The sequence below is a fragment of the Flavobacterium glycines genome, from assembly GCF_900100165.1.
Classification (GTDB): domain Bacteria; phylum Bacteroidota; class Bacteroidia; order Flavobacteriales; family Flavobacteriaceae; genus Flavobacterium; species Flavobacterium glycines.
Window position 1 is genome coordinate 230,687 of record NZ_FNEO01000001.1, and the last position, 115,343, is coordinate 346,029.

The window sequence follows — 115,343 nt, forward strand, 5'->3', positions numbered from 1 at the left end:
ACTCGGACTGGCATCATTTTCAAAAGAAGCAATTTGTAAATTCAATAAATAATTCCCGTCAGGAACATTATCAGGAACAAAAATCATTTCGGTAATCGTACAATTCAAGCGGGCATCGGCATTCAAATTACTCACATCTTTCACATTCCAAAAGGCCTTATGTGCCAGTAATTTCCCCTCATCATGTTCTTTATCCACACTGGGCAAATCAATTAACAAATGCTGAATCCCGCTTTCGCGAATAAAAATCGCCGCTTCTTCAGACAAATAAGGCGGATTGCTATTCGAATAATTTTGATGTTGTTTAGTTTCTAAATTAGGAAGTGTACGAATAATCAAAGCTCCCACTACTTCACCTCTCAAAAGTACTTCCAATTGATTTTTTCCAATCACAAAATCTTCTCCCTGAACTTCAGGTTCAACTGAAACCAATTTAGCGAAGTAAAAAAATTGCTTTAAACATTGATTGATACTATAAAATTCTTTAGTGATGTGCCCCAGACATTCAGTATGCGTGCCATGCCCATGCGGATTAAAAACAATGGTATTAAAATTGGTCGAAGCACCTTCTTTGACACTTCCTGTCCAATCTCCAAAAACAACAGGTTTTATTTCCGGTTTATCCAAATACCAGGCAATAGGATTCGCATCGGTATTCGATAACGGGATGGAAATATCAATTGGTTTTGATAAGTCGACTTCGAAGTTGTTTATTGTTACTAGCATAGTTGTTTTTACCACAAGATTCACTAAGGATTATATGAATTGCAAAATATTCATTTAGAATAAATATTGGATTTGTATATCAATGTATCAATTTCTGGCGGAGGTGGTGGAGGTGGCAAAATACTTTTTAAATTTCCAAAATCAACATATCTTTTTACCGGAATGAATTTCAGTTTAGCCTTAAAACTTCCTAATGAATCTATAAAATTATAAAGTTTTTTAGGAGCATTATGACCATAAATATAAATCATTTTATTTTCGTCTTTTTTAGAAATGTTTAAAAGATAGCTTTCACCATCTTGCAAATTATCTTGAACATAGACAGTATCAAACTTTTCAAAATCAAATTGACTTAAATACTTATTCAATTCATTTTTATCTTCTTTTTTTAGTATTGCATAAAAAATCTCTACTGGAGAAGGAAATCTTTTTTGGAGATAAACAGTATCTGTTTTTGTAAATTTAATAGAATTATTATGATGCAAGCCCGCATAAGAGAAAACAAAGCTTTCATAAGGAAATGATTTTACTTCATCCTTTTTAACACAAGATATTAAAACCAAAATCAAAGCAATAAATGTAATTTCAGTTTTCATAATACTTTTAATTTATTAATTCTCAACCCTCTCAAAGCTCTTCTTTGTGCTCTTGGTGGTTAGACCTATTCCAAATTAAATAAAACAAATCACTCGCAATTCCATCCGTTAAAAACTTTCCTTTTTTTGTTGGTCTCAGAATGTTATTTTCGATAAAAAGCAAGTCATCGCTTAAAAATTTCTGTGCTTGTTTCAGTAAATAATCCAGGTAATTTTGTCCAAATTCAGATTGAATTCGCTCCAAAGAAACACCCCAAATCGTTCGTAATCCCGTCATAATATATTCGTTGTAACGGTCGGAAACCGATAAAATTTCGATTTCATTTGGCAATCGATTTTCTTTTATTGCTTTTAAATAAAGTGTATTATTAGCAATATTCCAACTTCTGGAAATCCCATCATAACTATGTGCCGAAGGACCAATTCCAATGTATTTTTTCCCTAACCAATACGCCGAATTGTTCTTCGAAAAATAATCTGGCTTTCCAAAATTAGACAACTCATAATGCAAAAATCCATTCGCTTCAAGTGTTTCCATCAAAATCATAAAATGCGCCGAAGCCACCTCATCTTTTGGTTCCGCTATTTTTCCAGTCTGAATCAATTTATTCAATGCCGTTTTTGGTTCGACCGTCAAGGCATAACTCGAAATATGCGGAACACCAAAACTCAAAGCCGTTTCGATATTTTGTTTCCAACGTTCATCACTCATCCTCGGAATCCCATAAATCAAATCCAGCGAAATATTATCAAAATACTTCGTTGCTATTTCAAGGCATTTTTTGGCTTCCTCCGAATTGTGTGCCCGATTCATCATTTTCAAATCGTCTTCAAAAAATGACTGGATTCCTATAGACAAACGATTGATTCCTATAGAACGATATTCTTCAAAAATAGTTCTCGACTCCGCTCGAACTGACAGTTCAGACTCATTGTCACATCGAGCGAAGTCGAGATGCAAATCATCTGGATTAGCCTCAAGCGTAATTTCCGGATTTTCTGAAACGATGTAATTTTTATAAATAGCATCAATCAAAAGTCTCAAATCTGAAATCTGCAATACTGAAGGCGTTCCTCCGCCGAAATAAATCGTCTCAACAACTTCGTCCTTAAACTCATTTTTACGCAGCTCGATTTCTTTGGCTAAAGCCAAAACCATTTCATCTTTCTTCTTCATCGAAATCGAAAAATGAAAATCACAATAATGGCAAGCCTGTTTGCAAAACGGTATATGTATGTAGATCCCTGACATAGTGTTCAGTGTTCAGATTTTTAGTAATCAGTTTTAATAACAGTAGTCAGTAGTCAGTTTTATTAATGGTCAGTGCATAACTGAATACTAAAAAACTGAACACTAATTACTCTTTTTTTATTCCAAATTTCTCAGGATTTAAAATCATGTAATTTATAAGTTTACCAACCTCAACACTTTCTGTTGTAAGTTCTTGATAAATTGTCTCAGATATATATTTGCAAGCAAATGCAAACTCTAACCAAACTTGTGTTTCTGAATTTTCACTATCAGAATCGGTTAATTTGCTATGAAAATGCCTGGGATAAATTCTCTTTCTATACGCTTCTGCTATAGTAACGGGGACACTTCTTGAAGAACGCCTAATTTGGTCTGTCAAAGAATACATTTCTTCTTTTGGAAACTTTTGTGTAATTTCAAAAATCTTCATCGCCAAAACAAATGATTTTTTATAAGCTAATAAATCCTGAAACCTCATAATTGCTTTTTAAAATTAAACTGAATACTTTTTGACCATCAAGACTGAACACTAAAAAACTGAACACTACTTCTGAACTCGTTCCTCATTTTGCTTCACAAAAGCATCCCAACCCGAATAACTTTTACCTGCAACTACTTTTCCGGAATTGAAAAAGTGACAAACCGCAGCCGCCAATCCATCGGTGGAATCGAGGTTTTTAGGTAATTCTTTTAAGCTTAAAAGTTGTTGCAGCATTTTAGCAACCTGCTCTTTACTGGCGTTTCCGTTTCCGGTAATCGCCATCTTTATTTTTTTGGGCTCGTATTCGGTAATGGGAATTCCGCGCGACAATCCGGCAGCCATAGCCACACCCTGCGCACGCCCTAACTTCAACATCGATTGCACGTTTTTACCAAAAAAAGGCGCTTCAATCGCAATTTCGTCAGGGCAATGTGTATCAATCAACTCAATAGTGCGCTCAAATATGATTTTTAGTTTTTGATAATGATTATCGTATTTGGATAATTGCAATTCGTTCAGTTGCACAAATTCCATTTTTTTATTGATAACACGTATCAAGCCAAACCCCATAATCGTGGTTCCGGGGTCAATTCCTAATATGATGCGTTCGTTTGTCAATTTTATTTACATGTTTTACCTAGAAGGTATTAAATTTTCTTGTTACACAAAAATCCTCAAAGAAGACATAGAGATTCACAAAACTAATTTAAAATCTTTGCGTCTCTTCGCGATTTCTTTGTGAATCTTTGCGAAATACTTTTTTTGCTACACAAAGCTTTTAAAAATTTAAAAATCTTTGCGAAACTCTGTGTGTCTTTGCGTTTCTTTGCGCAATAGTTCTTCGTTATGATTTCAATTCCTCACAAAACTAAGCAATTCCTCGTACTTCTAATCAAAGTTTTGATAGTAGGTGGTGCCTTTTATTTTATTTACAACCAACTGGCGAATAACGATAAACTCGATTGGCAAAAATTCATTGTCTTATTCAAAAAAAATCAGTCTGTTTCCGGGATTTCATTTATCTTATTGCTGAGTGTTTTAAATCGGTATTTCGAAATTCTAAAATGGCAAAATCTCTCCCAATACATTCATAAAATAACTGTAGCCGAATCAACAAAACAAGTTTTAGCCGCTTTAACTGCCGGATTATTTACTCCAAACGGCGTAGGCGAATATGCCGGAAAAGCTTTGTTTTTCGCCAAAAAAGACACAAAAAAAGTAATTTTCCTAAACCTGATTTGCAACGGAATCCAAATGATTTTGACTGTTATTTTTGGAATTTTCGGCTTATTGTATTTCAATACGCAATTTCACGTTATTACATCTCAAACGGTTTTGATTCTATTTGGAATTTGTTTTTTACTTTTTGGAATTTTATTTTTTTCGAAGAAAATAAACATAAAAGGTTATTCCATCGAAAAACTGATTCACAAGATTAACGAAATTCCAAAAAACATTCATCAACGAAATATTATTCTTGGCATTTGTCGTTATTTGGTTTTCTCTCATCAGTATTATTTTTTGTTTTTAGCTTTTGATGTTGATTTGCCTTATTTGACACTAATGTCAGCCATTTCCTCAGTCTATTTCTTAGCTTCATCCCTGCCTACTTTTCAGTTTTTGGACTTTGCCGTCAAAGGAAGCGTAGCGGTTTATTTCTTTGGCATACTGGGCGTAAACGAATGGATTGTGATTTTCATTTCAACATTGATGTGGTTTCTCAATGTAGTTTTGCCTGTGGTTATAGGTAGTTACTATGTACTGAATTTCAAAACTAAAGAACTTGCATAATGCTTTTTCTAACCATCATATTATCCATTTATTTCACAACTATTTCTCTTTTAGTCTATGGTTTTTCGAAAATAAAAAGCTTTAATTCTGTTGGCTTAACGCCAAAAACAGCCTTCACAATTGTAGTCCCTTTTCGAAATGAAGCTGAAAATCTGCCTATACTTTTAGAAAGTCTTTCGAAATTGAATTATCCAATGGATTTGATTAAAATGATTTTGGTGGATGATAACTCAGATTTTAGATTTCAGACCGCAGATTTTAGATTTCAGATTAAAACAATAGATAATATCCGGATTTCAAATTCTCCTAAGAAAGACGCCATTACAACTACCATTCCTTTTGTAAAAACTTCCTGGATAATCACCACTGATGCCGATTGTGTTGTTTCCGAAAACTGGCTTTTAACGTTAGATAATTACATTCAAACTCATAAAGTTTCGATGATTGCCGGAGCAGTTGCTTATAGCGGCAGCAATTCGTTTCTGCATCATTTTCAGCAACTGGATTTGGCAAGTTTACAAGGTGCTACTATCGGCAGTTTTGGCATCGGAAAAGGTTTTATGTGTAATGGTGCAAATTTAGCTTATACCAAATCACTCTTTCAGGAATTGAACGGTTTTGAAGGAAATGATACCATAGCCAGTGGTGATGATGTTTTTCTTCTGCAAAAAGCGATTGCTAAATTTCCCGATAAAGTACATTATTTAAAATCAGAGAATACTATTGTCACTACAAAACCTTTGGACGACTGGAAATCCTTGTTTTACCAAAGAGTGCGCTGGGCATCAAAAACCACTTCTTATCAAAGTAATTTTGGAAAAATAGTAGGATTGATAGTTTTTGGAGGAAATATTAGTTTGTGGTTTGTGGCTTATGGTTTGTTGTTCGGGATAGGAAACTATTTTTTATTGTGTTTCTTACTATTAGCCAAATTAATCATTGACTTTATATTGATTCATCAAACCAATCAATTTTTAAAAACCAAAACACAATCTTTTTTGATTAGTAGTTTACTGTATCCTTTTTTCAGTGTTAGTGTAGCTTTGTATTCTTTGACCGGGAAATACGAATGGAAAGGAAGAAAATTTTAGATTGCAGATTAACGTCCCGATAACTATCGGGATTGATTTTAATATTCGTCTAAAAATCACCAAATCCCTAGCCCAGATAGAGCCGATATCCTCATGACGTGCAACGGAATGAGATAAAGGCGAAAGCTGGAAATAGCTCAAAAAAACTATTCCACTTTTATAATCACAGGAAGAATAAATTGGGTTTTTACCGGAATTCCCTGTTTTAAAGCCGGATTTACTTTTGGAAAATTAATCAATCGGGCGTGGAGAATACTATCAATTTTAATAGTATCATAAGCAACTGAATCCTTAGGAAACTGTGGTTCGAACTGCATTTTAGAATTTGGAAAAACAGTCACTTTTACTTCAATAGTATCGAGTTCCGGATAAAGAGCTGAAAGCGTATCCAACTGTAATTTTTCCTGTATTAGTTGAGTCAGACTATCAAAAAAACATTGCTGGCGTTGGATTTTTTCATCTAGTTTATCACAATCTACAAAAGAAGGATACTCATCAACTTCTTTCCAGTTGATTGCTTTCAATTCCTTTTGCAACAATTCTTTTTCTGACGGCACTTGTTTTTCAAAGTATTGACAGGAATTGAATATAGTGAAGAGTAAAAAAAAGTAATAGTACCTCAAGGCCTTGTTTTTGAATTCGACTAATATTTTATAAAAATACAATGATTTTTTGATTTTTCTAAAGATAAAAAGAAAGGAGGAAATAGTTTTTATATTTTCAAATTAATCGAATAAAAAAAGCCTTTCTGTTACGAAAGGCTTTCTTGCAAATTTGCGGTCTGGACGGGACTCGAACCCGCGACCCCATGCGTGACAGGCATGTATTCTAACCAACTGAACTACCAAACCTCTGCTTTATTGCGAGTGCAAATATACAATATTATTTTCTTTAAAAACAAGTCCGAATTAAAAAGAATTGCAATTATTTTTAATTTCTAAAAAACTTATCCAAAATCTCACCTAAGTCTTTAAAAATCAAAAAAGCCATTCACAATTAAGTGAAAAGCTTTTCATTGGTCTAACTACTAAACCGTGGTTAGCTTTACAACGGCTAACCAAACAACACAACTAGCTTTAGATACCGTATAGTGGAAAAAAAAGCCTTTCTGTTACGAAAGGCTTTCCCAATATTAGCGGTCTGGACGGGACTCGAACCCGCGACCCCATGCGTGACAGGCATGTATTCTAACCAACTGAACTACCAAACCTCTGCTTTATTGCGGTGGCAAAGATACAACAGATTTCTATTTACACAAGTGTTTTGATTAAAAATTAAACTATTTTTTTTGACCCACTATCCAAACTTTTGTTTTTCAATTAAATAGGTTAGCATTATTTTCTCAAAATCATCCCTTACACTTACAGGAACATACTTAATTTTGTTTTGAGCACAACTTAAAGCAAGCTTTTTAAAGTACAAAGACACTTGTTTTTCATATTCTTCTTTGACATTTTCGGCAAAAACAGAAATTTCTTCTGCTGTTTCTACATCAATAAATTTGCGTGGTGCATTATCAAAGTCAAAATTAAATTCTGTTTTTCCATCTATAACATGAAACAAAACCACTTTATGCTTGTTGTGTTTTAAATGCTGTAAAGCACTTAACAAACGTTCTTCTTCACCAGTTTGAAACATATCCGTAAACAAAATAATCATCGAACGACGATGCATTTTCTCCGCTATCTGATGCAAAAAAGTAATTGTATCAGTACTTTTCTTAATAACCGGTGTTTGCAATAAATTCTCCAACGCATTTAAAACCATTCTGTGATGGCGATCACTTCCTTTTTCTGGCGCATAATATTCGTAAGTATCCGAAAAAACACTTAACCCTACTGCATCGCGTTGTTTCTTTAAAAGATTCATCAAAACAGCAGAAGCCAAAACAGAAAAGCCGATTTTGTTTTCATAAAAATTTTGATTCGATTTCAATTTAGGATAATGCATCGAAGAAGAATTATCGATAATGATATGACAACGTAAGTTGGTTTCTTCTTCAAACTGTTTGGTGTACAATCGATCTGTTTTAGCAAACAACTTCCAATCGATATGCTTAGTACTTTCTCCGGTATTATAAACCTTATGCTCAGCAAACTCAGCCGAAAATCCATGAAAAGGACTTTTGTGCATACCCGAAATAAAACCTTCCACCACTTGGTTAGCCAATAACTCCAAATGCTGAAAACTGGATATTTTACCTATTTGTGACTCTATCTTCATCTCTCAAATGTATTAAAAAGATAATAGATAACAGAGAAAAGAAGCAAGAGAAAAGAGGATAAATTCTCTAAACTGTTATAAACAAAAAAAGGTTTGACTCCCGCCAAACCTTTTTTTCATATAAATCATAATCTTACGATTACAACAAAGCGTCTAAACTATCTGCGTAAGTTTGTTTCGGAGCAACTCCTACTTGTTTTCCTACGACTTCTCCGTTATGAAAAACCAATACCGTTGGTATGTTTCTCACTCCGTATTTTGCAGCAAATTCCTGGTTTGCATCCACATCAACTTTTCCTACAACAACCTTACCTTCGTATTCGTTGCTTAATTCATCGATGATTGGCCCAACCATTCTACATGGTCCACACCAAGCTGCCCAAAAATCTACCATTACAGGTTTATCCGATTTCAATACTACATCTTCAAAAGTAGCGTCTGTAATTGCTAATGCCATATTTCTTTATTTAAAATTTATAAATCTAAAAGTCTTTAATTCCTTAAACACAATGCAAATTTAGAAATTAAATACTTACTAAACACCATACTGAAATCAGTTTTAGCTATTAATATATTGTTAATTATTATTAGAAAAACTGCTTTAATTCAATTTGAAATTTACTTGCATTTTCTCTAATTCCTGCAATAATTCAGTAGAAATTTTAATTTTCAGCCTTCTGCTTACCATACTCAGCTTAGTCACCACCTTAATTTCCTCTACCTCAGTTACCTGCACCGCTTTATTTTCCGGCATATCGGCTGTTTCAGCATCTTCATTATCCTCTTCAAAAACTACTTCATCATTTTCTGCTAAAACAGGAGCAACCTCAACCAGTTTTTTAATTCTTTCCAATTCCATGACTTCAAAAGTCACCTGATTATCTCCTTTATTAACATTAAAAAGATGGCTTAGTTTATGAATAAAATCAGGATGCAAATCTTTTATATTTAACAACACAATTAACTTTTTAGCAAAAGAATCCAACACGTCCTGCAACTGTTTCATCTCTACAAACTGTAACCTTGGCTCGCCTTTCTTACCCGTTTCCTGATTCATCCAGCCTTCTTTTATGGTTACTTTTATAAACATAAAATTGTTCTGAATAAAGAAATGACGGAATTTCAAATACTCTTCACCAAAAATTCGAAACTCATAACTTTCATCATAACCTTCCAAAGCAAATGACGCCCATCCTTTTCCATTTTTAGCCACACGATGTTGGACATTATTAATAATTCCGCCAAAAGTTAAAGTCTTACCCACATAGGCCTCCATTGTTTTCAAGGCTTCCAATTTGGCATTGCAGAAATATTTCATCTCAAATCTAAAATCATCCAATGGATGTCCCGAGATATAAATCCCAACTACTTCTTTCTCCTTAGCCAATTTTTCCATCGTGCTCCAATCCTCACAAGGAGGAACCACAGGTTCGGCAATTTGTACTTCGCTGGTTTCACCAAACAAACTTACCTGCGACGAATTTTCATTCTCCTGAAATTTTGAACCATAACGCATCGCTTTTTCATAAAATGTAATTCCATCACCTTCATCGTGAAAATATTGTGCCCGGTGTGTCTCTGAAAAACAATCAAATCCTCCCGCCAGAGCTAAGTTTTCAAAAGCTTTTTTATTAGCCGCACGCAAATCGATGCGTTTAGCCAAATCAAAAATCGAACGGTATCTACCATTTTTTCTGTTTTCCACAATGGTTTCTACCGCTCCGGCACCCACTCCTTTAATAGCTCCCATTCCAAAACGAACCGCATAATCTTCGTTTACCGTAAATTTATAGTACGATTCATTTACACAAGGTCCCAAAACCTGTAAGCCCATACGCTTACATTCTTCCATAAAAAACGAAACCTGTTTGATATCGTTCATATTATTCGAAAGTACGGCAGCCATATATTCTGCTGGATAATGTGCTTTTAAATAAGCCGTTTGGTAGGCTACCCAGGCATAACAGGTAGAGTGCGATTTATTGAAGGCATAACTCGCAAAAGCTTCCCAGTCAGTCCAAATTTTATCCAGTTTTTTTTCATCATGACCTTTAGCCACAGCCTGATCAATGAATTTCCCCTTCATTTTATCCAGAACCTCCTTCTGTTTCTTACCCATCGCCTTACGTAATACGTCGGCATCACCTTTAGAAAAACCGGCTAACTTTTGCGACAAAAGCATTACTTGCTCCTGATATACCGTAATTCCATAGGTTTCTCCCAAATATTCTTCACAAGCATCCAAGTCATAAGTAATTTCTTCTTCTCCATTTTTACGACGAACGAAAGACGGAATATACTCTAAAGGTCCTGGACGATACAAAGCGTTCATTGCAATCAAATCGGCAAAAACCGTTGGCTTTAAATCCTTCATGTATTTTTGCATTCCGGGCGACTCGTATTGGAAAACCCCTACGGTTTCACCACGCTGGAACAGCTCATACGTTTTAACATCGTCTATCGGGAAATTATCCGGATTCAGTTCAATTCCGGTGCGGTATTTCACCAATTTCACCGTATCCTTAATCAACGTCAGGGTCTTCAGACCCAGGAAGTCCATTTTTAGCAATCCGGCACTTTCGGCAACCGAGTTGTCAAACTGGGTAACATATAAATCGGAATCTTTAGCTGTAGTAACCGGAACGAAATTGGTAATATCATCCGGAGTGATAATCACCCCACAGGCGTGAATTCCGGTATTTCGAAGCGAGCCTTCCAGAACTTTTGCCTGCTGAATGGTTTCTCCTGCCAAATCATCTTCCCGGGCAATCCCTATTAATTCTTTAACACGATCAAATTCTTCCGACGATTTCAAAGCTTTTTTAACATCGTCTTCACTTTCGGAAATAAAACGAGCCAAATTCCATTTCCCGGGCATCATCGCCGGAATCAATTTTGCAATTCTATCGGCTTCAAACAAAGGTAAATCCAGCACACGTGCCGTATCACGAATAGCCGATTTAGTCGCCATTTTACCGTAAGTGATAATCTGCGCCACCTGATTAGCCCCATATTTATTGATCACATAATCCATTACCAAACCACGACCCTCATCATCAAAGTCGATATCAATATCGGGCATGGATACACGATCAGGATTCAGGAAACGCTCAAAAAGCAAGTCGTATTTAATAGGATCAATATTGGTAATCCCTAAACAATAAGCCACCGCAGAACCCGCTGCCGATCCACGACCCGGACCTACGGAAACTCCCATTTTTCGAGCCTCGGCGATAAAATCCTGAACAATCAAAAAGTAACCCGGATAACCTGAATTAGAAATAGTCATCAACTCAAAATCCAAACGTTCCCGAACTTCATCGGTAATAGCTTCGTAACGACGCTCGGCCCCGGCATAAGTTAAATGGCGTAAATAAGCATTTTCACCTCGAACCCCTCCATCAGCCAAATCCTCTTCCACTTTAAACTCATCCGGAATTTCGAACTTAGGAAGTAATACATCGCGGTACAATGAATACACTTCGACCTTATCGACAATTTCCTGAATATTGATAATGGCTTCGGGTAAATCAGAAAAGAGCTTTTTCATCTCTTCTTCCGACTTATAATAATACTCCTGATTCGGCAATCCGTAACGATACCCACGACCACGGCCTATAGGTGTAGCCTGCTTTTCACCATCTTTCACACACAATAAAATATCGTGCGCATTAGCATCTTCCTTATTTACATAATAGGTGTTATTGGTCGCAATCAGTTTTACGTTATGCTTTTTAGAAAACTCTATTAAGGTTTTGTTTACCCTGTTTTCATCTTCCTGATTATGACGCATCACTTCAAGATACAAATCGTCACCAAATTGGGATTTCCACCAAAGCAAGGCATCTTCAGCCTGGTTTTCACCAATATTTAAAATTTTACTCGGAATCTCCCCATAGAGATTACCCGATAAAACCATGATATCTTCTTTATATTTTTCAACTACTGCACGATCAATACGAGGCACATAATAAAATCCGTCAACATAAGCAATCGAAGCCATTTTGGCCAGGTTATGATAACCCTTTTTATTTTTTGCCAATAAAACAACCTGGTAACCATTGTCTTTTTTGCTTTTATCTTTATGATTTTCGCAAATATTAAACTCACAACCTACAATAGGCTTGATTTCCGTTTCGGTTGGTTCTTCTCCACTTTCAACTAAGGCTTTATTTTTTGCTGAAGCCGCTTTGTTGTGATTCATAACCGCACTCACAAACTGGAAAGCCCCCATCATATTTCCGGTATCGGTCATGGCAACGGCAGGCATTTTATTTTTAACGGTAGCCGCTACTAAATTCCCAATTCCGATAGTGGACTGTAAAACCGAAAACTGTGTATGATTGTGCAAATGCGCAAATTTAGCCTCAGTAAAATCTTTTCTATCTTCTTCAGAAATCGTTGTTTGAGATACATTCCCTTCCGCTTTTTGAAGCTGCTTTCTAATTTCGTCAGAAGCTGCTTTAAGATTAATATGTTTTAATCCTATCAGTTGAATTTCCCGCGGATTCTTCGCCTGAAAATCCTGAAAATAAGAAGCAGGAACATCCAATTCTTCTTTTGTAAACACTTCACGACGCACCAATTCGAGGAAGCATCGCGTAGTTGCCTCAACGTCGGCAGTTGCATTGTGTGCTTCAGCGAAGGGTTGGCTGAATAAATATTCATGTAATTCGGTCAGAGTTGGCAACTTAAATCTACCTCCACGACCTCCGGGTAATTTCAGTAAATTAGCCGTAACCTCGGTACAGGTATCCAATACCGGCATGGAAGCCAACGGGCTTTCGATACCCATTCGGTATAACTCTGCTCCCATGATATTCACATCAAAACCAAGGTTTTGTCCGACAATAAATTTAGTTTTACTTAAAGCAATATTGAATTTCTCCAACACTTCCAGCAAAGAAATACCGTCATGTTGTGCCAATTCGGTTGAAATACCGTGTACACGCTCTGCATCATAGGGAATATTAAATCCCTCCGGTTTGACCAGATAATCCTGGTGTTCGATGAGCTTACCGTGCTCGTCATGCAGCTGCCAGGCAATTTGTATACAGCGTGGCCAGTTATCTGAGTCACTTAATGGAGCATCCCAACGTTTAGGTAATCCGGTAGTTTCGGTATCGAATATTAAATACATAGCTGTTTTTGAAGCATTTGTAATTTATAAAAATCACAAAAATTGAATTTCAAATTTAGTTTATTTTAAAGAAAGAACTAACTCAATTTATCAACAAAAAAGTCAATTTATATTTTCATTAAATACGTAAAAATTAAATTACAAACATTAATCATTGTATATAAAAAAGTCAATGAAAAATTTAATAAACAGGCAAACAATTGTTTATGATTTGTTTTTTAATTAATTTTAAGAGTTTATTAATCCTAACCAAACCACACCCATGAAAAACTTTACTTCTGTTATACGATTGTCTCTCAGCCTATTTTCTTCCTTATTATTAGTTACAAGTTGCCAGAATAACGAGGAGATTGAAGTTAAGGAATTGAGTCCTCTTTCAAACTATACTATGGAACCTATAGAAGGTCAATATGTAGTAGTTTTAAAAGAAAATATGTCCGGCAAATATGCCACACAAAAATACAGCGAAAGGATTGTATCACTAAAGAAAGACTATCTGGCTCGTTTTTCAACTATTAAACTTACTTCAGAAAAAATAAAGCAAACCTACGGATATGGCGTTAGTGGATTTGCAGCTCAATTAGATAAAGAACAATTGCAAAGCCTAAAACAAGATGACCGTGTTAAATCTATAGAACAAGATTACACCATAACTCTTAATCCTGATTTATCTATTCAAAAAGGGAAACCTGGTGGCGGTGGCGGCAGCACACTACCAGCTGAAATTACTCCATGGGGAATAAGCCGTGTTGGCGGCGGACTTAGCGGAATAGGAAAAACAGCATGGATTATAGACACCGGAATTGACTTAACCCATCCCGATTTAAATGTTGATGTGGCACGCAGCAAAAGTTTTTTAGGCGGTATTGACGCTAACAACCCAAATGACGGCAACGGACATGGAACCCACGTTGCAGGAACAGTAGCTGCAATTGACAATACAATTGGAGTTATAGGAGTTGCTGCAGGAGCCAAAGTAGTTGCCGTTCGTGTCTTAGACAGCCGTGGCAGTGGCTCTTATTCAGGAGTCATAGCCGGAGTTGAATATGTAAGCGCAAATGGTCAGGCTGGCGATGCAGCCAATATGAGTCTGGGAGGACCGGTCAGTTCAGCCCTCAACGATGCAGTCATAAAAGCATCAGCAAATGTGAAATTTGCATTAGCAGCCGGAAACGAAAGTGACGACGCTAACAATCACTCTCCGGCCAGCGCTAATGGCACTAATATCTATACTGTTTCTGCAATGGACAAATATGATGTCTTTGCTTATTTTTCAAACTATGGAACTTCAGTTGATTTTTGCGCTCCGGGAGTTTCTATCCAATCCTTATGGAAAGGAGGCGGCATGAATACCATTAGCGGAACCTCTATGGCTGCGCCTCATGTATGTGGATTATTGTTATTAGGCCCTGTGCATTCATCAGGAAATGTTTCGGGTGACCCTGATGGAAACGCAGATCCGATTGCTCATTATTAAATAAACAAAAAAACCGGGAAAACAGAAAGTTTAGAATCATTTCACTCCACCAACTGATTGAATTTTTCAACCAAAGCATTACCTCTCTCTGTTTTCCCGGTCTTTTTTAAAGCATCACCAAAACGGTAATAATAAATAGGCTCCAACTGTTCATTACTCATCGTAAAGAGTTCTTCATACCATTTGGCAGCTTTTTCCATTTGTCCTTTAAAATAATAATAATTAGCTACTTCTCTAAACATATAGGCAGATTTATAGCCTTTTTCAAGCACTCTTTCATAAACATAAACCACATTAACTAAAATATAATCCAGTTTTTCTTTTTGAGGCTCTTTCTTTTCAGGCAAGACTTTCGGATTAACAGGAGAAGCAGAAACAGGAGGAGTCTTAGTTTCAACTAAAGGTTCGTTTTTCAAATCGGAAACCGGCTCTATTTTAATTATTTTACCAATAACCAGAGCCAGCACTCTTTGATCTAAAGGAGAATTTTCAGGTATTTCAATTTTTCCACTTTCAATTGAAATAGATACAAGCTGGGTAGGTTCTCGACTTTTTTCTACACCAACATTAGCATTTTGAGTTTCTATGTAATAATTCTTTTTTAAATAACTTTTATCCTTATAAAAAGGAGTAATTATTCTAATATTTTCAGGACCTAAATCAACTTTACTAATAAGACTTAAATCAGAAACCGTATATCGTGTTACAGAACCCCCAAATGCCATATTGACAATTTCTTCTACTTTGTAGTACAACACATTTTTACTTTCAATACTCGTATAAACTTTCCGCATTTGCCCATATCCGCAAAGCGAATGAGAAAAATAAAAAACTACAATTAACATTATGAGTAATTTCTTTTTCATAATACTCCTGATCAAAATCAACCCATTAGATAAGCATTTACATTACTATTTTAGCCAAACAAACTGTGCGTCTGTTTTAAATATACCTTCACAAATCAAGCAAATAAAAAACTACTTTCAATCAAAAAGCCTCCTTTAAATCTATACTATAAATTTACGCATTTAAAAGGACAAAGCCCCAAAACTATTCTCTTTTAAATACAAACAGATACGTAGCTAAAACAAATAATTAATAACTAAAAAACAACTTCAGATAGCAACTTTCTTTTTTTTGGTTGTCGTATTTTTTTTTTAATATCCAAACCAACTTTAAAACCACTAATAAATATAATTAATTATCAGAAACAAAATCATTCGCGAAACCACTTTTTCATAAAAGTTTATTATTTTTCTTGTTTTCAAGCTCATTTTAAACAATTCGTTAAACATAATAAAACAATTAAACAAAAACACCTAAAAATCATCAAAATCAAATTTCCTTCCCTACTTGTTACAAACACAACTTTATGAATCAAAATTGAAACAAAAACACTAACTCATTAAAAGACAAGCTCACAAAACAAAACGACAACAACACATTAACACACTTTGGGTATCGTATATAATTGATAATATTAATTGACTACATAGTTTGATTTTTATACTTTTGCGTTCTTGTTACCACCATATTTAAAAAATGCGGTAGTACAAAACACAGAAATACACTAAAAAAAATTAAAAAATGAGCAAGACATTATTTGACAAAGTATGGGATTCGCATGTTGTGCGTAAAATTGAAGACGGACCAGATGTGTTTTTTATTGATCGTCATTTCATTCACGAGGTTACCAGCCCGGTAGCTTTCTTGGGTCTAAAAACAAGAGGCGTATCAGTATTATATCCAGAACGCACATTCGCAACTGCCGATCACAATACACCGACCATTAACCAACACTTGCCTGTTGCAGACGCTTTATCAGCTAATCAATTAAAAGCATTAGAGACTAACGCGGCTGAATATGGTATTTCTCACTGGGGATTAGGTCATCAAAAAAATGGAATTGTACACGTTGTAGGTCCTGAAAACGGAATTACTTTACCTGGTGCTACAATTGTATGTGGAGATTCACATACTTCTACTCATGGTGCTTTTGGTGCTATTGCTTTTGGAATCGGTACTTCTGAGGTAGAAATGGTTCTTTCTACTCAATGTATCATGCAACCAAAACCTAAAAAAATGCGTATTAACGTAAACGGAAAATTAAGCAAAGGAGTTACTCCTAAAGACGTTGCGTTATACATCATTGCACAATTAACTACTTCCGGAGGAACAGGATATTTTGTAGAATACGCAGGAAATGTATTCGAAGAAATGACAATGGAAGGACGTATGACTGTTTGTAACCTAAGTATCGAAATGGGTGCTCGTGGAGGTATGATTGCTCCTGACCAAACTACTTTCGATTTCCTTGAAGGAAGATTATACGCTCCTAAAGGTGAAGCTTGGACTAAAGCAGTAGAATACTGGAAAACTTTAAAAACTGATACTGATGCAGTATTTGACGCTGAATTAAACATCAAAGCTGAAGATATCGAGCCAATGATTACTTATGGTACAAACCCTGGAATGGGAATTGGTATCACTAAACATATTCCAAGTGCCGACCAAGTAGAAGGTGGAGAGGAAACTTATAAAAAATCCTTGAACTACATGGGATTCCATGAAGATGACGTAATGATTGGAAAACCAATCGACTATGTTTTCTTAGGAAGTTGTACTAACGGACGTATCGAAGACTTTAGAGCTTTTGCTTCTATTGTAAAAGGTCGTAAAAAAGCAGATAACGTTACAGCTTGGTTAGTTCCTGGTTCTCACGTAGTAGAAGCTCAAATTAAAGAAGAAGGAATTTTAGATATTCTTACTGAAGCTGGATTTGTATTACGTCAACCTGGTTGTTCAGCTTGTTTAGCTATGAATGATGACAAAGTACCTGCCGGAAAATATGCGGTAAGTACTTCTAACAGAAACTTCGAAGGTCGTCAGGGTCCTGGTTCAAGAACTTTGTTAGCTTCTCCAATTATGGCTGCTGCTGCTGCAGTTACAGGAAAATTGACAGATCCTAGAGATTTATTGTAATTGAATATTAATTTCAATAGCAATAACAATTTCAAAAAAGAATTAAAAAATAAAAAGATTTTAAATATTCATGATTAATTCCCTTGGTGGAAAATCTAAAATCTGAATTCTGAAATCTAAAATCTAAATTAAAATGGCATACGATAAATTTAATATCCTTACCAGTAGTGCAGTGCCACTACCTATAGAAAACGTAGATACCGATCAAATCATCCCGGCTCGTTTCTTAAAAGCTACAAAACGTGAAGGTTTTGGAGACAACCTTTTCAGAGACTGGAGATACAATGGAGACGATACTCCAAAAGCTGATTTTGTTTTAAACAACCCAACTTACTCAGGAAAAATCCTTGTAGGTGGAAAAAACTTTGGTTCAGGTTCTTCTCGTGAGCACGCTGCATGGGCAGTTTACGATTACGGATTCCGCGCTGTAGTTTCTTCTTTCTTTGCAGATATCTTCAAAGGAAACTGTCTGAACATCGGAGTTTTACCAGTACAGGTTTCTCCTGAATTCTCAGACAAAATCTTTGCTGCAATCGAAGCTGATCCTAATACAGAATTAGAAATAAACTTACCAGAGCAAACAATTACATTGAAAGCTACAGGTGAAAAAGAATCTTTTGACATCAACGGATACAAAAAGAATAACATGTTAAATGGTTTTGATGATATCGACTATTTACAAAGTGTTAAAGAAGAAATCGTAAGTTTTGCTGAGAAGCTTCCTTACTAAATAAAATCTTCACATAAAAAATGCAGCTGCTAAACACAATTCCGCGGAATTCTTTAGCAGCTGCTTTTAGCGTTTTATAAAACACACAGGAAAATGATTTCAAAATAACGAAATCAGAACCTTTTTTAGCATCAGATTTATAATGGGAAAAAGAAAAATTGAAATAATGGATACGACACTTCGTGATGGTGAACAAACCTCAGGAGTATCATTTTCTGCTGCAGAAAAACTAACCATTGCCCAATTATTATTAGAAGAATTACAAGTTGACCGTATCGAAATTGCTTCGGCTCGTGTAAGTGAAGGAGAATTTGAAGGCGTTAAAGGAATTATGACTTGGGCCGAAACAAAAGGATATACCGATAAAATTGAAGTATTGACTTTTGTTGATAAAGGACTTTCTATCGAATGGATGAAAAAATCGGGAGCAAAAGTTCAAAATCTTTTAACCAAAGGCTCTCTTAACCACCTTACGCATCAATTAAAGAAAACACCGGAACAGCATTTTTCAGAAATAGCCGAAAGCATTGCTTTAGCTACCGAAAACGGAATTGCAACCAATGTTTATTTAGAAGACTGGAGTAATGGTATGCGTAATTCTTCTGAATATGTTTACCAATATCTTGATTTCATCAGCACCCAACCCGTAAAAAGAATTTTACTTCCTGATACTTTGGGCGTACTTATCCCTTCGGAAACTTTCGAATATATTTCAGAAATCACTAAAAGATATCCAAATATCCATTTTGATTTCCATGCACACAACGATTACGATTTAAGCGTGGCGAATGTTATGGAAGCATTAAAAGCAGGAGTCCACGGATTACACGTTACTGTAAACGGAATGGGAGAACGCGCCGGAAATGCACCTTTAGCCAGTACCATTGCTGTAATCAACGATTTTATGCCAGAAATTGAAATCGGCGTAAAAGAAACCTCTTTATATTCGGTTAGTAAATTAGTAGAAACCTTTACCGGTTATAGAATCCCTGCCAACAAGCCAATTGTAGGCGATAACGTTTTTACTCAAACAGCGGGAATTCACGCCGATGGTGACAATAAAAACAATCTATATTTTAACGATTTACTTCCAGAACGCTTTGGAAGAAAAAGAAAATATGCTTTAGGAAAAACTTCCGGAAAAGCCAATATTGAAAAAAACCTTCAGGAATTAGGTTTGCAATTAAACCAGGAAGATTTAAAATTGGTTACCCAAAGAATTATCGAATTGGGTGACAAAAAAGAAACGGTAACAAAAGAAGATTTGCCCTATATCATTTCAGACGTTTTAGACAGCCACACCTATCAGGAAAAAATCACGGTAGAATCTTACTTGTTATCTCATGCTAAAGGAATGCGTCCGTCAACAACACTTTGCCTGAAAATCGATGGGCAAATTATCGAAGAGCATGCTCAGGGAGACGGACAATTTGATGCTTTCATGAATGCTTTGGCAAAAATTTATAAAACCAAAAAAATGACTTTACCCAAACTAATTGATTATGCAGTTAGAATCCCTCCGGGAAGTAGCTCAGACGCTTTATGCGAAACAATTATCACCTGGGTAAACGACGGAAAAGAATTCAAAACAAGAGGTCTGGATTCTGACCAAACCGTGGCAGCCATTATTGCAACACAAAAAATGCTTAATGTAGTAGCCGTTTAAAATTCAAAAAACAATTAAAATAAATCAATATAAACATAAAATAATGAAGTTAAATATCGCACTTTTAGCAGGGGACGGAATCGGACCGGAAGTAATTGATCAGGCAGTAAAAGTATCAGATGCAATTGCACAAAAATTTGGACATGAAATTACTTGGAAACCAGCTTTAACTGGTGCTGCTGCTATTGACGCTGTAGGTGAGCCTTATCCAGATTCAACTCATGAAGTTTGTAAAAATGCTGATGCCGTTTTGTTTGGAGCTATTGGTCACCCTAAATATGATAACGACCCTTCTGCACCTGTACGTCCGGAACAAGGTTTATTAAAAATGCGTAAAGCATTAGGTTTGTTTGCAAACGTAAGACCAACCTTTACTTTCCCATCTTTATTAGATAAATCTCCTTTAAAAAGAGAAAGAATCGAAGGAACTGACTTAGTTTTCTTAAGAGAATTAACCGGTGGTATTTACTTTGGTGAAAAAGGAAGAAAAGACGGTGGAGATACTGCTTTTGACAACTGTGTTTACACAAGAGAAGAAGTACAACGTTTAGCTAAAAAAGGTTTCGAATTAGCAATGACACGTTCTAAAAAATTATGTTGTGTGGACAAAGCTAACGTTTTAGAAACATCACGTTTATGGAGAGAAACGGTTCAGGCAATGGAAAAAGATTACCCTGAAGTTGAAGTTTCTTATGAATTTGTTGACGCGGTTGCTATGCGTTTAGTTCAATGGCCTAACTCTTATGACGTATTGATTACTGAAAACTTATTTGGAGATATCTTAACTGACGAAGCTTCTGTAATTTCAGGATCAATGGGATTAATGCCATCAGCTTCTATGGGAGCTGAAGTATCTTTATTTGAGCCTATCCACGGATCTTACCCACAAGCTACAGGATTAAACATTGCCAACCCAATGGCGACTGTTTTATCTGCCGCAATGATGTTTGAAAACTTCGGATTGATGGAAGAAGGAAAAGCAATGAGAGATGCTGTAAACAAAGCTTTAGAAGCTGGTGTAGTTACTGAAGACTTAGCTAACGGAGGTAAAGCTTACGGAACTAAAGAAGTTGGTGACTGGTTAGCTGCTAATATCTAATATTAATCAGAATAGACAAATAAAAAAGGGGACAATTTCACATTGTCCCCTTTTTTTATATAAAGAAAAAATTAATATCCCCCTCTATTCCCACGGCTATCTCCACCACGGTTGTTTCCATAACCACCACGAGAATCTCCTCTACGGTTGTTATTAAAACTTCTTCTTTCACCTTCCGGTTTTGGCTCAGATTTATTTACTACAATCGTACGCCCCTGAACAGTCGCCCCATTCAATTCATCAATTGCTTTTTGAGCTTCAGCGTCAACCGGCATCTCAACAAAACCAAACCCTTTACTTCTTCCAGTAAATTTATCAGTAATAATTTTAACAGAATCAACTGCTCCGTAAGCCTCAAAAGACTCTCTTAAATCTGCTTCCTCAATACTGAATGGAAGGCTTCCAACAAAAATATTCATATATACTTATTTACAATAATTACAACAAATGTAGTCTTATTTTTTTATAACACACTACAAACAAGCTTATTTATATTTTTATTTGAATCTTTTTCAAAAAGTTGTTATTAAACCAAAAAGCACTAACAAAATAAATACCAAAGATCACTTAAGAGTGACAGGAATTTTATAAAAAACACCATATTGAAAATTCAAAGTTGGTCCGGCTAACGGATTATCAAATGTATTAACCAAATTACATTTAAACGTTCCGGAAATTGTCATCCCTACAGAATCATACTCAGTAATTACTATCTGACCGTTTCCTACATTAAATCCCGAAGAAAAAGTGATTGATTCTTTAGTCAAAGGATCTAAATAATCATAAGTTGCTGTTGTAGTAGCATTAGTACCTATATAATAAGTACCTGGCGCTATTGCATTCGTTTTCAAAGTAACCACCTCAGTTGCCGTATAAGCCTCAATAACTAAAGCTCCTCCCGAATACACAGTTGCCTTAGTCTGAACAGCTCTCCAAAAAACATTATCTTTCGTTCCCTGAAAAGCAGGATTATTAAATTTTACATCTTCCTGACAAGAAAATAAAGTAAAAAGCACTATCAGAAATAAAAAATGTTTTTTCATATAATAAAAATTTACAAACAAAAATAAACTATTCGAACCAAATTAACCGAAATAGCCTAAAAAAAGAAGCAAAAAAAACCGCTAAATAATTACCTGTCAAAATACTAAAATACTATTTGCCATATAAAAAAATAATGTATCTTTGCAGCCTTAATTAATCGAGGTCGAGTACCTCAAAATTTAATCATAAAGATTATGTCAGTAAAAATTAGATTACAAAGACACGGTAAAAAAGGAAAACCTTTTTACTGGGTAGTAGCAGCAGATGCTCGCTCAAAAAGAGATGGTAGATACTTAGAGAAAATCGGTACTTACAATCCAAACACTAACCCAGCAACTATCGACTTAAACCTTGATAGCGCAGTTAAATGGTTACACAATGGTGCACAACCAACTGATACTGCTAAAGCTATTCTTTCTTACAAAGGTGCTTTATTGAAACACCACCTTGATGGAGGAGTTCGTAAAGGAGCTTTAACTCAAGAGCAAGCTGATGCTAAACTAGCTGCATGGTTAGAAGCTAAAGCTGGTAAAGTTAACGCTAAAAAAGATGGTTTATCAAAAGCGCAAGCTGATGCTAAAGCTAAAGCATTAAAAGCTGAACAAGAAGTAAACGCAAAACGTATCGCTGCTGCTGCTCAAGCAGAAGCTGATGCTATTGCTGCTGCTCAAGCAGAAGAGGAAGCTTCAACTGAAGAAGAAGCTCCAGCTGCTGAAGAAAACAACGAAGAAGCTCAAGCTTAATTTTCACAGCGAAATGCGTAAAGAAGATTGTTTCTATTTAGGTAAAATCGCTAAAAAATTTAGTTACAAAGGTGAAGTCTTAGTCTACTTAGACACCGACGAACCTGAGTTATACGAAAATCTGGAATCAGTGTTTGTTGACTACAACAAACACTTGGTTCCTTTTTTTATCGAAAATAGTTCTTTACATAAAAATGACTTTCTAAGAGTTCATTTTGAAGACATCAATACCGAAGCTGAGGCCGACAATCTAATTGGCAGCGACTTATACCTGCCTTTAAATATGTTACCAAAACTTACTGGTAACAAATTTTACTTCCATGAAGTAATTGGATTTAAAATAGAAGACAAACGTTTAGGATATGTTGGAGAAATCCAATCTATCAACGATAGTACCGCCCAACCACTTTTCGAAGTTACAAAAGACGGCACTGAAATTCTGATTCCTATGATTGACCATTTCTTAGTTAAAGTAGACCGAGAAAACAAAAAAATCATCATGGATTTACCTGAAGGATTAGTGGAAATGTATCTTTAGAAGGTTTAATCGGTTATTTGGTTAATCGAAAAAATCTGCAATCAATCCCGATAGCTATCGGGACGTTAATCTTCAATCTGAAATCATTATGTCCAAATTCCAATTCAAGCAATTTTCTATTGAACAAGACCGAACGGCAATGAAAATTGGCACCGATGGCGTTTTGCTTGGCGCTTGGACTCCTATTGAAAACAATCCTTTTAGCATCTTGGACATTGGAACCGGAACCGGAATTATTGCTTTGATGCTGGCGCAACGAAGTTTCGCAGAACAAATTGACGCTTTGGAAATTGATGAAGACGCTTACGAACAAGCGACAGACAATTTTGAAAATTCCCCTTGGAACGATCGCTTATTTTGTTTTCATGCCGGTTTGGACGAATTTATCGAAGAACCCGAAGACGAATACGATTTAATCGTTTCCAACCCTCCTTTTTATGCCGAGGATTACAAATCAAACAGCGAACAGCGCGACTTAGCCCGCTTTCAAGATGCGATGCCTTTCGAAGAATTAATCGAAGCAGCCGCCTTATTATTATCTGAAAATGGAATTTTCTCCGTTATAATACCTCACAAAGAAGAAGAAAATTTTCTGGCTTTAGCCAATGAATTCGAACTTTATCCAATAAAAATCACCCGCGTAAAAGGAACTCCAACCTCTGAAATCAAACGTAGTCTTTTGGCTTTTAGCCGAAATAAAACCCCTGATTTCTTAATTGACGAATTAATCATCGAAACCGCCAGACATCAATATACTTCTGAATATATTGAATTGACTAAGGATTTTTATCTGAAAATGTAAAACACAATACAATCAGAAAACCATTCACATTTGTTATTTGACTTCACATCAGTCCACAACATTTTCCAAAACCACATTATCAATCACTTAGAGATTATTAATTATATTTACAAACAAAAATTAAACTCTATGACCGGAATTGAAAACTACACACTTTATATAATTACAGCAATTATCTTTATTTTAACCCCCGGAATTGACACCATTTTCATCCTTAACAAATCGCTCACAAAGGGCAAAAAAGCCGGCATCTATTCCTCAATTGGTGTTTGTAGCGGCATTTTAGTCCATACTTTATTCGCCGCATTAGGTCTTTCAATGATTATTGCAAAACAGCTGTTGCATTTTCAATAATTAAATATTTAGGAGCAGCATATTTAGTTTACCTTGGAACAAAAGCTTTATTTTCAAAAAAAGAAAACCTAAAATTCACCGAACAACAGGAAGAAAATGAATCCATTTGGACAAGTTTTAGCTCTGGCGTCATCACAAATGTTCTAAACCCTAAAGTTGCTTTATTTTTTATCTCATTTTTCCCTCAGTTCATTAACAAGGAAAATATTGATTCGGTTTTACCATTTTTCATATTAGGTTTAACGTACTCAGGTCTGGGAATAATTTGGTGTTTTATGCTCGCTTATTTTTCATCTATGTTTTCTAACAAACTAAAGAAAAGCGAAAAATTCAATGTGTTGTTAAATAAATTTTCAAGTCTAATCTATATTTTGATGGGATTAAAAATTGCCTTAACCAAAAAATAAAACAAGCCATTTAAGACAATTTTAATTCCTTTTTTATGTTTGGTTAAAATCCTTTATGTAAATTTATAGTACAGCATTAGCTTTCGTTTTAAAAACAAAAACAGAAAGTTTAGCAAAATAAATTTATAAAAAGCTATCATGAAAACAGACTTATTTCAAGCTCCGGACTATTACAATTTAGACGAATTATTATCGGAAGAACACAAATTAGTTCGTGAAGCAACTCGCGCATGGGTAAAAAAAGAAATAAGCCCTATTATTGAAGACTATGCTCAAAAAGCCGAATTCCCACAACACATCATTAAAGGATTAGCAGAAATAGGCGGTTTCGGCCCTTATATCCCACAAGAATATGGCGGTGCCGGACTGGATCAAATCTCTTATGGTTTAATCATGCAGGAAATTGAACGTGGAGATTCCGGTATTCGTTCAACTGCTTCGGTACAATCTTCATTGGTAATGTATCCTATCTGGAAATATGGTAGTGAAGAACAAAAATTAAAATTCCTTCCCAAACTAGCCACCGGCGAATTAATGGGCTGTTTTGGACTAACCGAACCCAATCATGGTTCCGATCCCGGAAGTATGACCACCAATTTTAAAGATGCCGGCGATTATTATTTACTAAACGGAGCCAAAATGTGGATTTCTAACGCTCCATTTGCCGACATAGCCGTAATTTGGGCAAAAAATGAAGAAGGAAGAATTCACGGATTGATTGTAGAACGCGGAATGGAAGGCTTTTCAACCCCTGAAACCCACAACAAATGGTCCTTACGCGCTTCGGCAACAGGAGAATTAATTTTTGACAATGTAAAAGTGCCAAAAGAAAATTTACTACCAAACAAATCCGGATTGAGTGCACCATTAGGATGTCTGGATTCAGCACGATACGGAATTGCCTGGGGAGCCATTGGAGCAGCCATGGATTGTTATGATACTGCTTTGCGATACGCCAAAGAAAGAATTCAATTTGACAAACCTATTGCCGGAATGCAATTACAACAAAAAAAATTAGCCGAAATGATCACCGAAATCACCAAAGCCCAATTATTAACCTGGCGATTAGGAACTTTAAGAAATGAAGGCAAAGCAACATCTGCCCAAATTTCGATGGCAAAAAGAAACAATGTAAACATGGCAATAAACATTGCCCGTGAAGCAAGACAAATTTTAGGAGCTATGGGAATTACGGGCGACTATTCCATCATGAGACACATGATGAACCTCGAATCGGTAATTACTTATGAAGGAACCCATGACATCCATTTATTAATTACAGGAATGGACATTACCGGAATTTCAGCCTTTAAATAACATTACCTCAAAACCTTTATTCCAATAAATTCGTAAATAGTACAAAAGGAATTTAGAATCGAATAAAATAAACACTTATTAAAGTATTGATAAAATTGATGATTAAATCTTTTGAAGAATAGGAGCTTTTTTATCTTTACATCAAATTATTTCACAATGAACATTCAACATATCAATAAAAGCATCGAAACCCAAAAAAGCACACTATTACAGCACTCGCTTTATACTAAGGTTAAAACCATCGAAGACTTACGCACTTTTTTGGAAAACCATGTTTATGCAGTTTGGGACTTCATGTCTTTATTAAAAGCACTGCAAGAAAGATTGACCTGCACCAACACGCCTTGGTTTGCCACAAAAAACCCTGAAACAAGATACTTAATTAACGAAATTGTTTTAGCTGAAGAAACTGACCTGACTCTTGACGGAAGACACCTCAGCCATTACGAAATGTACATTGAAGCCATGGAAGCCTGTGGGGCTGATACCAGCAAAATCAACATTTTTTTATCCGATGTTCAATCGTTACAAAATATATTTGTCGCTATTAAAAAAAGCGATTTACACCCAAACATTAAAGCTTTTTTGGATTTTACTTTCCGGGTAATAGAAGAAGGAAAGCCTCATGAAATAGCAGCTGCTTTTACCTTTGGAAGAGAAGACTTAATACCGAGTATGTTCTTTGCAATCTTAAAAAACTTTCAGGAGCAATTTCCGGAAACTGATTTAACGAAGCTAATTTATTATTTTGAAAGACATATCGAATTAGATGCCGATGAACACGGACCAATGGCTATGCAAATGATCAATGAACTTTGCGAAGAAGACGAACAAAAATGGAAAGAAGTGGAAGAAGTATCAATTCTTGCTCTTGAAAAAAGAATCGAACTTTGGAATGCCATTGAAGAAATCATAACAATGAAGGTCGAAATGGCCTAATAAAAAAAGCTGTTTTCTTAGAAAACAGCTTTTTTTGTATTTTAAAAGGATATATTAACTCTCAGGAGCCAATTCCAACTCAAGACCTTCTAAATCTACCGTAATAGGAATTTGACAACCCAAACGGCTATTAGACTTAACGTAGAAAGCCTCAGAAAGCATCGCTTCTTCATCTTCTCCCATTTCCGGCAATGCCACATCATTCAACACATAACATTGACAAGAAGCACACATGGCCATTCCTCCACAAGTTCCTTCAACAGGCAACTCATAAGCCTTACAAAGTTCCATGATATTCATAGCCATATCTGTAGGAGCCTGTAATTCGTGAACCACTCCTTCTCTATCCTTAATTTTTATTAAAACATCCATTTTTTACTATTGGGAATTGATTGAACAATATAATTTCGGCAAAAATCTTTTTTAGACAAAACGCCTTACAAGATATTTACAACAGTTTCTATTTGTGGAGCAAACTTTTTAATCGTTGTCTCAACACCAGCTTTAAGTGTCATTTGATTTACACTACAATTAGTACAAGCACCTTCAAGACGCACTTTTACATGCTTATCGTCTTCAATAGATATAAGACTTATATTTCCTCCATCTGACTCTAAGAAAGGTCTGATTTCAGCAAGTGCTTTTTGAACTTCAATTGTTAATTCTTCTGTTGTCATTTTCTTTTCTTAAATTATTTTTTTACCGCTGAACAACCAGCCATAGTAGTAATTTTTATTGCTTCAGTAGCAGGTAAATTTTCATTTCTGCTTACTGTTTCTTCCACCACTTTACGAGTAATATTTTCAAAAACTGTTTCGATAACCGAACCTGTTTGTAAAGCTGCCGGACGACCATAATCTCCCGCTTCACGAATAGATTGTACAATTGGAACTTCTCCTAAAAAAGGCACCGCCAAATCATCAGCAAGGTTCTTTGCCCCTTCCTGACCAAAAATATAATATTTGTTATTTGGTAATTCTTCCGGTGTAAAGTAAGCCATATTTTCAATAATTCCTAAAACAGGAACATTAATAGCTTCCGACATAAACATAGAAACTCCTTTTTTAGCATCTGCTAATGCTACCGCCTGAGGTGTACTCACCACTACTGCTCCGGTTACCGGCAAAGATTGCATAATAGAAAGATGAATATCTCCTGTTCCCGGAGGTAAATCGATTAACATGAAATCCAATTCTCCCCAATCGGCATCAAAAATCATTTGATTTAAGGCTTTAGAAGCCATAGGTCCTCTCCAAATTACAGCCTGACTTGGCGAAGTAAAAAACCCAATAGAAAGCATTTTTACTTCATAACTTTCAATAGGTTTCATTTTTGATTTCCCATCAACCGTAACAGAAATTGGTTTTTCATTTTCAACATCAAACATGATAGGCATAGATGGCCCGTAGATATCAGCGTCTAAAACACCAACTGAGAATCCCATCTTAGCTAAGCTAACTGCCAGGTTTGCTGTAACAGTAGATTTCCCTACTCCTCCTTTTCCGGAAGCAACAGCTATAATATTTTTAATCCCGGGAATTGCTTTCCCTTTAATTTCTGGTTTTTCCGGTGTTTCAACTTTTATGTTTACTTTAATTTTAGCTTCGGCAGAAACTTTCTCCAGAATTGTTTTTTTGATATCGTCTTCTGCACGTTTTTTAATATGCATTGCCGGAGTATGTAAAACTAAATCAACAACTACCTCATCTCCAAAAGTGATTACATTACTAACAGCACCACTTTCAACCATGTTTTTCCCTTCTCCTGCAATAGTAATTGTTTCTAAAGCTTTAAGAATTTCTTTTCTATCTAATTTCATTACTAAATTTACTATTTTTCAATTGCTATTTTCAGTTTAAAAAAGAACATTTATTTAAACTGATTTCAGATTGCAAAGATAAGAGATTAAGTTCTTAATTTAAAGGATTTAAAATTGTATTTATTAATAGCCCAATAGTTCTAACGATAAAGTCTTTCATTGTGATTTTTAACTACTTAAATTCAGGAATCTCTTGTTGTGGATCCCAAAAAAAGTTTTCAAAATCCACTATTTGATTATCAACTACTTTTAGCCCTTCACTTTCTAATAATTGTTGCATTAAATTAGTTCCGTCAAAATGGAATTTACCCGTAAGCAATCCTTTTCGATTCACCACTCTATGCGCCGGCACATCTTCCATTGTATGCGAAGCATTCATAGCCCAACCCACCATTCTTGCTGAACGAGCCGCACCAAGAGCCTTTGCAATTGCCCCATAAGAAGTCACTCTTCCATAAGGAATTTGCCTGGCTACCGCATAAACCCTTTCAAAAAAATTAGCGTTATTTAAATTCTCAGGCATATCCGTTTTTATTTAAAGCATTTGTAGAATACAAAAAAACAACCTAAAATCTATAAAAAATAATATTGCAAAATATTCACCAGCGCAATTAAAGACACAAGACCTGTAATACTGCCAATGATGACATTCATGTTTCGAAGAAAATAATCAGCCTTTTTTTCAATTTTTTGAAAAAAGACAATGTAAAAGTAAAAAACAAGAAAAGAACCCAAAACCGCTCCGCTTACAAAAATTAAAATCGAAATCAGGTCAAATGAAAACAATGCATAAGACGACAACGAAACACTTACAAAAACATAATAAGGGATTGGAAAAAAATTCAACGCAGACAAAAGCATACCTAAAAAGAAACGCTTCTTTTTACTGTTCTTTTTTATTTTAGGCTTCTTAAGTTTTGGTTTTTTAGCTATCCATAAAAAATACACTGTCAAAAGACCAAAAACAACAAAACCTACTTCACGTAACAACAGTACAATATCAGGTCGTGCGTTAATTATTCGGGCAAACAAAACAGCTAAATAGACCTGAAGAAAAATAACAAATACAGCCCCTGAAACAAACCAAAAAGCATGATGCCTTCCGTCTTTCATGCTTACTTTGGCAGCAGTCATATTCAACAAACCCGGAGGAGTAATTCCTATAAAGGCTGAAATAAAACCAGATAATAAGGAAATAATTAAATTCATAAGCCTGTTATAGAAATCTTCTGGGTTGTTTAAGCAAAAAATTAATCTTTAATTTTAAAACGAATAAATGTGATTGCTTTATTAATTTCTAAATATTGTTTTTCGTAAAAAGTCTGAAAAGCAGTCACTTCCTCTGGACTTCCTTCATTTACATACACATTGTGATTCGCATACAAAACCTCATGTCCTTCTCCATGAAGCAATCCTAATGTATAACCGTGCATGAATTCACTATCGGTTTTAAGATTGACTACTCCGTCTTTTTTAAGGATTTTTTTATACAGTTGCAAAAACTGAGAATTAGTCATTCTGTGTTTGGTGCGTTTGTATTTAATTTGAGGATCCGGAAAAGTAATCCAGATTTCGTCTACTTCATTTTCAGCAAAAATATGATTAATCAACTCAATTTGAGTACGAACAAAGGCTACGTTATGCAATCCCGTTTCAACAGCCGTTTTAGCACCACGCCAAAAACGAGCTCCTTTGATATCAATCCCAATAAAGTTTTTATCCGGATATCTTTCAGCTAATCCAACAGAGTATTCTCCTTTACCACAGCCTAACTCTAGAACAACAGGATTGTCATTTTTAAAGAAATCTGTATTCCATTTCCCTCTTAACGGAAATAAATCACCTACTACCTCTTCTCTTGTTGGTTGAAAAACATTATTGAATGTTTCGTTCTCTTTGAATCGTTTTAATTTATTTTTACTTCCCACTGTTTTTAAAATATTTGCGCAAAATTAAGCAAATAAATAAGACCTAGGGCAAGCTTTTATAAAATAAAAACCTGCCCTAGTATATAATTCAATCCTTAAGAAACAACTTATTCAGTGCATTCAATAGGAGAAAGTGTTTCATCATGTTGAGACAAATCCAATCCCATAATTTCAGCTTCTTCTGAAACACGCATTGGAATAATTTTATCTGTAATTTTAAACAACAAATACGCTCCAAAGAAAGTATAAATGGAAACTAACAACAATGCAGTCATGTGATGTCCAAAAACACCCCATCCGCCATGAAGCAAACTGGCATCTTCTCCATGAGCAAAAATAGCTGTCAAAATCATACCCATAATTCCCCCTACTCCATGACACGCAAATACATCAAGCGTATCGTCAATTCCTTTTAAATATTTAGAATACACAATTTTATTTGAAACTAATGCAGCTACAAATCCAAAAAACATACTTTCCGGAACTGAAACATAACCTGCCGCAGGCGTTATCGAAACTAATCCTACAACAGCTCCAATACAAGCCCCAAGAGCTGAAACTTTTCTACCATTAATTCTGTCAAAAAATATCCAGGTTAACATAGCTGCCGCCGATGCCGTTGTGGTTGTACCAAAAGCCATTGCTGCAACTCCATTAGCTTCCATAGAAGAACCGGCGTTAAAACCAATCCACCCAAACCAAAGCATTCCTGTTCCCAATAAAACAAACGGAATATTGGTTGGCACATGATTGCTGTTTTTTCTTTTACCCAAAACCAAAACTCCTGCCAGTGCTGCAAATCCGGCACTCATATGCACTACTGTTCCTCCGGCGAAGTCTTTTACACCAAAGAAAGAACCCAAAATCCCTGTTGGATACCAAACTGCATGACACAAAGGAGAATAGATAAAAATACTAAACAAACAAATGAAAAGTAAATACGAAATAAAACGTACGCGTTCCGCAAATGAACCTGTAATAATTGCCGGCGCAATGATTGCAAACTTCATCTGAAATAAAGCAAAAAGCATAAAAGGAACAGTACTAGCGATTAATTTATGAGGTAAAACGCCCACATAATCAAAAAAGGTAAAGGTTGTTGGGTCTCCTACAAAACTATAAAAACCATCTCCAATATGAATCCCCACAGGTTCTCCAAAAGCCAGACTAAATCCAACTACTACCCATATCAAAGTTACTACCCCCATACAAATAAAACTTTGTAACATAGTAGAAATTACATTTTTCTTCCCCACCATACCTCCATAAAAGAAAGCTAATCCCGGCGTCATAATTAAAACCAAACAGCAAGATGTAAGCATCCATGCAACATCGGCAGGTATAATTTGGTCTATTGTCCCAAATTGAGAATGAACTGCTTCTGGTTCCAAAGGCACTTCCCAAAAAAGTCCCGAGATACAAACAATACTAATTACAACAAAAGAAATGATCCAGCGTTTCTCAATTTTCATATTTTCTTAGTTTAACCCATTAAATTCCGGGGGCAAATTTAAAAATAATTTACATTTTAAACTCCAGACAACATAAAATAAGTAACTTTATAACAAAACCCCCTATTTTAACCCTCCTAAAATAATTTTGTTATAAAAAAACATAAATTTTAAAGAATTTAACAATTTTAAATATAAAAAACTTTTTGGAACACTTATCAAATCCAAACAAAAAAGCTTTTAAAACATAAAACAATAAAAAAAAGTTGTAATTTTTCATAACTAAAACAACTTATTCCGTTTATACTCATTTGGATAAACCCAAAACAGTTTCTGTATGAAAAATACGATTTATTCATATTTTATAATACTTCCGCTAATTATTACAACACTTTCTTCGTGCAAAAATAATAGTGACGAAAATCATCTTGCCAAAACAACACCTCAAACAGAACAATCACATTCCGATTTTGACAGTATTGCGATAGACGATTTCTTCGAAAATTACCCTTTACTAAAAAATTACCAGGCCGATGTCAAAAAACTGTACCAAAAACATGATTACAATTATGTTTGGTTTGACAAAAAAGGGATTAATGAATTTGCCAATCTTTTGTATGACAAAATCAACAATCTGGATGAAGAAGGTCTTCAAATTAAAGTACCTTACAAAGACAAACTAGAAGAAATACGCAACAACTTAGACAAAAACCAAAAACCAAACATAGAGACCGAACTCCTCAATTCAGCCTGGTATATGTTTTATGCCACCAATGTTTATCATGGTTTAGATTCCGAAAAATCAGCTAAAATGGAATGGTATATTCCCAGAAAAAAACTCCCCTATATTAGTTACCTGGACTCTCTTCTAACCAATCCGTCACTTATTAATAAAGAAGAAAAAAACCTTATCAGCCAATACTTTCTATTAAAAAAAGCACTCCAAAAATACCGTCAGATTCAAAAAGAAGGCGGCTGGAACAGCATTGCTATTGATACAGCCGTTAAAACCTATAAAATTGGAGACAGTTCGGCAACTATTGCACAAATAAGAACAAGATTATTCACCTCAGGCGACATTCAATCTGATTCCCAAAGTCCCATTTACGACAAAGAATTATCCAAAGGAATTTTGAACTATAAACTAAGAAGAGGAATGCTTTCCAGTAGTATTATCTCAAAATCACTTATTCAAGATTTAAACATACCCATTAGCGAATGGATAAAAACCATCATCATCAATATGGAACGATGTCGCTGGGTTTCAAATGACATTCCAAAATCCAAAGAATTAATCGCCATCAACATTCCCTCTTTCCAACTTTCCTATTTTAAAAACCAGGAGGTAGTATTACGTTCAAAAGTAGTGGTAGGCAAAACCATGAATAAAACTGTAATTTTTAGTGCTCCAATGAAATATATTGTTTTTAGTCCGTATTGGAATGTCCCGAACAGTATTTTAAAAAACGAAATCCTGCCCGGTATAGCCCAAAATGAAAACTATTTAGCCGAACATGATATGGAATGGAACGACAACAAAGTAAGACAAAGACCCGGACCGAAAAATGCATTGGGATTAATCAAATTCCTATTCCCTAATTCTAATGATATTTACCTGCACGACACCCCTTCTAAAAACCTGTTTGAAAGAGAAACCAGAGCCTTTAGCCATGGATGCATTCGCATAGCCAAACCCAAAGAATTAGCTATCGAAATCTTAAAAGACGACCCTAATTGGACTCCTGAAAAAATTGAAGAAGCCATGAATAGCGGCAAAGAAAACTGGTACAGTCTTAAAAATAAAATCCCCGTTTATATAGGTTATTTCACTGCCTGGGTAGACAATGATGGTACAATTCATTTCTACAACGACATTTATAAAAGAGATGAATTACTAGCCAACTTATTATTCAATCCATAACCATTAAATCGAGTATCTTATAAATAAAAAAACAGTTACTTTTTTTAATTGTAACTGTTTCTTTAGATATCCTTAGAATTGTATTTTAATGCTCTTTTTGTTTTTCAAAAGTAGTAGTCAAAACTTTTTTTACTTTTTCCAATGCACCCCGAAATGCCTTCTCATTAGTTTCATCATGTTCGGTTACTGCCAAAGGCTGCAATTTTGCAGGACGCACCTCGATTAGGCAACGTTTATCCTTAACTCCATCTTTAGCACTGTTTTCATGCCCAAAATGCACTTCAACTCGAGTAATTTTTTCTTCAAAACGGGCCAATGCTGTTTCTAATTCATTTGCAAAATAAGCCTCTGCTCTTTGGTGCCCCTCAATATGTTTGTCAGTATTAAATTGTATTTTCATAGTCTTTCGGTTAATTAATTAATACTCTCCTAAGATAATCAACCGCAAAACAAAAACCGAATGAATTAGTAAAAATTTGTGAATCTTATTTCTCTAATTTTTGAATTCCCATATTAAACAATGTAAAAGCCTGAATATCGACATTTTCCTGAATGGTCGCCGCTACTGATTTTCCGGCACCGTGACCCGCTTTAACATCAATTCTGATTAAAACAGGATTTTCACCAGATTGTTTCGCCTGCAATTCGGCGGCAAATTTAAAACTATGTGCCGGCACTACCCTGTCGTCATGGTCTCCTGTAGTAATCATCGTAGCGAGATAATGCACTCCTTTTTTCACATTATGCAAAGGCGAATAGCCTTTTAAATACTCAAACATTGCTACGCTGTCCTGAGCGGTTCCATAATCATAAGCCCAACCGGCTCCTGCTGTAAAAGTATGGTAACGCAACATATCCAGTACTCCAACAGCTGGCAAAGCTACTTTAGCCAACTCCGGACGCTGTGTCATCACGGCACCAACCAACAAACCACCATTAGAACCTCCGCGAAGAGCGAGAAAATCAGAACTGGTGTATTTTTCAGCAATTAAATATTCAGCTGCTGCTATGAAATCATCAAATACATTTTGTTTACGCAGCTGTGTTCCGGCATCGTGCCACTCTTTTCCATATTCACCACCGCCACGTAAATTAGGAACTGCAAAAACACCACCGTTTTCCATCCAGACTGCGTTAGCAATGCTAAAATTTGGCGTCAGACTAATATTAAAACCGCCATAACCATATAAAATCGTTGGATTTTTTCCATCCAGTTTTAATCCTTTTTTATGGGTAATCAGCATCGGGATTTTCGTTCCGTCTTTAGAAGTGTAAAATACCTGTTTCGATTCGTAATCTTCCGACTTAAACTGCGCTTTCGATTTTTGATAGACTTTGGATTCTCCTGAATTGGGTTCTAATGCAAAAATGGTTGCTGGTGTGATATAATTGGTAAACGAATAATACACTGTTTTGTCCTTTTTCTTCCCGCTAAATCCGCTGGCTGTTCCCAGTCCCGGCAACTGAATTTCTCGAATCAATTTTCCGGCATAATTGTACTGCTTTACCACCGAAACAGCATCTTTCATATAATGTGCAAAAATGTAGCCGCTACAAGTTGCCGGCTCCAAAACCTGAGTAGTTTCGGCAATTAAATCTTTCCAGTTTTCAGGCTCAGGATTACTGACGTCCACCGTTACAATTCGTTTATTAGGCGCATTTTTATCGGTTACAATAAACAATTTTGTTCCCTCATTATCAATAACTGTATTGTCGTTATCGAAATTACCAACAACAGTCACAATAGGACTTTGCGGTTTTGTCAAATCCTGAATGTACAATTCATTCCCATAAGTCGAAGTCGCTGCCGTGATGATTAAATAACGGTCGTCTTCGGTCACACTTCCACCTACATAGCGGCGTTTTTGGTCTTCGCCAAAAATTACTTTATCCTCTTTTTGAGCTGTTCCCAGTTTGTGGAAATACAATTTATGTTGATCGGTTTTAGCCGATAGCTCACTCCCTTTTGGTTTTTCATAACTCGAATAGTAGAAACCCTCATTTCCTTTCCACGATAAACCGCTGAATTTCACATCCACCAAAGTATCTCCTATAATCTGCTTCGTCAAAGCATCCATAACAATTACTTTTCTCCAGTCGCTACCGCCTTCAGAAATCGAATAAGCAACTTTTGAACCGTCTTTAGAAAAAGCCAATTCGCCCAAAGAAGTCGTTCCTTCTTTCGAAAAAGTATTCGGATCGAGAAAAATAGTTTCTTTATTTTCTTTATCTTTTCGATACAAAACCGATTGGTTTTGCAAACCGTCATTTTTGAAATAATAAATAAAATCTCCTTCAGTAAAAGGCGCTCCTATTTTTTCATAATTCCAGAGTTTTTCCAGTCTTACTTTCAGCTGATTCCTGAACGGAATTTGGTTCAAATAGGCATTGGTTACTTTATTTTGGGCAATCACCCAAGCCTCGGTTTCAGCCGAACGGTCGTCTTCAAGCCAACGATAGGGATCATTTACTTTTGTACCAAAATAATCATCAACCGTTGCATCTTTTCTGGTTTCCGGATAATGAATAGATTTTGAAGTCTGGGCAAATGATGTCATTACTGAAATGATAATTGTAGTTATTAAAATTGATTTTCGCATAGTTAAGTTACTATTAATCCACACAAAAATAGGGATTCAAAATTTCAAAACTTTCACTAATACTTAAAATTATAAAACCATTAAGATATTTAAAAAAATTAAGTTCCAAACTTAACTCTCTTAAATATCTTAATGGTTTAAATACTTTTCAACCACAAAGTTCACAAAGTAGGCGCGAAGCACACAAAGCTTTGTATTCTTTGCGTTAAACCTTATTTTCTTTGCGGTTAAAGACGTATTATAAATTAAAATTCACACCCAAAACAATGTTTCTTCCAATATTAGGAATACCATCATTTTTTAATCTCGAAAGATGGGCGATGTATTTTTTATCGAATAAATTGTTACCGTTCAAATTAACATTGAATGCGGTTTTACCCCATTTTACTTTTCCGCCAAAACCAAGATTTACCAAAGTATAACCGTTAGAACTGGTTTCAAAACCGCTCACTTTATCCTGATCCAAAGTCGTTGTTACATTCAAAGAAGCAAATCCATTGGTAAGCCAATTTTTAATTTTGAATTCGGTTCTTAATGTATTATTCCAATTGTTAGCAGGAATTAAAGGCAGATAATCTCCGTTTTGTTTTTTTCCTGTTACGGTTTCAAAACTGGTTTCGTAATGCAACCAATCCAACGGATGCGGATGAAGATGCAAACCAACTTCGCCACCATACAATTTGGCATTATTCTGAACATAATCAAAAACATCATTATTTTCCAACTGAGTTCCGTTAGGCGCCGTGTAAATGTAATTGTTGATATGATTGTAAAAACCATTGACAAAAAACTCAAAATGCGTGTTTCCGTATTCAAAATTCACATCGGTTTGCAGGTTTTGCTCCGTTTTTAAATTGCTGTTTCCTACTTCGTAACGATTGGTTCCTTCGTGAACACCATTCGAACTCAACTCAGCCAAATTTGGCGCTCTAAAACCTGTAGCCACATTCAATCGCATCGTTAAATTATCCATCAGATTGGTTTTGTAACCCAAAGAAGCATTAAAACTGTCGAAAGATTTATCGATAGCGTCAAAAGAACCTTCTTCACCTAAAATACCATGAGCTACAGTGGTTATTTTTCGATTATCAAAACGCAATCCTCCCTGAATTACATTGGATTTCCATTCGTAATTTGCAGTTCCAAATACCCCAAAATCATTCGTTGTTGCATCAGGAATCAAATATTCTTCTCCAAAATTAGTATTGGTTTGGTGCATTCCCTGAATTCCTATTATCGATTCCAGATTTCCAATTTTTGGCAAATAGTATTTTGCATCATAATTGAAAGTTTTCAATTTCATTCGCAGGCTGGGATTGTTACTGTCTTCAAATTCGCTTCGGTCATTGGCAATATATCCCAAATCGACATCCAGTTTGGAATTCTTTAAATAAATTACCGAATTCCAACTCAACAAATGATTATCAACTCCCTGCCGCGGGAAAATGGTATTCTTACTTTTCGATTGTTCAGCTATGCCTTCTTCGGGAATTCCCAAATCCAGTTTATTGAAATTGTATCGCAAAACCGTAGAAAAAGCAGCATTGCTATAGCCAATTCCTGTTTTGAAATCGGTTTCATTGTAACGGCTGTTGGTCACTCTGTCGCCTCCCGAAATCTGATAATCCGAATGGGTGTTGTAACTTCCGCGAGCCAGGAATTTCCAGTTTTCAGTTGAGGTTTTTATGCCCAAACTCGAATTACTTCCTAATGTATTCGAGAATAATTTTTGGTCAAAATCAGCCTTAAAAGTATGGGCTTCGGCAAATTTTTCAGGATTGAAATACAAAACACCCCCCAAAGCATCCGAGCCATACAGCAAAGAAGCAGGACCTTTGATTACCTCAACACTTTCCACTCCGGCACCATTTAGTCCCAAACCATGTTCGTCGCCAAACTGCTGATTTTCTACCCTAACGCCCTGCGAATAAACCAAAACACGATTCCCGCTCAAACCACGAATAACCGGTTTCCCTATCGATGTTCCGGTAGCAACCTGAGCAACTCCGGGAATTGTAGCCAATCCTTCTATCAAAGTTGACGTTCCTTTTTTCTCTAAATCACGCATGGTTGCGTGCTCCACTTTCATTACGTTTTGAGACTGAATTTTGTTGAAAGCGGTAGAAACAATCACCTCATCCATATGAAAAGTGGTTGCTTCCAACTGGACATTTAACGTATTTTCTTTTTGCAATTTAGCTATTAGCTGATTTTGTGTAGCGTAGCCTACATATTGAAAACTGATTTTCAAAACTCCGTTTGGGAGATTTTTTAAAAGATATTTTCCATTGGCATCCGTAATGGTTCCCTTATGCAATTCCGGAACATAAACCGAAACACCAACAAGCGGCTGCTTAATACTATCTGTAACAATTCCTGAAACCACATTTTGAGCCTGTAGCATAGCCGAAAACCCCATAAACAGGGCAATTATATATTTTTTCATTGAAAATGATTGTATTGTTTATTTTCTCATAGTCAAAATGAGAAATTATGAATTAGAATAAACTCACTTAACAAAAACTGTTAGTGAACTAAAAAAATCATCGTTTACCATTTAAGCGGTTCTGTTTGATTATTTTTCAAACCATTAAGAAATTAAGCTTATTAAGCTTCATTTTCTTAATCTCTTAATGGTAAAAAATGTTTAAGATAACCTTAAAAGTAAAACGGTATTAAACAATACAGGCAGGAGGTCCGCGATGGGCATACAAACTCCCCGGGAAGGAAAGAATTTCTTTTTGATTGGTAACGAAAAAAGGAATCGCCCTGAAATCAGAAAAGAAATGATAACTTATAAATTTAGGATACAAACAACTCCCAAAGGCAAACTGACAAATGGCACAATGCTCAATTGTTTTGTGCTGATGGGTGAGTTCTGACTTATTCTTTGTAGTGTCGTGGTAGCAGATTTTATGAGAAAGCTGCTTTTCCAGATGCTCATAACTATGAAAAGACTGGAACAGTATCGAGAACAATACCGCCGCTGCCAAAGTAAAACTAAATATCAGCTGTTTTCTTTTCATCATGGGCAAAGGTAAGCTGTGGGATTAAGAAATACAAGATGAGCTGATTTTGATTTTTTCACAAAAGCTTATTTTAATAATTTATAAGAATATTTTTATATATTTGAAAAACTTAAATAAATCAAGCCGACAATACAAAAAACGCATTACGTTTTTTTGTATTGTCGAAATTAAAAAACTAAAAATCAACAAATTAAATACATTTCAACTTTTAGAGTTGTATATTTTTAAGAATTACCTTGTATATACCCAAACGTGACAATGGACTTACTCACACTTTTTTGCAATTATCATCCTAATTTTATGGAAAGATTAAATTCGTTTTCTGAACTAAATAAAGAAAGACTTTTAAAGAAATTAAAAAGTGCTAAAAATAAAGAAGCATTTCGTTCAACGATTTCGGAAATTAGATTTGGGGAATTTTTTCAAAAGTTAAACTTTGAAATTGAATATGATAAGAAGTTTAACAATCAAACTCCAGATTGGACTTTAAATTATTCTTCATTTCCAATAATCTGCGATGTTTATCGTTTAGGCAAAAGCAGTAAAGACCAAAAGAAATCGGACTTTGAAAACTTATTAAGAGAACAACTTGAAGAGATTCCTTCAAACCTCATATTAAAAATCAAAATCGATGACAGTTATAGTAATTATGAAGAAATACGAATTGATTCAATAAAAAAGCAAACAGAAAGATGGTTAGAGAATAAACCACGTATTAATGATAGATTAAAACTTGATTATGGAATTCGTTTTAAAGTAATTGCAATAAGCGGAAAGTCAGAGTTTCTTTCATTCATCTCTTCGGGTACAATTGACTACAAAATTGGTAAAATTCAGCAAGAAGAAAATCATCGTCCAAATGAAATAACAAAAAAACTAAATAAGTATAATGGTATTATAACCACTAAAAAGCTTCCATTTTTTCTATGCGTTGATATTGATTTTGAAAGTGGATTTCATCATAAAGAATTCGAAGAATATTTTTTAGGCTCAAAAACAAATTTTATAGATTTTGACCCAAATAAAAGAATTTCAACAGAGATTGGAATTCTTGGAAGCGAATGGACAAAATTGGGTAAATTCTATGAAAACATACAAATTAGTGGAATAATTACTTGTTCAAATAATGATTTTAGAGTTCTCTTAAATCCAATATGCAAACAATTGATTTATGAAAACCAACACAACGAATATCTAACTGAACTAAGAAAGTATGGTTACGTCAGATAACAGCGGTTTCGTGCCCAAGCTAGCGCGAGCATCTTGCTCGTGCCCATTCCAAATATTTTTTATATTTTTTTCATGCCCAGCAAGATGAGATTGCTTCGCTGCGCTCGCTATGACAAGATTGCGCTCAGTTTCTTCAATAAACTTAAATTTAATCCATAAAAAAAGCTTCTCAATCGAGAAGCTTTTCTGTTTATAGTAATTTAGTAATTACACTAAGTTGTTTGCTACTAAATATTCAGCAATTTGAATTGTGTTTGTAGCAGCACCTTTTCTTAGGTTATCGGCAACAATCCACATGTTTAAAGTATTAGCTTGCGACTCGTCTCTTCTTAAACGACCAACAAATACTTCGTTTTTACCTTGAGCGAATAATGGCATTGGGTATTCAAACTCTTTTAAGTTATCCTGAACCACAACTCCGTCAGTGTTTTCTAAAATGCTTCTTACTTCGTTGATATCAAAATCATTTGAAAATTCCACATTTACTGCCTCAGAGTGACCTCCTACAATTGGCACACGAACCGCAGTAGCCGTAACTTTAACAGAATCATCACTTAAGATTTTCTTAGTTTCTTTAACTAATTTCATCTCTTCTTTAGTGTATCCGTTGTCTTCAAAAACATCACATTGAGGAATCGCATTTCGGTGAATTTGGTATTTATAAGCCATTTCTCCGTCAATTCCTGCATATTCGTTTTCTAATTGTTTCACCGCTTTCACACCTGTTCCAGTGATAGATTGGTAAGTAGAAACAATTACACGTTTGATGTTGTATTTTTTATGTAAAGGTGCCAAAGCCAATACCATTTGAATAGTCGAACAGTTTGGATTAGCAATGATTTTGTCTTCTTTTGTTAATTGGTCAGCATTGATTTCAGGAACAATTAATTTTTTTGTTGGATCCATTCTCCAAGCCGAAGAGTTATCTACTACAGTTGTACCTACTTCAGCAAATTTTGGAGCCCACTCTAATGAAGTTCCTCCACCAGCAGAGAATAAAGCAATTTCAGGTTTCATCTCTACAGCAGTAGCTAATCCAACTACTTTGTATGTTTTTCCTTGAAATTCCATTTCTTTTCCTACTGAACGCTCAGAAGCTACAAGGATTAATTCGTCATTAGCTTTAACAAAGTTTCTTTCTGCCAAAACCTGTAACATTACTTCTCCAACCATCCCGGTTGCACCCACAACTGCTATTTTCATATCTGTATATTGTTATTTTATTAAAATCAAATTTTGAACTGCAAAAGTAAGTATTATTCAAAGCAAAACAATGACGTTCACAAAAAGTAACAAAAAGTTACAAATTTAACAAAACAGAAAAACCACCCCATTACGGAGTGGTTTAGTTGAACATATAGTGAAGCGGTATTACTTTTTCAATAAATCTCTAATTTGAGTAAGCAATTCTTCCTGAGTTGGCCCAGCTGGCGGAGCAGGAACGGCTTCTTCTTTCTTTTTAGCTTTCTCGGCAGCTCTTAAAACGATAAAGATGAAAAAGGAAATAATAACAAAATTGATGATTGCCTGAACCAGATTACCATAAGTAATTACGGCAGCTCCGGCTGTCTTTGCGGCAGCTAAATTTTCATAGCTGTTTCCGTCCAGAGTGATAAACTTTGTTGTAAAATCGATTCCACCGGTAATTAAACCAACAATAGGCATAATAACATCATCAACAGCAGAACCAACAATTTTACCAAAAGCGCCTCCAATTACTACGGCAGTTGCTAAACTCAATACATCGCCTTTCATCAGAGAGGCTTTAAAATCACCAAAAAATCCCATATCTATTAATTTTTAAGTTAGACTTCTTTAGAATTCCTAAATTAACATTTTTTTTAACAGGAATTACAATTCAAAGCTAAAAAAACCTTTAGCGGAAAAATATCCTTTTTACTCTTTGAGAAATACTGGTTAATATTTCATACGGAATGGTATTTAATTTCTCGGCAATAAAAGAAACATTTGGATTTTCACCAAAGATAATCACCTCATCGCCTTCGGCACAATCAATTTCGGTAACATCCACCATCAGCATATCCATACAAACACTGCCCAAAATAGTTGCTTTTTGCTCTTTTATATTTACAAAACCAACACCATTACCCCAGGCTCTCGAAACGCCATCGGCATAACCAATAGGAATTGTAGCCACTTTTGTTTGTCTTTTGGCCATGAACCTGCGACCATAACCCACACTGTCTCCGGCTGGAATAGTTCTGATTTGAGAAATAATGGATTTTAATGTACCCACATTTTCCAACTGTTTTTGCTCTTCGGCATCGTTAGAAACACCATACAAACCAATTCCCAGACGCACCATATCAAATTGCGTATCCGGGAAATTACTGATTCCCGAAGTATTTAAAATGTGACGAATAGGTTTTATCTCTAATTCACTCATCATTTTAGTCGATAATCTATCAAACAAACTAATTTGCGAAAGCGCAAAATCATAATGTTTGGAATCATCACTGGTAGCCATGTGCGACAAAATACTTTGGACTTTAACCGTTGAATTCCCTTTTAAAGTCGCAATCAATTCGTCGACCGTATTGTCTTCAAATCCTAAACGATGCATTCCTGTATCGAGTTTAATATGAATTGGGAAATGTTGCAGATTTTTTTGCTTTGCAATTTTCAGGAAAGCATGCAAGCCTTTTAAACTATAGATTTCAGGTTCTAAACGATGCTGAATAATGGCCGAAAAACTGGTGCTTTCGGGATTCAACACCATAATAGGCAATTTGATTCCGCCATTTTTTAACGAAATTCCCTCATCGGCAAAAGCCACACCCAGATAATCCACTTTATGATGTTCGAGTAATTTGGCAATTTCAAGTCCGCCATTTCCATAGCCAAAAGCCTTTACCATCACCATGATTTTCACTTTTGGCTTCAATTTCGATTTAAAGAAATTTAGATTATAACTAATGGCATTTAAGTTAATCTCCAAAACGGTTTCATGGGTTTTCTCTTCGAGTAAAGTTACAATCTCTTCAAACTGGAACGAACGCGCTCCTTTTATCAGAATACTTTCATTGGAAAAATCGAGTTTCTCAAAATTCGAGATGAACTCGGCAGTCGTTTTAAAAGTGATACAATTCGAAAATTTATCTTTAAACTCTGATATGGTCTCTCCAATTCCGATAACACGATTGATTTTATTGGAAACAATCAGCTGCGCCACCTTAGCATACAATTGTTCGTTAGGAAAACCACTCTGAAAAATATCCGAAAGAATTACTGTTTTCTTATGAAACTGATTCTGACTTTCCAAAACATCCAATGCAATTTTCAACGACTGAAAATCAGAACTGTAACTGTCATCAATAATACTGCAATTATTGATTCCGTTTTTAACTTCTAGGCGCATTTCGACAGGAAAAAGCATTTCCATTCTCGATTGGATTGCGTCACTTTCGTAATCAAAATACAACAATACCATCAAACAGGAAATGGCATTTTCAATAGAAGCCTTATCAATAAAAGGAATTTTTAATTCATACGAATTGCCATTGTACGTATAAAACAAAGTTGTTTCATGACTAGCAATCTCTTTTTTAAACACAAAAACATCGGCATTCTCCTCTTTAAAACTCCAGGAAAAAGCTTTTGTTTTGGTACTGATATATTTTTCGATCTGAGCACTTTTTTGATAAATCAAAACCGTTGCATCCTGAAACAACAGCATTTTTTGCTGGATTTTTTGTTCCAAATCAGCAAAACCCTCATCATGAGAAGAACCAATATTAGTTAGAACACCAATGGTAGGTTTTATGATTTTCTCCAGTTTATCCATTTCGGAAACAGTAGAAATCCCCGCTTCAAAAATCCCCAAATTGTGTTTTTCGTTAATGGCAATTACTGACAATGGAACACCCACCTGCGAATTATAGCTTTTTGGACTTCGGATAATATTATAATCAGGGCTTAAAAGAAAATTAAGCCATTCTTTAACGATGGTTTTTCCGTTACTTCCCGTTAAACCGATAATTGGAAATTCGAAAAGAGAACGGTAATAAGCGGCAAATTGCTGCAAAGCCACTAAAGTATTTTCGACAACTAAAAAATTAGCCTGATTTTCACATTCTTTCGGGATTTGGGTTACTACAAAATTTTGCACCCCAATCCCCATTAAATCCTGAATATAATTATGTGCATCATTGTTTGGACCAACTAATGCAAAAAAAAGCGTATGACTGTTATTTTGCAACGAACGGCTATCAATCGATATGTTGTCTATGGTTGTTTCGGGGTTAATTCCAAACCATTTAGCGTCCAGGATAGAAATGCAGTTTTTTATTAATATACTCATTGATTTAAAAACGAAATTAAGACTAAATACTTCCTCAAAAATAAGACTTCTTTTTAAATTGAAACCATACAGTTTTAGTTAAAAAAAGGGGCTCAGCATAATTCTAATCACAATAGACAATGTCTTTTTATAAGTTTCGTTATATTTGTGAGTATAAGTTATTTTAAAATGCCACAAAGAATCCTTCCGTTTTTCTCTTATCTTTTTCATCCGGTATTTATCCCGATATACGCTACCCTTTTTTACCTTTTTTCAAATCATTCTTATTTTTTGAACAAAGAAAAGTATCTGGTTTTACTGGAAGTAACCGTAATCACATTTGTGATTCCTATTCTTTTTTTCTTCCTGCTTCGATTTACAGGAAAAATTTCATCGATAATGATTCCTGAATTATCCGAAAGAAAGTTCCCTTTAGTCGTGCAATGTTTTTTACTGATTCTTTTGGTAAAAAAAAGCATTACGCTGGAACTATATCCGGAACTGCATTTTTTTATCTTAGGTGCATTATCGAGTACTTTAATCGCTTTGATTTTACTATTTGTCAACAAAAAAGCAAGTTTACACATGATGGGATTAAGTGCGCTGACGTTTTTTGTATTTGGTTTGAGTTTACACCATCACAGAGCCAATACGGCATTGGTTGTTTCCCTGGTACTCATGAATGGATTTGTAGCCTCTTCACGATTAATTATGGGAGCACACACACCTAAAGAACTGATTTTCGGAGTACTTATTGGAAGCATTCCACAAATCCTTCTGCTTTTTCTATGGTTATAGAATATAGAAAATCACTCCTACATTTAAAGAGTTCATTTTTGTTTTTTCACCCTCTATTGTTAGTGATTTAAAAACAGGATTCAAACCATAATAGGCATACACATTCAAGGTATTGTAACCTGCCGAAAGATACAAGCCGTATAGCAATTTATTAAAATCAGGATTATTAGTAATCACTGTTCGCCCTTCGCTATTCTCCAATACCGATTTACTATAAGCCAAATAACTAAATTTCATTCCGCCATAAATGCGCCAAAACTTATAACTCTCATAAGTGGAAGTGCGCCATCTAAATTCCAACGGAACATCAATTAATAATTGGGTGAATTTATTTTTATCAAAATTAGACTGAGGACCTAAAATGCTGTAAACAGGAGCTTGAGAAGTACCACTAATTCCCAGATTTTGATTGTAATTATTATAACTCACTCCTAATCCTGTCGCAAAAGCTTTAGTTCTGTTTTTATTAATTGGCATATCTCTTAAAAAGCCACCTCCTATTCCGATAGAAAATTTCTGCTGATTTAAACCCGCTGGTTTTTGCTGCAACGTATTATAGGTAAAGGCAAAATAAAACTGATCTTCGCGATACAAAGAATCAATTTTCACCTCATAAACTTCTTTTTTAGGCTTTATTTCTTCCTGTGCCAACGCACTAAAAAAAGGCAGCAATAGAAAAACGCTAAAAAATAATTTCGCTGTAAATTGATTTTGAAGTAGCTTCATTGTTCGCTGTTTTTTCCTTAAAATTCCATGATTAACACTTATTTTCACCATTAAGAAATTACGTTTTATTAAGCCATTAATTTCTCAATGGTAAAATTAGCTTTTTTAAAACACAACTCTGAAGTATTTAAAACAAAAAAGGAGCCGAAAAATTGCTCCTTCCATATTCTTATTTTTGATTCTGTCTTTCCTTTCTCTATTATTTCTTAACTAAAGTAATTTCCATATCCTTACTTTCTAATATCAATTGATCTTCTGTAATCTTGCTTTCAAAAGGATATGGAGTACCATTCTCGTCTTTTATAACCAGATTTTTTCCTTTTTTGGTCAAAGCATAACTACCATCACCTAATTCGCTTTCCAAAAAACCGCTTACACGTCCGTCTTTAGTAAAAGTTAAAGTTCCATTAGCTAAGATTTCATTTTTAGCAGAATCTGAAAGAGGCTTTTTCGCTTCTACCTCGGTAATTTTCCAAGAATTAATCAAATCATTTCGTTTTGTATTGCACGCTGCCAACAGAATGGCTAATACTATTCCACAGATAAATAAAACAGACTTTTTCATAACTTAAAATATTGGGTTAGATTCGTACAAGTTACGAAAATATAATTTGAAAAAACTAAAAATCAATGGTTTATAAATCACACATAGTACGAACCGATAAATAATACAAACCTAAAATGCTAAAAACAAAAAAGGAGCAAAAAATTGCTCCTCTTTATATCATTTATCTTTGATTTCCTCTGATTCCTCTTTCAAGACCTCTTAATTCGGCTAAACCTCTTAATCGACCTATCGCAGAATAACCCGGATTCATTTTCTTATCCAAATCATCAAGCATCTGGTGACCGTGATCAGGACGCATTGGCAATCTGTAATCCGGACGACCATTAGCGATTCTCTTATCCTGTTCTTCAACGATAGCTTTCATCACTCCGTACATATCCACATCGCCATCTAAATGGTCTGCTTCGTAGAAATTACCTTCCGCATCACGTTTAGTTGCTCTCAAGTGAATAAAATTAATACGGTGACCTAATCTTTGTACCATTCCAACCAAATCATTGTCTTCTCTTACTCCGTAGGAACCGGTACAAAAACACAAACCATTGCTTTTACTATCCACTACTTCAATCAATTGTTTGGCATCAGCCTCAGTACTTACAACTCTTGGTAAACCTAAAATTGCATAAGGCGGATCGTCAGGGTGAATTGCCATTACAATTCCTGCTTTTTCTGCAGCCGGAATGATTTCTTTCAGGAATTCGTATAGATTATTTCTCAATTCGGCATCACCAATTTCAGCATAATCGTCTAATGCTGTTTGCAATTGCTCTACGGTGTAACCTTCTTCAGCACCCGGCAATCCGGCAATAATATTTTTAACCAATAATGTTTTTTGGTCTTCGTTCATTGCTTCAAAAACCTTCGTTGCTTTAGCAATTTCTTCTGCTGTATAATCGTTTTCAGCTCCTTTTCTTTTTAGCAAAAACAATTCGAAAGCAGCAAATTCCATACGGTCAAAACGCAAAGCTTTAGAACCATCTTCAACTTCAAAAGACAAATCAGTTCTTGTCCAGTCTAAAACCGGCATGAAATTATAACAAACCGTATCGATACCGCAAGCCCCAAGATTTGCAATACTTTGACAATAGTTCTCAATGTATTTTTTATAATCCCCTTTGCGGGTTTTGATGTTTTCGTGAACCGGGATACTTTCAACAACTGACCAGGTCAATCCGGCATCTTCGATTTCTTTTTTTCTTTTTTGAATTTCTTCAACAGTCCATACTGTTCCGTTTGGAATGTGGTGTAAAGCAGTTACAATTCCAGTAGCTCCCGCCATTTTAATGTGAGACAAAGGCACAGTATCTTTTGGTCCGTACCATCTCCAAGTTTGTTCTATTCCCATTGTATTTTGATTATGTGTGTGTGTTTTAAACTCCAGCGTATGCTAAAAATCCTCCATCAACAGCAACAACAATTCCGGTTACAAAACGTGAAGCCGGATTGCAAAGCCAAAGCAAAGTACTGTCTAAATCGTTTGGTTCACCAAATCGTCCCATTGGTGTTTGTGAAAGAATCTTATTTCCTCTTTCGGTAAGACTTCCGTCTTCATTTGTCAATAAAGCTCTGTTTTGTTCTGTTAGGAAAAAGCCTGGTGAAATAGCATTCACACGAATACCTTCTTTAGCAAAATAAACCGACAACCATTCCGTTAAATTGCTGATAGCCGCTTTAGCAGCACTATACGCAGGAACTTTTGTCAACGGATGAAAAGCACTTACAGAAGAAACATTCAGGATACTGCATCCTTCTCTTCCGATCATATCGGCAGCAAAAACCTGAGTTGGTAACAAAGTCCCAATAAAATTAAGATCAAATACAAAACGTAAACCTTCAGTATCTAAACCAAAAAAAGTTTGCAAACCTTCTGTTTTATTTTGGCTATCAAAAAAGACATCTGCAGTAGTTCCTTTAGGATGATTTCCTCCGGCACCATTAATTAGAATATCTACTAAACCAAGTTGGTCATTGATTTCCTGATGCGCTTTTCTTAAACTCGCTTCATCACAAACATCAGCAGAAACGCCTATTGCTTTCCCACCTGCATTATTAACTTCTTCAGCTAATTTTTGAGCCTTTGCCAAATCTCTTCCTAATATGGCAACCTTAGCACCTTGTTTTGCCAGTGCATTTGTAAATCCGGCACCTAATACTCCAGCACCTCCAGTTATTACGACTACTTTGTCTTTTAGTCCAGTAATTATATCCATTCTGCTTTTTTTGTAAGTTTTAGCGAAACTACAAAAAAAGATTTATTTATTGCCTTTAATCGTTATCTTAAGGGGATTAGCTAACATTTTAGACTGTTTTTGTAATAAAGTATCCCAATCTGTTGCATTAGCAATCTGACCGCTTTTTTGCCATGCAAAACCGGCATAATAAATCAGCTTATTTTCTTTTGGTTTTGTAATTACCAATAAATCACTACGATCTTTTATTTTAGAAACATTCGAAAAAGCATCTGTTACTAACTTCGGATTCAAGACAATTCCCTCGCCTAAGAAAACACCGTCAATGGTTTCCCCATGACGGAACCAGCCTTCTTTTTTATTGATTTTTACTTCACCTTTATTTTCGTGCAAAGAAATTCCTGTGGCGTAATTTGGGATTTGTTTTTTAGCATCAATTGTAATTTCAAACTTAGAGAAATTTGAACCCAAATCTAACGAAATCCTTTTGGTTTCCTTCACTTCATACGAACTCCAGGGCGCATAAGTCAGTTCAAAAATAGTACGCAAAGGACCTGTTGCAATTGTTTTGTAACTCACAAAATTCTTTGAAACTGCCAATTCATTATTTTCCCAAATCCCGCTCCCTCCTGTTCCACGACTTGGTCCCACCTGATACGGATCATAACCTTCACCATGATCAATATGGTAATAACCCGGTTTTTTCACATTCTCGGCATACCATTTATTGATGATGGATTTATCGGTTCTTTTCAACCAAAGATCGATTCCGCTGGTCAATGTTCCGTCCGGACGTTTTTCTTCAACTCTTTTTTGAGCATCGGGACCATAGGTCCTAAAAGCGACCTTATCATTTTCCCAGGCGTAATCATCGGTGCGTTCCGGCACAAAACGGGAATAAGTCGTGCTTTTACTTTCGGGCAAAGTTATCGTTCCATCAAAAACCACATCGTAATTGGCTTTGGCTTTCGCCAAAACTTCCGCCTGAAACAACAATTCATCCCCAATTCCATCCTGATTATAATCAATCCATTGCAAAACAACAAATTCAGATGTTCCTGCTTTTTTGATTCGAAGATCTTGCTGTTTATTGCCTTTTACCAAATCCAAAAGTGGTTTTCCTGAAACAGAAACTATTTCTGTACGTGAGAAATTGAGATTGTTTTTTACCGAAATCTTAGCCGATTTATTTTGGGCATTCGCCAATATTGAAAACGAAAAAAACACCAACAAACACCTAAACATCAAATTGTAGTTTATCATTATTTATAAAATTAATTTGCAAACTGAACCGGATTATAAAAACATGCTGCTCCGATAGAGCTTAGACCTAACAACTATTAATCTCTCTATAAACATTTTGCTCCTACGGAGCTAAAAAAACAAACCAAATAAGCCACAGAGTGGCAAAATATGTATAGAAAAAATAGAGCCATTATTATGAGCTCCATAGGGGCGAAATATTAAAAACGTAAAATTTACCTTTTAAACGTTTTAATTTTACCATTAAAATTAAGAGCCATTGAGTCTCAATTCTCTTAATTTCTTAATGGTAAAAAAAGATTTATTTTTTCAAAGGCTGAATCCCTTCTAATGTAGGTTTGACAGCAATGATATTTCCTTCTTCGTCAAAATATAGACGGTCAATACATACTTCCCTATTATATCCTGCCGCACGACCCATAGTAATTCCTTTAGGGATAGTAAAACGGTGGTACACAATATACCATTCATCCGTTCCCGGAATCTGAATTACCGAGTTGTGTCCTGTGCCATAAATTCCCTGAGAAGGATCTTTGGCCAGAATTAAATTTTCTGTAGGAATGTTAAAATTCCCCAACGGAGAATCAGAAGTTGCGTAACGTACTCTGTAGTTTTCGCTTCGGGTATCATCCTCTGACCATAAGAAATAGTATTTCCCTTTTCGATAAAAAACCTCTGTTCCCTCTCTAAAAGTACGGTCTGGTTTTAAAACTGTCAAAGTATTTTCTTTAACCGAAATCATGTCGTCATTCAATTCGACACCCACCATAAATCCGTTCCCATAATACAAATAACTTTTTCCCGAAACAGGATCAGTAAATGCATCCGGATCAATAATCTGACCTCTGGTAATTCCGTTTGGTTTTGTTGCAACCAATGGTTTTCCAATATCCGTAAACGGTCCCTGCGGATTATCGCTTACCGCCACACCAATTTTAGCATCGCCGGTGTAATAAAAGAAATATTTATACTGACCATTTATTTTTTTCTCAGCTGCTGTAGGCGCCCATGCTTTTACATCGGTCCAGACAACATCTTTTTTCAAATCTAATAAAACTCCGTCATCAGTCCAGTCCACTAAATTAGTTGATGAAAAACTCTTGAAATAATCGCCACTCCACTCGTTAAAACCATCGCTGGTAGGATACAAATGGAAACAATTATCTTTGTTAGAATACAAAATTTCAGGATCTGCATAATAGCCCACCAATGATGGATTATTTCTGACTACTGCTTCGACATCGACAGTCATTTTCCCTAAATCACCCAATTCAAAATCATATTTCACTCCTTTTTGAGAAAAATCCTGAGCTCCGGCCGGACTCACTGACAATCCTTTATTGGCTTTAAATTCAGGGTCAAAATACTTTAAATCGGTTCCGTTTTTTACAGGAAGCAACATCTTTTTATTTTCAACATCAACTATAACATTGTTTTGTTTAATAGCTCCTGATTTTGCACCTGCGATTTCGCCGTTGGGAAACCAGCCGAATTTAGCAATTAAAGCCTGTGCTTCCGCTTTTGTAATTGGCAAAACCGTACCATGCCTTGGATGAAAATTCATCGAAACATTTTCATCAATTACCTTAAAATTTTTCAAATCAGTTGAAGACGTAAATTGGTATTTCCCTTTTCTGTACATATCGTACATTAAAATATAAGTATCCGAATTGTTTAATTTAAAAACGCCTGAACCTTCAACCGATTCATTAGTTTGATCTACATATTCATCCTTCAACACGTACCCTGAAGTCAATTTGTCCGAAATAGCAACTTTGATCCCTTTATCGGCAGTGTCTTCAGTTTTTAAGAACAAATGAAATTTTCCGTCTTTTTCAATAATATCGGCATCAATGCAGGAACCTTTTGTTGGACTAAAAAACAGCTGTTTTGGCACTGTTTCCAAGGCTGTAAAATCTTTATTGGCATAAGAATAATAAACAATATCTTTTCCTCCCGGTTGCAACATCGAGAAGTAGACCATGTATTTCTTAGCCTTAGCATCATAAATAGTTTGTGGTGCCCAAACTCTGGTCACATCTTTAAATCCCGAAAACACTTTTGAAATATCCACTTTCGAAGAAGTCCAATTCACCAAATCAGTCGATTTTAAAAGTATCATCGCCTGATTATCCCAGCCGTTTGCCGTTTGTAAATCGGTAACGGTCATGTAAAAATTTCCATCGGCTCCTCTTAAAATATGAGGATCACGAACACCACCAGTAGTACTGATTACCTCCGAAGTAATCACAGGTTTATTATCATTCAGAGCATAATAATTATAACCGTCTTTACTGATGGCAAAACGTATGGCTTCTTCTGATTTTGCATTTCCTGTGAAGTACACAAATAAGTAAGCACTATTTTTTTCGGCAACTTTTTTAGTGACGCTGCAAGAAGAAAACAACACTAAAACCAAGCTTATCGAAGTGGCAAAAAATGCGGATTGTATTCGTTTCATATTATAAATACTATTTGTTTTTTAAAAGAATAGGCATTGTTAATTATGACTTTCCGTTTCTTATTTCAATATAAAAAATGGAACACAGATAAAACTGATTTTAGCAGATTATCACAGATTGAAAAAACCACGAAAAATCCGTTTTATCTGTGTCCTGTTTTTTTTTAGTCCGCTTAGCGGACAATCACATTATTAATTATTTTGAATCCAACAAACTCAAAGTATAGCTGTAGCTGTATTTTGGAGCCGTAAGCAAATATTGCTCATGTGGCAGTGATTTCCAGCTATCATCGCCTCCCAGACCGCGCTGTGCTAAATCTAAATGTACAAATACCTTGTCTTGCGGTTTAACATCATTGGTGTGGCGTTGCATTTTAGTTTTACCCGGATCCAAAGATTCTGTTGAAACGTTTAACGTACTAAAACTTAGCGGCTGCTCTCCGGTGATTTTCAATCCAACTCCTTTGTCATTTTGCAGGCTAAACCATCTTGCATCCGTTTTATTTCCACATTCCTGCGGACGAATATATTCCCAGGTAAATTGGTTCGCTACCTTGTCCTGATAAATCCCAACAAAAGAAGCTGATTTTCTATCTGAATAATTTTCTAACGGACCGCGACCATAATAGCTCAGATTTTCATAAGCTCCCGGGAGCTCTAAACGCATACCAAAACGAGGCATTTCCGGCATTTTCTTATCGGTAACATCAATACTTGCTGTAACTTTTATTTCCCCATTATTTTGAATAAGATAATTGACAATGTAAGGTATTTTGGCTTCAGCCAAAGCATATTCAACATCAATTGGCAAGCCTTGTTCTGTTTGTTTGCCTACCGTAACCGATTTTACTTCCGGATTTAAATGAGCCTCCTTCCAAACAACTAATTTCTCCGGCATTTTGTTTCCAAAATCATTATCTGTTGGTGCTCGCCAGAAATAAGGCGTTGGAAAAGCAGTTACAATTTCAGAAGGATTATTTTTAGAAATATAACTTTTTAAAACACCTTTACTTAAATCGAAAGATCCTGCAACTGCATTGGTTTCAAAAGTCAAAACACTGGCTTTTGTCTTGAATTTCAAATCTTTCTTTTTCGAAATTTCCATTGTTTTTTCAGCAAAGAAATTCCCTTGTCCAATGGCAAATTGTTCTCTGGCTACTTCATGATTTACAGGAACCATATCGGTTGCTGTTTTGGTATAAGCATAGACATTCAGAAAATATTCTGCATTTGCATTTAAAGCTTCAACAGGCAAATCAATAGTTACATTTTCTCCAGGTTCACAATCTACATTGAATGTTTTTTCCTGAACTAAATGACCGTTTTTAAACAATTCAAATTTGAATTGGTACTGATTTAAATTAGTATACTGAAAAATATTTTTAATAGTCAATTGATTTAATCCTTTCAGACTAAACAAAATGCTTTGATATACTTTTTTCACCTCAGCCAATCCCGGATGTGGTTTTCTATTAGCACTAATCAATCCGTTATCACAAAAATTCTCATCATTACGAAGATCTTTACTTCCTAAATCTCCTCCATAAGCATAATAAACCGTTCCATTTTCATCTTTGGTTTTAATTCCCTGATCTACCCAGTCCCAGATAAAACCACCCTGCATATGACGACTGCTGTTGATAATATCCCAGTATTCCTGAAAATTTCCGCTACTATTTCCCATCGCATGTGAATACTCACACATGATAAAAGGTCGCGTTTTATCTTTTGCGGCAGCATATTCTTTCATGTATTTGATAGTTGGATACATTGGTGCTACAATATCAGTATTGCTATTTTCTTTGGCCTGTTCAGAATGTACCGGACGTGATGGATCCGTGCTTTTCAACCACTTGTATGCTTCATGAAAAACAGGTCCGTTACCACATTCATTCCCCATAGACCATATAATCACTGAAGGATGATTTTTATTGATTTCGAACATACGCTTGATACGATCCAAATGCGCCGGAAACCACATTGACACATAAGAAGGGTGTTTAGACTCCGCAGAAATGTTTTGTCCTTCAACCCCCATCCCATGACTTTCTATGTTTGCCTCATCAATTACATACATTCCATATTCATCACATAATTGATACAAATAAGGATCATGCGGATAATGACTCATTCGGATAGCATTGATGTTATTTTGCTTCATTAATGCGATATCCTTGCGCATAGTTGGATAATCAGGTGTATGGCCTTTTGTTTCGTGATGATCCTGAGTATTTACACCGCGAATAAGTATCGCCTTACCGTTAACTAAAAGTTGGGCGTTTTTAATTTCGACTTTTCTGAAACCTGTTTTCCCATAAATAACCGAATTCTCATCAGGATTAACACTTTCCAGTTTTATAATATAACGATACAAATAAGGCATTTCTGAACTCCATTTGTTCACATTAGTAACAGTAGAATTAAAAGTAACTTCTTTAGTTAGATTGCTCACTTTTTTAGTTTCGGCATATACTTTTTTGCCCTGAGCATCTAATAAAGTCAGCGTTAGATTGGCATTTTTGATTTTATTTTGCTGAAAAGCTCTTAACTGAACCGTAGTTTTAAAAAGTCCGTTAGCATAATTTTCATCTAAATCACTGTGTACAAAATAATCCCAAACCGTCAGTTTAGGAACAGCCTGCAAATACACGCTGCGCTCAATACCACTCAATCTCCAGAAATCCTGATCTTCTAAATAACTTCCGTCATGCCAGCGAAAAACCTGAACTGCCAGTACATTTTCTCCTTTTTGTAAAAACGGAGTCACATCAAATTCGGCAGCTGTTTTTGCTGCTTTTGTCATTCCCACTTCTTTTCCATTAAGGTAAACACGGGCATAACCTGAAATAGAACCAAAGTGAAGTATCACTTCTTTGCTGTTCCAATTTTCGGGTACTGTAAATTTTGTTCTGTAGCTTCCTACCGGATTGTAATTATTATCTACAAAGGGGGGATTTCGCGGAAAAGGATAAGTAATATTGGTATAAATAGGAATATCAAATCCCTGTAATTCCCAGTTAGATGGTACCGGAATGCTAGCCCAGCTTTTATCATCCAAATCCACTTTATAAAAATCCTGCGGACGGTCAATCGGTTTTTTAACAATATTGAATTTCCATTCTCCGTCTAAACTTTTATAATACGAAGATTGCTCTGCTTGATTAGTCGCTGCTGTCGTTTCGTTTTGAAATAAAACAAACGAAGTTCTCCCTGCTTCTTTGTTTCTTTCTACGATATTAGGATTTTCCCATTCATTTTGTTGTTGCTGCGCGTTAATGAGCTGCACAGCCAACAAAAGCGCAAAAATTAGTTTCCTTTTCATTCTCAGTTTTATTTAGTGGTTTTAGTGTGTTTTTCGATTGAGTGAATTGTACTTAAGGCATTTTTTAAATTCAACAACTCTTACTGGCTGAGGGTCTACCTTAGCCAATCCTTCCCCATCGGCCTGACTTACATTTTGAGAAAAAATATGCAATTGTTTTTTTCTCTTCCAAAGTGACACATCAAAATTAGGCTCCCATTGCCCTACCGAATAAGAAGTTACATCTTTCAACTCCCATTGTTTTTTGTCTAAATTGGCATACGCCAATGTGATTTTGTTGTCTCTTTCCTCATCCCTGAAAAGCAAATACAACATCGATTTATCAACCAAAATTTTAGGACGGGAAATTGGAATTCTTTTAGTTCCACCACCTCCTAAAGTAAATGGGTTCGAATGAAAATTAGTATCGATTAAATTCCATTTCTTATTTGACCAGTAAACCACTTTGTATTGTGGCACTCCATTAGTAGCCCAATAGGTTGCAATATAAGGATTTCCCGCTTCATCCACAGTCATCGAAGTTTGATTGATTAAGCTGCTGTTTTGAGGAACATTCCAGGCAGTTTCAGCAGTTGCTTTTGTTATTGGTAAACTGTATTTTTCTCCGGCAGATTTTTGCCAGCTTTGTCCGCCATCAGCTGAAAAAGCATAACAAATAGTATTATTTGTTGATACATCCCAGCTTTCTCTCCAAACCCAGGAAAGATAAATTCCTTTTTTGCCTACGCAAATTTGCCAATATGCCGAGCGCTGATTTTCTCCGTCAATTAAATTATTTTGCAATGAAGTCCATTTTTCAGTCTTCACATCATAGGATTTCATAATCATATTGCCTCTTCCGGAAGCTCCTGAACGATAACAAAACAACAATTTCCCATCAGGTAAATTATGAAATTCAGGATAAGTAACCTTTATTTCATCCTGACCTGTCATTGGTAATTCTTCTCCTAATTCCAAACTAAATGGCGCTTTACTTTTAGCATATCGCAAACGAGTATCATGATGATCCCAACTCACATGAAGATAGCCTTTAGCATCAACAGCAATACTAATATCGTTATGCGCGTCTTTTACATTTCCGCTATAGGGCGTAATTACTTTTTCCCATTTATTGGTTTTCAATTTGCGCCTGGCCAAAACCATTTTCCCATCAGGATTGTAATAAGCGGTATATTGAAACTTTTTAAAAGTTGTAAGCGCACTGTTTCTAAAAACAACTGTATTTACCGAGTTATTACTCCAGCCCAAACCAACTTCGCTTTCATTAATTTTTAACTGAGCATTGGCTAGTCCTGAAAACAGCATCATTAATAAACAAGCTCTAACAAGGAAGCTATTTATGTTTAATTGACCATTTAAAATCGTATTCATTTGTATTTCTTTTATAAAATCTAAATCTTTTTATCTGACAGTTTTCTTTTTAAAATATTTTGAAATAAAATAGCAAATATATTTTTTTTAAAGTTTTTTTTTATGGAGTAAATAACAAATGTATGTACAACATTTACAAAAACAAACCAGTACCAACCAGTTTATAAATTTCTCTACCGGATATCTACTACCGTAGAGGTGTTGACAAACAAAACGACACATCAATTATTGGTAAATAAATTATTCCATGCTAATTCATTTGTAAAACCATACCACTATATACCGGTTTTTTACATACATTTATAACCTGATTTTTTGAAACATGAAAATAATAGCAATAAACAAAAGACAGAATCTCCCAAAATACAAGCAAATTATTTTGTCAATAGAAATGTCCATAGCCGAGAAACGCTTAAAAAGAGGCGATAAACTACCTTCGGTTAACAAAGTTTCTCTTGAATTTAGTATTTCGAGAGATACGGTTTTATTGGCTTATGACGAACTCAAAAAAAGAGGAATTATTTATGCTATTTTAGGCAAAGGCTATTATGTAAAAAGTGAGGATTTTAGTTTTGAGCAGCGGATTTTCTTATTGTTTGACGAATTAAATGCTTTTAAGGAAGACCTCTACAATTCTTTTATGGAAACCATTAACAGAAATGCACAAATAGACATCTTCTTTCATTATTTTAATCCCGAAGTTTTTAAAAAACTCATCCATGAAAACAATGGCAATTATTCGAAATACATCATTATGCCAACCAATTTGGTTAATGCAGCGGCTGTAATCAAAACACTTCCCGAAGAAGACGTATTTATTCTGGACCAGACTAATCCGGAACTAAAGAATTATCCCTCTGTACATCAAAATCACACTAAAGACACTTACAATGCCTTAGAATCGGGCAAAAACCAAATAGAAAAATACAAAAAACTCATTTTGATTTTCTCCAGTTACAAACAACCCATAGGAATGCGGGAAGGTTTTATCGATTTTTGTAAAAAACATCAGTTTCACTACGACATCATCTCTAATTTTGAGAATAACGAAATCCAGAAGGGAGACCTTTACATCATCCCAGATGACCGTCATTTGGTAAACGTAATCGAACAATCTAAAAAACAGAAATTAGTTATTGGTCAGGATCTGGGCATCATCTCTTACAATGACACTCCTCTAAAAAAAGTCGTTTCCGAAGGAATCACCACCATATCCACCGATTTTGAAGAAATGGGACGCATTCTGGCCGAATTAATTCTCAATCATAAAAAAGAACAAATTGAAAATAAAAGCAGTCTTATTATGAGAGGATCTTTGTAACTCAGACTAATCTTATCTCAAGAAAAATCATACTGAAGGATACAGGTTATCACAGGATAGCTGTAAAATCAAAACCACTTAGATTTGTAGCAATACGCATTCTACTATTTTTTTTGCAGAATGCAGAACCCTCATATTTATTCCATTCAACCAATTAAACTTGCATCTATGAAAAAATTGATTGCGCAATTTTTATTATTCAGCAGTACTATTTTCTGTTATGGACAAAATGCGGCAATAGCTGACAGCATCTATCCTCCCTCTGATTTAACTATATCGTATCATACCGAATGGGCAAAAGAGAAACTAAATCTCCATTATCTTAAATTTTAATTACAAGAAGTAAACTACAGGATTTTTTTTATTAAAAAAGTTTTTACTTTTAGTGCAAAAATGAATTCAAAAAAATATAAAATGAGAATACAAAACATGAATGTAAAAATGGTGATAATACTTTTTTTTACAGGATTTTTATCATTAAGCTCTTCAGCACAAAAAACATTCAAAAATAGCCGTAATACGATACTCCTTACTGATAATTGGAAATTTGCTAAAGACATCAAAGAAGACGCGTCCTCCTCAAGCTACAACGATTCTAAATGGTCAACTGTAAGTATACCTCACGACTGGGCTATTTATGGCCCCTTTGATAAAAAATGGGATATACAAATTACAGCAATAGAACAAAATGGAGAAAAAATTGCCACAGAAAAAACCGGTCGTACAGGTGCACTACCACATATAGGTTCTGGATGGTATCGTAAAACATTCACATTACCTCAATTCCAACAAGGAAAAAGAGCTCTTATTGTTTTCGATGGCGCTATGAGTGAACCTGAAGTTTATTTGAACGGAAAAAAGATAGGTCAATGGGGCTATGGCTACAGCTATTTTTACATTGACATTACGAAAGATATAATTATCGGATCAAAAAATGTTTTAGCCGTAAAACTCACTAACCAGCCTTATTCTTCAAGATGGTATCCGGGCGCCGGACTTTACAGGAAAGTAAGCATCATTGTAAAAGACACTGAAAGTTTTGAACAATGGAGCACTTTTGTTACTACACCTTTAGTAAATAACAACTTAGCAACTGTAAATATTAAAACCAATGCAAATGGGACCAATTGTTCTATGGTAACCATTATAAAAGACGCTAAGAACAATATAATAGCAACAGCCAAAAGCCCAAAATCAGTTGATGGCAAATTCGACCAAACAATTAATGTTACTAATCCGCAGTTATGGAGTCCTGAAACTCCTCATCTCTATACTGCCGTTACTCAATTAATTTCGAATGACGGAACATTAAAGGATGAGGAAATTACAAAATTCGGAATACGCTCTATTAAGTACGAACCTGAAATTGGATTCAGTTTAAATGGAAAGACAATTAAATTCAAGGGAGTTTGTCTTCATCATGATTTAGGACCATTGGGAGCTGCCATCAATAAAGCGGCTTTAAAAAGACAACTAACAATCCTGAAAGACATGGGCTGCAATGCTATTCGCAGTTCCCATAATATGCCTTCTTTTGAACAATTGGAACTAGCCGATGAAATGGGATTTTTATTTTTGGCTGAAAGTTTTGATGAATGGGCTAAACCAAAAGTAAAGAATGGATACCATCGTTTTTTTGAAGATTATGCCGAAAAAGATATTGTAAACTTAGTAAGAGCAACCAGAAATCATCCTTGTATTGTAATGTGGAGTGCAGGTAATGAAGTTCCTGATCAATATGGAGCTGAAGGACTTAAAAGAGCTAAGTTTCTGCAAGATATTTTCCACAGAGAAGATCCAACACGTCCTGTAACAGTAGGAATGGATCAAGTTAAGCAAACTATGGCCTCCGGATTTGGTTCCTTACTCGATATACCTGGGTTAAATTACAGGGTTCATTTATACGAAGATGCACATAAAGCGTTCCCCCAAGGTTTTATTTTAGGATCAGAAACCGCTTCTACAGTTAGTTCCAGAGGCATATATAAATTCCCCGTAAAACAATATAAAAACAAACAATATGACGATTTACAATGCTCATCATATGATTTGGAAGCTTGTAGCTGGTCTAATTTACCGGATGAAGATTTTGTATTACAAGATGACAAACCATGGGTTATAGGTGAATTTGTATGGACCGGATTTGATTATTTAGGAGAACCTACACCTTATGATGAAAAATGGCCTTCAAGAAGTTCCTATTTTGGAATCTCTGACTTGGCCGGTCTTCCTAAAGATCGTTTTTACCTGTATAGAAGCAGGTGGAATACTACCGATAAAACATTGCATATTTTACCACATTGGAACTGGAAAGGAAGAGAGGGCGAAATCACTCCTGTTTTTGTATATACCAATTATGAAAGTGCTGAACTTTTTGTCAATGGCAAAAGTATGGGAATACAAAAAAAGAATAATGCAACACCACAAAACAGATATCGTCTTATGTGGAATGATGTAAAATATGAACCGGGTACTATAAAAGTAGTTGCTTTAGATTCTAATGGTAAAGCTGTTGCTCAAAATGAAATCCACACCGCTGACACTCCTTACAAAATTGTACTTAATCCGGACCGTAAAACCATTAAAGCAGATGGAGAAGACATTTCATTTGTTACTGTTTCTGTTGTTGACAAGAATGGCATTCCATGTCCTCTGGCGGATAATCAATTGAAATTTGAAGTAAATGGCGCAGGAACCTATAGGGCTGCTTGTAATGGTGACGCCACCTCAACTGAGATGTTTCACAAAAATACTATGAAACTTTTCAGTGGAAAACTGATAGTTTTAGTGAAAGCCACTAAAAAAGCAGGTACTATAACATTAAAGGTTTCCGGAAATGGACTTCAGTCAGGCATTATTAACTTGAAATCTACAAATTAGAAATCAATATTAGTTCAATCTATTAAAAGTTACATCCTCAATAACTTAAATTTTAAAAGCATAAAACTCTTTAGTTGAGTTTTATGCTTTTTTCATAATATCTCAACTCTTATATCACTCATTTACAGAACAACACAATTGATTAAATTGTAAAATGCCCCTTCGATATGTGTGATATCCCCCCTAATCTGTAAATGTACTATTAATAGTTTTGTTAAGTAAGAAAGCTATAGCAACACTTTTCAATTTTTTTAAAACGGGAACTTCATCAAAAACATACAAACAAGTTGCATTCTGTCTTAAAAAAACAGTTATATATTATTGTAAATTTGTTCAATCCTACAACTAAAAACCACAATGAAGATTTCAGGAAACCTTTATATCATAATGCTTCTATGCTTTCTGTCTCAATTTATCATGCACAGTCAGGAAAATTACTCTTATGAAAAGTTTCAGGTTGAAGACGGACTTCCGCATAATATCATCAACCAAATCATTCAGGACAAAAAAGGCTTTATCTGGATAGCAACCACAAACGGGCTTAGCAAATACAACGGCTATTCCTTTACCAACTATAAACCCAAAGCCTCCGATAAGGTTATCATGAAAAACAATCGGGTTGATAAAATCATTGAAGACATCTATGGCCGAATCTGGATGCGATCGGAAGCGCTGGATTCCAGATTGTACTGTTTTGATCCAAAATCAGAATCTTTTTGGGGAACCGAACTCGTTGCTGATTTACCCAATAAAAAATTCAACATCGGGCAAATTAAAGTCACTAAATCAGGGATGGTTTGGTTACTTTCTAAAAACGATAATGGATGTGTACTTGTTACTGACTACATGTTTTCCACTATTGTATTCCATAAAAAAAAGAATAATTTAAAAACGAATACTGTTCACACCGTATTCGAAGATTCACAAAAAAATTCATGGTTGTTAACAAATAATGGAATTACTCTGGTGAATCCGTTCAAACCGAAAAAAACTCCAACTTACTTTTTAACACAATTGCATCTGCCAACCGGATTTTATGCTGCCATTGAATTTGAAGATGAAATTTGGTTTGGAGGTTCAAATGGAACAATTGCTAAATATTCTAAGGGAAATCATAATTTCAGAACTAAAAAAATAGCATTAGATGCAAAAATCATTAAGTTCGAAAAATTAGATCAGCAAACCATTCTTGCCATCACCGACCAAAAAGGATTTTGTACGATCAATATTTATACCGGCGAAATTGAAATTTTCAATTCGAAAACCCAGCCCAATTTAAAAACAACTGACCTTAACCCTGTTGCCTTTCTGAAAAGACATCAATTATGGTTTGTTTCGGGCAAAGAAAGAGGCATTTATCTATTTGATTTTAAAGACAAAAAAACATCTTACTACCCGGAAACTTCTGACGAGAAAATCAATTCTAACGCACCGGTAAATGCATTGGTATTAACCGATCAAAAAGGCGACGTCTGGGTTCAGCCTTCAGGAGGCATCTTTTCAAAATTTGATGCTGTAAAAAAAACGCTCCTTCCATTTACAGTACCATCGAACTCCCTTAATTCTAATTCACCTAACAGCTTACACACCGCTTTCTTTGACCGTCAGGGCTCTTTATGGTACAATATGCAGGCGGCAGGTTTATGCAAAATTACGTTTAGCGAATACAATTTTAACGCAGCACACTTAAATACTATTCCCAGAAATGTGAGGGTTATTTTTCAGGATAAAAGCGAAAAAACATGGATTAGCACCAAACAAAAACAGATACTCATTTATGATAAAAACCTGAACAAAATGGGAGAACTTTCTCCATCAGGTAAACTGAGTAAATCGGCTACATGGCTCAAAACAGCATATAGTATAACCGAAGACCGTAATGCAAATATATGGATTGGAACACGTGGAGACGGTCTTTATAAATTAACCCCTCAAAAAACGCCTTACAACTACAGCGTAGAACATTTTTTACACAACGATACAAATTCATTCAGTCTTTGCGATAACGACATTTATTCGGTTTATGAAGACCGCAGTGGTCAAATCTGGGTGGGAACTTTTAATGGATTAAACCTAATCGAAAAAGACAAATTTGGGCAACTAAAGTTTATCAATCACAGAAACCGATGGAAATCCTATCCATTAGAGAATTTCAGTAAAATAAGATGCATCAATCAAACTAAAGAGGGTTTAATTTTAGTGGGCACCACTGGCGGATTATTGGCAGTAAAACCAAATACCAATCGCCTAAACATAAAAACGTATGGTATAAACAATGTCAATCCTAACGGACTTAGAAGCAATGATATTATGGACATTTGCGTTACTAAAAATGGCAAAACCATTTTAGCAACTGCCGATGGAGGTATTAGTAAAGTTATTTCTAAAGATAAGTTAGGATTTCCTGTTCAGTTTAAAACTTTTGGACGAAATGAAGGTTTGCCGTCTAACAATATGTTGTCCTTAGTTGAGGATAACGACGGTAAAATCTGGGCCGCTACTGATGATATCCTAACCCGATTTAACCCTGAAAAAGAATATTTTGAAGTGTTTCCGGAAATAAAATGGGCTATCAACAACAATAACTTTTCAGAAGCTACTAAGTGCAGGCTGAAATCGGGCGAAATCCTGTTTGGTTACTCCGAAGGAATAATCCATTTCTTTCCCGATCAAATCAAATCCAATTATTATTCCCCTTATCTGGCCTTTACCAACCTTTGGTTATTCAACAAAAAAGTAGATATCAATAAAGAGACTTCTCCATTAGCGATTTCCTTAGACAATTGTAAAGATATCGTATTGAATCATAACCAAAACTTTTTCAATATAGAGTTTGCTGCTTTGGATTATAAAAACCCAAAAAACATCAAATATGCCTATAAACTGGAAGGTTTTGATGAGAAATGGAATTTTGTCAACAACCAGAGAACGGCCTTTTATACGAATGTGCCCAAGGGAAGCTATACCTTTAAAGTAAAATCGACCAACAGTCAGGGAAATTGGGTAACAAATGAAAGAAGTTTGCGTATTAATGTTGAACCTTCTATTTGGAATACAACAGTGGCTTACATTATTTATGCGCTGTTAATTATAGGATGTATCCTTCTGATTAACCGCACAATGATTACCATTTACCAATTAAAAACGAATGCCAAAATTGAAAAAGATATGTTTGATATGAAGCAAAAGTTTTTTATCGATATTTCACATGAATTGCGTACGCCTTTAACCTTAATTTCAGGTCCAATAGAATATTTAATAAATGATAGCCAAACGCCTGAAATCATAAAAAAACAACTCGATTACGTATCTCAAAGTACAAACAGACTGCAAAGGCTGGTTAATCAGATATTGGATTTTAGAAAAATTCAGGCTCAGAAATTAAAAATCTCCGAAATAAATTTAACCGAATTTGCCAGTGATATTTTTAATAATTTCATCGAAATTGCTCAGGAAAAAAAGATTAGCTATAGCTTAGAAATTTTAGATGATGATATCAAATTATGGGCCGACAGAAATGCTTTGGAAAAAATCATCATGAACCTTTTATCGAATGCGTTTAAATACACTCCGGATGAAAAAACAATACGCCTTCGCATTTATAAAAACGACAAAAAAATAGGACTAACCGTAATCGATGAAGGCATTGGAATTTCCGAAGAACATCATAACAGCATCTTTAACCGTTTTTCTTCTTTCAACAAAAACAGTAATAATCCCAGCACCGGTATTGGTTTATCGATGGTAAAAGAATTGGTAGAAAAACATCATGGAGAAGTTAATTTTGAAAGTAAAACCAATAAAGGCAGCAGCTTTTCTGTCTTTTTCAAACAGGGATACAGCCATTTTACTGACGAGGTAGAAATTAGTACCGAAGAAGAATCTAAAGAAATAGTTGAAAATAAATTACTCAAAACACAGCCCATAACACTCTATAACAATCCGGAAGAGCGTCAGGAAAAAATAAAAATATTAGTCGTTGAAGATGACCTTAAACTGCGAACATTCCTTAATAATGTTCTGGAAGATGATTATGAAATTCTGGAAGCCGAAGATGGCGAAATAGCCTATCAAAAAATACTGGAAAGCACTCCCGATTTTATTATCAGTGATATTATGATGCCTAAACTCAGCGGAGTGGAACTTTTACAGAAAATAAGAAACAATATCGAGACCAGCCACGTTCCTGTTATACTTTTAACCGCAAAAACCACAATTGAAAGTCAGCTGGAAGGACTTTCTTATGGTGCAGATGATTATATAACCAAACCGTTCAGTGTTTCCTATTTAAAAGCCCGAATTGTTAATTTACTCGAACAACGAAAAAGGCTGCAGGGCATTTTTGATTCCTACGAAAAAAGCAATCCAAAAGAGTACAATCCTAAGCCTTATTTAATTACGGATCAGGACGAACAAATCATGCAAAAAGTAATGATTGCCATTGAAGAAAACATTGACAATAATGATTTTTCGGTAGAAGATTTAGGCAGTGTCGTAGGACTGAATCGCACTTCTTTTTATTACAAAATAAAAAGTCTTACGGGTTACACTCCTGTTGAATTCATCCGAGATGTACGAATTAAAAGGGCTGCCCAATTGTTAATGAACAGTCAGTTATTAATCAAAGAAATTGCCTACATGACCGGCTTTTCAGACATGAAATACTTCACTAAATCTTTTAAAAACAAATACGATCTAACTCCGAGTGAATATCGTAAGGAAAATAAATAATCCCAATAAAAAAGGCTGTTTCATAGTTGAAACAGCCTTTATCGAATTTTAGATTGAATTTTAATTTAGTCTTTTGTTACTCTAAACCAATCCACATTTACGTAACCTGAATTATTTATTTTCCCCTCTCTTAAAGCCACAAATCCCATTTTGGCTCCAATCCACACTCCTTCGGTAGCTTTAAATTCAGTACCCGCTTTCATGAACTTTTTATTATCGTAGCTGTAATAAAACTGACACTTGGCTCCATTTTCAACCTTTACTCTGAAATACAATGAACCGCTGTTTAAATCGGCTATTTCAGTAGTAGTTTCAGCCTTTCCTTTATCGGCTTTATCTCCTATTGCCTGAATTAATTTCAGTTTCCCTTTAATTTGTTTCACCGCAATATAACTATAACTTCTTCCCATGATTAGGAAACCAAATTCTTCATTGTCAAAATTGGGTTTAAAATCAAACTTTGCAGTAGCGGTAAACTCGTTAGACGGGAATTTTTGAGCCAATATATTCGGCACCTGCCATAAACTCACATAATTATCAGGCTTAGCAATACAATTCATTCTGTAATAGCCCATTCCTGTTGATGGATATCCCCAAACTAATTGCTTGTTGGCATGCCATTGCCACTGTAACCCTTGTACAGGTTCATTAAATTCGTCTGAATCCGGAGGGGTTACAATTGGATACTGTGCTCCAACATTTGGTTTTTTATAAGTCGACACAGGTTCGCCAATTCCATTTTTATCATAATCTACCCCCATAACCGGCCAGTTGTCTTTCCAAGACATTGGATTAAGGTGTACCACACGGCCATAAGCGCCCTGATCCTGAAAATGCAGAAACCAATCTTCGCCGGTTACCGTATCTACCCAGGCTCCCTGATGAGGCCCGTTAATATTGGTTTTACCCTGCTCTAAAACTACCTTTTCTTCATAAGGTCCAAATATATTTTTAGAACGCAAAATTAACTGCCAGCCTGTAGCCACACCACCTGCAGGGGCAAACACATAATAATAACCGTTTCTCTTGTATAATTTAGGACCTTCTACCGTTTGATGTTTTTCGTGACCGTCAAACAATAATTTATCATCATCATAAGCTGCTGTGGCGTCTTCGTTCATGGAGCAAATTATCAATACGCTTTTAGACCCCGCTCTACTTCCGGCAAGAGCGTACCCCAAATAAGCCTTTCCGTCCTCATCCCAAAATGGAGCCGGATCAATAATACCTTTATCTGCCTTTACTAAAACAGGCTCACTCCATTTCCCGTGAGGGTCTTTGGTTTTAATCATATAAATCCCGAAATCAGGATCTGGGTAAAAAATATAAAATTCCCCTTTGTAATAACGAATACAAGGTGCCCAAACTCCATTACCATGTTGGATTTTATCATACACCTCAACAGGCGGTTGCTTTGGCAATGCATAATTAACCAATTCCCAATTGACCAAATCATTAGAATGCAAAACAGGCAAACCCGGAATGCAATTAAATGAGGAAGCCGTCATATAATAATCCTTTCCTACCCTGCAAACATCCGGATCAGAATAATCGGCATAAAGAACTGGATTTTTATAACTGCCATTTCCTAAATCAGCCACCCAAACTTCTGAAACAGTATTCTTTATTTTTTGCGCTGTAACTCCGCTGTAACTTAAAACTGCTAGCAATAAAGCTAATGTTAACCTTTTATTTTTCATTAAAACACTACACTATTTAATTAATTATTCATTCCCCATTTAGGATTATTTTCGGCCATTATACAAGTCATAATTAACGGGCCAATTGCTTTACCATCATTAGATCTTACCGCTTCACTGATATAATATTCATAAGTTCCGTTTCTGACCAAATTATCAGCAGGACCTAAACCGGCTCCCGCACAACAGGAGGTAATCTCTAATGTTCCGTTTTTAGCTTCTTTGACAAAATTTTTAAAAATACCTTTATAAGCACTTCTGGCCGGTTTAAGATAAGACGCATCTAAAACTCCTAATTCCATTCCTTTACAAAGCCCATATGCAAACATAATTGAGCCGGTGGACTCCAAATAATTCCCTTCTCTTTTTGGGTAATCCAATACCTGAAACCAAACTCCCGAATCCTTATCCTGAACCCGAATCAAATCCTTGCTTAAATCCTGAAACATTAAGGCTACTTTAGCGTAGTTTTTATGATCATGAGGCAAATATTCCAAAACATCAATCAAAGCCATATACAACCAACCCACTCCTCTGCCCCAGAAATTTTTAGAAAGACCTGTCTCCGGATTAGCCCAATAGACTGATTTACTGGCATCCCAACCGTGGTAATACAAACCTGTCTTTGGGTCTTTCAGATGTTTTTGAGCCAACAATAATTGGTTTGTAATGTCATCAAAAGCACTAGGATCTTTAAAAACAGCAGCATATTGTGCATAAAAAGGCAAGCCCATGTACAAGCCATCTAACCACATCTGATTAGGATATACTTTTTTGTGCCAAAATCCGCCTTCAGCAACTCTTGGCTGTTTTTTAAGTTGGTCACGTAATGTTTCAATGGCTTTTAAGTAACGTTCCTGTTTCGTTTTTTTGTAAAGTGCAAAGAGAATTTTACCTGAATTAATATCATCCAGCCTGAACGTTTCCATATTGTAACCTTTAATAGTTCCCGCAGCATCTATCAAAAGATCCGTATAAGTTTCTTTTACATAATTGGAATACTTATCATTTCGGCTATGCTCCGAAAGTTGTTGCAATGACAGGCAAACCAAACCTTCAACGTAGCCCCATTTTGGTGTTTTCTGAAAATCAGTTGTCCAAACCTGCGGATTGTTTTTAATCACTGATTCCGCTATTAAGGTTGAATAATTTGATTTGGCTTGCTGTTGTGCTGACAGGCACTGTACAAACAATGCAACGGCAACCGAAATGAATACTGTTTTGATTCTCATCTTTCTATTTTTTATTAGCTTTTAAACTCATTCCGTTAATTGAGACGTCGCTTAAAATGAATTGATTCTATATTTTTTACTTAACAAAAGATTACTTTAATAAATTCAACAAAAGTTGTTGTCCTACGATATTGGCTTTGTTTTTAGCCGACACATCAAAAGTTTTCATAGAAGCATTTTCCCCGTCTCCTTCTGCTTTATTAGCTACTGCATTTTCTTTTATGCAACTAAAAATATCCAGTGCGCAAAGAATAATTTTTCCTCTTCCGTGTGGAATTACACTTAAAGCAGAATAAACCTCTTGCTTATGATCAGAAACACAACCAACAATTGTTTCCCCGTTAAACATTCTGAGTCCCAATCTGTTTTTATTATAAGTTGCAAAACATTGGTATTCCCAGTTAAAAACACAGGATTGCGGCAAACCTTCAAACCATTTTGTCTCCTTAACAAAATAATTTCCTCCATACCAGGATGTCCCTAATGTTTTGAAACCTCTGTAATCAGCGGCTTCTTTTTTAGCAAAATAACTCACCCAGGTATCGGTATCATTAACAACCACCACGGTATTTCCGTTATTCACCCATTCCAAAAGGTCAGTAACCAATGGATTCCCCGTTTGCTGCGGTTTAAAACCACCTATAACTAAACAATTCCCGGACGGAGTTCCACTCTTATACTCTTTGAAATTAATTTTTTCAGAATTAAAATAGTTACCAATAACGCCCGTCGTATCAGCAACCATAATGTTGGAAGCTATTTTTTCCTTGTTCAGTTTTACCGCAAATAATTCGTCGCTTCCGCTGGCAATCACGGTATTGTCTTTCGAAACTAATTCAGCCGTAATCTTCGTATAACCTTCAGTTTCGGGTGCAAAAGTGTTTTTCGCAGACAATAATTCGCCATATTTAATTCCACCAGTTACTGTAACAGGAATTGTTTTGGTCCAGACTGTTTGTTGCTTATTGTTTGTTGCTTTAACCTTTAAATCAAATGCTCCTTTGACGTCTTTTTCGTTTACAATGAAAAAATCCACCACCGTCGTATCTTTTACAGATAAAACCTTATTAGTCAATTTTACAGCCACATACAAAGGTTTGTTGTAACGGGCTATCAAATCGGCATCACCCTTTAGATTTCGGTAATTATCAACTATGCCCGAATGATTTTCCAGTTTCATACTTTCCCAGCCATTCACTGCATAACCGTCAATTGTATTATTGATTCGCACATTTTCAATTGTTCGACCCTGATAATAATAAGTCACATTCCCCATTTTTCTGGTCAGACTGTCCACATTAGGAAATGACTTTTCGAAATCATTTTTCTTCAGGAAATTATCGTAAGCATCATACCATTTCAAATAATCGTCGCTTTCCCAGCCAATGTCCTTACCTCTTTTAAGGATTTCGTCTCTAATCAATTGCAATCTTGGCGGTGTTCCAATGGCTCCTTCTTCGCCGTAATACACAATTTCTTCTTTGTTATCTGTGAATTTTGCGTACTTTTTAGGATTGCTGTATAAATTATCATGATACACTCCGGGACCTCCTGCATGATGCTGGTCAAACCAACCGAAATTGTGAAACTGATTACTATACGGTAACAAATGCAATTTAAAACGTGGATCAATTCCTTTTTTTATTGGACCATTACTGGAATTATACGTCATAATTCTGGTTGGATCCAATTTGTGTCCCGCCAACATCTGTACGCTATCTTTCTTTTGAGGCTCCGCTCCTCTTTCATTGTGCATATTGTAAATCACCAATGAAGGATGGCTTCGGTCACGTTTTATCATTCTGAAAAACTTCTCGTCGCGGGCGGCAAAATAAAAATCAGCCTGTTTCTTTTCCAATTCGTTCTTAGGATTGAATTGGTTCGCCGGAAATTGATTCCCTCCCGGCTCCTGAAAATAGAGTAATCCCATTTCATCGGCATAATCCAAAACATTGGTCTGACCAATGGTACGATGAAAATTCAACATATTCAAACCAACAGCTTTGGCATCTGCAATTTGTTTTTTGGCCAGTTCATCACTTGGAGCAATTCCGTTAATCGGCCAAAAACCCCAAGATATGGCCGTTCTTATTACAATACGTTTGTTGTTCAGATAAAACTGTTTGTCTCCATCCACTTCTTTGACTTCAAACCAACGGAAACCAAACTTTTTCTCTACAACATCTTTTACTTCTTTGTCATTTTTAAGCGAAGCTTTCAGCACATATAAATTCGGGTTGTCGATGTCCCAAAGCTTGGCATTATCTACTTTAATTGTAAAAGACTGTGTATTCTCTCCTTTAGTAGCTTCAATTGGGAAACTTTTTTCGAAAACTGATTTGCCTGTTTTTCTTTCAGCAACTTCTAATAAAAAACTTCCTTTAAAAGTTGTTGCAGTATTATTTGTCAATGAAATTTCGGCATCGATTTCATTCAAAATTGGTTTGTTTTTGATGAAAATATCATTCACAAAAATATTCTCCGTTGCTACAAGACTCACCTTTCCGGTAATTCCGCCAAAACCGTGGGTTGGGTTGGTACGATAATTTCCCCACATATAATTGGAGCTGTCTCTCCAATCAAAATTTCCGTTTGGATCGGTAATTCGAACTGCAATCGAATTCGTTTTCCCAACAGTGATAAAATCGGTAACATCAACATCAAAAGGAGTTCCGTTGATTAAATCATAGCCAGCTAACTTTTGGTTTACAAATATTTCTGCCCTGAAACGAACACTTTCAAAATGCAACACAATTCGTTTTCCTTTCATTGACTGTGGCACAGCTACCTGAGTTGAAAACCAGGAAACGCCCAGATAATTACCTGAAACTCCAAAAGAATTTGTATTCCAGCCCCAATAAAATTCTTCCACGGTAGCAGGAAGATGAACCGTTTTACTTTCTCCTTTTTCTAATGCCTGCCAGCCTCCGGATGGAATATTAACAGGCAATTTTTTTATAACAACGGGAGGCGTAAACAAGACATCTTTTTGCCATTGTGCATCAGAATCCAACCAAAGCTTCCAGTCATTATTAGAAATATCCTGCACTAGCCGTTGTTGAGCAAAAGATGCTACGTTGATTAAATTAGCCAGCAAAATTGCCACTACAATTTTCATCTGATAGGGGTTGATTTTCATAAAAATTCAATTATTTTACTTTAAAAACATAGGTTTTTCCTGCTGCTGTATTGAAATCATACAACTTAGTTTCAGGAGATTGATAACCTTTTAAAGCAGCTTTTTCTGAAATTAAAGGATCTTTAATAGTTGTTACGTTGTAGAAAACGTTCGGATTATCTCCTTTGGCTTCCTCCAATTTTACATCACCTACTAACTTCACATCAAACGCCAGACGCAATCTGCAATTTCCTCCTAACGTAGATTTTACAGTCAATTGTTTTACCTTGCCATTTTCCCATTCGATAGCTACTTCAAAACCTCCTCTGGCTTTTAAACCACTAACTTTTCCGCTTTTAAAATCATCAGGCAAAGCAGGAAGCACATAAATAGCGCCATCATAACTTTGCAATAACATCTCGGTAATTCCCGCTGTACATCCAAAATTACCATCAATTTGAAATGGTGGATGCGCATCTAAAAGATTCGGATAAGTTCCTCCCTGCTGACCTTTGGTTTCCATAGGCGCAGGGCTTAACTGGTCTTTTATCAGTTTAAAAGCCCTGTTACCATCTAATAAACGAGCCCACCAGTTTACTTTCCAGCCCATAGACCAGCCTGTAGAAACGTCACCTCTTGATACTAAAGTATTTTTAGCAGCTTCAATCAATTGTGGTGTTCTGAATGGAGAAATTTGTCCTGATGGAAACAATCCGTACAAATGCGAAATGTGTCTGTGATGGTCATTGGGTTTATCCCAATCATGAAGCCATTCCTGCAATTGTGAATATTGTCCTATTTGCATTGGCGGCAATCTTTTTAATGCAACCGCTACCGAATCAGCAAAAGATTTATCGGTTTCTAAAACTTTAGCAGCATTAACGATATTATTGAAAGTATCAAAAACCAATTGATTATCCATTGTAGTCCCGGCGGAAACGCCTACACTTTTCTCATAGGTATTTTCGGGAGACATTGATGGAGCAACCACTAACCATTTGTGTTCAGGCTCTTCCTGAAGTACATCCAGATAAAATTGGGCCGCCCCTTTTAAAACAGGATAATATTCCTTTAAAAATGCTTTATCTCCTGTATATAGATAATGTTGCCACAAATGCTGGGTAAGCCAGGCGCCTCCCATTGGCCAAAGTCCATAAAATCCACCATCAACCACTCCTGTCATGCGCCATAAATCAGTGTTATGGTGCATATTCCAACCTCGGGCGTGATACATTTCTGAAGCACTTTCTTTCCCTGTTATTGCCAAATCTTTCAGCATACTGAATAAAGGCTGGTGCATTTCGCTCAGGTTTGTTATTTCGGCAGGCCAATAATTCATTTCGGTATTAATGTTCACCGTGTATTTACTATCCCATGGCGGCGATAATTTATGATTCCAAATTCCCTGAAGATTCGCTGGCTGATTACCCGGCTGTGAACTTGAAATCAATAAATACCTTCCAAACTGAAAATAAAGCGCTACTAGTTGCGGATCATAAGAAGTTCCAAATTCCTTAATCCTCACATCAGTTGTTTTATTCGACTGAGGTGAATCTCCTAAATACAAAGATACTCTGTTGAAATATTTTTGATAGGCAATAACGTGATCTTGAAAAGATTTGGCGTAAGTTTTCTTAGAAGCTTTGGCTAAAACTGTTGCGTTTTTTTCAGAAGGATTTGCCGATAAATCTTTGTAATTTTTAAAATTAGTCGCTATCGCAATTCGGATAATAACCTCATCAGCATCTTTAACGGTTAACTTATCAGAAGTTACAGTTAGATTTCCTCCTTGTAAAGTACAGGCCGCTTCTCCAATGAATTTCACTTTACCTATTTTATTGTCAACACTTGCTGTTGTCCCTTCAAAAAATAGTTTGTTATCCTTTGTCTTAAAATCATGAATTAGCTGCGGAGTTGTTGCCGATAACGAAAAGTTAATGCTTTTTTTCTTATCGGCAGTTAATTTTACCAAAATAACATCGTCTGCAAAAGAAGCAAACACTTCTCTTTTATATGTTACTCCGTTTGCTTTATAACTCACAGACGAAACTGCTTTTTCTATATCTAAATCTCGTTTATAATCTGTAAAATTTTCATGACCGGGAAATTCAATCCATAAACTTCCAACAGTTTGGTACGGCATTCCGTAATTAAGATTAGCAGGTGCCTGTCTCGGGAAAGTTGTATTGGCTAAATCCTGAGCTTCTTTATTTTTCCCGGCAAAAAGTAATTTTCTAATTTCTTCAATATTTGGATAAACATTTTTAGGCACATTATTCCCCGGTTCACCAGCCCAAACGGTTTCCTCATTCAATTGCAATTCTTCCTTTTGTGGATTACCAAAAACCATAGCGCCTAAACGGCCATTACCCAAAGGCAAAGCCTCGTTCCAATTGGTTGCCGGCGTATCGTATTGCAATTTTAATTTTTGTTGGGCATTTCCCTGAAAAACACTTATAGAAAGCATTAAACAGCCCGCAATAATCTTAATTCGATTCATTTTCTATTCTTTATATTTGATGAAAGTATTTAATTTTCTGATTTTATATATTATCTAAAATTACTTTGTTCAAAATTATTTGTAAGTATAAGTTACTATCGAAGTCGAATAAGACCCTGACTTATCGATAGTATTAATTTTAATTTGATAAGTAGCATTCAATACTGCTGCAAAATCAGCAATTGAAGTAACCGTTTGATTGGTTAAAGACTGAATCACTACATTGTCTTTTTTGATTTCAATATCGTATTTTAAATCCGCTGTTACAGAATCCTCATCTTTACCTACCCATGACAACGAAGCCATACTTGAAGTACTGTTTACACTAAAATTAATCACCGCCGCATAAGGCACATAGTTCCCTATTGGGTTTCCGGGTGTGGTAAAGGAATTAGTAGCACTAGCGTTTATCCCGTCATTATTTTTGGCAGTTACAGTCCAGGAATACGTTTTTCCTTTGTCCAAAACCACTTTGTAAGAAGTAGTGCTGATTTCTTTTTTAAATACTTCAGTCCCAGCCTGAGTTACTGCTAAAACATAAGAAGTGGCATAAGTTGCAGAAGTCCAACTAAAACTAATTTCTGCTTTGGTATTATCGCTGGCAACAACGGTATAGACACTACAGTTTTCACCATTAGCAGGAAGGGACAAATTAGATTTTGCCGGTAAATTCACAACGGGATCTCCATCTGAGTTGCCTCCATCTCTGCCACAGGACACTAAAAGCCCTAAACCAACAAAAAAACATATTGCTTTTATATTTTTTATTGTTCTCATTTCAAAATAACTTTAAATGTTTGTATTTCGGCTCCCTGAGTAATTCTTACCAGATACATTCCTACAGTAAATCCTCTTAGATTGATACTGTTAGTAGTGTTATCTACTTTTTGCTCCAACACTAGTGTTCCACTAGTAGTGTACACTTGAATTAAACCACTGTTTACTCCTTCAACATTTACTACATCACTAGTTGGATTTGGATGTACAACTGCTAAAGAATTCATTTTAAAATTATCTTCAATAATCCCTTGACAATCGCTGTTGGTTTCAATAGTTACCGTGTTTGTAGATTGAAGTAAATTAGCATCAATTTCAATTTTAGCTGTTTCGCTGCTGGCTGTAATGTAGGTATTGCTAACTCCGTTAACCGTTACATTATACTCATTGCTTCCGGAAACTGTATAACTCACCGTTTTGTTAGATTCTTCTCTCTTAGCAGTCAGAGCCGAAATTTCTTTGACAACTACAGTATAACTTTCCTGAAACGAAATGGAAGGAATCGCAACAGTAAGCACGTAAGTTCCTGCTGCAAAATCTGATTTCACCCAACTAGTTGCAGTAGTGATAGTTTGATTATTTAATACCAGGTTAAGTCCGTTTCCTGTAATGGTCAGGTTATACGTATAGCCGTTCAAATCAGTACCAATACTAATTTTTCCATTAGCTTTACCCGGACAAGTAGGAGTTTCAACATATACTTTAAGTTTTGGAGCAGCAGTTGTGGAATGACCTGCAATCGTAATGTTAGGAGCAGGAATATTTGCATCCATATCTACCCCCAAATAATAGCCTGGATGTGGTGGTTGATTATACGCCGAATTTTGCCAGGCAATTGCCACTCTGTACTGAGGATCGTGCATTAATGTATATAATTTATTTGTGGTAGGAATGTTGGTTGTATAAATCCTGATGGAAGTATTGTCATCTTTACGGAATATCACCTCTTCTCTCCAGTCCCCAAAAAGATCCGCGCTCAAACAAGGTGTTGCTTTTGTGGTATTATTCGATGAATAACCTGTAGCCGTAAGCATATTAACCGTTTTGCCATTAATAAAATCCCATTTGTCTATTTTATTTGAATCTAATAATTCACGATTTAAATCCCCATCCCACCAAATAGAGAAATTCTGAGTCGGTTTTTTATTGCTAATTAGGTTTCCTTTACAATCCATTAAATAGTTTACGCTATTTGCAGTGCCAAAACATTCATAACCTTTGTAACGGGGATCAATATCGGCAGCATTACAGCGTCCTACGTCTCCGGTAGCTGGAATTCCCCATAAAGTTGTCCCTGTTTTGGCATCCAGAAATACCAACCCATTCGTTTTATATTTAGCAGGTTCTTCTAAGCACTGCCAAATCTCCATCCCCGGACGATCCGGATCCATATCGCTCATATGCAAAGCATCACCGTGACCTAAAGTATTTGCAAATAACAAAGTCCCATCATCATCAATAGCACTAGAACCGTTTATTATTTCGTCTTTACCATCGCCATCAACATCACCCACGGTCATTTGGTGATTTCCCATACCTGCTGCTCCAGAATTTCCGGAAGTATTGCTGTCAAAAATCCATCGTTGCGAAAGTGTACCGTTTCTCCAGTCCCAAGCCACACGTACCAATCTGGTATAATAACCACGGCCCATTACTAAACTTGGTTTTACTCCGTCAAGATAAGCAACTGCAGCTATAAAACGATCAACTCTATTACCATAGCTGTCTCCCCAGGAAGAAACGGTTCCTCTTGCCGGCAAATAATCTTTGGAAGCCATTGCCTTACCGGTTTCTCCATTAAAAATGGTTAAGAATTCCGGTCCGCTTAGAACATACCCAAAAGATTTACTGGTACTATCATGAATCCTGTAATCAGCGGTTGCATCACCAATAACGACACCAGTTCCATCTATGGTTCCATCCGCTGTCCTACAGGCCATTTCGGCTTTTCCGTCAGAATCCAAATCATACACCATGAATTGAGTGTAATGTGCGCCGGCGCGAATATTTTTCCCCAAATCGATTCTCCAAAGACGGGTTCCGTCCAATCGGTAACAATCTATATATACATTTCCGGTATAACCAGGAAGAGAATTATCTTTTGAATTGGTCGGGTCCCATTTTACAAAAATTTCGTATTGCCCATCACCGTCCACGTCCCCCACACTACAATCATTAACATCGTAGGTGTAAGCAACGTTATCCAACGTGGTTCCTCCGGGAGGAACTTGCATGGGAATATCCAAATATTGATTTGCCCATACAGTAGCTGATTCTGAAACCGGTTCTTCTACTCCGTTAATAATAGCCCGAACTGTATAAGTCCCGTTAGTAGTGGTTGCATGAGTATAATTAGTGGTAGTTGTAAAAGGACTTCCTGCCAGTTTTGTTCCGTCACAATATAAATTGTAGCTTACACCAGTGGATTCGGTTCCCAGCATTCTCCAGCCTACATAAACCTTATTAGCATCGAGGCGCGTGGCAATCAGGCCTCGATTTAGTTTTTCAACATTGCGCTGAGCGATTAGCTGAGCGGTTATTCCAAATAAAAGCAGCACTAAAAAGAATGCTTTTTTGAAAAGAAATGTTTGTATTTTTTGGTTCATAATTGATAAAGTTGGTTGTAATACAGTTTTTAATACATAAAGAATTCGTTGATTAACATTAATTTGAAATTAAAAAAGCATTTAAATTTAATAAATGCTGTTGTCATGAGTGATGAACTCAGTTATACATTTATTTTTTATATAAATCATCAATGATTTTCTTTGGATTCCAATCTTTAAAAATAGCTGCAAGAGTATATTCTTTAGTAAACTGTTCTGATGTTAACAAATGGGACCAACTCACACGTGAGGCTGTGTTTCCTCCTGCTCCTGTAGATTGATATTCGCCATAAAAAGTGGTAGTTTCTGCTTCCGGTTTACTCCAGTTATGCCAGCCTTCCTGTTTAATATGTGCAGCCATTTCGCATTCAATAAAAACTGTTTTAGCATAAGGTCGCCAGGGTCTTCCTAAATAATAGCTGCTATTTTCTGAATTTGTAGTCAATTTGCAATTTAAAAACACCAAGCCATAAGGAGTGTTTTCCAAAGTGCTGGCTGCGGTTAAGTAGGAACCTCCTTTTTTAGCAAAAATTTCGCATTGATCAAAAACAGCCGTTGAGGCACCAAAAATAAAATCAGTTGTCCCTTCGATATAGCAGTTTTTATAATACTGCCTGCTTGTGGCACTACGAGGGTAAAGCGTATCCTGAAAACCCAGAAATTTGCAATTCTCAAAAATAATTTTATCCCCATCAACCCTTACCGCCACTGCCTGTCCAACTGGTCCTGATGCATTTTCGAAGGTGATATTTTTAGCTTTAAAATTATCGGCTGTAACAATAAAACTGGCCGATCCGGATGTTCCTATACCTTCTCCTGAAGCATTTTTCTTCGAAGCATAATCATCATACGTAAGAACGACATTTTCTTTACTTTCTCCAATTAAAGTAATATTGTTTTTATCCTTGATTACTTCCAATTTCTCTTTATAAACGCCATTTTTTATTAAAATTTTAGTCTCCTTTGTCTTAAGAGGCGCAACTGAATTCAATGCTTCCTGTACCGTTTTATAATCAGCTGTACCATCAGCAGCAACAATTATATCATAGGCCTTTACTTTTTCTATTTGGATTTTACCTTTTCTGGAATAACTAGCTGCCTCAACAAAAAAACTATTCGTTAAAAAAACAGAAGCCATCAAAAATTTCGCAATCATTATTTTATTTTTTAATCATTAATATTATTGGTTGAATGAATTTTCACCCTACAAATTATTATTCCTCTTTTTATAAGCTATTTACTAGTTTAACAAATATAAAACTACTTCAATCAAATAATGGTGGTAAAAAACAATTTGAGGGGGGGCATATTACTTTATTTACAGTAATTGGAGCAAAAACAAATAAGTATTGTAGCAGTTTTAGTATTGTTTTAGTTGCAGATAAAATGCAATAATTAATACTAAATATCTCTTATTAATTTTGAATTAATTCAATCTTTAAAAAAAGAGGGGAATTCTGAAAATCCCCCTCCTATAAAAAATATCTAGTTAAACCATCTTTTATCACCGGCAACTCCTGTTCCGGCAAAACCTATTCCTTCCTTAACATGGAAATCCCCATTGGCAGGATTAACAAACAAACCATAAATAGTAGACGGCACAACTGTTATTCCGTTAAACGGTCTAACATCTACAATCATATCGTTAGTTTTATAACTGCCTGTATAAGAAATTGGGATATTGCTATAAGTTCCGTTAGTATCATTAATTTTAGCACCTCCGTTTGGTCCTCCTAAAATAAGATTTTGAATAGAAACTTGTGAAGGCTTTGCATTATCAAATAACCAAAGGTGACTCATTGCCATATTGATATTTACACAAGTAATGTTCTTGAAATTAACTTTAGTAGCGATACGAATATCTCCAAAACGGGTACTTATTTCTGTAAAAGTACAATTGGTCGCATTTATAGAATTAACAATACCTCCAGCTCCAACATTAAACACACCGTAACCTCCTGTATTTGAAATCCATGTATTGTTTACATTAATATCTTTTATAACAGATGCTCCACTAACCCTAACAATAGAATTGATATTAGACACATTACAACCTTCAACAGTAATGTTATTGACTATTTTTGCTCCAAGATCAATGAAGAAATTTCCGGAAGATGTTGTCGACAAATATTGTATGATAATATCTTTTATCTGAGTTTTAACATTAAATCTGGCATTAGTCAAAATAGGTAATTCACCATTTGCTCCTGCAGACCCCGTGAAAGCAATATTATTAACTCCTGTAGGAACCATGATTTCACCTCCAATTGCATAGGTTTTCCCAACTTCAAACTCAACCGTAATATCAGTAGCGCCACCTAATACAAGGTTGCTTAAAACAGTATTAATACTTGTTGCATTATCTGATTCTAAAACCTTATAAACAGAACTATTCGAAATTCCTGTAGTAGTTACATTTAAAGTTCCGCGATTATTAGTTCCATTAAAAATCTTAGCAACATACTTAGTTCCAATACTTAAATTTTCAAAGCTAAGTTCACCAGCTGTTATTTGTTGCTGGTTTAAAGTAACCTCCTTTAGCACCTGCATTTCACTGTTATATAAAACAACTTTGGTTACATTTGGAGTCACTGTCCATTTTAGCTTTACACTATTCGTTGTTGGAAAATAATTAGTGAAAATCTGCTCTGGTGGCGTTTCAAAATAAATCTGGTTATAACCCGATTGCATACCGGATGATTCGTCGATACTTTTCATTCTTACTGAATATTTGGTAGTACCATCTAATCCAGCAAACATTTCACGATATTCCACCTTAGTTGGATTATTAGAATCTGCAAAAGGTTTCAAACTCCCTGCAGAAAGCTCGACCGTTTTTACAATTTCCTTAAATTCTAAACTGTCTTTGCTAAATTCAAAAACATATTTAGTTGCCGAAATGGATTTGGTAAACTTAAGCTCAACGGAAGTAGACTGCAATTTAGACACCTCTAATATTAATGATCTGAAAAGCCTCTCGTGTCCCGGTTCAACTTCCCAATCATTATAATCTTTTTCGCAACTCACCATAAAACAGGAGAGTATTGAAACCACAAAAATTATTATACTGTTTTTCATTTAAATTAAGTTTAAAAGTTTAGTAGCCATAAGAATTCGAAAGGAAACCTTTTGACTCGAATACATCTTCATAATAGATAGCAAAATACTGTCGGTAATTACAGTTTTTATTCCCCATGGTATATTGTGCAAGATTCGCCTGAATCTCACTACCATTTGTCATAGAGCTAAGAAAACCTGAATAATCGTATGCCTTATTAATTCCGGTAGCTGCCAATAATACTTTTGTAGGATTATCTAAATACGTTCTGCTGGTTCCACTGGTTGGTTTTACAATACTCTTTGTAAACCAGGATGCCGACTGATACTCTGCACCTGGGCTAGCTCCCAGATTAGTATAAAAATTGATCGACTTTTGGTCAATATATTCAGCATCTTTAAACTTATAATAAATCGTTTGTGGAAAATCAGAAGGCTGATAGGTTTTGTCAAAAATGGTTACAGGCACTTTATTATCCAACATTAAACAAAGTGTTTTTTTCATTGCTTCAATTTTTTCTGATAACAATCCCCAACGGCACAAATCACCTTTACGAATAGATTCGCAACCAAATTCCCAAGCACGCTCATTAACAATAGCATTGAAAAAATCAGCATCATATTGTTTAATTTTTGGAGAACCAGCACCAAAAGCACGTTCTCTTACTTTTTCTAAGGCCTGACGTGGTGAAATTCCTGCTGTAGTATTTACTACATCCGGACTCGTCAATTTACTCTGAGCTTCGGCAAACATTAAATAAATATCCGAATAGCGCATCAAAATCCAGTTTACCCCTGTAGCAATTCGGGAATTGGCTGTTTTATGTAATGCTAAATAAGAAGGTGACATCCAGTAAATTCGCCATTTTGCAAAACTTACATTTAAAGCATCTGTTTTCATTGTTTCTTTATTGGTACTAGCATAACTTGTCCAGGTTAAAGTAACATCACGACGGCTATCATCACGATCGAAAGAATAAAAATAATACGCCTGAGAAGCCACATAACTTCCTCCGAAACCTCTTGAACCGTATTTTGTATTAGATGCTACTTCATAGCCCATCAGAGAACCAATATCTCCGTTATTTCCTAAACCAAAAGCAACTTCAAAAAGATTCTCGTTGTAGGCATTTTGCTGTAAATTACATACTGTTTTCCAGATATTTTCATAACTAGGATCCAAGGTATGCGGATGTGCCGAACTTCCTAAAATTTCCGCCGTTTGCTGGGCTGCTATTTGATAATAATCTCTCCAATTTTTAACTCTACCCACATAATAACCGTTTTCTTCCTGTATAGTTGGATGATGCTCAACATCAGCATTTGGAAATAAATTACCATCACGCAAAGACCATCCTCCGGCATAAAGTGCAACCTTTGCCAAAAGTCCTTTTGCGAAAGCTTTAGAAATGCGCTCTGAAGTCGAATATTCAGCATTTGATTTTAACCATGGTAAATAATTTACAGCCTCAGTCAAATCTTCTACCAAACCTGCATAGATAGTATCTCTATCTGTTTTTCCCATATAAACATTAGTAAGGTCCGATTTAGATGCTTCTCTCTTAAATGGTACATCGCCCCAGTATTTCACTAATTCAAAATAAGCCATTGCTCTAAGCGTCAAAGCTTCTCCTAATAGCGGTTTCATTTCGGCAGCTCTGGTCTCGAAGATTGGGGATTTTCTAATTCCATCCACAGCTGTAGAAGCTAATTCAGCAAACTCATACAGCGTTTGCCATTTTGTTGTAGTATTATAAGGATCATCATAAAAATTTCCGGCACCCGAATCACTACTGGTCGAATTATAACCTGTAGTAGAAAACCCTGAATTGGTTTCAATATCCGAAACTCCCTGCCAGTTTACCGATAACTTTTGACCGTAAATATAGGTATCTGTCATCTTTCCGTAAATTCCCATAATGGCAGCTTTAGCCATTGATGGTGTTTTAAAAACGGTTTCAGAACTTAATTTAGAAGGCGAAGTTGTTTCCAAAAAATCATCACTACAGGAGAACAATCCCAAAGCAACAATAATGAAAGAATAGTATATTATTTTTTTCATAATCTTATTAATTAAAATGTTACGTTAGCTCCAAATAAAACTGTTCTTGCTTTTGGGTAAGCTGACCAGTCCAATCCTGGTGTTAATGGAGAACTGTTTGTACTTACTTCAGGATCCTGACCTGAATATTTTGTCCAAACTTTTAAATTATTTCCGGTTACATAGCATCGGATTTTTTGAATAAATCTTCCTTTAGCAATACTTTCAGGAAGTGTGTAACCCAATGTTAAATTACCAAGTCTTAAAAAAGAACCGTCTTCAATTGCCCAATCGGTAACTATTGTAGAATTGGATAATGGATGCCATATTTTAGCATTTTGATTAATCTCTTGTAACAACTGCGGATTTGCATCGGCACCAAACATAATATTGTTTCCTGTAGCCGGGTCAATAGTTGTAAAACGATTTTCTAAACTCATAATAGTACTTGCATTATTATAACGCTTAGAACCGCTGAAAGTAGTATTATCAATTTTATTAGCATTGTAAATATCATTACCATACGACCAGTTAAACATGGCCGACAAATCAAATCCTTTATAAGAAGCATTGATTGAAAACCCTCCTGTATGTTTTGGTTGTGCTCTACCAATAACTTTACGGTCTTCATCCGGATTGATAACCGTACCTGTACCACTTAATTTTTTAAGTTTCATATGTCCCGGTCCAAAATAATTCCCTGAAGTTGTGATTACTTTAGAAGCATCAACAACTCCCGGATTCAAAATCCATTTCTTTTGAGTGTTATCATACGTAAAATCATCAAAACTGTAAAAACCATCTGAAACATAGCCATACATTAATCCAACTGGTTCTCCCACTCTGGCTCTGTAATCATCACGACCAACATTAGGCGCCCAATTCGTAGCAGCAATCATTTCACTTGAACCGTCTAAACTTTTTACTATATTTTTATTAAATGCTATATTAAAATTAGCCGACAATTTGAATTGATCTGCATCAATAATATCTCCTGATAAAGCAAACTCCAATCCTTTATTAGAGGTACTGCCTATATTTTGATATTGCGATGTATATCCTGAATTTGATGGTAATGCCACTGCTAAAATTAAATCCTTAGTATCAATTTGATAAGCGTCAATACTCAAATTCAATCTCTGATTAAAAAAACCTAAATCAAGACCTAAGTTTGTTGAAACCGTAGTTTCCCAAGTCAGGTTTTCGTTTTTTAAAGTCGTCGAAGGTTTTAAAGTACTCTGAGCATTATTACCAATATAAATCAACCTGTTAGCCGACGATTCAAATGTATAATCCTGTCGCCAGTAAGATCCCACACGGGCATTCCCTACTTCACCATAACTTAAACGGAACTTAGCATTGGATAACCAGTCTTTGGTTTTTTCCATAAATTTTTCTTCTGATAATTTCCAGGCAAAAGCAGCTCCCGGAAAGAATCCCCATCTGTTTTGAGGAGCAAATACATTCTTACCGTCTAATCTGGAAGTAGCACTAAAAATGTACTTATTCAGTAATGTATAATTGATACGTCCGAAATAAGAAGCCGTTCTACTAGGCTCGTTAATCGTGGTATAAGTTGGTAATGGGGTTCCATAATTCCACATAGCTAATACGTCCTTAGCATTGAAATCACCCGGGAAAAATTTGGATTGTATTAATGTTTCACTCGTGTGTGAATCACGTGCTTCCTGTCCTAATAAAACATTCAATCGATGATTCGAATTACTAAAACTTCCATCGTAACTTATGGTATTTTGCATAGACCAGTCGGCCCCTTTTACATCCTGACGTTTAGCAACTGGCTGGCCTCCATTGGCACTGGCCTCACCTGTATTTTTCAACCAAATATTATCAGTAAAATTTCTATTTACAGCATAACTTCCCTGAGAAACAATAGTAATTCCTTTAAAAGGTTTAAAGGTTATACCACCATTCATTGTAATATTAAGATTGTTTTGCTCTTTATATTCGTTTGAAATATTATAAATAGGATCATTAAGACTACTTAAAGCCTCAGCAGAAGTTATGTTATCACTTGTACCCAAGAGAGCACCCGGATCCAGATAAGTCAAACTTCTAACTGGCGCATATTTAATTCCATCTCTTAATTTACTTCCACTGGAAACACTTGGTCCGGTAATGATTGTATTGGAAAATCTGGAGTTAAAATCCAAACGGAATTTGGAACTAATCTCTTTATTTAATTTAAAACTCAGATAATCTCTTTTATATGAAGAATTTATCATTATATAATCTTCAAAATCATGCGTATAATTAACCTTATATTGTGTTTTTTCATCCCCTCCGGTCAAACCTAAATCCGTATGGGTTTGAAATCCGGTATTACCATATAATTTTTCCTGCCAGTCAAATCCTTTTTTAGATTTGTAAATATCTCGATCACTCCACAAACCGTAAGCAGAATAAAAACTGGTACCTGATACACTTGATCCCGGATCAATCTCTTTTTGAAAATATACATATTCGTAAGGAGATAAAACATCAGTCAGATTATAAGTCTTTTTTAAACCTGTATAAGCATTTGCAGTAATCTCTACTTTTCCTTTTTTTCCTGATTTGGTTGTAATAAGTATTACTCCATTAGCTCCCTGAGAACCATAGATGGCCGCAGATGATGCATCCTTAAGCACATCGAAAGTTTCAATATCGCCAGGAGGAATATCATTAATATTGTTCACCTGAAAGCCATCTACAATAAATAATGGATTATTATCCTGAGTAATGGAACTTCCACCTCTTATACGTACATTAATTCGGGCATCTGGAGCTCCTTCGGTAATTGTTACGTTTACTCCAGCTAATCTACCTGCTATAGCCTGTAAAGCATTGGTAGCCGGAATATCCTTTAAATCCTTCATGTTTACTGAAGCAACAGAACCTGTTAAGTCTTTTCTTTTAGCTGTACCATATCCAATAACAACAACCTCATCCAGTTTACTGGAAGCTTCACGCATGAGTACATTAACTACTTTCTTTCCGGAAACCTCAACCTCCTGAGTTTCCATTCCGATATAAGTAAAGACTAAAACAGCATTTGAAGCAACATCAGGGAGTACAAAATTTCCATCAAAATCTGTTACTGTTCCTTTTTTAGTTCCTTTGATAAGTACTGAAACGCCCGGAATTCCAATTCCTTTACTATCAGCAACCATTCCGGAAACGTTGATTTGTTGGGCTTGAATGAAATTGGAAACAATTCTCTTTTTCTTAAAACTTACTGAGACAGTATTATCATTCAATAAATTTTTAGTTTTTTCATTAGCAAAGAGTGAACATGAAAAAACTACCATCATTAATAAAGCTAAATGCTTTTTTTCGACAAAAGCATTGCCTGAGCCAAAGTTTTTCCTTGACAAATTGTTATTCATAATTTTATTGGTTTAGTTAGTTAATTTTTATTCTTTTTCTTGAACCCGGTTTAATGGCCCAAGTCTTTAATCCGGTTATTTAACACCAATCATAAATACTTTTTTTAGTTTAACATTAATTCGTTTAGTAGTTTGACAAATCTAAAAACTAGCTCTCTGAGACCGTGGGGTCAAAACGCAATTTAGAAGGGGACATATCACACGAACGCTCTGTTTACAGTAGTTTGATGAAAAATTAAAAGAATTTTACAGCAGAATTTTGTTTGCGTTTTCAGATTACATACACAAACATTGAAATACAATAATTGGATCTTTTCAAAAAGAAAAAAGTGTAATTATTCCGATAAAAGAATAATTACACTTTCAATAAATTGAGATGAATTGGTTACAGCTTTTTATCAATTGCTGATTTCAAAAATCCCATTTCTTTCATCCAGGCTTCACATAAATTTGTCCAAAGTTCAGTAGAGCCGGGATTGTTTCTCAAAGCAATAGAATGTCCTCCCTGCGGGAAAATATGTAAAGCCGATTTTATATTAGCTTTTAAAAGAGCTTCGTAATAATGAACGCTATTCAACGGATTAATTACCGGATCATTAGCCGCACAAACTACAAAAGCCGGGGAAGTCGTATTGTTTACATTTAATTCTCCCGAAAAAAGGCTTTCTGTTTCCGGAGATGCTTTTTCGCCCAATAAAGCATCATGACTTCCTTTATGCGCATTTTGCTTCATACTGATAGCACCTGAAACCACAATTTGAAAATCAGGTTTAAAATCAGTTGTATCTAAAGCATCATTTATTTTCGAATAATCCTCATTGATGGTAGCCAGATTCACAGCCAATCCTCCGCCTGCTGAACATCCCATTACTCCAATTTTATTTTTATCGATGCCCCATTTTGTGGCATTATCTCTAACATATTTCACAGCTCGTTGACCGTCCATTAAAGGACCAAATGCCGGATTTTTCAAATCGGGGGAAGTTGGCATTCTATACATGACCACAAATGCGTTCACCCCAATGGTATTGAACCATTTTGCCAGTTGAAGCCCTGCAATATTATAAGTCAGTTTCTGATAGCCACCCGGTGGAAAAATTAAAACTGCCGTTCCTGAATTTTCTTCTTTTGAAGTAAAAAAAGCATACATTCCCGGCACATCAACCTGAGTAACGCGTTCACGCTCTTCAATGCGTTCTAACTTTATTCCCTTAGAATTAGGCATTTTCCCCTTAGGCCAAAGCGGTATATAATCCTGTCCAAAAACAGAAGCTGATGCAAACACAAATAATAAATTCAGTAGGATGTATTTCTTTTGCATAATCAAAGTTTCTAATTATTGGATTTTTCTAATCGATTCTTTTACCAAAGAAAAGAAATTATTGCCTTGAATTACTTCGCTATTTCTAAATTCTAAAAATACATCATTAGGAACTCTTTGAAAACAATTATTTAATAACACATTTTTAGAATCGGTTACTTTTATTATTGGCTGGTTTTGCAAAGGTTTTTTGGATCGAATATCATTCAAAACCAAACCCTCACATTTTTTAAATTCCAAAGCAGCTCCTTTTTGGGTGCTGATATCCACATTATTAAAAGTCAAATTGGCAGCAATATCAGAACTAAAACCTTCCTTGGCTTCCAAATTAATATTCGTAAAAGACAACTCACTTATAGGCATTTCTTCAATCCCTTTTATCTCACCCGCTTTATTTATACCAACACCTGAAACATCACTTATATGAATGTTTCTAAAAATAGGAGTCCGATCCGAAACAGGCTCGGGCTTAGATGCTCTGTCATAAAACAAATCAAAGGTAAAAGCATTGCGGCTGATATTTCTCATCACGATATTAGAAACCCGGATATTTTCAACAACACCTCCTCTGCCTCGAGATGCTTTCATACGAATTCCGGCATCTGTGCCATCAAAAACACAATTAGAAATAGTGATATTTTTCACTCCTCCTGACATCTCACTACCAATCACGACACCTCCATGACCGGAAAGCATTACACAATTGGTTATTGTAATATTTTCGCAAGCCTTACCATAATTTCGACCATTAAAATCACGCCCTGATTTTATAGTAATGCAATCATCGCCTACACTGATAAAACAATCTGAAATTCGAACATTACTACAGGAAGACGGGTTGATTCCGTCAGTATTAGGACCGTGCGGCTCTTTGGCAGGATTAAAAATCGTCACTCCATGCACTACAATATCGTTGCAGCCTTCAGGATTAATAGTCCAAAACGGTGAATTTTGAATACGCACTCCTTCAATTCTGATTTTGTTGCATTCTAAAAACTGAATAAAAGGAGGACGAAAAAACTGCCTCTTAAATATTCCTTCGTAATAAGGTTCTACCTTTAATTCCTTATTGACAGCAGTCCACATTTTCTGTAAATCATTTGGCTTTTCTATTCCATTTTTCACTTTGATTTCCTCAGAGATTCTTTTCTCCTCATCCCACCAGGCAAATCCGTTACCATCAAGAGTACCTTCGCCTTTTATAGTAATATTTTCCGCTTGATAAGCATTGAGTAAGGGTGCGAATGTCTTCATAAACACACCTTCGTACCGTACATTTTGAAATGGCAGATAATCCTTAAAATCAGAAGAAAACTTTAGCGTTGCCCCGGCTTCCAGATAAATAGTAATATTACTTTTTAAAGTAATTGCCCCCGTCAGATAAGTTCCTGAAGAAAAATAAAGTGTTCCGCCACCTTCATTTGCCGCCTGACTAATCGTTTTATTGATTAAATCAGTACATTTTATTTTAGCTGTATTGTCTGCACCTAATGCTCTGATATCGTAATTTTTACTGTACACTATAACAGATAATAACAGTATAAATACAGTAGATAGATTTTGAATCAAGGTCTTTTTCATTATTATATTTTTTGGCACTATTTTGTTTTTTTGAACTATAAAAAAGGAATCTTTTGAAAAAATTAAAGTTTAGTTGTATCCAATAACCATTTGCTTTCAACCTTAAAAATTTTGTTTAATTCAAATTCTGCAACTTGGCTTTTCTTTAGATTATGAGCCCATTTTACCCGTTTTGAAACATCTCCACCAGGTCCTGTATTTCCAAACTCAGCAAAAAAAGCGGTCTTTTCCTTTTCGGGTTTATCCCAATTATGCCAACCTTCAGGAAGGATGTGTTTTCCCATAAAACATCTTATAAAAACTACATTGGCATATTCTCTCCACGGTCTTCCCAGAAAAACCTTCTTTACACCCGGTTCAGCCGTTAGCACACAATCAAAAAAGACAAATCCAAACTGACTTTCTTTAGGGGTATTGGCAGCGGTTATATACGAATCGGTAGTACTATGGATTTCACATTTATCAAAAACGGCAGTAGCCGATCCAAAAATAAAATCAGTAGTTCCTGCAATGAAGCATTCATTAAAATACTGACGGCTATTATTACCCGCAGCATATAAAGTATCCTGATTACCTAACAACCGACATTTGGATGCTACAAAATAATCGCCTTCAACATGAAGGGCTACAGCCTGCCCCACTCTGCCTGCTGAATTCTCAACAGTCAAATTTTCGATTTTGATATGATCACCTAAAATCTTTAGTGTATAACTGGTAAAAGTGCCTATAAAATTCTGCCCTGCATGATTATCATAAGTTAGAATCGTTTTTTCTTTACTTTCTCCAATCAGACTGATATTAGCATGAAAGGAATCTATCAAGACTTTCTCTTTATAAACTCCGTTCTTAATAAATATCTTTTTTTCAGTTGAAGAAAAAGCGCCACAAGCAGTAACAGCCTCCTGAATTGTTTTATAATCTCCCGTACCGTCTAAGGCGACGATAAACGTATTTTGATCCTTATTGGCAAAAACTGAATTTATTGGAATCAGCATCATTCCAATAACTAAACAAAAAAAACAAGCTACTTTCATTCTTCTCTAAAAATTAAAAAAAGAAAGAATAACAAAATTTAATTCATTATCCTTCCTTTTATTACAAACCAAAATCATTTTAAAAAACTATAATTACCAGTTATAATTTTTTAAGCGTAATTTAATTACTAACCGGAGCAAACCTAATTATTTTCTAATGTTAACAGGGAGGCTTTTTAACAATGCTAACAGGGGCAAATTACAATTACAAGAAACTTAACCGAAATTCCCCTGAAGACAAACCTGTCATTTACAATAAACCAGAAAATTAAAACTAAAAAAAGAAATATCTTAAAATCTTTTTAATAACTCTTATAAAAAACGAACCATAAACAAAAAACCCCTAAAAACATACGTTTTTAGGGGTTTTAACTTACTTTATATTCACTTTAGCAGAGAGGATGGGATTCGAACCCACGATGCAGTTGCCCACATACAAACTTTCCAGGCTTGCTCCTTCAACCACTCGGACACCTCTCTATTTTGGTTTGCAAATAACATGAAAAAAAATGAGTTAGAAAAGCATTTTTTAAATATTATGTCATTTCTCCCCGAAGTGATTTTTCAAACATCATTTTAAAATCTTCAGCAGCAATATTTTGACTCAGTAAAAACATCAATTTCGTGATTGCAGCTTCTGTGGTAATATCTTTTCCTGACAGTACACCTATCTTTTTCAAGTCGCTACTGGTTTCATACTGTCCCATATTGACACTCCCTCCCGAACATTGGGTTACATTTACCACATAAATTCCTTTAGCAATGGCCTGCTGTATCGAATCCAGAAACCATTCTTCAGTAGTTGCGTTTCCGGAGCCGTAGGTCTCTAATATAATTCCTCTCAGGTTTGGAATTCCAATAATGGCAGAAAGTACATTTTTATTTATTCCGGGAAACAATTTTAAGATAACTACATTCGTATCTAAATCTTTATGCACAACTAAATCCATAGCCGGATTATGGGCTAAAAACAATTCGGATTTCAGATTTAAATACACTCCCGACTCTATCAACGCCGGATAATTAGGCGAAGCAAAAGCCTTGAAATGTTCGGCATTTATCTTTGTGGTTCGATTGCCGCGATATAATTTGTATTCGAAATAAAGGCAAACTTCGGTTATTACAGGCTTATTATTTTCCTGCAAAGAAGCTATTTGAATTGCCGTGATGAGATTTTCCTTGGCATCAGTGCGTAAATCGCCAATAGGTAATTGCGAACCCGTTAAAATAACCGGTTTTGACAAATTTTCGAGCATAAAACTCAAAGCAGAAGCCGTATACGACATAGTATCCGAACCATGAAGCACCACAAAACCATGAAATCCGGAATAATTAGCTGTAATTATTTCAACAATTTCAGCCCATTTTTCGGGTTTCATATTAGAAGAATCAATTGGATTCTGAAACGAAATGGTTTCTATCTCACAATCCAATTGTTTCAACTCAGGAATTCTTTGTAATAATTTACTAAAGTTGAAAACCTTTAGCGCTCCGGTTTTTAAATCCTTACGCATTCCAATGGTTCCCCCAGTGTAAATTAAAAGAATTTTAGTCCTTGAGTTCATGGGTATATTTCAATTTATTGACCACCGGATTAGCATACATGGCTAATATTCCCTGGAAGGCAATAGGATTTGAAGCATCAATTCGTTTTTCTAATCTACGAACAAAAACAGCTTTTTCATCCTCAGTATATTGATTCGAATATTTATCAGTATTATTCAAAATATCGTAAGCAATATAATTGGTTGGCCACAATTTATAACTTGTTAGTATCGAATCGTCAATGGCTTGTGCCAAAGCCTGAATCTGTTTATTCACATTATCGTTTTCGGCAGCAATAGCATCAATTTCTGTATCTAGAACTTTTCCGATATGGATAAAAATACGTTTTTTAGGACCTAAAGCACCACTTAAAATGGTCATAAAATCCTCATTCTCCTGTTTTACATATACTTCATTATTTGCTTCAGCCAGTAATTGAGGCATTTTCAAAGCATCAGTAGGATCGTATTCATAAGAAATAGAAACCGGAACAATTTTCAGTTTTTTGAAATAATCCATCAGATTAGCTTCATCAGAAGCCATTCCTATCATTTTTAAAACTCCCGGATTCGTGGCATCATTTCCATCTTTAGTTCGTCCTTCACGCTGTGCAATCCAAACCGAACGATTTTCATGCAACAACAACTGATTGATATATTCGGATAACAATTTAGAACTTTGTAACATTTCTCTTGGTCCTAAACCACGTTGTACCAAAAAGTTTCTGTTTAATTTAGCCAAAACATGTAAAAAAGGTTGTTTTACTAAATTATCTCCAATGGCAGATGCTGTCATCACCAAATCGTGCTCAAACAAAGTAGCATTTAACAAAGTGGTATCTAATAAAATATCCCGGTGATTAGAGATAAATAAATAGGAAGTATTAGGTTCTAAATGCTCGAAACCTGAAGTCGATAAACCTTCGGAACTTTTTTCTAATACTTTTTGAACCGATTGGTAAATAAAATTACATTGAAAATCACGTATAGAATGTGTTTTCATTAATTGTTCTTTCCAAACTTCATCGGCTACATCAGGAAAAGAAAAATTCATCAACGACTTCAACATAGGATGATGAAGCACTTTTCTTATCGCTTTATTTATTTCGGTATCATAATATGGCCGAATCTCGTCAAATTTTTGCATTATGGTATTATTAGAAAAACAAATGAACAAAAAAAATATTAAATTTTCACGGATTATATATTAAATCCCAAAAATTGCTTTCGAATTTTCAGTAGTGATTCTGGCAATTTCATCATCTGAAATTCCGTAAATCTGTGACAACTTATCAATTACATTTACAAGATAACTACTTTCATTTCTTTTTCCTCTAAAAGGAACAGGAGCAAGATAAGGTGCATCGGTTTCTAAAACAATATGTTTGATATCAATTTTATTCAAAAACTGATCGATTTTACCATTCTTAAAAGTAACTACTCCGCCAATTCCTAATTTCATATTATAGGACAAAGCCTGCGTAGCCTGCTCGTAAGTTCCCGAAAAACAATGAAAAATTCCGAACATATCATCCGATTTTTCTTCTTCCAAAACCGCAAAAACTTCATCGAATGCTTCACGACAATGAATAACGATAGGCAATTGGTATTTCTTTGCCAATTGAATTTGTCTTTTAAAAGCCAATTGTTGCTCTTTTAAATGGCTTTTATCCCAATACAAATCGACTCCAATTTCGCCAATAGCGTAGAATTTTCTTCTCTTTAATTCATCTTCAACAAATTGCAATTCGTCCAAATAATTGTCTTTTATATGAGTAGGATGTACGCCTGTCATTAAAAAAATATGCTCGGGATATTTGGCTTCCAAATCATACATCGCCTCGGTATAAGCCGAATCGATTGCCGGAATAAAAAAACGACTCACGCCCGCGGCTAAAGCGCGTTGCATCATCTCATCTCTGTCCTGATCAAATTCTTCGCTGTATAAATGCGTGTGGGTATCCGTTATTATAGGTTTTATTTCCAATGCTAAAATTTTAATGCTGCAAAATTGCAAAGTTTTTTAAAATTTAAACACAAAAGACACAAAAGTTTCACCTCAATTATATTTAAAAACAAAAGACACAAAGAGCAAAAAATCTTTGTGCCTTTTAAATATCAACCGATATTCCCAGCAAGTTTTTTATAAATATACTCACAAGCTTCTTTTTCTGTGGTAAATATTATTGATGAGTATTTTTCTCCACGTTCTCTGAAATAAGTCTCATATACAATCCCAAATTTCCCTTTCTTAATTGTCAAAGCGATTTTTTCATCATCGTTCGTTGAACCAAAAAGTCCGTGAAGAAAATATTGATGTTCCGATATACCTTTTTCTTTTAATTTATTATGTAATTCTTTAATTGTCATTGAATTTTGTCATTGATATTGCCATTAATTTTAACTTAAAATCCTTAATCCAATTTATCCAGCAATTCCTGAACCTTATCATAATTTTCATAATCGGATGGAATCGTTAAAAGGATTTCTTTGCATCCTTTATAGTCTTTTTGTTTTAATTTGGCCAAAGCCAAACCATAAATCGCTTTGTTTTTATAAATAGAATTGCCTAATTTTATTTCGTTAAACGCCATTTCGGCTTCCTTGATTTGGTTATTTTCCAATAAAGAAATCCCATAAAAATATTGGATTTCAGCCGATTTATTTTCTTTTAAAACAGTTTCAAAAAGCGGAATCGCAGCCTTGTAATTCTTAGCATTAAAAGCGCTTTCGGCTTGTTTTAAATTTTCAATTCCGTCGCCTCTTTCAGTTAAATAGGCGTTTTCGTATTGATTGTATTCTTCAAAACCAGGTTTGGAAGGATTAAACAAAAACAGTCCCAGCAAAAGAACTACCGAAGCGGCAACCAGGTACGTCCAAGTCTTTATTGAAATCACTTTGGTTTTTTGGGGTTTAAAATGTTCTTTCGAAATGGTTTTCAAATTTGCTTCAAAAGCATCTCTGTCGGCTGCAAAATCAAATTTGGTTTCCAACTGGATTTGGACTTCTTTGAAGCTTTCAAATTCAGATGCAAGTTCGTGGTTTTCTGAAAGCTTTTTTTCAAAATCTATTTTCTCTTCAGCCGACATCTCGCCTTGAAGATATTGTCCAAATAATATATATTTTTCTTCGTTCATGGCTTTTATTTTTTTAATGATTTAAAACTACTGTGTTCCTGAATCCATTGCGTTAATTGTCCTGTACACAACGATTTTTTCTTTCGAACATAACCATAGGTTACATTGAGTTTTTCGGCTACTTCTTCCATCGATTTTAAAGTAAAACTCCACTTTAAAACTTCCTGACATTTTTCGCCTAATCGTTGAAACATCGCATCAAAAAGCTGTTGCTTTTCTTCAAATTCTTCTGTTTGCGCCACCATTTCGGCAGTGGGTTCATTAACAGATGTAAAATCATCGGGAATTGTTACCCCTTTATTCGAAACTTTTTTGAGTTCATTCAACCATTTTCTTTTGCACAATAAAAAAAAGTAAGCATCAAACGGACAAGTCAATGCTAATTTGCCAGCTTTAGCCTGATTGAACAATAAAATCATGATTTCCTGCACCACATCCTGCGCCTGATCTTCATCGCCCGAATTGTTCCTTATATAAGAAACCACCTTGGGAACAAACTTCTTATAGATTGATCGAATAATTGCCGAATCATTATTGGCCAATCCTTCAATTAAATACTGATCAGAATGTACAGTGTTTTTTGTCATGGAAAACTTTTTTTCGAAAATACTAAAAAATGGGGTAACAATTCTAAACTCATATTGATATAACAATAGAAACCCGGAAGAGTAAAAAATTATTTTCAAACTAAGGGTAACAAATTAAAACCAAAATTGATATAACAACAGAATCAGAAACAATTAAAAAAAAATTAAAATACTGGGGTAACAATTTAAAACCCGAATTGATATAACAGTATAAACAACGAAAATCATTTTAAACAATAATTAAAATCAAGAAATCATGAAAAGAAATTTTAAAACCATCGGACTTTTATTTTTAGCGGCAATTTCATTCGTAAGTTGCGAAAACGACAACAACGAAAACACGCCGGCAACAGCAGCAGAATTTGCAGATGTTAGACAGGCTGCCTTAGACAAAATCACTCAGGAATTCACCTTTACAGCTGAAGACGGAGCCAAAACATTTACTTCTGAAAAAGGTGTAAAAATTACCATCAACGGAAACTGTTTGACTAAAGACGGAAATCCTGTAACCGGAGCAGTAAAAATTGAATATGTAGAGCTTTTTGACAAAGGAAACATGTTAGTAACTAACAAACCAACAATGGGAATCATGCCTGATGGAAACCGAAATTTGTTAATCTCAGGAGGGGAATTCTTCATCAAAGCCACCCAAAACGGCAAAGAACTTGCAACTACCTGTAACATTACATTACAAGTCCCTACCAGCCTTACTGACGGTGTTGACACTGCGATGACTTTATGGAAAGGAATCATAGACGAAGAAGGAAATTTAGCTTGGGAAGATGCCCGTAAAGCCGATGGAACTAATGGTGGAAAAGGCGGTGTAGAAGCCGGACAAAACAGCTACTATGTAAGTTTTGGAAACTTTGGATGGACAAACGTAGACCGTTTTTACAGTGACCCAAGACCTAAAACTACTATCCTTGCCGATGCCCCTGATGGTTATGACAACACAAACAGTGCCATTTACTTGTCTTATGATGGCGAAGGAACTAACGCACTTGCAAAACTGGATACTTACACAGCTCAAGGATTATTCAGCGAACACTACGGTCAAATCCCTGTTGGTCTTGCTTGCCACGTGATTTTTGTAACCGAAGAAAACGGAAACTGGAGATATGCCATCAAAGGAGTAACTGTTCAGGCTAATGATGTGTACACTTTTACAATGGCTGAAACCACTGTAGGAACCGAAGCCCAATTAATTGCCGCAATCAATGCGATCCAATAAAGATTCCCAAATTTAAATTCTGAAAAAAGTGGTGATTTGCTCATCACTTTTTTCTATTTTTAAAAGTTTTTAAACTTAGCCAATTAAGAATTAGTAGCTTATTCCTGCTGTACGCTATATCTTTTATGTCTTAAAGAAAGCCATAAAAGGATGCCGCTTCCATCAGGGCTAAAACCAGATTTGATTATGAAAAACCACCTTTCTTTTCTCTTTCTTCTTTGTTCTTTGTTCTTATTTTCCCAAAAAAAAGTCAAAGATACCGTAACCAGAAGGGCAACTATAAACTATATTCAGAAGGGCAACAGTGTTTCATACAAACCCGAAACACCGCCATTAATCCCGATTGCCGGTGCTCCAAAACCGAGTTTTTCCTATCTATGGGAATTTGGCGATGGTACTTACAGCAAAGCAGCCGAGCCCAAACATACCTACAAAAACAAAGGAACTTATAACACCCGATTAACCGTAACCAACAATTACGATAACGGAAAACCGCCCGCTACCCGACCAAAAAAAGTGGTTATTAATGATATTACAGACAAAAATTTTGACGAAATAGCCTCTGTTGCTGACCAAAATGGTTTTGCCCTTCAAAAAAACTGTGACCCCATTCCCGACCAAGAAATGGAAGTTATCTTGAGTTATCAAAATCTGGAAAACTATGTCACCAGCGGAAAAATCTATCTGTTTTACAACGAAAAACAATTCAAAGACAACAACTTTGAATTAAGCAGTTTCCGAAGCTATGCCGGCGAAAGAGAAGTAAAAGAAAATACTTTTGCTGTTGCTAACGAAATAGATCAAACCCATTCTTATTTGGCTTCCAATGACAATTATTTGCCAATAAAAAAATACGAAAACACCACCACCGAAGAAGATTTAGACGCCAGCTTAGCCGAAGCACACAAAACCTTCAAAAACGTTTCTATCTTAGAATTTGACGAAGCTAATCCGCAGGAAACCCGTAATGTTTTTTATACATTCAAAACTACTCCCGAAATGCTGAAAGACACCAGCGCTACCATTACGATGCGCGGTATTTATGTTCCCAATCGCAGTTATAAAAATCATAAAGTAAAAAATCTTGAAATGGAAATTGTGACTTCCCACGACCCTAACAAAATGGGGTCTAACGGAAGTTTTATGAACTATCGTTTAGTTCGATTCAAAAGAGTCAACTTCAAAACCCGCTTTCAGAACAACGGCGAAGGTCCGGCGAGAATGATTCGCCTGGAAACCGACATTCCCGATATGTTTGACAAAAAAACCTTCCGAATTGAAGACATGTATCCCAAATGTCCTATTTGCCCAAAAGGCGAAGTTCCAACTGTGAGCTGTTTGGATACCATAATTAAGCAGAACCAAATCTTCTTTACCTTCAAAAACATTTACCTGCCGGGCAGCGAACAGAAAGATGTAAAAGAAAAAGACAGTACTAAAGGTTTTGTGAAATACTCCCTGAAATTCAACAAAGATTTTCATAAGGTAAACACCCGAAGCAGAACCGCTATTATTTTCGACAAAAACGAACCTATAATCACCAACTACGCCACCACCCGATTCCTCCCGGGAATTTCTATTGGTGCTAAAGCCGGTTATAATTTCTATCCTAATCTGGAAAAATCGACAAGTTATTTTGCCGGATTTACCATTTCCCCATTTAAATCCTATCGTTTTTATTGGCAGGCCGAATTAATTAACAGCAAAAACGATTACAATTCGAATACAACCATAACGAATGGTTTTACCACTACTGCTAACGGAGTACGCCAGGCTACACGCACTACCGAAACCACGAGTTATTCCAATTTGAACAATGAAATTCCGCTTCTTATCCGTTATAACATTAACAACTATATCGGAATCGGAACGGGAGTACAAGCCAATATTAATGCTTCGCAAAAAGAGGAACACTACACTAAAATGGAAACTTTCGAATCTGAAAAACCCGATTCTCCTATTATTAAAACGCAAGAAAGCAGTATTTCAAACAACAAAACCTTTACTAATTTCAAATCAGGATTATTATTTGATTTAACACTAGGCTTTGCCCGCATCGGCCCGAGTTTAGGAGCGCGCTATGTGATGAATTTTAAAGAGAATTTCAATTATGTTCAAGTGTATGGAATATGGAAGTTTTAGTTTTGTTTAAACCACATAAGTCACAAAAGTTTTTTTAATCTTTAAAAACATGTAGGAAATGGAGTTAACAAAAACCTATTTAAAAGATTTGACCTATCAAATTAACGGTGCAGCAATTGAAGTTCATAAAGAATTAGGACCAGGATTATTAGAAAGCGTATACCACAAGTGTCTTAAAAAAGAATTATCAAACAGAAAAATATCTTTTAAATCTGAATTTTCCGTCCCTCTAAATTTTAAAGGATTAGATATCGAAACCGATTTAAGATGTGATTTACTTATTGAAAACTGTATTGTAATCGAACTAAAAGCAATTGAAGCACTTGCTCCCATCCATCAGGCACAAATATTAACTTATATGAAACTACTTAAAGCTCCAAAGGGGATTTTATATAATTTTCACTGTATAAACTTATTTAACGAAGGTCAAAAAACCTTTGTAAACGAATATTTTAAAAATTTACCTGAATAACTTTGTGACTTTGCAAAACTTATATGACTTATGTGGTTAAAAAAATATTTTATTCTTCTGCTGATAACTCAACTTTCTTTTGGGCAAACGCTTACTTTAGAAGATAAAATATACAATACAGTTGATACTTTTGTCGCCAATCCCAATGAAGAAAATTTAAAAAAACTGGAATCTTTCAGTAAGAACATCTCAACCACAGCAAAAAACAAAAACGAACTGATGTCATTAGTGGTTTTATACTGCAACAAAGCCTATTACGAAAATCAATATAACCAACTTCAAAAAGCCGTTTCGAGCTATGAAACCGCTTGGAAAATATATCAAAAAAACCAGCTAAAAAACTACGACATAGTCGAATTTTGCCTAAAACCGCTGGGCAACTTATACACCATCATAGGCGATTACGACAATGCCGAAAACACCATCAAACAATATTATTACATTGCAACCCAACAAAAAAATCAACAGCAACAATATGCTGCCGTGCTCAATTTATCCAATGTGTACCAAAACTCCGGTAAAATTGATTTAGCCATTGACATACTCGAAAAAACTATTCAAACCGAAAAATTATCCAAAACCCAAAAGGGAATGCTGTTGAATAATTTGGGCAACAGCTATGTTTTAAGTTATAAAAAACCTTTTCCTCCTACTTTACCATTAAGAAATATTTTTTTCGAAAAGCTTGAAAATTGTTATAAAGATGCCATTCAATTACTACAATCTGACAAAACCCAAACAGAAACATTAGCAAATTCTTATCGAAATTTAGCTACTCTAAATTCCCAATGGCAAAAATTTGAACTTGCTAATTCTTATTTCGAAAAGGCAAAAAACTATTTCTATGCCACACCCAATCTTTCTAGCCGTAAAATAGCGCAATTCAAATTCGAGGAAGCTTCTTTGCTATTTCAACAACAAAAACTAAAGGAATCTGCCACTGCTGTTACTACTGTATTCAAAATATTAATACCAAATTATTCCAACAAGAAAAGCGTTTTACCTAATCAAAAATCACTCTATTCCGAAACAACTTTATTGGATGCTTTAGACTTAAAAGCAGCCATTTTCAGTAAACAAAACCAACCCAAAAAAGCATTAGACGCTTACCAATTAGCTTTTCATGTTGAGGAATTGTTAGCGAATATGATGATTTATGAAAACTCAAAAATCATCAATCAAAATCGTGTTCGTCTAAGAACTGAAAAATGCATTGCCATTTATGATTTATTGTATCAAAAAGAACAAAAACAAAGTTATATCGAAGCGGCTTTTCAATTGGCGGAGCAAAGCAAAACGGACGTATTAAGAAGCTATCTTTCTCAAAACAAAACCATTTCACGGAAGCAAAAACTTCATATTGAACAATTGCAAAAATGGAGCAATATCATCCTGAAAGAACAACAAAAAGGGGAATTAGCCAACATTGTCACAATAAACGAAGCCATCGAAAAACAAAATGGATTGATGCTTACGCTAAAACAATTTCGCGCAGAAAATAACACTTCTGAAAAAGAAACTATAGAGGCTAAGGCTTTGCTAGCCAAATTAGAAAAAGACAAAGCCATGATGATTGAGTATTTTTCAGGTTTCGAAAAAATGTATTTTTTTACCTTAACAAACAAAAATATACACTTAAATCATTTCAGTAATAACGCTCATTCTTCAGTTAAAATTTTTCAATTCATAGACTACTTTAACAACCCAAATGCAATTATAGACAACATAAAAGACTTTAATTATTATGGGAAAGTGGCTTATAATCTTTTACAATTACCAAAAAAATCAAACCATCAAAACCTCATCATCATTCCAGATGGCATTTTAAATTTCCTGCCTTTTGAGGCTCTAATCACCGAAGAATCTAACACTACCAACTTTGCTCAAATGCATTACATGCTGAATGATTTTAATATTGCTTATGAAAATTCGGCTCAGTTTTATTTGTCTCCAAATCAAAAAAACACAAATCAAGAAAAAACCGTTTTAGGTATTTTTCCGGTTTTTGAAAACACGCCTTATACGCTGACTTATTCGAAAGACGAATTGCATTCGATTCAAAAAAACTTCAAAGGAAAGTACTTTCAAAATGCGGCTGCTACTTTTGAAAATTTCAAAAGCAATGCTGCCGATTATTCTATTTTACATCTCTCCACCCATGCTGATGCGGGTGATTTAGTTACTCCGGCAAGCATTAAATTTTACGATCAGGACATTCTGTATTCCGAATTGTATCATTTGAATCTCAATCCTGATTTAGTGGTTTTGAGTGCCTGTGAAACGGGTATTGGCAAACTTTTCAAAGGCGAAGGAAGTATGAGCATTGCCCGCGGATTTCAATTTGCCGGAGCGCAAAATTTATTATTTTCATTGTGGAAAGTCAACGATTACACCACTTCGGTTTTTATGGATTCCTTTTATCAGAACATCAAAAATGGACAGTCTTACCTGGAAGCCAATGCGAACGCTAAAAGGGATTTTTTAAAAAACCCTAATATTTCCAATGCCAAAAAATCGCCGTATTACTGGAGTGCTTTTGTGTATTATGGTACAATTGAAAAAAAGGAAAACAGTCTCTTATATTATACTACTATTATTTTGGGAATTGTTGTTGCAATTGCTTTAATTTGGTTACTCATTCGATATAAAAATGAAAAATCTGCACGAAATCCTAAAAAAGGAAAAATATAAAAAAGTAAAATTCAAGATTACTAAAACCCAACATCTCTTAATCAAAGCTAAAATTAACGGAATAGAAGGTCGTTTTATACTGGATACAGGAGCTTCCAATAGCTGTGTGGGTTTTGAACATATTGCATTATTTAATTTAAACGCTGAAGACTCTAAAACTAAGGCTTCAGGAGCCGGAGCAACGGGAATGCTCACCCAAACGGCAACAACAAATAAATTGCAATTGGGTTCCTGGAAAAACAATGATTTCGACTTAATTATTTTCGATATGTCACACGTAAACGAAGCCTTAACCACTTATAAAGCAAAAACCGTTGACGGAATTATTGGTGCTGATGTTTTATTGAAAGGCAAAGCAATTATAGACTATTATAATAATTGTTTATATTTACAGTAACCAACTGAAAACCAAAACCATGAAAAACAATTACTTTAAAGCGGTTTGTTTAGCACTGGGATTGCTGCTATACTCCTGTTCTACTGAAGACACACTGGAAGAAACCCCAACAACTACTGCTATATCTAATACTAATTCTGCTACTTCAGTGACTGCAAAAGGTACTTCTGCAACTCCAATTATCTCTAAAAAATGGGATTTTAATAATCTAAATGAATGGGAAGATGCCACTCAAGTAGGATTTCCAAACTACTATATTGACAACGACACCCTACATATGTTTACCAATGCCAATACATGGGACAGAACCAAAATAAAATCGACTGCAACATATACGACAGGTACCTATTCCTGGCGTGTTTATGTTCCTGCAATGGGCGTAGGTGATTGTGCCAGCATCGGTGCTTTTTTATACAGTGATGATACCCACGAACTCGATTTTGAAATAGGCTATGGTAATCAGGCAAGCCGTCAGCAATTAAATGCCGCTTCTGATGAGCTTATCGTTTATAACACTTCGCAAGCCAATCCGTACCATTCATTTCAAAGCAAAATCAAAAGAGGACAATGGTACACATTAAGCATTAACCTAACACTCAATAGCAAGAAAAAATATGTAGCCAACTGGAAAATAGATGATGTGGTTCTAACTTCTACGACCCTCTCCTACGGAACGGCAACTAAATTTAAAATTTTCTGTAGTGTCGAAAATCTAAGCTTTATTGGTGATCATATTCCTTATACTCAAAACTACACCTTATTCGACTGGGTAGAGTTCAAATAAAATCTAAAAAGCCTTCTTTTATAACAGAAAGAAGGCTTTTTTGTTTACTTTATTTTTTGGATTTTTTCTTCGAATGCGACTCTTTTGAATTTTCGCCCAATGCCCATAAAAGTCCTCCTGTGAGATGTTGAACAAATACTGGATCAACATAATCCTTACTGTCGTGTCCGAGAGCTGTATAAAACACCCTGCCGCCTTCAAATTCATGACACCAGGCCAATGGTAAATAATCTCCAAAAGTACGTCCCGGATAGACTTCTTTTTCGCTGTCTTTCACCGTTCGCATATCGGCAGCCAAAAGCACCTGATTATTCGGATTGAATTCATTCATGTAGTAACACTCATCTTCTTTTTTCCATGTTTCCCCTAACATCGAAGTTGCAGGATGATTTTTATTTATCACTTTTATTTCAAAAGGCTGAAAAGCCGGATGTCTTTTAAATTTCCCTCCCACCATTGCGGCGTACCAAGGCCAGTCTTTTTCAGAATCTGAAGCACTGTGAACGCCTACAAAAGCACCGCCACGGTGAATATAATCCACCAAGGCCTGTTTTTGTTCTTCAGTATCAAAAATATCATTACAGGTATTAGAGAAAACCAGACAGCTGTATTTTGCCAGATTTTCGGTATTCATAACAGCGGGATCATCGGAAACATCCACGATTAGATTGTTTGCTTCGCCAATTTTTTTCCAGGCTTCCACACTGAAAGGAATATTTTTATGCACATAACCTTTGCCGTTTTTGGTATAAACCAAAATCCGTTTTTTAGCCGATGGATTTGCAAAAACAGAATTTAAACCCAAAACAACCGTGAGCAATAGTAATTTGATTTTCATAATAATTTTTTTTAATTCATCTAATCTTTAAAAACACCTTGATAAGCCTAGTATGTCATTCCGACGAAGGAGGAATCTCCGTGATGTGAGCCGCTTGATGAGATTGCTTCGCCAGTTCGCTGTCGCTCGAGTCCTCCTTCGTCGGAATAACAAGATTGACGAATATAAAAAGAAAATCCCAAACTCCTTAAAATTGGAATTTGGGATTTTAAATATTTTGAATTTTCTTTTTTACAATTCAAATGCTTTTTTAGGGTTTCCACCGCAAAGCAATTCTACAGGGTTTTCTAAAGCTTCTTTAACAGCTACTAAGAAACCAACAGACTCACGACCATCGATAATTCTATGGTCATAAGATAAAGCGATGTACATCATTGGGTGAATTTCAACCTTACCGTTAACAGCGATAGGACGCTCGATAATGTTGTGCATTCCCAAGATTCCAGACTGAGGAGGGTTGATAATTGGAGTAGACAACATAGAACCAAATACACCACCGTTAGTGATTGTAAAAGTACCACCTGTCATATCATCAACAGTAATTTGACCATCACGGGCTCTTAAAGCTAATCTTTTTATTTCAGCTTCGATTCCACGGAAAGTTAAATTCTCAGCATTACGAACTACAGGAACCATTAATCCTTTTGGTCCAGAAACCGCGATAGAAATATCACAGAAATCGAATCCAAGTTTGTGATCACCGTCCATCATAGAGTTTACATCAGGGAACAATTCTAAAGCTCTTGTTACCGCTTTTGTAAAGAATGACATATATCCTAAACCTACACCACCGTGTTTTGCTTTGAATGCATCTTTGTATTCATTACGCAAAACGTTGATAGGTGTCATGTTTACTTCGTTAAAAGTAGTCAACATTGCTGTTTCGTTTTTAGCAGAAACTAATCTTTCAGCTACTTTACGACGTAACATAGACAATTTAGTACGCTCTACACCACGGCTTCCTCCTGTAGGAGTTCCCATTGATGGTACAGCATTTACTGCATCGTCTTTAGTGATTCTTCCACCTTTACCAGTTCCTGTTACAGCTGCTGGTGCAATGTTTTTCTCGTCTAATATTTTTTTAGCTGCAGGAGATGGAGTCCCTGTAGCATAAGTAGCTGCTGGTGCTGCAGGAGCCGCTGGCGCAGGAGCTGCTTTTGGTGCTTCAGCAACCGGAGCTGCTGCAGGCGCTGCCGCCGGTGCAGGCGCTGATCCTGATGGTTTTTCAGCTGCAGTATCGATATGACAAACTACTGCTCCTACTGCTACTGCATCACCTTCTTCTGCTTTTAGGGTAATAATACCACTTGCTTCAGCAGGTAATTCTAATGTAGCTTTGTCTGAATCTACTTCAGCAATTGCCTGATCTTTTTCAACATAATCTCCATCTTTTACTAACCAAGTAGCGATTTCAACTTCTTTAATAGATTCCCCTGGTGATGGAACTTTCATTTCTAAAATCATGTCCTTATATTTTAAATTATGAATTTAATTTTTTTAATTCTGAATCGTTATTCTTTTTTAGCCCCGATAGAAGTGGAAATCCTTTTTATTTTTTCTTTAAAAATAAAAAGATTGCAACGAATAGCGGGAATAGCTTCTTATAATTATTAGTGAGATTGCTTCGTTCCTCGCAATGACTATCTAAATAAATTTTTATCAAATACCATTCTGATGGCATCAGCATGACGGCGTTTTGCTCTGGTGTAACTTCCTGCTGCCGGAGCTGAGTACGCTTTTAGAGAAGCTAATCTCCATTTTACCAAATCAAAGTTAGCTAACATATACGTGTAAGCTCCCATGTTTTTAGGTTCTTCCTGAGCCCAAACATAATCATCAGCATTAGGATATTGTGCAATAATCGCTTTTAATTGTTCTACCGGCAATGGGAACAATTGCTCAATACGCACTACAGCTACATCTTTACGACCGTTGTTTTCTCTTTCGGCAACGATGTCATAGTAGAATTTACCTGTACAGAAAACCAATGTTTTCACATCTTTTTTGTTTACTGTGGTATCGTCGATTGTTTCCTGGAATTCACCATTTGCTAATTCTTCAACAGTTGACACACATCTTGGATCACGCAATAAACTTTTTGGAGAAAATACTACCAATGGTTTACGGTAATCTGTTTTCATTTGTCTTCTTAACAAGTGGAAGAAGTTAGCCGGAGTAGTACAATCAGCCACATACATGTTATGACGTGCACATAATTGTAAATAACGCTCCATACGTGCTGAAGAGTGCTCTGCACCTTGTCCTTCATATCCGTGAGGCAACAACATTACCAATCCGTTTTGATTATTCCATTTGTCTTCTCCACAAGAAATGTATTGGTCAATCATAATTTGGGCACCGTTAGAGAAATCTCCAAATTGTGCTTCCCAAATTGTCAAAGAGTTTGGATTAGCCAAAGCATATCCGTAATCAAATCCTAATACTCCGTATTCAGATAAGAAAGAGTTAAAGATGCGGAAGTTTCCTTTTTTGTTTTCAATTTTATCTAACAATACTACCTCTTCTTCTGAATCTTCTACTTTCACAACAGCATGACGGTGAGAGAAAGTACCACGCTCAACATCCTGTCCTGAAATACGAATATCAAAACCTTCCGTTAATAATGATCCATAAGCTAAGGCTTCGGCAGTACCCCAATCCATAGCATTGTTATCATAACCCACTTTTCTATCCGTAACAATTTTTCTAATCTTGTTGATGAATTTTTTATCTTCCGGCAAAGTAGAAATCGTGTTGATAATAGAATCTAAAGTAGCTCTATCCACTTTAGTATCCACTTTTTTCAACATCACATCATCAGAAACCTGTTTGAATCCTTTCCATTCATCCTGCATAAACGGAGTAATGATAGTCAAATCTTTTTTACGTGAAGCTTCTAAATTATGATCTAAATCATCTTTGTATTCTTTTTCTAAAGTTGATACTAAATTAGCATCGATAATTCCTTCAGATAATAATTTCTCAGCATAGATATCTCTTGGATTTCTGTGCTTAGCAATGATTTTATATAATAATGGTTGTGTAAAACGAGGCTCATCCCCTTCGTTATGACCATATTTTCTATATCCTAATAAGTCAATAAATACGTCACGTCCAAATTGCATTCTGAAATCCAATGCAAATTGCATAGCGTGAACTACTGACTCAGCATCATCAGCATTTACGTGTAATACTGGTGACAAAGTTACTTTAGCAACATCAGTACAATAAGTAGAAGAACGAGCGTCTAAGTAATTCGTTGTAAATCCAACTTGGTTGTTGATTACAATATGGATTGTTCCTCCTGTTTTGTAACCGTCTAACTGAGCCATTTGGATGATTTCATAAAGAATCCCCTGTCCTGCAATAGCAGCATCCCCGTGAACAGCGATAGGTAAAACTTTAGAAAAATCATCAGCAAAATATTTATCTTGTTTTGCTCTTGTAATACCTTCAATAACAGCACCTACAGTTTCAAGGTGCGAAGGATTTGGAGCTAAGTTGATGTTGATTTTTTTACCTGACTTAGTGATTTTGTCAGCTGTAAGTCCTAAGTGGTATTTTACGTCACCGTCAAAATATTCCTGATCGTAATCTTTTCCGTCAAATTCAGAGAAAATATCCTGAGTAGATTTACCAAAAATATTCGCCAAAACGTTCAAACGACCACGGTGAGCCATTCCCATTACGAATTGCTCTACTCCTTTTTCGGCAGCTCTTTCAATTAAAGCGTCCAAAGCCGGAATGATAGATTCTCCTCCTTCAAGAGAGAAACGTTTTTGACCTACATATTTAGTATGCAGGAAGTTCTCGAAAGAAACTGCCTGATTTAATTTGTTTAAAATAGCTTTTTTCTCATCAGCATTAAAAGTAGGGCGGTTTTCATTGATATTTAATCTGTCCTGAATCCAATCTACAATTTCCGGGCGACGAATATACATGTACTCGATACCAATATGCTGACAATAAACAGTAGTTAAGTGATTGATAATTTGCGACAAAGTAGAAGGTTGTAGACCTAATATTTTTGCTGCATCAAAAGTAGTATTTAAATCAGCTGAACTCAAACCGAAGTTTTCAATATCTAAACTTGGCGAAAAAGTTCGACGCTCTCTAACCGGATTTGTCTTAGTAAACAAATGCCCTCTGGAACGGTATCCATCAATTAATTTTACAACTTTAAATTCTTTTTGAAGTTGCTCAGAAATTTTGCTGTTATCTGCAGGAGCCGAAGCTACTGAAGATGTCGGAGCTACTTCCCTGATGTATTGAACTGGATTTTCCTCATTGTAAGTTTCCATTCCAAAATCGAAACCCTGAAAAAAACTTCTCCAGCTAGGCTCTACGCTATCTGGACTATGTAAATATTGTTCGTATAATTGTGCGAAAAACTCGGTATGCGCTGCATTTAAAAATGAAAACCTATCCATAATGTTAGTGAATATACTTTTTGTTAAAATAGTTTGGCAAAAGTACAATAATCAACTAAATTTACTTGAAAATTAAAACACTTTTAACTGTTAAAATGTTAAATACCTCAATACTTATGAGAAAAAAATACGCTTCAATCGTTTCAAAATCAATTTTGACCACCATATTAGTATTTATTTCAACCCAATTATCGGCTCAATATCAAAATTCAGGATTTAAGTCAAACAATGATTTTTGGCAAAAAGTACAATTTGGAGGCGGATTAGGATTAAGTTTCGGTAACCGATATACCGACATTTCAGTTTCTCCAAGTGCTATTTACAATGTAAACGAATATTTTGCAGTAGGTTTGGGTGCGCAGTATACTTACGTAAAACAAAAAAACTACTATAGCTCCAACTTATACGGAGGGAGCTTAATCACCTTATTCAATCCTTTGCCGGAAATCCAACTTTCAGCCGAATTAGAACAACTAAGAGTCAACGTCAAAGGAACCGGCGATTATGATTTTAGTCGAAACTTTTGGAATACCGGATTATTCTTAGGCGCCGGATACCGCAATGGAAATGTAACAATTGGCGCACGCTACAACGTACTTTTCAAAGAAGACCAAGGTGCTTACAGCGATGCCTTTATGCCTTTTGTGAGGTTTTATTTTTAAAAAAGTTGCTAAGGCTCTGAGACACTAAGAGACTAAGTTTTAAAAATATCCAAGAAATACTTCAACAAAAAACTTAGTTCCTCAAAAGCTTAGCCACTTAGAATCTTATCTAAACTTATTCCTGAACCAGACTTTTTGCCATTCTCTTTTCAGGATTAAAAAAGCAACATCTTCAGCAAGAACCACTAAATCAGAACCGTCGAGCTTTTTAACTTCTTCTTCTGAAACATCAATCACATAAAGCAAGTTTAAATATTCGGCAAATTTATACTGAATCAGTCGGTAGATTTTTTCATGTAACTGAATCTTTAATTCATTTGGCGAAATACTCATAGGGAAATCAACACCTTCATTAGCCAGATTAAAATCTTTATTTAATTGTTCGACTAATTTAAGATACAACTTTTCTTTTTCTGCTTCACCAAGCAATAAATCGGAATTTTTTGGGGCTATGAACATCATTACATTTATTTATTATTCTTAAAATTCCTCTCAATTGATTCAATTATACTTTACGTCCCATCAAACCTTCTCCAAAAACTCTTAGAATATGTTTCTTTTCAGCACTAATATCCATTTTTTCTAAAGTTTCGAATGCTTTAAAAGTATATGCTTCAATAGCTTTTTGTGTTGCATTTGCCGCACCTGAATTTAGGAAGATCTCTTTTACCTGAGCAATTTTAGCTACATTCTCCTCCATTTGAACCGAAAACAAATCAGCCAATTCCTGTTTATCAACTCCATTAGCAAACTCCATCCCTTTCAGATACAAATAAGTCTTTTTATTTTCTATAATATCACCTCCCACTTGTTTCCCAAAAGTTTCCGGATTTCCAAAAGCATCCAAATAATCATCCTGTAACTGAAATGCTATTCCAAGATTCAAACCGAAATCATAAATTAAATCCGCATTTTCAGAGGACGTTTCAGCAATGATTGCACCCATCTTCATAGCAGCAGCTACAAGAACAGCCGTTTTATATTCAATCATTTTCAAATATTCAGGAATAGTCACATCAATTCTGGATTCGAAATCCACATCCCATTGCTGACCTTCACATACCTCTAAGGCTGTCTTACTAAAAAGCTTAGCCAAATCCCTAAAAATAACCGGCTCGTATTTTTCAAAATACTGATACGCCAAAATCAGCATGGCATCACCGGACAAAATTCCGGTATTGATATTCCATTTTTCATGCACCGTAACATTACCTCTTCGCAAAGGCGCATCGTCCATAATATCATCATGAACCAAAGAAAAATTATGAAAAACCTCAACGGCTAAAGCCGCAGGCAAAGCTTTCTCATAAGAAACATCAAAAACCTCAGCACTCATCAAAGTCAATACAGGACGAATCCGTTTTCCTCCCAAACCTAATATATATTGAATAGGTTCGTATAAATTTTTCGGTTCTTTTATCTCTAACTGTGATTGAAGATATTCGGCAACAAATTCCTGATACTGACTTACGGCGTGCATAAACTTAATTTTCGGGCTAATTTACAGCATTCACATTGGATAACAAACTTCGTTTATCAATGAAATGTTAAATTATCATAAAAACAATGGAAACTATTTTGGTGTTAAAAGTTTCCATTATATATTTGCAAAGAATTTTAACAATTAAATTCGCTAGTCCTAAAAAGCTAAAAACAAAAACCATTGAATACTACAAAAGAAAAAAGTATGAAAACAAAATGGAAAATTAATTCGAAGCAATCCGATGTTTTAATTAGAATGAAACACTCAATAATTGCCTATTTAGGTGGAACAATCAACAATTTTCAAGGACATGCCAATTTTAATAACAATGAAATCGAGGACGCCACTATAGCTTTTTCACTGGACGTAAAAAACAGAGAATCGAAACTGGAACAGTTTAGCAACTATTTAAAACTAAATGATTTTTTTGATGTAAACCAATACCCAACAATTAGTTTTAAATCAACATCTTTTCAAAAAATTAACAAAAACATCAATTTTTTAAAAGGAGACTTAACGATAAAAAACATCACCCGATCTGTAGAACTGGATGTAGAATTAATAAAAAACGATTATTCGGACGGAGATAAAAAAATAGCTTTTGAACTCACTACCGATATAAACAGAAAAGATTTTGGTCTTGCTCCCAACGCTTTCCATACTCACAATGGACTAACAACCGGACAAGACATTAAACTGGTAGCTAATGTAGAATTCAGCATTTAACAAAAGTCATCGGAATTAGATTTAAATAAAATGAAAGATAAAATCATATCAAAAGCAACAGATATGTTCTTGAAACTGGGTTTCAAAAGCGTAACGATGGATGATATTGCAGGAGAAATGTGCATCTCTAAAAAGACCATTTACAAATACTTTTGCAACAAAGAAAAACTCATTGAAGAAGGAACCGAGGTTATTCACCAAAACATCCATAAATTAATGGATGAAGTTGTTTCTAAAAACTACAACGCCATAGAGGAAAATTTTGAAATGCGTAAAATGTTTAAAGAAATGTTTCAATCCTTTGATCATTCGCCAGCTTATCAATTAAAAAAGCATTATCCTGAAATCTATCAAAAAATGATGGCTAATGAAATGGAAGATTGCCGTAAAATGTTTTCTCAAAATGTAATAAAAGGAATTGAACAGGGACTTTACAGACCCAATGTGGATATTGAATCGGCAACACGATTTTACCACACACTGATTTTTTCAATAAATGAAAACACTGTTTTAGAACGCGATGCTTACGAACTGGAAGGAAAAGCATTAGAATATCACACCAGGGCAATTGCAACCGAAAAAGGAATCATCGAACTCGAAAAAAACTTACTTAATACGACTAAATAATGAAGCAATTACTAATACTAACTCTTCTATCATTTGTAACGATTACAAGTGCACAGGAAAAAACAACGCTAACACTCAAAGATGCAATTAAATACGCACTTGATAACAAAGCAGATGCAAAGAAAGCTCAATTAAAAGTTGAAAACAGCGAATATCAAATTCAGGAAGTACGCTCGAGAGCTTTACCACAAATTACAGCAAATGGAAGTTTGAATTACAACCCAATACTTCAAACAACTGTTATTGACGGATCGGCTTTTGGAGCACCGGGAACAACCATCCAAGCTGCTTTTGGACAAAAATGGAATTCAACAGCCGGAGTTACTTTAACACAAAATTTATTTGACCAATCCGTTTTCACAGGATTAAAAGCAGCCAGAACTACTCGGGAATTTTACCAAATAAACAATCAGTTAACTGAAGAAGAAGTAATTGAAAGAGTAGCCAATAATTATTACCAAGTATATGTGTTACGCCAAAAATTAGCTTTAGCAGAAACTAATTTAAAAACAACCACTAAAGTTCGTGACATTGTTAAAGGACAATACGATAATGGACTAGCTAAAAAAATTGATTTGGATAGAATGACAGTAAATTTGTCAAATATCAATACCCAAAAACAACAAATCATAAATGCGGTACAATTACAGGAAAATGCTTTAAAATTTTATATGGGAATGCCAATGAATTCGCAAATCGACATTCCACAAACAGAATTTGAAGTGACGCCAACCTCTATTTCAGAAACTCCAAACACGGCTAACCGCTCGGAATATCTGTTACTTAAAAAACAGGAAGAATTATTGGTACTGCAAAAAAAGGCAACATTAGCAGCTTACTACCCTACCCTTTCACTATCGGCAAGTTACAACTATATAGGACAAGGACCTCAAATGCCCTGGTTTGCCAAACCTACTGATGGCGTATACTGGTCTGATTTCTCTGCCATAGGATTGAACCTGAGGGTTCCTATTTTTGCAGGATTTGGAACCAGAGCCAAAGTAAGACAGGCTGATGTACAGTTAAAAACCGTTCAGGAAGACATCAAAGACACCCAGTTAGCACTGGATTTAGATTATAAAAATGCTAAAACCCAAATTGAAAACAGTATTATCACGCTTCAAAATCAAAAAGAAAACATGAGATTAGCTGATGAAATTCTGAAAAACATCAATAACAATTACTTACAGGGATTAGCATCATTAACCGATTTATTGGATGCTGAAAATGCTTCTACCGAAGCCCAAAACAACTACACTGCCGCTGTTTTAGATTACAAACTGGCAGAAATCAAACTAATTAAATCAAAAGGCGAACTAAAAACTCTTATAAATAAATAACATGAAAAAATACATAACTACCGGAATTATCATTATAGCTTCATTAGCTTTGATAGGTTTTATTTTAACGAAAAACAAAAAGGAAAACGAAGCAAAGATTGCTATTGTTGCTGAGAAAAATGCTGCCGTTTCCGTAAAAGTAGCCACCGTAAAAAACGAAGAAATCTCTCTGGATTTTGTTGCCAATGGAAACTTTGAACCAAAACAGGAACTTAGCATGGAAGCTGAAAAATCAGGAAAGGTAATCAAAGTACTTGCTAAAGAAGGAGATCATGTAACTGTGGGACAAACCCTGGCTATCATGAGAGGTGATGCAATTAACGTTAATGCACAGGCTGCCGAAGCTGCTTACCAAAATGCTAAATCAGATTACAATCGTTTTGACAATGCTTATAAAACAGGCGGTGTTACTAAACAACAATTGGATCAGGCAAGAGTAGCTTTGACTAATGCCGAGGCAAATTACAAACAGGCAAAAATTAATGTAGGTGATACCCGAATTAAAGCTCCTATAAATGGAATTATTAACGCAAAAATGATTGAACCAGGATCTATGCTTGCTGCTATGCCTCCTACTAAAATGTTCGAAA

General features: G+C 35.4%; 90 protein-coding genes and 3 tRNA genes (2 of these 93 running past the window's edge). 32 read left to right on the forward strand and 61 right to left on the reverse strand.

What is annotated here, in order from left to right; translation table 11 throughout:
- The 5 genes from BLR17_RS00875 to ruvC all read right to left on the reverse strand — a co-directional run.
- On the reverse strand, positions 1-726 hold the 5' portion of the coding sequence (locus BLR17_RS00875; protein WP_066328546.1) for a cyclase family protein. It extends 24 nt beyond the left edge of the window; only the first 726 of its 750 coding nucleotides appear in the window; it begins with the start codon at positions 724-726; its stop codon lies off the left edge, out of view.
- Between the two features lie 50 nt (positions 727-776).
- The gene (locus tag BLR17_RS00880) at positions 777-1,322 is read right to left on the reverse strand and encodes a hypothetical protein (protein WP_066328430.1); all 546 of its coding nucleotides are present in this window, start codon (positions 1,320-1,322) and stop codon (positions 777-779) included.
- A gap of 31 nt (positions 1,323-1,353) precedes the next feature.
- Positions 1,354-2,574, reverse strand: coding sequence for a radical SAM family heme chaperone HemW (gene hemW, locus BLR17_RS00885; protein WP_066328426.1), 1,221 nt, complete (start codon positions 2,572-2,574; stop codon positions 1,354-1,356).
- Between the two features lie 106 nt (positions 2,575-2,680).
- Positions 2,681-3,052, reverse strand: coding sequence for a four helix bundle protein (locus tag BLR17_RS00890; protein WP_066328424.1), 372 nt, complete (start codon positions 3,050-3,052; stop codon positions 2,681-2,683).
- Positions 3,053-3,118: 66 nt separating this feature from the next.
- Positions 3,119-3,673 carry a crossover junction endodeoxyribonuclease RuvC gene (gene ruvC, locus BLR17_RS00895; RefSeq protein WP_066328423.1) on the reverse strand — a complete coding sequence of 185 codons (555 nt, stop codon included), beginning with the start codon at positions 3,671-3,673 and terminating at the stop codon, positions 3,119-3,121.
- A gap of 228 nt (positions 3,674-3,901) precedes the next feature.
- Between ruvC and BLR17_RS00900 the strand changes: the two genes are divergently transcribed.
- Positions 3,902-4,846, forward strand: coding sequence for a lysylphosphatidylglycerol synthase domain-containing protein (locus BLR17_RS00900; protein ID WP_066328422.1), 945 nt, complete (start codon positions 3,902-3,904; stop codon positions 4,844-4,846).
- Complete coding sequence (locus BLR17_RS00905; RefSeq protein ID WP_066328421.1) at positions 4,846-5,937, forward strand: glycosyltransferase family 2 protein; 1,092 nt, start codon at positions 4,846-4,848, stop codon at positions 5,935-5,937. Before BLR17_RS00900 ends, BLR17_RS00905 begins: the two co-directional genes overlap by 1 nt.
- A 146-nt stretch (positions 5,938-6,083) precedes the next feature.
- On the opposite strand, the gene BLR17_RS00910 is transcribed toward BLR17_RS00905, so the two are convergent.
- The 6 genes from BLR17_RS00910 to dnaE form a co-directional block, all read right to left on the reverse strand.
- A complete protein-coding gene (locus tag BLR17_RS00910) occupies positions 6,084-6,560 on the reverse strand; it encodes a hypothetical protein (RefSeq protein WP_066328545.1) in 477 nt (158 codons plus the stop codon).
- A gap of 154 nt (positions 6,561-6,714) precedes the next feature.
- Positions 6,715-6,788: transfer RNA gene (locus tag BLR17_RS00915), tRNA-Asp, on the reverse strand.
- Positions 6,789-7,073: 285 nt separating this feature from the next.
- A tRNA-Asp gene (locus BLR17_RS00920) sits at positions 7,074-7,147 on the reverse strand.
- A gap of 86 nt (positions 7,148-7,233) precedes the next feature.
- Entirely contained in the window at positions 7,234-8,160 is a 927-nt protein-coding gene (locus tag BLR17_RS00925) for a DUF58 domain-containing protein (protein ID WP_066328420.1), read from the reverse strand.
- A 139-nt stretch (positions 8,161-8,299) separates the two neighbouring features.
- The gene (gene trxA, locus BLR17_RS00930) at positions 8,300-8,617 is read right to left on the reverse strand and encodes a thioredoxin (RefSeq protein ID WP_066328416.1); all 318 of its coding nucleotides are present in this window, start codon (positions 8,615-8,617) and stop codon (positions 8,300-8,302) included.
- Positions 8,618-8,761: 144 nt separating this feature from the next.
- Positions 8,762-13,300, reverse strand: a complete 4,539-nt coding sequence (gene dnaE, locus BLR17_RS00935; RefSeq protein ID WP_066328415.1) for a DNA polymerase III subunit alpha — start codon at positions 13,298-13,300, stop codon at positions 8,762-8,764.
- A gap of 262 nt (positions 13,301-13,562) precedes the next feature.
- Here dnaE and BLR17_RS00940 point away from each other — a divergent pair, with 262 nt between their 5' ends.
- Complete coding sequence (locus BLR17_RS00940; RefSeq protein ID WP_066328414.1) at positions 13,563-14,777, forward strand: S8 family serine peptidase; 1,215 nt, start codon at positions 13,563-13,565, stop codon at positions 14,775-14,777.
- Positions 14,778-14,818: 41 nt separating this feature from the next.
- Here BLR17_RS00940 and BLR17_RS00945 read toward each other — a convergent pair whose 3' ends face one another.
- Positions 14,819-15,643 (reverse strand): tetratricopeptide repeat protein, encoded by an 825-nt coding sequence (locus tag BLR17_RS00945; protein WP_139068370.1) that lies wholly within the window; start codon positions 15,641-15,643, stop codon positions 14,819-14,821.
- A gap of 721 nt (positions 15,644-16,364) precedes the next feature.
- On the opposite strand from BLR17_RS00945, the gene leuC reads away from it, so the two are divergent.
- The 4 genes from leuC to leuB all read left to right on the forward strand — a co-directional run bounded on the left by leuC (position 16,365) and on the right by leuB (position 21,254).
- Positions 16,365-17,759: a 3-isopropylmalate dehydratase large subunit gene (gene leuC, locus BLR17_RS00950; protein ID WP_066328412.1), complete on the forward strand. Its 1,395-nt coding sequence runs from the start codon at positions 16,365-16,367 to the stop codon at positions 17,757-17,759.
- Between the two features lie 133 nt (positions 17,760-17,892).
- Entirely contained in the window at positions 17,893-18,489 is a 597-nt protein-coding gene (leuD, locus tag BLR17_RS00955) for a 3-isopropylmalate dehydratase small subunit (protein ID WP_066328411.1), read from the forward strand.
- A gap of 142 nt (positions 18,490-18,631) precedes the next feature.
- Positions 18,632-20,155, forward strand: coding sequence for an alpha-isopropylmalate synthase regulatory domain-containing protein (locus BLR17_RS00960; RefSeq protein ID WP_066328410.1), 1,524 nt, complete (start codon positions 18,632-18,634; stop codon positions 20,153-20,155).
- A 43-nt stretch (positions 20,156-20,198) separates the two neighbouring features.
- A complete protein-coding gene (leuB, locus tag BLR17_RS00965) occupies positions 20,199-21,254 on the forward strand; it encodes a 3-isopropylmalate dehydrogenase (protein WP_066328409.1) in 1,056 nt (351 codons plus the stop codon).
- Positions 21,255-21,325: 71 nt separating this feature from the next.
- Here the strand turns inward: leuB and BLR17_RS00970 are convergent, their stop codons facing one another.
- Entirely contained in the window at positions 21,326-21,673 is a 348-nt protein-coding gene (locus BLR17_RS00970; RefSeq protein ID WP_066328408.1) for an RNA recognition motif domain-containing protein, read from the reverse strand.
- Between the two features lie 144 nt (positions 21,674-21,817).
- Entirely contained in the window at positions 21,818-22,297 is a 480-nt protein-coding gene (locus tag BLR17_RS00975) for a DUF6252 domain-containing protein (protein ID WP_066328407.1), read from the reverse strand.
- Between the two features lie 195 nt (positions 22,298-22,492).
- Between BLR17_RS00975 and BLR17_RS00980 the strand changes: the two genes are divergently transcribed.
- The 7 genes from BLR17_RS00980 to BLR17_RS01005 all read left to right on the forward strand — a co-directional run bounded on the left by BLR17_RS00980 (position 22,493) and on the right by BLR17_RS01005 (position 27,398).
- Positions 22,493-23,041, forward strand: a complete 549-nt coding sequence (locus tag BLR17_RS00980) for a 30S ribosomal protein S16 (RefSeq protein ID WP_066328406.1) — start codon at positions 22,493-22,495, stop codon at positions 23,039-23,041.
- Positions 23,042-23,054: 13 nt separating this feature from the next.
- Positions 23,055-23,579 (forward strand): ribosome maturation factor RimM, encoded by a 525-nt coding sequence (gene rimM / locus BLR17_RS00985; RefSeq protein ID WP_066328405.1) that lies wholly within the window; start codon positions 23,055-23,057, stop codon positions 23,577-23,579.
- A gap of 88 nt (positions 23,580-23,667) precedes the next feature.
- Complete coding sequence (locus BLR17_RS00990) at positions 23,668-24,381, forward strand: tRNA1(Val) (adenine(37)-N6)-methyltransferase (protein ID WP_066328404.1); 714 nt, start codon at positions 23,668-23,670, stop codon at positions 24,379-24,381.
- A gap of 129 nt (positions 24,382-24,510) precedes the next feature.
- Positions 24,511-24,735, forward strand: a complete 225-nt coding sequence (locus BLR17_RS16590) for a LysE family translocator (protein WP_217635879.1) — start codon at positions 24,511-24,513, stop codon at positions 24,733-24,735.
- A complete protein-coding gene (locus BLR17_RS16630; protein WP_394331212.1) occupies positions 24,735-25,142 on the forward strand; it encodes a LysE family translocator in 408 nt (135 codons plus the stop codon). Before BLR17_RS16590 ends, BLR17_RS16630 begins: the two co-directional genes overlap by 1 nt.
- A gap of 138 nt (positions 25,143-25,280) precedes the next feature.
- On the forward strand, positions 25,281-26,459 hold the full coding sequence (locus BLR17_RS01000; RefSeq protein WP_066328403.1) for an acyl-CoA dehydrogenase family protein: 1,179 nt from the start codon (positions 25,281-25,283) through the stop codon (positions 26,457-26,459).
- A gap of 156 nt (positions 26,460-26,615) precedes the next feature.
- On the forward strand, positions 26,616-27,398 hold the full coding sequence (locus tag BLR17_RS01005) for a DUF3050 domain-containing protein (protein WP_066328402.1): 783 nt from the start codon (positions 26,616-26,618) through the stop codon (positions 27,396-27,398).
- 54 nt (positions 27,399-27,452) lie between these two features.
- Here BLR17_RS01005 and BLR17_RS01010 read toward each other — a convergent pair whose 3' ends face one another.
- The 7 genes from BLR17_RS01010 to BLR17_RS01040 all read right to left on the reverse strand — a co-directional run bounded on the left by BLR17_RS01010 (position 27,453) and on the right by BLR17_RS01040 (position 32,617).
- A complete protein-coding gene (locus tag BLR17_RS01010) occupies positions 27,453-27,770 on the reverse strand; it encodes a 2Fe-2S iron-sulfur cluster-binding family protein (RefSeq protein ID WP_026712464.1) in 318 nt (105 codons plus the stop codon).
- 65 nt (positions 27,771-27,835) lie between these two features.
- Positions 27,836-28,075: a NifU family protein gene (locus tag BLR17_RS01015; protein ID WP_066328401.1), complete on the reverse strand. Its 240-nt coding sequence runs from the start codon at positions 28,073-28,075 to the stop codon at positions 27,836-27,838.
- A gap of 14 nt (positions 28,076-28,089) precedes the next feature.
- Positions 28,090-29,217 (reverse strand): Mrp/NBP35 family ATP-binding protein, encoded by a 1,128-nt coding sequence (locus tag BLR17_RS01020; protein ID WP_066328400.1) that lies wholly within the window; start codon positions 29,215-29,217, stop codon positions 28,090-28,092.
- A 172-nt stretch (positions 29,218-29,389) separates the two neighbouring features.
- The gene (locus tag BLR17_RS01025) at positions 29,390-29,740 is read right to left on the reverse strand and encodes an MGMT family protein (RefSeq protein WP_066328399.1); all 351 of its coding nucleotides are present in this window, start codon (positions 29,738-29,740) and stop codon (positions 29,390-29,392) included.
- Between the two features lie 50 nt (positions 29,741-29,790).
- Positions 29,791-30,426: a LysE family transporter gene (locus BLR17_RS01030; protein WP_066328398.1), complete on the reverse strand. Its 636-nt coding sequence runs from the start codon at positions 30,424-30,426 to the stop codon at positions 29,791-29,793.
- Between the two features lie 41 nt (positions 30,427-30,467).
- Entirely contained in the window at positions 30,468-31,145 is a 678-nt protein-coding gene (gene trmB / locus BLR17_RS01035; RefSeq protein ID WP_066328397.1) for a tRNA (guanosine(46)-N7)-methyltransferase TrmB, read from the reverse strand.
- Between the two features lie 107 nt (positions 31,146-31,252).
- Positions 31,253-32,617, reverse strand: a complete 1,365-nt coding sequence (locus BLR17_RS01040) for an ammonium transporter (RefSeq protein WP_066328396.1) — start codon at positions 32,615-32,617, stop codon at positions 31,253-31,255.
- 316 nt (positions 32,618-32,933) lie between these two features.
- Here BLR17_RS01040 and BLR17_RS01045 point away from each other — a divergent pair, with 316 nt between their 5' ends.
- Entirely contained in the window at positions 32,934-34,517 is a 1,584-nt protein-coding gene (locus BLR17_RS01045) for a L,D-transpeptidase family protein (RefSeq protein WP_066328395.1), read from the forward strand.
- A gap of 85 nt (positions 34,518-34,602) precedes the next feature.
- On the opposite strand, the gene BLR17_RS01050 is transcribed toward BLR17_RS01045, so the two are convergent.
- The 4 genes from BLR17_RS01050 to BLR17_RS16385 all read right to left on the reverse strand — a co-directional run bounded on the left by BLR17_RS01050 (position 34,603) and on the right by BLR17_RS16385 (position 40,146).
- Positions 34,603-34,917, reverse strand: a complete 315-nt coding sequence (locus BLR17_RS01050; RefSeq protein ID WP_066328394.1) for an HPF/RaiA family ribosome-associated protein — start codon at positions 34,915-34,917, stop codon at positions 34,603-34,605.
- Between the two features lie 85 nt (positions 34,918-35,002).
- Complete coding sequence (locus tag BLR17_RS01055; protein WP_066328393.1) at positions 35,003-37,117, reverse strand: prolyl oligopeptidase family serine peptidase; 2,115 nt, start codon at positions 37,115-37,117, stop codon at positions 35,003-35,005.
- Between the two features lie 238 nt (positions 37,118-37,355).
- On the reverse strand, positions 37,356-39,563 hold the full coding sequence (locus BLR17_RS01060) for a TonB-dependent receptor (RefSeq protein WP_066328392.1): 2,208 nt from the start codon (positions 39,561-39,563) through the stop codon (positions 37,356-37,358).
- Between the two features lie 229 nt (positions 39,564-39,792).
- Positions 39,793-40,146: a hypothetical protein gene (locus BLR17_RS16385; RefSeq protein WP_139068369.1), complete on the reverse strand. Its 354-nt coding sequence runs from the start codon at positions 40,144-40,146 to the stop codon at positions 39,793-39,795.
- A gap of 258 nt (positions 40,147-40,404) precedes the next feature.
- Here BLR17_RS16385 and BLR17_RS01070 point away from each other — a divergent pair, with 258 nt between their 5' ends.
- Positions 40,405-41,376: a hypothetical protein gene (locus tag BLR17_RS01070; protein ID WP_139068368.1), complete on the forward strand. Its 972-nt coding sequence runs from the start codon at positions 40,405-40,407 to the stop codon at positions 41,374-41,376.
- A 207-nt stretch (positions 41,377-41,583) separates the two neighbouring features.
- On the opposite strand, the gene BLR17_RS01075 is transcribed toward BLR17_RS01070, so the two are convergent.
- The 3 genes from BLR17_RS01075 to BLR17_RS01085 form a co-directional block, all read right to left on the reverse strand.
- A complete protein-coding gene (locus BLR17_RS01075) occupies positions 41,584-42,579 on the reverse strand; it encodes an aspartate-semialdehyde dehydrogenase (RefSeq protein WP_066328389.1) in 996 nt (331 codons plus the stop codon).
- A gap of 168 nt (positions 42,580-42,747) precedes the next feature.
- Entirely contained in the window at positions 42,748-43,164 is a 417-nt protein-coding gene (gene mscL / locus BLR17_RS01080; protein WP_066328388.1) for a large conductance mechanosensitive channel protein MscL, read from the reverse strand.
- A gap of 88 nt (positions 43,165-43,252) precedes the next feature.
- Positions 43,253-45,697, reverse strand: a complete 2,445-nt coding sequence (locus BLR17_RS01085) for a bifunctional UDP-N-acetylmuramoyl-tripeptide:D-alanyl-D-alanine ligase/alanine racemase (protein WP_066328387.1) — start codon at positions 45,695-45,697, stop codon at positions 43,253-43,255.
- A gap of 168 nt (positions 45,698-45,865) precedes the next feature.
- On the opposite strand from BLR17_RS01085, the gene BLR17_RS01090 reads away from it, so the two are divergent.
- Positions 45,866-46,474, forward strand: coding sequence for a hypothetical protein (locus BLR17_RS01090; protein ID WP_083189426.1), 609 nt, complete (start codon positions 45,866-45,868; stop codon positions 46,472-46,474).
- On the opposite strand, the gene BLR17_RS01095 is transcribed toward BLR17_RS01090, so the two are convergent.
- From BLR17_RS01095 to BLR17_RS01130, 8 genes are all read right to left on the reverse strand, one after another.
- A complete protein-coding gene (locus BLR17_RS01095; protein ID WP_066328543.1) occupies positions 46,469-47,200 on the reverse strand; it encodes a porin family protein in 732 nt (243 codons plus the stop codon). The genes BLR17_RS01090 and BLR17_RS01095 overlap by 6 nt on opposite strands.
- Before the next feature lie 199 nt (positions 47,201-47,399).
- Positions 47,400-47,765 carry an META domain-containing protein gene (locus BLR17_RS01100; protein ID WP_066328386.1) on the reverse strand — a complete coding sequence of 122 codons (366 nt, stop codon included), beginning with the start codon at positions 47,763-47,765 and terminating at the stop codon, positions 47,400-47,402.
- 163 nt (positions 47,766-47,928) lie between these two features.
- On the reverse strand, positions 47,929-49,107 hold the full coding sequence (gene uxuA, locus BLR17_RS01105; protein ID WP_217635887.1) for a mannonate dehydratase: 1,179 nt from the start codon (positions 49,105-49,107) through the stop codon (positions 47,929-47,931).
- 31 nt (positions 49,108-49,138) lie between these two features.
- Positions 49,139-49,978 (reverse strand): SDR family oxidoreductase, encoded by an 840-nt coding sequence (locus tag BLR17_RS01110; protein ID WP_066328384.1) that lies wholly within the window; start codon positions 49,976-49,978, stop codon positions 49,139-49,141.
- A 42-nt stretch (positions 49,979-50,020) separates the two neighbouring features.
- Positions 50,021-51,220: a DUF4861 family protein gene (locus tag BLR17_RS01115; RefSeq protein WP_083189423.1), complete on the reverse strand. Its 1,200-nt coding sequence runs from the start codon at positions 51,218-51,220 to the stop codon at positions 50,021-50,023.
- A gap of 301 nt (positions 51,221-51,521) precedes the next feature.
- Entirely contained in the window at positions 51,522-53,681 is a 2,160-nt protein-coding gene (locus BLR17_RS01120; RefSeq protein ID WP_066328383.1) for a glycoside hydrolase family 43 protein, read from the reverse strand.
- Positions 53,682-53,877: 196 nt separating this feature from the next.
- Entirely contained in the window at positions 53,878-57,003 is a 3,126-nt protein-coding gene (locus BLR17_RS01125; RefSeq protein ID WP_066328382.1) for a beta-galactosidase, LacZ type, read from the reverse strand.
- 21 nt (positions 57,004-57,024) lie between these two features.
- Positions 57,025-58,374, reverse strand: a complete 1,350-nt coding sequence (locus BLR17_RS01130) for a BNR repeat-containing protein (RefSeq protein WP_083189420.1) — start codon at positions 58,372-58,374, stop codon at positions 57,025-57,027.
- A 322-nt stretch (positions 58,375-58,696) separates the two neighbouring features.
- Between BLR17_RS01130 and BLR17_RS01135 the strand changes: the two genes are divergently transcribed.
- The 4 genes from BLR17_RS01135 to BLR17_RS01150 all read left to right on the forward strand — a co-directional run bounded on the left by BLR17_RS01135 (position 58,697) and on the right by BLR17_RS01150 (position 67,306).
- On the forward strand, positions 58,697-59,695 hold the full coding sequence (locus BLR17_RS01135) for a GntR family transcriptional regulator (protein WP_066328381.1): 999 nt from the start codon (positions 58,697-58,699) through the stop codon (positions 59,693-59,695).
- Between the two features lie 168 nt (positions 59,696-59,863).
- Positions 59,864-60,028, forward strand: a complete 165-nt coding sequence (locus BLR17_RS16455) for a hypothetical protein (RefSeq protein WP_169817165.1) — start codon at positions 59,864-59,866, stop codon at positions 60,026-60,028.
- A gap of 81 nt (positions 60,029-60,109) precedes the next feature.
- Entirely contained in the window at positions 60,110-62,575 is a 2,466-nt protein-coding gene (locus tag BLR17_RS01145; RefSeq protein ID WP_083189444.1) for a DUF4982 domain-containing protein, read from the forward strand.
- A gap of 357 nt (positions 62,576-62,932) precedes the next feature.
- The gene (locus BLR17_RS01150) at positions 62,933-67,306 is read left to right on the forward strand and encodes a hybrid sensor histidine kinase/response regulator transcription factor (protein WP_083189417.1); all 4,374 of its coding nucleotides are present in this window, start codon (positions 62,933-62,935) and stop codon (positions 67,304-67,306) included.
- A gap of 65 nt (positions 67,307-67,371) precedes the next feature.
- Here BLR17_RS01150 and BLR17_RS01155 read toward each other — a convergent pair whose 3' ends face one another.
- The 20 genes from BLR17_RS01155 to BLR17_RS01260 form a co-directional block, all read right to left on the reverse strand.
- Positions 67,372-69,006 (reverse strand): glycoside hydrolase family 43 protein, encoded by a 1,635-nt coding sequence (locus BLR17_RS01155; protein WP_066328378.1) that lies wholly within the window; start codon positions 69,004-69,006, stop codon positions 67,372-67,374.
- 20 nt (positions 69,007-69,026) lie between these two features.
- Positions 69,027-70,238, reverse strand: coding sequence for a glycoside hydrolase family 88/105 protein (locus tag BLR17_RS01160; RefSeq protein WP_066328377.1), 1,212 nt, complete (start codon positions 70,236-70,238; stop codon positions 69,027-69,029).
- A gap of 91 nt (positions 70,239-70,329) precedes the next feature.
- On the reverse strand, positions 70,330-73,377 hold the full coding sequence (locus tag BLR17_RS01165) for a glycoside hydrolase family 2 protein (protein ID WP_217635880.1): 3,048 nt from the start codon (positions 73,375-73,377) through the stop codon (positions 70,330-70,332).
- 10 nt (positions 73,378-73,387) lie between these two features.
- Entirely contained in the window at positions 73,388-75,856 is a 2,469-nt protein-coding gene (locus BLR17_RS01170; protein ID WP_066328376.1) for a glycoside hydrolase family 95 protein, read from the reverse strand.
- 75 nt (positions 75,857-75,931) lie between these two features.
- Complete coding sequence (locus tag BLR17_RS01175) at positions 75,932-76,633, reverse strand: hypothetical protein (protein ID WP_066328375.1); 702 nt, start codon at positions 76,631-76,633, stop codon at positions 75,932-75,934.
- Positions 76,630-79,239 (reverse strand): rhamnogalacturonan lyase, encoded by a 2,610-nt coding sequence (locus BLR17_RS01185; protein ID WP_083189414.1) that lies wholly within the window; start codon positions 79,237-79,239, stop codon positions 76,630-76,632. Before BLR17_RS01185 ends, BLR17_RS01175 begins: the two co-directional genes overlap by 4 nt.
- 130 nt (positions 79,240-79,369) lie before the next feature.
- The gene (locus BLR17_RS01190) at positions 79,370-80,395 is read right to left on the reverse strand and encodes a pectinesterase family protein (RefSeq protein ID WP_217635881.1); all 1,026 of its coding nucleotides are present in this window, start codon (positions 80,393-80,395) and stop codon (positions 79,370-79,372) included.
- A 329-nt stretch (positions 80,396-80,724) separates the two neighbouring features.
- Positions 80,725-82,317 carry a DUF5123 domain-containing protein gene (locus tag BLR17_RS01200; protein ID WP_066328373.1) on the reverse strand — a complete coding sequence of 531 codons (1,593 nt, stop codon included), beginning with the start codon at positions 82,315-82,317 and terminating at the stop codon, positions 80,725-80,727.
- Positions 82,318-82,336: 19 nt separating this feature from the next.
- Positions 82,337-84,358: a RagB/SusD family nutrient uptake outer membrane protein gene (locus tag BLR17_RS01205; RefSeq protein ID WP_066328372.1), complete on the reverse strand. Its 2,022-nt coding sequence runs from the start codon at positions 84,356-84,358 to the stop codon at positions 82,337-82,339.
- Between the two features lie 11 nt (positions 84,359-84,369).
- Positions 84,370-87,726 carry a SusC/RagA family TonB-linked outer membrane protein gene (locus BLR17_RS01210; RefSeq protein WP_066328371.1) on the reverse strand — a complete coding sequence of 1,119 codons (3,357 nt, stop codon included), beginning with the start codon at positions 87,724-87,726 and terminating at the stop codon, positions 84,370-84,372.
- Positions 87,727-88,111: 385 nt separating this feature from the next.
- The gene (locus tag BLR17_RS01215; RefSeq protein WP_066328370.1) at positions 88,112-89,047 is read right to left on the reverse strand and encodes an alpha/beta hydrolase; all 936 of its coding nucleotides are present in this window, start codon (positions 89,045-89,047) and stop codon (positions 88,112-88,114) included.
- Between the two features lie 15 nt (positions 89,048-89,062).
- Positions 89,063-90,628: a glycoside hydrolase family 28 protein gene (locus BLR17_RS01220; RefSeq protein WP_066328531.1), complete on the reverse strand. Its 1,566-nt coding sequence runs from the start codon at positions 90,626-90,628 to the stop codon at positions 89,063-89,065.
- A 62-nt stretch (positions 90,629-90,690) separates the two neighbouring features.
- Positions 90,691-91,662, reverse strand: coding sequence for a pectinesterase family protein (locus BLR17_RS01225; protein WP_066328369.1), 972 nt, complete (start codon positions 91,660-91,662; stop codon positions 90,691-90,693).
- Positions 91,663-92,055: 393 nt separating this feature from the next.
- Positions 92,056-92,142, reverse strand: a tRNA-Ser gene (locus BLR17_RS01230).
- A gap of 56 nt (positions 92,143-92,198) precedes the next feature.
- Positions 92,199-93,227, reverse strand: a complete 1,029-nt coding sequence (locus BLR17_RS01235; RefSeq protein WP_066328368.1) for an asparaginase — start codon at positions 93,225-93,227, stop codon at positions 92,199-92,201.
- Positions 93,211-94,353: a 1-acyl-sn-glycerol-3-phosphate acyltransferase gene (locus tag BLR17_RS01240; RefSeq protein WP_066328367.1), complete on the reverse strand. Its 1,143-nt coding sequence runs from the start codon at positions 94,351-94,353 to the stop codon at positions 93,211-93,213. The genes BLR17_RS01235 and BLR17_RS01240 overlap by 17 nt, the downstream gene beginning before the upstream one ends.
- 60 nt (positions 94,354-94,413) lie before the next feature.
- A complete protein-coding gene (locus BLR17_RS01245; protein ID WP_066328526.1) occupies positions 94,414-95,187 on the reverse strand; it encodes a TatD family hydrolase in 774 nt (257 codons plus the stop codon).
- Positions 95,188-95,324: 137 nt separating this feature from the next.
- Positions 95,325-95,576, reverse strand: a complete 252-nt coding sequence (locus tag BLR17_RS01250) for a hypothetical protein (protein WP_066328366.1) — start codon at positions 95,574-95,576, stop codon at positions 95,325-95,327.
- A gap of 44 nt (positions 95,577-95,620) precedes the next feature.
- Positions 95,621-96,343, reverse strand: a complete 723-nt coding sequence (locus tag BLR17_RS01255; RefSeq protein WP_066328365.1) for a tetratricopeptide repeat protein — start codon at positions 96,341-96,343, stop codon at positions 95,621-95,623.
- 5 nt (positions 96,344-96,348) lie between these two features.
- On the reverse strand, positions 96,349-96,930 hold the full coding sequence (locus BLR17_RS01260; RefSeq protein WP_066328364.1) for an RNA polymerase sigma factor: 582 nt from the start codon (positions 96,928-96,930) through the stop codon (positions 96,349-96,351).
- Positions 96,931-97,186: 256 nt separating this feature from the next.
- Between BLR17_RS01260 and BLR17_RS01265 the strand changes: the two genes are divergently transcribed.
- The 6 genes from BLR17_RS01265 (at position 97,187) to BLR17_RS01290 (ending at position 104,647) form a co-directional block, all read left to right on the forward strand.
- Positions 97,187-98,161: a hypothetical protein gene (locus BLR17_RS01265; RefSeq protein ID WP_066328363.1), complete on the forward strand. Its 975-nt coding sequence runs from the start codon at positions 97,187-97,189 to the stop codon at positions 98,159-98,161.
- A 186-nt stretch (positions 98,162-98,347) separates the two neighbouring features.
- The gene (locus tag BLR17_RS01270; protein WP_066328525.1) at positions 98,348-100,303 is read left to right on the forward strand and encodes a PKD domain-containing protein; all 1,956 of its coding nucleotides are present in this window, start codon (positions 98,348-98,350) and stop codon (positions 100,301-100,303) included.
- Positions 100,304-100,361: 58 nt separating this feature from the next.
- Entirely contained in the window at positions 100,362-100,775 is a 414-nt protein-coding gene (locus tag BLR17_RS01275) for a GxxExxY protein (RefSeq protein WP_066328362.1), read from the forward strand.
- Positions 100,776-100,805: 30 nt separating this feature from the next.
- Complete coding sequence (locus BLR17_RS01280; protein WP_066328361.1) at positions 100,806-103,466, forward strand: CHAT domain-containing protein; 2,661 nt, start codon at positions 100,806-100,808, stop codon at positions 103,464-103,466.
- On the forward strand, positions 103,426-103,863 hold the full coding sequence (locus tag BLR17_RS01285) for a retropepsin-like aspartic protease (RefSeq protein WP_066328360.1): 438 nt from the start codon (positions 103,426-103,428) through the stop codon (positions 103,861-103,863). The genes BLR17_RS01280 and BLR17_RS01285 overlap by 41 nt, the downstream gene beginning before the upstream one ends.
- A 19-nt stretch (positions 103,864-103,882) precedes the next feature.
- Positions 103,883-104,647, forward strand: coding sequence for a LamG domain-containing protein (locus tag BLR17_RS01290; protein ID WP_245683100.1), 765 nt, complete (start codon positions 103,883-103,885; stop codon positions 104,645-104,647).
- Positions 104,648-104,696: 49 nt separating this feature from the next.
- Here BLR17_RS01290 and BLR17_RS01295 read toward each other — a convergent pair whose 3' ends face one another.
- The 3 genes from BLR17_RS01295 to BLR17_RS01310 form a co-directional block, all read right to left on the reverse strand.
- The gene (locus BLR17_RS01295) at positions 104,697-105,485 is read right to left on the reverse strand and encodes a ThuA domain-containing protein (RefSeq protein WP_066328359.1); all 789 of its coding nucleotides are present in this window, start codon (positions 105,483-105,485) and stop codon (positions 104,697-104,699) included.
- A gap of 231 nt (positions 105,486-105,716) precedes the next feature.
- Complete coding sequence (odhB, locus tag BLR17_RS01305; RefSeq protein ID WP_066328357.1) at positions 105,717-106,949, reverse strand: 2-oxoglutarate dehydrogenase complex dihydrolipoyllysine-residue succinyltransferase; 1,233 nt, start codon at positions 106,947-106,949, stop codon at positions 105,717-105,719.
- Between the two features lie 176 nt (positions 106,950-107,125).
- Positions 107,126-109,915, reverse strand: coding sequence for a 2-oxoglutarate dehydrogenase E1 component (locus BLR17_RS01310; RefSeq protein ID WP_066328356.1), 2,790 nt, complete (start codon positions 109,913-109,915; stop codon positions 107,126-107,128).
- Between the two features lie 116 nt (positions 109,916-110,031).
- Here BLR17_RS01310 and BLR17_RS01315 point away from each other — a divergent pair, with 116 nt between their 5' ends.
- A complete protein-coding gene (locus BLR17_RS01315; RefSeq protein WP_066328355.1) occupies positions 110,032-110,577 on the forward strand; it encodes a hypothetical protein in 546 nt (181 codons plus the stop codon).
- 105 nt (positions 110,578-110,682) lie between these two features.
- Here BLR17_RS01315 and BLR17_RS01320 read toward each other — a convergent pair whose 3' ends face one another.
- Both BLR17_RS01320 and BLR17_RS01325 read right to left on the reverse strand, forming a co-directional pair.
- Positions 110,683-111,036 carry a hypothetical protein gene (locus tag BLR17_RS01320; RefSeq protein WP_066328354.1) on the reverse strand — a complete coding sequence of 118 codons (354 nt, stop codon included), beginning with the start codon at positions 111,034-111,036 and terminating at the stop codon, positions 110,683-110,685.
- Between the two features lie 46 nt (positions 111,037-111,082).
- Entirely contained in the window at positions 111,083-112,057 is a 975-nt protein-coding gene (locus tag BLR17_RS01325) for a polyprenyl synthetase family protein (protein WP_066328353.1), read from the reverse strand.
- A gap of 183 nt (positions 112,058-112,240) precedes the next feature.
- Between BLR17_RS01325 and BLR17_RS01330 the strand changes: the two genes are divergently transcribed.
- The 4 genes in view from BLR17_RS01330 to BLR17_RS01345 are tightly spaced (at most 30 nt apart) and all read left to right on the forward strand, a layout consistent with a single transcriptional unit that may run on beyond the window.
- Positions 112,241-112,786: a YceI family protein gene (locus BLR17_RS01330; RefSeq protein ID WP_245683101.1), complete on the forward strand. Its 546-nt coding sequence runs from the start codon at positions 112,241-112,243 to the stop codon at positions 112,784-112,786.
- Positions 112,787-112,816: 30 nt separating this feature from the next.
- Entirely contained in the window at positions 112,817-113,413 is a 597-nt protein-coding gene (locus BLR17_RS01335) for a TetR/AcrR family transcriptional regulator (RefSeq protein WP_066328351.1), read from the forward strand.
- On the forward strand, positions 113,413-114,753 hold the full coding sequence (locus tag BLR17_RS01340) for a TolC family protein (RefSeq protein ID WP_066328350.1): 1,341 nt from the start codon (positions 113,413-113,415) through the stop codon (positions 114,751-114,753). Before BLR17_RS01335 ends, BLR17_RS01340 begins: the two co-directional genes overlap by 1 nt.
- A gap of 1 nt (position 114,754) precedes the next feature.
- A protein-coding gene (locus BLR17_RS01345) for an efflux RND transporter periplasmic adaptor subunit (RefSeq protein WP_066328349.1) crosses the window boundary here: on the forward strand, positions 114,755-115,343 show its 5' portion. It continues 479 nt past the right edge of the window; 589 of the gene's 1,068 nt are visible here — the first part of the coding sequence; it begins with the start codon at positions 114,755-114,757; its stop codon lies beyond the right edge, outside the window.

What these genes read in the sequence shown, in the direction of transcription:
- BLR17_RS00880 (WP_066328430.1), bottom strand. Translation starts at nt 1,322, where the DNA reads ATGAAAACTGAAATTACATTTATTGCTTTGATTTTGGTTTTAATATCT.
- hemW (WP_066328426.1), bottom strand. Translation starts at nt 2,574, where the DNA reads ATGTCAGGGATCTACATACATATACCGTTTTGCAAACAGGCTTGCCAT.
- BLR17_RS00890 (WP_066328424.1), bottom strand. Translation starts at nt 3,052, where the DNA reads ATGAGGTTTCAGGATTTATTAGCTTATAAAAAATCATTTGTTTTGGCG.
- BLR17_RS00900 (WP_066328422.1), top strand. Translation starts at nt 3,902, where the DNA reads ATGATTTCAATTCCTCACAAAACTAAGCAATTCCTCGTACTTCTAATC.
- BLR17_RS00905 (WP_066328421.1), top strand. Translation starts at nt 4,846, where the DNA reads ATGCTTTTTCTAACCATCATATTATCCATTTATTTCACAACTATTTCT.
- BLR17_RS00925 (WP_066328420.1), bottom strand. Translation starts at nt 8,160, where the DNA reads ATGAAGATAGAGTCACAAATAGGTAAAATATCCAGTTTTCAGCATTTG.
- trxA (WP_066328416.1), bottom strand. Translation starts at nt 8,617, where the DNA reads ATGGCATTAGCAATTACAGACGCTACTTTTGAAGATGTAGTATTGAAA.
- dnaE (WP_066328415.1), bottom strand. Translation starts at nt 13,300, where the DNA reads ATGTATTTAATATTCGATACCGAAACTACCGGATTACCTAAACGTTGG.
- BLR17_RS00940 (WP_066328414.1), top strand. Translation starts at nt 13,563, where the DNA reads ATGAAAAACTTTACTTCTGTTATACGATTGTCTCTCAGCCTATTTTCT.
- BLR17_RS00945 (WP_139068370.1), bottom strand. Translation starts at nt 15,643, where the DNA reads ATGAAAAAGAAATTACTCATAATGTTAATTGTAGTTTTTTATTTTTCT.
- leuC (WP_066328412.1), top strand. Translation starts at nt 16,365, where the DNA reads ATGAGCAAGACATTATTTGACAAAGTATGGGATTCGCATGTTGTGCGT.
- leuD (WP_066328411.1), top strand. Translation starts at nt 17,893, where the DNA reads ATGGCATACGATAAATTTAATATCCTTACCAGTAGTGCAGTGCCACTA.
- BLR17_RS00960 (WP_066328410.1), top strand. Translation starts at nt 18,632, where the DNA reads ATGGGAAAAAGAAAAATTGAAATAATGGATACGACACTTCGTGATGGT.
- leuB (WP_066328409.1), top strand. Translation starts at nt 20,199, where the DNA reads ATGAAGTTAAATATCGCACTTTTAGCAGGGGACGGAATCGGACCGGAA.
- BLR17_RS00970 (WP_066328408.1), bottom strand. Translation starts at nt 21,673, where the DNA reads ATGAATATTTTTGTTGGAAGCCTTCCATTCAGTATTGAGGAAGCAGAT.
- BLR17_RS00975 (WP_066328407.1), bottom strand. Translation starts at nt 22,297, where the DNA reads ATGAAAAAACATTTTTTATTTCTGATAGTGCTTTTTACTTTATTTTCT.
- BLR17_RS00980 (WP_066328406.1), top strand. Translation starts at nt 22,493, where the DNA reads ATGTCAGTAAAAATTAGATTACAAAGACACGGTAAAAAAGGAAAACCT.
- rimM (WP_066328405.1), top strand. Translation starts at nt 23,055, where the DNA reads ATGCGTAAAGAAGATTGTTTCTATTTAGGTAAAATCGCTAAAAAATTT.
- BLR17_RS00990 (WP_066328404.1), top strand. Translation starts at nt 23,668, where the DNA reads ATGTCCAAATTCCAATTCAAGCAATTTTCTATTGAACAAGACCGAACG.
- BLR17_RS16590 (WP_217635879.1), top strand. Translation starts at nt 24,511, where the DNA reads ATGACCGGAATTGAAAACTACACACTTTATATAATTACAGCAATTATC.
- BLR17_RS01000 (WP_066328403.1), top strand. Translation starts at nt 25,281, where the DNA reads ATGAAAACAGACTTATTTCAAGCTCCGGACTATTACAATTTAGACGAA.
- BLR17_RS01005 (WP_066328402.1), top strand. Translation starts at nt 26,616, where the DNA reads ATGAACATTCAACATATCAATAAAAGCATCGAAACCCAAAAAAGCACA.
- BLR17_RS01010 (WP_026712464.1), bottom strand. Translation starts at nt 27,770, where the DNA reads ATGGATGTTTTAATAAAAATTAAGGATAGAGAAGGAGTGGTTCACGAA.
- BLR17_RS01015 (WP_066328401.1), bottom strand. Translation starts at nt 28,075, where the DNA reads ATGACAACAGAAGAATTAACAATTGAAGTTCAAAAAGCACTTGCTGAA.
- BLR17_RS01020 (WP_066328400.1), bottom strand. Translation starts at nt 29,217, where the DNA reads ATGAAATTAGATAGAAAAGAAATTCTTAAAGCTTTAGAAACAATTACT.
- BLR17_RS01025 (WP_066328399.1), bottom strand. Translation starts at nt 29,740, where the DNA reads ATGCCTGAGAATTTAAATAACGCTAATTTTTTTGAAAGGGTTTATGCG.
- BLR17_RS01030 (WP_066328398.1), bottom strand. Translation starts at nt 30,426, where the DNA reads ATGAATTTAATTATTTCCTTATTATCTGGTTTTATTTCAGCCTTTATA.
- BLR17_RS01040 (WP_066328396.1), bottom strand. Translation starts at nt 32,617, where the DNA reads ATGAAAATTGAGAAACGCTGGATCATTTCTTTTGTTGTAATTAGTATT.
- BLR17_RS01045 (WP_066328395.1), top strand. Translation starts at nt 32,934, where the DNA reads ATGAAAAATACGATTTATTCATATTTTATAATACTTCCGCTAATTATT.
- BLR17_RS01050 (WP_066328394.1), bottom strand. Translation starts at nt 34,917, where the DNA reads ATGAAAATACAATTTAATACTGACAAACATATTGAGGGGCACCAAAGA.
- BLR17_RS01055 (WP_066328393.1), bottom strand. Translation starts at nt 37,117, where the DNA reads ATGCGAAAATCAATTTTAATAACTACAATTATCATTTCAGTAATGACA.
- BLR17_RS01060 (WP_066328392.1), bottom strand. Translation starts at nt 39,563, where the DNA reads ATGAAAAAATATATAATTGCCCTGTTTATGGGGTTTTCGGCTATGCTA.
- BLR17_RS16385 (WP_139068369.1), bottom strand. Translation starts at nt 40,146, where the DNA reads ATGATGAAAAGAAAACAGCTGATATTTAGTTTTACTTTGGCAGCGGCG.
- BLR17_RS01070 (WP_139068368.1), top strand. Translation starts at nt 40,405, where the DNA reads ATGGACTTACTCACACTTTTTTGCAATTATCATCCTAATTTTATGGAA.
- BLR17_RS01075 (WP_066328389.1), bottom strand. Translation starts at nt 42,579, where the DNA reads ATGAAAATAGCAGTTGTGGGTGCAACCGGGATGGTTGGAGAAGTAATG.
- mscL (WP_066328388.1), bottom strand. Translation starts at nt 43,164, where the DNA reads ATGGGATTTTTTGGTGATTTTAAAGCCTCTCTGATGAAAGGCGATGTA.
- BLR17_RS01085 (WP_066328387.1), bottom strand. Translation starts at nt 45,697, where the DNA reads ATGAGTATATTAATAAAAAACTGCATTTCTATCCTGGACGCTAAATGG.
- BLR17_RS01090 (WP_083189426.1), top strand. Translation starts at nt 45,866, where the DNA reads ATGCCACAAAGAATCCTTCCGTTTTTCTCTTATCTTTTTCATCCGGTA.
- BLR17_RS01095 (WP_066328543.1), bottom strand. Translation starts at nt 47,200, where the DNA reads ATGAAGCTACTTCAAAATCAATTTACAGCGAAATTATTTTTTAGCGTT.
- BLR17_RS01100 (WP_066328386.1), bottom strand. Translation starts at nt 47,765, where the DNA reads ATGAAAAAGTCTGTTTTATTTATCTGTGGAATAGTATTAGCCATTCTG.
- BLR17_RS01110 (WP_066328384.1), bottom strand. Translation starts at nt 49,978, where the DNA reads ATGGATATAATTACTGGACTAAAAGACAAAGTAGTCGTAATAACTGGA.
- BLR17_RS01115 (WP_083189423.1), bottom strand. Translation starts at nt 51,220, where the DNA reads ATGATAAACTACAATTTGATGTTTAGGTGTTTGTTGGTGTTTTTTTCG.
- BLR17_RS01120 (WP_066328383.1), bottom strand. Translation starts at nt 53,681, where the DNA reads ATGAAACGAATACAATCCGCATTTTTTGCCACTTCGATAAGCTTGGTT.
- BLR17_RS01125 (WP_066328382.1), bottom strand. Translation starts at nt 57,003, where the DNA reads ATGAAAAGGAAACTAATTTTTGCGCTTTTGTTGGCTGTGCAGCTCATT.
- BLR17_RS01130 (WP_083189420.1), bottom strand. Translation starts at nt 58,374, where the DNA reads ATGAATACGATTTTAAATGGTCAATTAAACATAAATAGCTTCCTTGTT.
- BLR17_RS01135 (WP_066328381.1), top strand. Translation starts at nt 58,697, where the DNA reads ATGAAAATAATAGCAATAAACAAAAGACAGAATCTCCCAAAATACAAG.
- BLR17_RS16455 (WP_169817165.1), top strand. Translation starts at nt 59,864, where the DNA reads ATGAAAAAATTGATTGCGCAATTTTTATTATTCAGCAGTACTATTTTC.
- BLR17_RS01145 (WP_083189444.1), top strand. Translation starts at nt 60,110, where the DNA reads ATGAGAATACAAAACATGAATGTAAAAATGGTGATAATACTTTTTTTT.
- BLR17_RS01150 (WP_083189417.1), top strand. Translation starts at nt 62,933, where the DNA reads ATGAAGATTTCAGGAAACCTTTATATCATAATGCTTCTATGCTTTCTG.
- BLR17_RS01155 (WP_066328378.1), bottom strand. Translation starts at nt 69,006, where the DNA reads ATGAAAAATAAAAGGTTAACATTAGCTTTATTGCTAGCAGTTTTAAGT.
- BLR17_RS01160 (WP_066328377.1), bottom strand. Translation starts at nt 70,238, where the DNA reads ATGAGAATCAAAACAGTATTCATTTCGGTTGCCGTTGCATTGTTTGTA.
- BLR17_RS01165 (WP_217635880.1), bottom strand. Translation starts at nt 73,377, where the DNA reads ATGAAAATCAACCCCTATCAGATGAAAATTGTAGTGGCAATTTTGCTG.
- BLR17_RS01170 (WP_066328376.1), bottom strand. Translation starts at nt 75,856, where the DNA reads ATGAATCGAATTAAGATTATTGCGGGCTGTTTAATGCTTTCTATAAGT.
- BLR17_RS01175 (WP_066328375.1), bottom strand. Translation starts at nt 76,633, where the DNA reads ATGAGAACAATAAAAAATATAAAAGCAATATGTTTTTTTGTTGGTTTA.
- BLR17_RS01185 (WP_083189414.1), bottom strand. Translation starts at nt 79,239, where the DNA reads ATGAACCAAAAAATACAAACATTTCTTTTCAAAAAAGCATTCTTTTTA.
- BLR17_RS01190 (WP_217635881.1), bottom strand. Translation starts at nt 80,395, where the DNA reads ATGATTGCGAAATTTTTGATGGCTTCTGTTTTTTTAACGAATAGTTTT.
- BLR17_RS01200 (WP_066328373.1), bottom strand. Translation starts at nt 82,317, where the DNA reads ATGAAAAACAGTATAATAATTTTTGTGGTTTCAATACTCTCCTGTTTT.
- BLR17_RS01205 (WP_066328372.1), bottom strand. Translation starts at nt 84,358, where the DNA reads ATGAAAAAAATAATATACTATTCTTTCATTATTGTTGCTTTGGGATTG.
- BLR17_RS01210 (WP_066328371.1), bottom strand. Translation starts at nt 87,726, where the DNA reads ATGAATAACAATTTGTCAAGGAAAAACTTTGGCTCAGGCAATGCTTTT.
- BLR17_RS01215 (WP_066328370.1), bottom strand. Translation starts at nt 89,047, where the DNA reads ATGCAAAAGAAATACATCCTACTGAATTTATTATTTGTGTTTGCATCA.
- BLR17_RS01220 (WP_066328531.1), bottom strand. Translation starts at nt 90,628, where the DNA reads ATGAAAAAGACCTTGATTCAAAATCTATCTACTGTATTTATACTGTTA.
- BLR17_RS01225 (WP_066328369.1), bottom strand. Translation starts at nt 91,662, where the DNA reads ATGAAAGTAGCTTGTTTTTTTTGTTTAGTTATTGGAATGATGCTGATT.
- BLR17_RS01235 (WP_066328368.1), bottom strand. Translation starts at nt 93,227, where the DNA reads ATGAACTCAAGGACTAAAATTCTTTTAATTTACACTGGGGGAACCATT.
- BLR17_RS01240 (WP_066328367.1), bottom strand. Translation starts at nt 94,353, where the DNA reads ATGCAAAAATTTGACGAGATTCGGCCATATTATGATACCGAAATAAAT.
- BLR17_RS01250 (WP_066328366.1), bottom strand. Translation starts at nt 95,576, where the DNA reads ATGACAATTAAAGAATTACATAATAAATTAAAAGAAAAAGGTATATCG.
- BLR17_RS01255 (WP_066328365.1), bottom strand. Translation starts at nt 96,343, where the DNA reads ATGAACGAAGAAAAATATATATTATTTGGACAATATCTTCAAGGCGAG.
- BLR17_RS01260 (WP_066328364.1), bottom strand. Translation starts at nt 96,930, where the DNA reads ATGACAAAAAACACTGTACATTCTGATCAGTATTTAATTGAAGGATTG.
- BLR17_RS01265 (WP_066328363.1), top strand. Translation starts at nt 97,187, where the DNA reads ATGAAAAGAAATTTTAAAACCATCGGACTTTTATTTTTAGCGGCAATT.
- BLR17_RS01270 (WP_066328525.1), top strand. Translation starts at nt 98,348, where the DNA reads ATGAAAAACCACCTTTCTTTTCTCTTTCTTCTTTGTTCTTTGTTCTTA.
- BLR17_RS01275 (WP_066328362.1), top strand. Translation starts at nt 100,362, where the DNA reads ATGGAGTTAACAAAAACCTATTTAAAAGATTTGACCTATCAAATTAAC.
- BLR17_RS01280 (WP_066328361.1), top strand. Translation starts at nt 100,806, where the DNA reads ATGTGGTTAAAAAAATATTTTATTCTTCTGCTGATAACTCAACTTTCT.
- BLR17_RS01285 (WP_066328360.1), top strand. Translation starts at nt 103,426, where the DNA reads ATGAAAAATCTGCACGAAATCCTAAAAAAGGAAAAATATAAAAAAGTA.
- BLR17_RS01290 (WP_245683100.1), top strand. Translation starts at nt 103,883, where the DNA reads ATGAAAAACAATTACTTTAAAGCGGTTTGTTTAGCACTGGGATTGCTG.
- BLR17_RS01295 (WP_066328359.1), bottom strand. Translation starts at nt 105,485, where the DNA reads ATGAAAATCAAATTACTATTGCTCACGGTTGTTTTGGGTTTAAATTCT.
- odhB (WP_066328357.1), bottom strand. Translation starts at nt 106,949, where the DNA reads ATGATTTTAGAAATGAAAGTTCCATCACCAGGGGAATCTATTAAAGAA.
- BLR17_RS01310 (WP_066328356.1), bottom strand. Translation starts at nt 109,915, where the DNA reads ATGGATAGGTTTTCATTTTTAAATGCAGCGCATACCGAGTTTTTCGCA.
- BLR17_RS01315 (WP_066328355.1), top strand. Translation starts at nt 110,032, where the DNA reads ATGAGAAAAAAATACGCTTCAATCGTTTCAAAATCAATTTTGACCACC.
- BLR17_RS01320 (WP_066328354.1), bottom strand. Translation starts at nt 111,036, where the DNA reads ATGTTCATAGCCCCAAAAAATTCCGATTTATTGCTTGGTGAAGCAGAA.
- BLR17_RS01325 (WP_066328353.1), bottom strand. Translation starts at nt 112,057, where the DNA reads ATGCACGCCGTAAGTCAGTATCAGGAATTTGTTGCCGAATATCTTCAA.
- BLR17_RS01335 (WP_066328351.1), top strand. Translation starts at nt 112,817, where the DNA reads ATGAAAGATAAAATCATATCAAAAGCAACAGATATGTTCTTGAAACTG.
- BLR17_RS01340 (WP_066328350.1), top strand. Translation starts at nt 113,413, where the DNA reads ATGAAGCAATTACTAATACTAACTCTTCTATCATTTGTAACGATTACA.